Origin of the sequence: Acinetobacter sp. IK31 (assembly GCF_035615195.1) — a bacterium.
In the GTDB taxonomy this organism is placed as follows: domain Bacteria; phylum Pseudomonadota; class Gammaproteobacteria; order Pseudomonadales; family Moraxellaceae; genus Acinetobacter; species Acinetobacter calcoaceticus_C.
This window is the reverse complement of sequence record NZ_JANBOB010000016.1, coordinates 57,672-173,014: the sequence shown is the minus strand read 5'-3', so window position 1 is coordinate 173,014 and position 115,343 is coordinate 57,672. Positions and strand designations below refer to the sequence as shown.

The following is a 115,343-nucleotide window of genomic DNA, read 5'->3' as shown; positions in this document are numbered from 1 at the left end:
GGGTATATGCGACAGATCGAGACTTTACTCCTGAATACACAGTGAAAAGTGAGCAGTTATCTGACCGCATTACCTTAGCTGTGGCTCGTGCATTACCAATTTTAGAATGGGCGCCAGCAAAAGGTAAGCGTGCTGAAGTCATCAAATCTAAATCTCAGCAAGCGAACCAAGAGTTAGGGATTAATAAACAGATTGAACAAGAAGAAGTTCTTCCTTCAGCAGCGGTACCAAATCTTGATGCAGCAGAATCTCGTTTGCATCATAAGACTGGCAAATCATTAACGCATGTTGCCTAACCGCAATATGCCTAAATAAAAATAACGAATTGGGAGAACGCACCATGACGCAATTACAACAGCCGATTAAATTTGCTTATTGGGTACCAAATGTGAGCGGTGGCCTTGTCGTGAGTAACATCGAACAGCGTACAGACTGGAGTTATGACTACAATGTTCGCCTTGCACAAGCTGCCGAAAACAATGGTTTTGAATATGCGCTCACCCAAATTCGTTTTACGGCGGGCTATGGGGCAGAAAATCAGCATGAGTCAGTCAGTTTCAGTCATGCATTACTTGCAAAAACTGAAAAACTTAAGGTCATTGCTGCAATTCTGCCCGGCCCATGGAAACCAGTACTCGCAGCAAAGCAACTTGCAACCATTGATTATTTAACCGAAGGCCGTATTGCCATTAATGTAGTAAGTGGCTGGTTTAGAGGGGAATTTGATGCGATTGGGGAAGAGTGGCCAGAGCATGATGAACGCTACGTCCGCTCTGAAGAATTTATCCGTACGCTAAAAGGAATCTGGACTACAGACAACTATAGCTTCGATGGTAAATACTACCAATTTCAAAACTACACACTTAAACCCAAACCTCTGCAAAAACCTTATATAGAAGTGTTTCAGGGCGGTAGCTCCCGTGCTGCACGTGACATGGCCTCACGTGTTTCTGACTGGTATTTCACCAATGGTAATACGGTCGAAGAAATTCAAAAACAAGTCGAAGACATTCGTACCAAAGCAAAAGCCAACAACCACCATGTCAAAATTGGGGTAAATGCCTTCATTATTGCCAGAGATACCGAAGAAGAAGCAAAAACGGTACTTCAAGAAATTATTGATAAAGCCAACACCGAAGCGGTAAATGCGTTTGGCGATGCAACACGTGAAGCAGGTGCAGCTTCACCAGAGCAACAAGGTAACTGGGCGAAATCAAGTTTTGAAGATCTAGTGCAATATAACGATGGTTTTAAAACCAATTTAATTGGTACACCCCAGCAAATTGCAGAGCGTATTGTGGCTCTTAAAGATGTAGGTGTTGATTTGATTCTTTCTGGATTTTTACATTTCATTGAAGAGGTAGAATATTTTGGGGAAAAAGTTCTACCTCTTGTGCGCCAATTAGAACTTCAACAAGAAAAGGAGATAGAAATTCAAGCCAAATCAGCCTAAAAAACTTCAGTTAAAGCAGCGCAAGACAATAAAAACAATAAATTAAAAATAAAGACTTATTGGCTCCAAGACTCGGCTGGGAGCCTTTATTTTTAAGATTTCTCAACCTCTCGAATGACTGTTTCAACCGAATAGCGACACCATTTTGAAAGTTTCTCAATAAATTCATTTAATGCTGCGGGTTCGAAATGGCTGACGATCATATAACACGCGTTTCCCATGACTTTAAAGCATTCATCTATTTGTTCATATTGCTTGACTAAATTTTCAATTTCTTCAAATGCACGTTGTTCATTTAAATGCAAATGAATAAATTGTTTATGGTTGTATTGAACGGCAATGGTGTAATTTTTAATGACACCTGCATCCATCAACTGAGCAATTCTGGCTCCTACTGCCTGTCCTGTCCGGTGGACACGTTGCCCAATTTCTTTATTTGTCAGACGGGAATCTTGTTTGAGCAATGCAATAATTTTTAGATCAATCGGGTCTAATTCAATATTCATTTTTCATGGCGAAAGAAAACTGGCGGTAATGCTTTCATCTGACTATAGCCGATTTTGCCAGTAGAGAATAACCTTGTTTTATCTCATATGAACAAGAGTGATCTCATGAAACAAGCATTGATAATTATCGACGTACAAAATGATTATTTTAAAAATGGCAAAATGGAATTGGTACAACCTGATCAAGCCTTAGAAAAAATAAAGCAGCTCGAACAATATTTTAGCGAGAAAAATCTCCCAATCATTTATGTGCAACATATTAGCCCACCACAGGCCAGCTTCTTTCAAGAAAATACCGACGGTGTTTTGCTTCACTCTGAACTCAATGCTGGCAGTGATTCATTGATCGTGATAAAGCATTATCCAAATAGTTTTTTAGAAACCAATTTAGATGAACTTTTAAAAGCACATCAAATTGAGCAACTTGTTATTACAGGCATGATGACACATATTTGTATTGATTCAGGAACCCGAGCTGCAAAAGAACGTGGCTATGAACCTATATTAATTGGCGATGCAACAGCTACCCGCGATTTAACCTTCAACGGTAAAATCGTGAAAGCTGAAGACGTACAAAATGCCTTTTTAGCTGCATTAAGCATGTTTGCTGATGTACAAAGCACAGCAGAGTTTTTAGAAAAACATTAAAAAATAAAAAGCCCCAAACGGGGCTTTTTTTAAATTTTACTTTTGCTTATCTGGATAGACCGTTGCAATTAACTGATCTACCACAGCTGGCTCAGCCAAGGTTGAAGTATCTCCCAAACTATCTAACTCATTTGCCGCGATTTTTCTTAAAATACGGCGCATGATTTTTCCAGAACGCGTTTTAGGTAATGCTGGTGCCCAGTGTAGTGCATCTGGCGAAGCCACTGGTCCAAGCACTTTACGTACCCAGTTAATTAACTCTTTACGCAACTCTTCTGACTCAGGTACACCAGCCTGCAAAGTCACGAAAGTACAAATACCCTGTCCTTTAATCTCGTGTGGCATTCCCACCACCGCAGCTTCTGCTACTGATTCATGCGATACCAAAGCACTTTCAATTTCAGCCGTACCCAGACGGTGACCTGAAACGTTTAAGACATCATCTACGCGGCCCGTAATCCAGTAATAGCCATCTTCATCACGGCGGGCGCCATCACCTGTAAAATAAGTATTTTTAAAGGTCGAGAAGTAAGCCTCAATAAAGCGATCTGGGTCACCCCAAATGGTACGCATCTGGCCCGGCCATGAATCTTTAATAACTAAATTACCTTCTACCGCCCCTTCTAGCTCATTACCTTCACCATCTACAATGGCAGGTTGAATACCAAATAACGGACGTGTTGCCGAACCGGGTTTTAGCGCGGTTGCACCTGGTAACGGTGCAATTAAAATACCACCTGTCTCAGTTTGCCACCACGTATCAACAATTGGACAGCGGCCTTCACCGACCACGTTGTAGTACCAGTTCCAAGCTTCAGGGTTAATAGGCTCACCGACCGAACCGAGTAAACGCAAGCTGCTACGGTTACTTTCACGCACAAACGAATCACCTTCTCGCATCATGGCGCGAATCGCGGTTGGAGCCGTATATAAAATAGAGACTTTGTGCTTGTCGACCACATGACCAAGACGTGCCCATGTTGGGTATTGAGGCACGCCCTCAAACATTAAAGTCGTGGTGCCATTTGCCAGCGGTCCATAGAGGAGATAACTATGTCCTGTAATCCAGCCTACATCAGCCGTACACCAGTACACATCATCTTGTTTTAAATCAAATACCTCTTTAAAGGTACTTGTCACATAAACCAGATAACCGCCAGTGGTATGCAAGACCCCTTTTGGTTTACCTGTTGAACCAGAAGTATAGAGAATAAATAATGGATCTTCTGCCTTCATAGGCTCTGGCGGACAATCTGCATCAACTTCCATAATGACAAGGTGATACCACAAATCACGGCCCGGCTTCATTTCGATCGGGTTCGCATTACGGTAAACCACAATCACATTTTCAACGCATTCAGTGCTGGGTAACGCTAAAGCCAAATCAACATTTTCTTTGAGTGGTAACAACTTACCCGCACGTAGACTTGAGTCTGCTGTAATCACAAGTTTAGCTTGGCTATCTTCAATACGACTTGCTAAAGAGTCTGGTGAGAAACCACCAAATACTACACAGTGAACCGCGCCAATACGCGCACAGGCTAACATGGCAATCGCAGCTTCAGTGACCATTGGCATATAGAGCACAACACGATCACCCTTACCAATGCCATATTTCTTTAAAACGTTAGCAAAGCGGCAGACTTCATCGTGTAATTCTTTATAAGAAACGATTTTATGGCGAGAAGGATGGTCACCTTCCCAAATAATTGCAGGTTTATGTGGATGTTCTTTAAGATGCCTGTCTAGGCAATTTGCTGACACGTTCAACTCACCATCGGCAAACCATTCAATTTTGAAATTGTCTTTGTCAAAACTCGTATTTTTAACTTGGGTAAATGGCTTTATCCAATCGACAATTTTAGCTTGCTCTGCCCAGAACTCATCTGGACTCTCGATAGAGTGTTGATAACGTTTAAAGTAGTCTGCTTCAACAGTACGAGCTGTTTTTTTAAATTCCTCTGGTACTGGATAGATCTCATTCATACGCAACTTCCTTGATCTTGTGCATCCCATCTCGAGACTGTGGCTATTATTTTACTGGATCTTATTTGCATGCCTTTGCAGTATGATGACTCTTTCAAAGTCCAAACAATGCGACTTTGGTCATATATTAACCACTTACTCAAGCATACGAAATTGTGAACATTTTTATAAAATTAAGTTGATTTAAAACATTTGTCTATAGCTTTTACTTTTATAATTTTTTCAAGATTTGATGGTTTTGATCATCAACAAAGATTATTTTGTCTCTCATATCGAGCACAGGAATAAAATAATATGTTTGCCCAAACAACCTCTTCACGCCCACCCCAGCTCCCTTTTAAAGATAGTCCTTTTTCAATTCATGGTCGCTTTAATCGTATGAGCTATTTAGGTGGATATGGACTAATTTATTTAGTCACCCTTGTAGGTTATCTTATTTTGGCCTCATTTTTTGGAAGTTTTCAGCTTTCAAGTAATCTGTTTAATTTTGAATTTTATAGTTCTCTTTCTGGCCTCAGTGCTTTAGTGGTCTGGGCTTTTTCGGTCTTCTTGATTTATTTAAATATTGTTCTCGTTGTTCGACGTCTGCATGATTTAAATAAGAGTGGCTGGATGGGATTACTGTTATTCATTCCAGTTATTCAGTTCTTCTTTATGATTTATTTACTGCTTGCCTCAGGTACAGCAGGTACCAATCAGTATGGTCCTGTTCGACCATCAACGTTTATAGAAAAACTTATGGCTTGGCTTATTTTAGTGGCTATTTTAATTAGCCTCATTTCAACAGCAGGAATTTTTTACTATTTCTCAGGGACCGATACTCTAGAAACACCGTCACAAATCTTACAAAAAGGAACGGAATACTTTTAATTAAAAAACACTTTATTATTCAGATGAACTCATTATAGTAGGCGCACATTTTATCTCCTACTATAATGAAAGCCGATCATCGCTTTCATAAACTTTTTTTAATAGAGACTTATCGTGGCTGATGAACAAAAATCCTTAACGGATGTCGCAAAAAATACAGGCGAACTTTTGCAAGAGGCTGGGACTAAAACCACTCAAACGGTTTTGGCCCATACTGAAAAGTATCATGATGCCTATACCACAATTGATAAAATTGTGGATAGCTTCTGGGAACGTGTGCCTTATATTTGTATTGCAATCATCGTCTTTGTTATTTTTTGGCTACTCACCAAATTATTTAAATTCTTTGTTCGTAAAACCTTAGAAAACCGATCTTATACTCGTCAAAATCTGGTTCTGGTATTGAACCGCGTAGGTAGTACAGCAATTTTATTTTTTGGTTTCTTAATTGCATTAGTCATCATGATTCCAGGGTTTACTCCAGGCCAATTAATGAGCGCATTAGGGATTGGTTCGGTCGCAATTGGTTTCGCATTTAAAGATATTTTCCAAAATCTACTTTCAGGAATTTTAATTTTACTAAGTGAGCCGTTCCGTATTGGCGACTCAATCGTGGTGAATTCACTTGAAGGAACTGTTGAAGATATTCAGATTCGTGCAACATTCTTACGTTCGCCAGATGGACGTCGCATTGTCATTCCAAACGCAACTGTTTATACGAGTGCTTTAACTGTAAATACTGCTTATCAACAACGACGCTGCGAGTTTGTGGTCGGAATTGGATATGACGATGATGAACAAAAGGCCAAACAGATTATTTTAGATATTCTTAATAATGACCGAAATGTACTTAGTCAGCCAGCCTTCTCTGTTAACGTCACAGCTTTAGCAGATTTCTCGGTTAACCTAACTGTACGCTGGTGGGTTGATACTACTGAGACTGATATGTCTTCATCAACGAGTACCATTCAAGCTCAAGTAAAACAAGCTTTTAATGCGAACGATATTAATATCCCTTACCCAATTCAGGAATTAAAAATGGCCGCAAATCAGCCACTATTGAACCCTGAAGCATCAACTAAAGAGACGACCTAAAATATAAGAAATAGACGTTTCAGTTCTTAAAATACGGTTGCCTAAGCTCACAGCTTGGCAGCCGTATTTTGTGAGCAAATCAACCTCATAAGGGATAAAACCACCTTCGGGTCCGACCACAATACTACAAGCATGGCTAATATTGGTTGGCATGCTCTGCTCAGCATAAGGATGAGCCACATAGGCAGGCATTTCTTTTGAAATTAAGCTCGGCAAAACATCTTCAACAAAAGGCTTAAAGCGTTTATAAATTTGAATTTCAGGCACTATCGTGTCCCCTGCTTGCTCAAGCCCCAAAGTCACATAGTTGTCGATTTGCTGCAAAAATGGAGTCTGCCAATAGCTTTTATCGACCCGATAACTATGAATCAGACTAATTTTTTCAACACCTAAAGTCACACTATCCATCATTAAACGGCGTAAAACTTTAGGTCTTGGCAAAGCTACAATTAAATGTACTGGAAGTTTTGCAGGTACTATTTCTTCGCAAACTGGGCGTACATCTACCTTTTGTTCTGTGATAGAAACAATTTCAGTGACATATCGCGCACCATTTCGAATCCCAACCTTAAGCTGATCTCCAACCGCAATATCAAGGTGTTCACGTAAATGCTGTAATTGGCGTTTTGAGTGAATTAACCACGTGTCTGATTGAACATCTTCTGGTTCTAATAAAACGATATTCATGATTTTTCGGCTAGATATCGGTTAATTACCCCAATATGTTTTTGCAAAGAACCTTGATTGCGATGTAAAACTTTATGCGCTTGTTCTACCACTTGCTGAGCGTCATCAGGTTCAGCTAAGCAAGCCATCCAGATTGCTACAACTTGCTCAGCATCTTGAGCAATCAGCACACCATTTTCATCAATGAATTCATCAACAATTGTTTGGAAATTAAAATAACGTGGTCCAATGACTGTCGGCACATTTAAAACCATAGGCTCTAAAATATTGTGTCCACCACCTGGCTCATTTAAAGAACCACCCACAAAACATACCTGACTTAAGGCATACCATAACCAAAGCTCCCCCATACTATCGGCTAAATAAACCTGCGTACTTGCATGAATGCCATGATTCATACTTCTACGATGAGTCACTAAATCTAAGTTTTGGCAAATTTCAAATACTTCATCAAACCGTTCAGGATGACGTGGCACCACAATACAAACTAAATCTGGATCTGACTTTAAATAAGGCTGAAGTGCCTGCAAAATTTGCTGTTCTTCGGGTGCATGTGTACTAGCAATCGTCAGAACTTTACGTTGCCCCAAATACCATTGCTGGCGTAATTGTGCTGCCTGATTTTCAAAAACTTCTGGTGCGTGAATATCAAATTTAATATTTCCAACCACCTGACTTTTTTGTTGATCTAAACCAAGTTCCACATAACGTTGCCGAGTCGCAGCGTCTTGTGCCAAGACCCAATCAAGGTTTTTGAGCATTCCTGCCGTTAGCCCCGCAACTCGCCCATATCCTTTAGCCGATTTTTCCGACAAGCGTGCATTTAATAATAAACAAGGCACATGCTGTTGCTTGGCCTGATCAATTAAATTTGGCCAAAGTTCTGTTTCAACTAATGCTAACAATCGAGGCTGATATAATTCAAAAAACTCTTTCACCGAATGCTTCTGGTCCACTGGCAAATAGACCGCTTGAAATAAGTCTAGATAAGGTGGTTTTAAAAATAATGATTTGGCACGGGCCTGCCCTGTTTTAGTGGTATTGGTGACTAAAACAGGCTGCCCAAGTTTAAGATAATGTTCTATTAATGGCTGCGCAGCATTTGTTTCTCCGACTGAAACGGCATGGAACCAAATCGCTCGCACATTTTTAGGAGATTCAAACGGTCCAAATCTTTCTAGGCATTCCTGATCATACAATTGCTGGTTTTCTGCACGTTTTTTTATTCGCCAGCGATAAAAAGGTTTTAATAAATGAAGTGCGGTATTGTACCAAAATGGGGTCGCCAAGCGGTTTGCCTCAAATAATCAAAGTTTAAAAACTGGGGAAAATATAACATAGATAAAAAAAATGGCAGAGCTTCTATACTGAAACTCTACCATTTATAAGAAAAGCTATTTACTGAGCTCATCAACTAACAAGATCAGCAATTAGTAAATCTTTAAATATTTAATACTATTTTATGAAGCTTCCAACGCTGGATAATCTGTGTAACCTTCCGCACCTTTAGCATATAAAGTAGTAGGTTGAAGCTCATTTAAAGGTAAGTTTTGCTCTAAACGCTGCAACAGGTCCGGATTTGCAATATAAGCTTTACCAAAAGATACAGCGTCAGCCCCACCATCACGCAAGATACGTTTTGCAGATTCTGGAGTTAGGTTTTCGTTGGCAATCCATACACCATTAAATTTTTCACGAAGTTGAGGACTAATACTGTCAGCAGCTTCATATTCACGAGAGAAAATGAAAGCAACATTACGTTGATTCAATTGTTCAACGACAAAACCAAATGTCGCTAACGGATTTTCATCACCCATATCGTGTGAATCACCACGTGGTGCAATATGTACACCTACTCGGCCAGCGCCCCACACTTCAATAAACGCATCAATCACTTCTAATAATAAACGAGCGCGGTTTTCAACCGGACCGCCGTATTCATCATTACGTTGGTTGGTATTGCTTTGAAGGAACTGGTCAATTAAATAACCATTTGCTGCATGTAACTCAACGCCATCAAAACCAGCAACCTTAGCCAATTCTGCTGAATGTTTATATTGAGCAACGACCTCTTTAATTTCTTCAATTGAAAGTGCACGCGGCTTCACATATGGACGTTTAGGGCGTAACAAACTCACTTCACCAGCAGGCTGAATCGCACTCGGCGCAACAGGTGTATCACCTTCTAAAAGTTCAGGATGCGAAATACGTCCCACATGCCAAAGTTGAGCTACAATTTTTGAACCTTGAGCATGAACTGCCTCAATAATCTTATTCCAAGCCTGTGCTTGCTCTTGTGACCATAACCCTGGAGTTTCTGCATAACCCACAGTTTTTGAACCAATCACTGTTGCTTCAGTCAGAATCAGACCAGCATTTGCACGTTGTTGATAATATTCCACCATTAAATCGTTAGGTACTCGACTTTCACCACTACGCGCACGTGTTAGTGGAGCCATGACTAGTCGATTTTTAATTTCAAAATCACCAACCGTTAAAGGAGTATTGAGTTCAGCCATAATCGCCTCGACTTACACTTTAGTATAGTTAAAGTGTTTGTTTTAAATGTTCGATATATTGCTGAATCAAAGCTTCGTTACGTGAAAAATAAGACCATTGACCATATTTTTGGACCTGAATAAGCCCTGCCTGCTGTAACACAGACAAATGATTAGACATTGTAGACTGAGCTACTTTACCCAAACGTTCAATATGACCTGCGCAAACACCCTTCTCAAAACTACCGCCACATTCTTCTACAGGTAAATAATGTGCAGGTTCTTTTAACCATTGCAAAATTTGCCTGCGCAGAGGATTGGAAAGGGCTTTGCTAATTGCATCAATATCCATAGGCTCAACACGTCTTTTTAAACGAACAAAGCTTTGTTCAGCATTTCAAAAACATCATATCGCATTTTTTCGATATTCATATCTATTTTTTTCGATATTGATATCGTATTTTTTCGATTAACATTTAAGTACTGAACTGCTTTGCCGTTTTAATCGCTAAAAATCCAAGAGTCCTACATATTCATAGATGAACTGTATTTAAACTAAAAGTTCATCAGACTCTTATAAACCTTGTTTTAAACTCGCCTCAATAAAGCGGTCAAGGTCACCATCAAGAACAGCACCCGTATTAGAGTTTTCAACACCCGTACGTAAATCTTTAATACGTGAATCATCTAATACATACGAACGAATCTGGCTTCCCCAACCAATATCAGACTTCGAGTCTTCTAGAGCTTGAGCTGCTTCATTACGTTTTTGCATTTCCAATTCATACAACTTCGCACGTAACTGTTTCCATGCATGGTCACGGTTAGCATGTTGTGAACGCTGGTTCTGACATGCCACCACAATACCTGTTGGCATGTGAGTTAAACGTACTGCCGAATCAGTTTTGTTAATGTGCTGACCACCCGCACCCGATGCACGGTAAGTATCGGTACGAACATCAGACGGATTGATATCAATTTCAATATTGTCGTCAACTTCCGGTGAAATAAATACCGCAGAGAATGAGGTATGACGGCGGTTACCGCTATCAAATGGTGATTTACGAACTAGACGATGTACACCTGATTCGGTACGTAACCAACCATAGGCATATTCACCTTCAACACGAATCGTTGCAGACTTAATACCAGCCACATCACCGTCAGATACTTCCATAAGTTCTGCTTTAAAACCGTGACGTTCAATCCAGCGCATATACATACGTAATAGCATTGAAGCCCAATCTTGCGCCTCTGTACCACCTGAACCCGATTGAATCTCGACATAGCAAGGATTCGGGTCCATTGGATTACTAAACATACGACGGAATTCAAGTTTAGCCAGTTCATCTTCGGCAGCACCAAGCTCAGACTGAACGTCTTCAAGCAGGCTTTCATCATCGGCTTCTACGGCCAAATCTAGCATTGCTTTTGCATCTTCAAGCTGTGTTGCCAAACCGTCTAACACATTAATGACGTTTTCAAGCTCACCCTTTTCTTTGGCCATAGCCTGAGCACGACTTTGATCGCTCCAGATCGCAGGGTCTTCTAACTCACGTAAAACTTCTTCTAAACGTTCTTTCTTTAGATCGTAGTCAAAGATACCCCCGTAGTGTTTGGCTACGATCAGTTAAGTCTTTCAATTGGTTTAGATAAGGATTAATTTCCACGCGAGTGTTCCCATAAAAGCAGATAAACAGTCGATTATTTTAGCATAGCTTGTCATTCCCAAACAAAAGGACTAAAACTTATTGATTTTTATCACTCTAAAAAAGATAAGTAGATATAATATTATTGATTAATATCATAAAAATATATTAAAATTAACAACTTAAAATCTTAATAACTTTATAACATTCATTACTAGAGTTTTTCTCATGAAAAAATCAAATATTTTATTCGCAATCCTTACTGCCACATGTGCTTTCAATGCAAATGCCTATCAAACTGAAGTTGGTACAATGTACGAATTTACAGATATGGACGGGGGAGAAAATAATAGCTTCGGTATTAACGGCAAATATTATTTTAATCCAGTTGAAACAAAAACATATCCTTTAGCAGAAGCTGCATTTCTAAATAAATCTTCAAATATTGGACTAGGCTATGCATATAGCAAACTAGAAGATGATGAAGATTCTGGAAAACTCGAATTTAGTTCTGTAGGTATTACTGGTGAATACTTTATTCCAAATACCTCGCTCTATTTATCAGGAGCATTTAACCGTACAAAAAGAGAAGCCACTGCAAATGATTTCGGTTCAGCTGATGATAACGGTAATGGCTATGCTGTAGAGGTCGGTTTCCTACCAACAGATGGATTATTATTGGCTGCTGGTGTAACAGATTTATCTGAAAGTTTCGATCCAATACAAGCAGCTAAATATGGCTTTATTACTTCGTTGTCAAATGCCGCAGCCGTAACTGGTGAAGATGAAGATACAGTCGTAACTCTACGTGCCAAGTATGTTACTCAAATTTCTGGTTTTTATACTAATTTTGAAGGACAAACTTATATTGGGGATGAAACCACTTATCGTTTAGGTGCAGATCTTTATCTTGATCCAACTTTAAGTATTGGAGCATCTTTTGCAGATTCAACAGCAGAAGATTCAGATACAATTTTTAGTCTTCGTGCACAAAAATTCTTTACACCACAATTAGCAGTAGGCTTAACTTATACGACTGTTGAGGATGCTGATTCTTTTGGTATTAATGGAACATTCCGTTTCTAATTCATAAGAATTTATTAATTAAAGATATAAACGCTTGGATAGATTTATCTGAGCGTTCTTCAGTTCATTTTAAGATTAATTGGTAACATCCTCATACAAAATCGGGTACTTTTACAGCATTTTTTATGATCTACACAAAACATCCTCAATTTTAATAAAATAAAACATTCTATTTTTATAATTTAAAATCAATTATTTAAGTTAAATATGTTTACAAAAAAAGCACATAGTTACAGTATGGTTACTTGTCTAAGATTGACGATCAAGCATTTTCCTCTAGACTAAAAGTTGTAACAAAACATTTATAAAATCGCTTTTTAGAGGGGAGAGATTCCATGAAAAAACTAGCAATTGCATCAGCTCTTTTATCTGCACTGGCAGTAAGTGGCGCAGCAAACGCTTACCAAGCTGAAGTTGGTGGTTCTTACAATTATCTTGATCCAGATGACGGCAGCAGTGTAAGCAAATTTGGTGTTGACGGGACTTATTACTTTAATCCTGTTCAAACTCGTAACGCTCCACTTGCTGAAGCAGCTTTCTTAAGCCGTGCAAGTAATGTTAACGCTCTTATCAACTATGGCGATAACAGCGGTACAAAAGACACTCAGTATGGCGTAGGCGTTGAATACTATGTTCCTAACTCAGATTTCTACGTTAGCGGTGATGTAGGCCGAAATGAACGTGAAATCGACAACACTAATTACGACCAAAAATTGACGACTTATGCTGCTGAAGTAGGTTATTTACCAGCTCCTGGTTTATTACTTGCTCTAGGTGTTAAAGGCTACGACGAAAAAGACGGTAAAGACGGCGCTGATCCAACAGTTCGTGCTAAATACGTTACTCAAGTAGGTCAACATGACGTGAACCTTGAAGCATTCGGTGCATTTGGTGACCTAGACGAATATAAAGTTCGTGGTGACTACTACATCGACAAAACTTTCAGTGTAGGTGCTGACTACTACAACAATGACTTAACTGATAAAGATGAATTTGGTATCAATGCTAAAAAATTCTTAAATCAACAAGTAAGTCTTGAAGGTCGTATTGGTTTCGGTGACAACGACAACACTTATGGTGTTCGTGCAGGATACCGCTTCTAATATCACTTAAAAGCACATATAAAAAACCGCTCTATTGAGCGGTTTTTTTATTGATTTAAATGTACGATGCGCAACTGCAAATTCACGTTCCCATTAAATACATTACGGTCAATCTCATAAACTAAATAGACATGATCTCGCATAGGGTCGAACTCAAATCGACCTGCTGCATTAAAGGCAATTGCATCAAAACTATATTGGTCTAATGCGACTTTAAGTTTTAGATGGGTTTCTTTAAGCCAACGATAATCTATTACCTTGAAAAGGCCTTCAAACTGAGGAAAAGGGAATTTTTGTCCCCATGGCCCTAACTGCTCTATCCAGGTTAACGTGTCAAGTTGTAAAGCCGAAGCTGGCAACTCTCCATCAGTCCACAACGTTGCCTGAAAAAGTGATTCATCCATTGCATCTACACAAGCGGTAAAAACCGTTTTAAAAGCATCAAAGTTCTCTTTTCGAATTGTTAAACCTGCTGCTGCGGCATGCCCACCAAAATGGCTGACCAGCTCTGGATGCTGTTCTGCAACTTGTTCAATCGTATCTCGAATATGCACGCCATCAATTGAACGCGCAGACCCTTTGATATGAATACCATCTTCATCAGGGGCAAAAACAATAGTAGGTCGATGAAACTGCTCTTTTAAACGCCCTGCCACAATTCCAATAACACCTTGATGCCAGCTTTCTTCGAACAGTACGAGAGCGGATGGGATATTTTCTTTTGAAAGTTGCAGGCTATCTAAAGCTGTAAGAGCCTGTTGTTTCATCTCTCCTTCAACTTGACGGCGCTCTATATTTAATTGATTTAATTGTTGAGCAATGGGATAAGCAGTTTCCATATTCTCTGCCAACAAGCATTCAATACCAATACGCATACTTTCCATGCGCCCAGCAGCATTAATACGGGGCCCTATAACAAAACCTAAATCTTGTGCCCGCAATGAAACGGCTTCTCGACCAGCAATGTCTAATAACGCTAGAATTCCCACTCGACATTGTTGTTGTTGAATTCTTTTTACGCCTGCATCAACCAATATTCGGTTGTTATAATCTAATACAGCAACATCCGCATAAGTCCCCAAAGCAGCTAAGTCTAGGTATTGAGTTACCTTACTTGTGCTCTTGCCTTGCTTGTTACGTAAACTTGCCAAATTCGCCAAGACATAAAAAGCAACGCCAACTCCCGCTAAAGCTTTACTTGGAAAATCACAGCCTAATTGGTTTGGGTTTACAACTGCTTCTGCTGGTGGAGTTTCTTTAGTGGTTAAATGGTGATCGGTAATAATGACCTGCATACCTAATGTATGAGCAGCCTCTACACCCGTATGGCTCGAAATACCATTATCCACAGTAATTAATATATGGGGGTGGTATGTTGAATAGGCTAATTCAGCAATAGCAGGCGTTAAACCATAACCATACTTAAACCGATCAGGAACCAGATAGTCAACTTGTGCACCCATATCACGAAGTGCCAGAACCATTAAAGCTGTGCTGGTTGCTCCATCGGCATCATAATCCCCGACAATAACAATTTTTTTCTGCTCATCAATGGCTTGGTCCATTAAGGCTACAGCGGTTTCTAAACCTTTGAGCTCAGGAGCGAGTAAATTCTTAAGCTTGAGCTCTAGTTCCTGTTCAGATTGGACTCCACGTCTTGCCAAAATCTCGGCAATAAACGGAGGCACGCCCTGAAACTGTTCAGGGCGTGTCAATAAAGGTCTTTGTTTGATTTGTATTTTTGTCATTTAAGGCATCAGCCGGTGCAACATCCATTGACCGTCGATTTTTTCATAACTCAAGCGGTCATGTAAACGATTTGGTCGCCCTTGCCAGAATTCATAATAATCCGGTTGCAGACGATAGCCTCCCCAGAACTCCGGTTTATCGAGTACTTCATGACTTGCAACTTGTTGCTGTAAGTCTTGGAAACGTTGCTGTAACAGCTCCCGACTTTCAATTTTGCCACTCTGAGGAGCACTAATATGCGCTGCAATTTGACTATCACGTGGTCGTTTACGATAGTAGTCTGTAGATTCCTGTTCAGAAATTTTTACAACACGACCACCAACTCTCACCTGACGCTCTAGACTCGGCCAGTAAAATAATAATTCGGCATAAGGATTTTCTGCCAAATCAATACCTTTCTGACTGTCATAGTTAGTATAAAAATCATACCCAGCTTCTGTGGCACCACGTAACAAAACAGTTCTAACATGAGGTCTGCCATTAGCACCTGCTGTTGCTAACGACATGGCATAGGGTTCATGCAAATTGGCAGCTAGAGCATGGTTAAACCAACCAAGAAACTGCTGATGAGGGTTTGATTCAACCTGCCCCTCATACAACTCGCCTTGTTCATAGCTCAAGCGTAATTCACTTAAATCTTTAATGACATCACTCATGTCATGCACCTTATGCGACTTGTGCTTGTGAACGAACCGCATCTGCTAAATGCTGAGCTAAAGTATTTACTTCTTGCTCATTATCCCCTTCAACCATGACACGAATCACTGGTTCTGTTCCAGACTTACGAATTAAGATACGTCCACGGCCTTTAAGCTGTGCTTCTGCTTTATCAAATTCAGTAACCAATGCTGGAATAGAATATGGATCAAGCATTTGTTCTAAACGTACATTTAAAAGAACTTGTGGGAATAGTTTAAAGTCTTGAACCAATTCATGAAGAGCCTTATTTTGCTCGACCATCACCGTTAAAACTTGAAGCGCAGCGATAATGGCATCACCAGTCGTACTCTTATCTAGAGTTAGAATATGACCAGAAGGTTCGCCACCTGTTACCCAACCATTTTCTTCTAAAGCCTGTAATACATAGCGGTCACCGACTTTTGCACGAACAAAATTAACATTTGCTTTTTCAAGTGCAACTTCAAGTGCCATATTACTCATGACAGTACCAACAATACCAGCTGGCTTATTTTGCGCCTGAGTCGCCAAGATATATAAGATATGGTCACCATCAATTAAGTTACCAAACTTATCGACCATCACAACACGGTCAGCATCGCCATCAAAGGCAATACCTAAATCTGCTTGGTGCTCAACCACTGCTTTTTGTAAGTGTTCAGGATGTGTTGAACCACAGCTTTCATTAATATTTAAGCCATCTGGTTCATTATATAAAGCAATGACTTTTGCACCTAGCTCGCGGAAAACTGAAGGCCCAACGCTATATGCCGCGCCATGAGCACAGTCCAACACAATCTTTAAATTATTTAAATCAAAGTGGTAAGGGAACGTAGATTTACAAAATTCGATATAACGACCGTTTGCATCATTTACACGAACACTTTTACCTAAGTTTGCAGTGTCCTCAATAAATAAGTCTTTTTCTAATTCTTGATTAATTTCTTCTTGTAATGAATCTGGTAATTTCTTGCCTTCACTTGAGAAGAATTTAATCCCATTATCATAATATGGATTATGCGAAGCAGAAATAACAATACCTGCATGTGCATGCAAAGCACGAGTAAGATGTGCGATTGCTGGTGTTGGTAATGGACCAAGTAAATGAACATATACGCCAGCAGCGTTTAAGCCTGCCTGTAAAGCAGATTCTAAAATGTAACCAGATAAACGTGTGTCTTTTCCTAATACAACGAGCGGTTTATTTTTTGGACTCGTTCGTTTTAATACCTTCCCTGCAGCAAAACCGAGTTTTAAAGCAAACTCTGGAGTAATAGGCATTTGCCCAAATTTTCCACGAATACCATCCGTTCCAAAATAACTCATAGCTTATCTCATTCTTACGCCACTTCAGCGGTGGCTCACTTCATATATGGCAATTCCGCCATATTTCTTTTCGTTAGATTTACTTTACACCAAAAACAAAAAGCCGTCAGTGTAATGACGGCTTTCTTCATTGTTTTGGTTACCAAAATCTAACCAACACGATAGTTTGGAGCTTCTTTAGTAATCGTTACATCATGAACATGCGACTCAGACATACCTGCTGAAGTAATTTTCACAAATTTCGCATTTTGGCGAAGATCTTCAATTATCGATGAACCTGTATAACCCATCGATGAACGTAAACCACCCATCATTTGATGAACGATATTACCCATTGGGCCTTTATATGGAACACGGCCTTCAATACCTTCTGGTACTAACTTCTCAGCACCCGCTTTTGAGTCTTGGAAATAACGGTCAGCCGAACCGGTTGCTCCCGCCATTGCACCTAATGAGCCCATACCACGATATGCTTTGTAGTAACGACCTTGGAAAAACTCAACTTCGCCAGGCGCTTCTTCAGTACCAGCTAAAAGTGAACCAACCATGATTGTACTTGCGCCCGCACCGATCGCCTTTGCCATATCGCCAGAGAAGCGGATACCGCCATCTGCAATTAAAGGAATTTGATCTTTCAGTGCATTAGCAACGCTATCAATAGCAGAAATTTGTGGCATGCCAATACCTGCCACAATACGAGTTGTACAGATAGAACCAGGACCAATACCCACTTTTACAGCATCTGCACCTGCATCTAATAATGCTAATGCAGCATCACCAGTTGCGATGTTTCCGCCAATTACTTGTACTTGAGGGAAGTTTTGTTTCACCCAACGTACACGTTCAATTACACCAGCTGAATGACCATGTGCTGTATCAACAACAATTACGTCAACACCAGCTTCAACCAATGCTTCCACACGACTTGGAGTATCAGCACCTGTACCTACCGCAGCACCAACACGTAAACGACCAAGATCATCTTTACAACTGTTTGGATAACTCTCAGCTTTACGGAAGTCAGTCACTGTAATGAGACCTTTAAGTTCGTTGCTCTCGCCAACGACCAAGACTTTTTCAATACGGTGTTTTTGCAATAATGCTTGAATATTTTCTTTAGACTCGCCTTCACGCACAGTCACCAAACGATCTTGGCCTGTCATGATGTTGCTAACAGGTTGTTCTAAATTGGTTTCAAAACGTGTATCACGGCCTGTCACAATACCAACAACCTTGCCGTCTTTAACAACAGGTACACCGCTAATATTATTAGCAGTGGTAATTGCAATCAGTTCACGTACTGTAGTTTCAGGCGTTACAGTGATAGGATCTTTCACCATACCCGCTTCGAATTTCTTTACACGGCGTACTTCTGCAGCTTGAGCAGCAATATCCATGTTTTTGTGCAAAATCCCGATACCACCATTTTGTGACATTGCAATCGCCATACGTGACTCAGTCACTGTATCCATTGCCGCAGAAACTAATGGGATATTTAAATGAATGCCGCGAGTTAAACGTGTCTTTAAAGAGACATCTTTTGGGAGAACAGTAGAGTAGGCAGGAAGTAATAAGACATCATCGAAGGTTAGCGCTTCTTGAACGATGGTCAGCATAACAATCTCACTGGTAAATTCCGTGAGCTATTATAAACAAATTTCAATGCAATTTTCATATTATCTTTGCCTTTTTCAGCAATAGATAAAGTTCGTTTCTAAATATTCCTTATTAATCTGCTTTTTAGCATACCAATTAACCTAACTGGATTAATCACGACAGCCCTATCTTAAACAATAATTAAAAATTGATTGGCTTGTATGCTTTCGCCTTTGACCAAACTGGTAAAACTAATACATTTATGTACGCCCTTATCAAATAATATCTACGATATTATTTTTTCAAACCCTATGTAATCCCCAAAAAAACTTTAAATATTAGTTATTTTTATACCCATATAAAAATGAAGAGATTCGATAATTCTTGCAATGAATTGCTTTATTTTTCTCATAATATTTTAAAATAGCTTTTGCTTTTCTTATTTTATAAATGAATCATAATGTTATTTAAAATTAACTCACAATAAATTAAAATAATTCTCATTATCAGTTTTGTCTTTTGCGCTGCCTAGGCCTCCCATGAACCAAGCACCTTATTTTTCAAGCTCCAAAACATTGTTAGCAGTTGCTATTTTTAGTTTGATGACAGCAAGTCATGCTGATGAAACAGCAGAACAACAAAATTCGACCAGTGTGCTACCCACAATTTCTATTCAGGCACAAAAAGAAACTACCTCTCCCTATGTCGCAACGAAAGCTGCATCGGTTTTAAAATCAGATGCACCCTTATTTAAAACTGCGCAGTCGGTTTCGGTGGTAACACGTGAACAGCTTGACCAAAAACAAGCAAGAACTCTAGCAGAAGCAGTAAATGGTGTAGCTGGTATTTCTGCTGGGCAACTTGGTCGTCGGGGTTGGGATGATTTTATTATTCGTGGACAAACATCTTCTGATCAAATTTTCATAGATGGTTTACGACAAGCCCAACAAAATACTTTTGTAGGTGCCGAAATATCAGGACTTGACCAAGTACAAATATTAAAAGGTCCAGCTTCTATTAATTTTGGATTGGTCCAGCCAGGTGGTGTTGTTAATTTAGTCACTAAACGCCCTCAAGCAGAAAGTTTTGCTCGTGCTAGCATGACTTATGGTAGTTATAGTCTTAAAGAAGGCACATTCGATTTCAACTATAGTCCCAATAATAGTGAAAAAGGTGCTTTCCGTTTAAATGGCCGTATTTCTGACCAAGATGACCCGACAGATTATGTGTATTTTAAAAATTACTACATCTCCCCTTCTTATAACTTCGATTTAGGAGATAACACGGACCTTTCTGTCATCGCAAGTTACCAACACCGCGAATATATTCGTCAGCAAGGTTTACCCGTCATTGGTACCTTAAAAGATAATCCTAATGGAAGCTTACCTAAAGACTTATTTATTGGTGAACCGAGCTACGGAGCTTATGATGCCGACGTATTCCGTACAGGTTATAACTTTAGGCATGCTTTTAATAATGGCTGGGAGTTTAAGCAAAACTTTGCAATTCAAAAAACCGAAATGATTGGCCCTGCCGTATTTTACAATGGCTGGACGGATAAAAACTATACAACCCTTAAGCGTCAAGCACGCTATCAGGATGTCAGCAATCTAAGTTTCTCAATCGACAATAGTGTCCAAAAGACCTTTCAAATTGCGGATATGGCACACCAAATAACGGTCGGAATAGATGGTCTGCAAGATAAAAATGATTATCTAAATAATCGCTGTACTGCCACAAATTTGAATCTCTATTCACCAAAGTACGGCACAACAGTTACTTGCCCTGAAAAAGTCACGAACCATGATATAAACCGTCTAAAATATATGGGGTTATATTTACGCGACCGCATTCAGATTAATGACCAGCTCGTTTTAAATCTTGCTGGCCGCCAAGATTGGGCTCAAACTCAAACTGTAGATTTAGTTAAAAATACAAATACTAAAAAATCGGAAGAGGCTTTTACGGGTAATGCCTCATTGTTATATACAATCAATGATGTAGTCGCACCTTATGTCAGCTATGCAACATCCTTCTTCCCAACAAGTGGCTCAGACTCTGCTGGAAATACTTTTGATCCTGAAAAAGGTAAACAGGTTGAAGTCGGGATGAAATTACAAAGTCATGATCAGCGTGTACAAGGTAGTATCGCTTGGTATGATTTAAAACGTCAAAATGTTTTGGTCAACGACCCTACGGATACTACTTTCAAAATCCAGCGCGGTGAACAGTTAACTCGTGGGATTGAGACTGAACTAAATGCAGATATTCTTGATGGTTTAAAGCTCACCGCAACTTATACCTACACGGCTGATGCAGAAATTAGTAAAGATGCAAATATTAGCAATGTTGGAAAGTCTCTTGATAATATTCCAGAACATGCTTATAGCTTATCAGCACGCTATAAATTTGATCCTGCGTCAAAACTTGGTTGGTATGTAGGCGGCGGGTTCCGTGGAGAAACTTATAAAACCATGGATAAGTTAGATGTTCATATTCCAGGCTATACAGTCTTTGACACTGAAGCTGGCTATGACGCTGGGCATTGGGGTGCTCAACTTGCTATCCGTAATCTATTTGATAAAGATTACTATGCTGGAGCACTGAATGAAAATATGGTAACTCTGGGCAACCCACGCCAAATTAACTTTACAGTGAAATTTAACTACTAAAACGATCTACAAAAAACGCACTCAATTCGAGTGCGTTTTTAATGGCAGCTTTAAATACTTTAGAAGAAATAATGCTGTACCAAAGTAGAGACACCTACAATTAAGAAAATAGCAGCACCAATTTTATGAATGAGTGAGATGGATAAACGTTCAGCCAATTTATTACCAATAAATACAGCTGGTGCATTGGCAATCATCATACCTAACGTTGTACCCAGCATAACCCAGAAAATACTGTCGTAACGAGCAGCTAAGGCCACTGTTGCAATTTGGGTTTTGTCACCAATTTCAGCTAAGAAAAATAAGATGAAGGTAGCACCAAAAACACCAAATTTTTGCCATCTATTAATACTATCTGTTTCATCATCTAACTTATCTGGAATAAGCATCCAGAACGCCATACCAATAAAACCACCCGCAAGAACCCAAACTAAGATTTCGGGACTCAAAACGGTCGTAATCCACTGCCCAAGCACAGCAGAGATACCATGGTTAATTAAAGTTGCTAAAAGAATCGCAATGAGAATAGGGATTGGCTTACGGAAACGTGCAGACAATAAAAGGGCGAGTAATTGAGTTTTATCGCCCATTTCAGCTAGGGCAACAATTGAGGTAGAAATCAGAAATTCTTGCATATCGTTTCTCTGGCTAGCATAAATGCCCATGACCTACCCCTCCTGCTAGCCAAATATCTGCAGAGTGGTAAATCAAAGGTCTTGCCAACTCGGAAACGATGAGACGTTTAAGCTATGATGACCATGTTCTGTTGAACAATTATGTTGACCATCACCTATTCATTCAGAAATGAATAGCGGCTACTCCCCAATGAAGTATGTGTTTTATTATATTCGAGTCGTTCTATTTTTTCCAACATTCAGACAAAAAATTTTATCCATGCCCACACCAACAACCGACCTAAGCCCAATAGTATGGCTAAACAAATACTTAAGTTAATAAACCCAAAATTGTTAATACCAGCTACCTGCTGTGATTGAAATTCAAATGGCAAAATAAGCGTTGCCACAAATACTTCTAAGCCCATTGCAACGTAAGTCATCCACTCCCAAGGAAAGTGTAAAATACTGACCCATAATCCCATCAGTAAAAATACAATCAACAGAATCGGCAACATGATTTTTAAGAAACTCGCCATTTATTATTTTTCCTTTAACCAAAACGAGAAATTTTTCCTCTCTCGATTACTCCCTCTTAATCTTTAGATTAACCTAAAATCAAGTAAATTAAATACCAAAATAAAACCCCGCCGAAGCGAGGTTTTAATAATTCATTTCAAAATATTAGATTAATAAAGTACGAATATCTTTAAGAAGTTTCGTAAGTTTATTGGTAAAGCGAGCGGCATCTGCACCATTAATTACACGGTGGTCATAAGACAATGACAACGGCAACATTAAGCGTGGGTCAAAGTCTTTACCATTCCACACAGGCTGCATAGTTGCTGGTGAAATACCTAAAATTGCAACTTGTGGCCAATTTACTAGCGGTGTAAATGACGTACCACCAATCGAACCTAAGCTTGTAATCGTGAAGTTCGCACCTTGTAAGTCTTTCGGTGTTAATTTCTTATCACGCGCTTTCTTACTTAGCTCACCTAATTCAATAGCAATTTGCTTAATTGATTTTTGGTCAGGATTTCGTAGCACTGGTACTGTCAAACCATCTGGTGTTGCAACTGCAATACCCATATGGATTTCATTACGAAGCAATACAGACTTTTGATCATCTGACAAGTGACCAGCAAAATACGGCTCTTCTTTCAACAAGTGTGCTAACGCTTTTGCAATGAATGCCAAAATTGTTAGGCTCACACCTTGTTTCTTAAAGCCATCCTTCAATTCACCACGCCAAGCCTCTAATTCAGTGATATCAGCAAGGTCAAACTGAGTTACCTGTGGAATATAGTTGTTTAAAGACAACTGTGGCACAGATACTTGCTGTAAACGAGTCATCGGCTTCACTTCACTACCACCAAAAGCAGTAAAGTCAGGTAATGAAGGTAAACCAGCCGGAGCAGCAGCTTGAGCAACTGGCGCCACTTGTGGTGCAGTTAAACGAGTCTTCACATAAGCAAAGATATCTTCTTTAATCACACGACCATGTTCACCAGAAGTTTTAACTTGTGATAAAACTACACCAAGCTCACGAGCAAGCTTACGAACAGCAGGGCCAGCATAAACTTTAGCGTTTTCAGCTTCTTGCTCTTTCGTTAACTTGTCACCACCAGACACTGGAGCAGATACAGCCTGAGTCGGAGCAGGAGCTGCCGCTTTAGGTGCCGCTGCCTGAGGAGCAGGAGCTACTTCTGCTTTTGCCGCTGGTGCAGCAGCAGGTGCTTGGCCTTCTGCTTCAATTGTTGCAAGCAAAACACCTTGTGAAACTTGTTGACCTGCTTGCAAGTGAATCGCTTTCACAACGCCAGCAACAGTACTTGGAACTTCTACAGTTGCTTTATCAGACTCAACCACAACAAGGCTTTGGTCTACATCAACTTTATCGCCAACTTGTACCAAAATTTCAGCAACAACTGCTTTGTCTACGCCCAAATCAGGAACATTAATATCAACTGGTCCAGATGGAGTAGCAGCCGCAGCTATAACTTCTTGTTGAACTGGTGCAGGTGCTGCCGCTGGAGCTGCTGTAGAAGCAGGAGCTTCAACTGGCGCACTTGATGCAGACGTTGTTTTCACTTGAATGAGTACAACACCTTCTTTAACTGTATCGCCTTCTTTAACTTGAATGCTTTCTACAGTACCAGCAACACTGCTCGGTACTTCTACAGTTGCTTTGTCAGACTCAACCACAACGATGCTTTGTTCAACATCGATTTGCTCGCCAACTTTTACTAAAATTTCACCAACTAGTGCTTTTTCAACACCAATGTCAGGAACTTGAACTTCAACAACTTGGCTAGTGGTTGCCGCTGCTGGTTGCGCAGCAACTTGTGGTGCTGTAGCAGGTGCTTCTTTTTCAGCTGCTGGTGCAGGTTTTGCAACTTCTTCTGCTTGAGCTACAGGTGCAGCGCCCTCAGCTTCAAGTTCAAACAATACCGTACCTTCAGTTACGCTATCGCCTTCTTTGATTAAGATGCTTTTGACTACACCTGCTGAAGTGCTAGGCACTTCAACAGAGGCTTTATCTGACTCAAGCAAAACAAGGCTGTCGTTTTCAACAATGCTATCGCCAACTTTTACCAAAATTTCAGCAACAACTGCTTTATCTACGCCAATATCAGGGGTCTTAATTTGCATGCTTAGTTCCCCTCACCTGTTTGCGCTTCATTGTATTCAGCAACTGCCTGAACTTCTGGATGTGCTTGTGGAGCCCATGCCACTGGACGATCAGTATCTAACTCAAAGTTAGAAATTGCATCTTTAACTAACCGTGCATCTACTTCACCTTCGTCAGCTAATTTTTTCAAAGTAGCAACAACGATATGTGCAGCATCAACACCAAAGAAACTACGTAAGTTAGCACGTGTATCTGAGCGACCATAACCATCTGTACCCAACGCAACAAATGGGCGACCATCTGGAAGATAGGCACGGATTTGTTCGCTATAAGCGCGCATATGATCTGTTGCTGAAACAACAATACCTTCTGTACCGCGTAATTGTTTAGATACCCAAGACTCTTTCACTTCTTCAGCAAGTGGGTGTAAACGGTTGTATTCTTCACATGCCATACCATCACGCGACAACTCATTGAAGCTTGTTACACTCCAAACGTTTGAACGGATTTGGTATTCATCACGTAAGATTTTCGCAGCTTTAATCACTTCACGAAGAATTACACCTGAACCAAGTAATTGAACAGTTGCTTTTTCATCTTTTTCGAACAAGTACATACCACGTTTAATGCCTTCCTCAGCGCCTTCAGGCATTGCAGGATGCTCGTAGTTTTCGTTCATTACAGTTAAGTAATAGAACACACGCTCTTGGTTCACATACATACGTTGTAAACCATCATGTACGATTACAGCTAATTCATAACCAAAACATGGATCATAAGATACACAGTTAGGAATCGTGTTCGCCAAGATATGCGAATGACCATCTTGGTGCTGTAAACCTTCACCGTTCAATGTGGTACGACCAGCAGTTGCACCTAACAAGAAACCTTGAGCTTGTGCATCACCCGCAGCCCACGCAATGTCACCAATACGTTGGAAACCGAACATTGAGTAGTACATGTACATTGGAATCATTGGCAAGTTATTGGTTGAATAACTTGTTGCCAACGCAGCCCATGCGCTCATCGCACCAGCTTCGTTAATTCCTTCTTGTAGCATATGACCGTCACTTGCTTCACGGTAATGCATTAACTGTTCTTGGTCTTCTGGGGTATATTTTTGACCGTGAGCGGCGTAAATACCGAGCTGACGGAACATACCTTCTAGACCAAAAGTACGCGCTTCGTCTGGAACGATTGGTACTACGCGGTCTTTAATTGCTTTTTCTTTGAGTAAAGCAGCAATTAAACGAACCATCACCATAGTGGTAGATTGTTCTTTACCACCTGAACCATTTAACACTGCATCAAATACAGATAATTCAGGAATCGCTAAAATTTCACTCTCTTTACGACGTGCAGGTAAATAGCCACCTAATGCTTCACGACGCGCCTTCATGTATTTCATTTCAGGAGAGTTTTCACTTGGACGATAGAATGGAAGCTCTTCTAATTTATCATCTGTAAATGGCAGGTTAAAACGGTCACGTACATATTTTAAAGAATCGATCTGCATTTTTTTGATTTGGTGAGTCTTATTCACCGCTTCAATTTCTTCAGACAAACCGTAACCTTTAACAGTTTTCGCAAGAATAACTGTTGGTTGACCTTTGGCTTTCATTGCTTCTGCATAGGCAGCAAAAACTTTGTAAGGGTCATGACCACCACGGTTAAGATTATCGATGTCTTCATCGCTTAAATCTTTTACAAGTTCCGCAGCTTCTGGATACTTGCCAAAGAATTTCTCACGTGTATATGCACCACCTTTCACTTGATAGCGTTGGTACTCGCCATCAACTGTTTCTTCCATTACCGCTTTTAAAGCGCCTGTGTTGTCTTTTGCAAGTAGTGGATCCCAATGACGGCCCCATACTACTTTAATGACACGCCAGCCTGCACCACGGAATAAAGATTCTAATTCTTGAATAATTTTACCGTTACCACGTACCGGACCATCTAGACGCTGTAAGTTACAGTTAACAACCCAGATCAAGTTATCGAGTTTTTCACGACCAGCAAGTGAAATTGCACCAGTACTTTCTGGCTCATCCATCTCACCATCGCCCAGATAAGCCCAGACTTTACGATTTTCTTCTTTAATCAAGCCACGATTCATTAAATATTTCTGAATGTGTGCTTGATAAATCGACATGATTGGACCAAGACCCATTGATACAGTTGGGAATTGCCAATAGTCCGGCATTAAATATGGGTGTGGGTAGCTTGGTAAACCGTTACCGCCAACTTCACGACGGAAATTACTTAACTGTTCTTCAGTTAAACGTCCTTCAAGGAATGAACGTGCATAAATACCAGGAGCACAGTGCCCTTGGTAATAAATCATATCTCCGCCAAAGTTATTGCTGTTTGCGCGGAAGAAATGGTTAAAACCTACGTCATATAATGTTGCACTTGATGCGAAGCTCGCCAAGTGTCCACCTAAATCATCACCTGTTTGATTCGCACGAAGTACCATTGCTAAGGCATTCCAACGAATCAATGCACGAATACGGCGTTCCATATCTTGGTCGCCTGGCATTGCAGGTTGTTCTTCAACAGAAATTGTATTTAAGTAAGGTGTATTCAGACGTTGAATGGGAACATGCTTAGCAATTGCTTGTTGGTAAAGTTTCTCCAACAAGAATGCCGCGCGCTCAGTTCCCATATGTTGTAAAACTGAATCGAATGCATCTTGCCACTCTTGGGTTTCTTGTGCATCGGAGTCACCGTAAAACGCCATAATTCACCTGTTCCTTGTCCTTTAATCTACTTTGTATTTTTACCACGTTTTACCCCTCTCTAGTTATTGCCATGGGTGAATGTGAGGGGGTCCTATTATTTTCTGAATGAATAGTCATTGACCGAGCATTAAACAAAATAACAAAAAAACGCCAATAATGGCGTTTTTTTATACAATCTTTACGTTAAAAAAGGTTTAAGTTAATTTCAGATTCATAAATTCAATAACCTTAACCTTTTTCACTATGCTTTTAAGGAAGCATCGCCAAGTAAGTTGTTGGATTCTTACGTTGACCATCTTTTACTACTTCATAGTGCAAATGTGGACCAGTACAGCGACCAGTACAACCTACATTGGCAATATGTTCACCCGCAGAGACTTGTTCACCTACACGTACCATTAAACGAGAAGCATGCGCATAGCGTGTTAAATAGCCATTACCATGGTTAATTTCAACATATTGACCATAGCCAGTACCCCAACCAGATTTGGTTACAATACCTGGCCCTGTAGCATAAATTGGCGTACCACTTGGAGCAGCCATATCCAATCCGCCATGATGTTCGGCACGACCACCCATCGTACGGCCACCAAAGTTGGAAGAAACACGCACTGTATCAGGAAGAGGATGAGAAACTAACCATGAATAAGCATTTGAAGAAGAGGTATTGAAAGAGTTCTTAGCTGTCGTATTGCCATATTTTTTAGCGAGTGACTCATTGTTGAGCTCAACCGTTTTTTGGCGTAAGGTCACTGAAACTTTCGCACTCGCTGGAAGATCTAAATCATCAGGATGAGTATATGAACCTTGAGATAATGTTTTTGATAGTTGTTCCAATCGATCTGAATCAGTAGATTGGTTAATTGTTTGATAATCTGCAAAAGCAACTGATGCTGCCGAAGCGGCAAGTGAAAACGCTAATAAAATACGACGCGTGTGCATAAAAACCTCTTGAAACTGTTCTTACTTAAGTTCCTTATGATCTCTTCCTTGATATCGATTGAAATGAACGCTTAAGATGAAGACAAGAATCTATCCGAGAATGACCCATGTCTAAACCCGATAACGTTTTTCAACAATCCGGAAAACACATAAAAACAGGAAACCTTACGTTTCTAACAACGCAAGTCGCGCAATGGCAAAGACTTACGAAAATGGTCCAACCCTTATTGCCCCAACCGGAACAATGGCAGGTCGTGTGTTATCAAAATGGCTCTTTAATCATTACTGGTGAAAATCAGGCGATGATCAGTCAACTCAGTTACTTACAGAACCAATATGTATCTAAATTATCTCAACTTGAAGGGTTAAAAGACTTACAAAGAATTCAGGTTCGCTTGAGGAATAAAAACATTCCCAATCCACCCTCATCTGAGCCATCTAAACCCATCCCCCCGGAAACACAAGAAATGTTACGTAGTGCAGCCGACTTCGTGAGCGACCCTAAGCTTAGCCAAGCTTTACTACGTTTGGCAAGCAATAAAAAATTATGAACTTTATATTCTATGAAAAGTTTAGCTATATTTTTGTGACATAAATCACATTTTAAAATGTTACATTATAACGTAGCCAAATAAAGACAATGACTTATGTCACACTCACATAGGGAATTGGACATTCATTCTCGTCATCAAATGTTACAATTTCATAATTACTCGGATCACTTTGAACATTGCGTAACAGCTGATTATTTAAAGCATGTCCTGATTTATAGCCATCAAACTTGGCAATAATTTGATGACCAAGCAAATACAAATCACCTACTGCATCTAAAATCTTATGTCTCACAAATTCATCGGCGAAACGTAAGCCTTCTTCATTCACTACGCCTGTATCATCTACGCCAATTGCATTATCTAAACTTGCACCTAAGGCTAAATTATTTGCTTTGAGATAATCTAAGTCTTTCATAAAACCAAAAGTACGAGCCTCACTGACTTCATATACAAAAGTTTCAGTAGAAAAATCGATAGTCGCAGACTGATATTCTTTAGCAAATGCCGGATGGTCAAAATCAATCGTAAAATTTAGCTGAAAACCATTATGCGGGCTAAAAATTGCTTTCTTATCATCTATTAATGCTTCAACTGGTTTTAATATTCTTATAAATTTTTTCGGCGCATCCAGCTCACGCAATCCACCTTGCATTAACAGGTAAATAAATGGGCCAGCACTTCCATCCATAATCGGAACTTCAGACGCAGATACCTCAACAATAAGGTTATCAATTCCCAAACCTGCAATTGCGCTCATCACATGCTCAATTGTTCCAACTTTTATATCTCCAATCACTAAATTGGAGCACATGAAAGCTTCTTGAATCAGCAAAGCATTCGCATGGATTTCCACAGGCGGATTTAAATCGATACGACGAAATACAATACCTCCATCCACGGTATGTGGAATGAAATTGATCATCACTTTTTGACCGCTATGAAGACCTATTCCACTCGCTTTTACCACACGATTGAGAGTACGTTGTTTCACCATGCTTTGTAACTTCTTTTTTAAAACCGCTATACGTTAGCATATTTAGTCATTGATCAAAAACAAAAAAAGGCAGTGTTTAAACACTGCCTTTTTTTAAATTTAATAATATTTTACTTACGTTGCTGATTTTTCAAGTAATCTTGAATGCTCATTGGAGAAGAGCGCGGAGAAGAACTTGCGTTATTACTCACTTCATTGTCTGCATTTTGACGCTTATTAATTGCAGGAACGTCATCTTCATCAACAGATTGAGCTGATTGAGACGATGCATGACTTACTGTATTACGTTTTCTCGGTTCTGCATCTGCTGCATTACGAGTTAAACCAGTTGCAATCACTGTTACACGTAATTCATCACGCGCATCTGGATCAAATACAGTACCGTAGAAGATCTCGCCTTCGTCAAGGTCAACAATCTGGTTCACGACATCAGTAATGATTTCAGTTTCGCGTAAAGTAATATCATCACCACCAGTAATGTTAATCAACACACCTTTAGCATTAATAATATTGACGTTATCAAGCAATGGACTACGGATAGCCTGTTCAGCAGCTTGACGTGCACGATCTTCACCACGACCTAAACCAGCACCCATCATGGCATAACCACGAGTACTCATTGCAGTTTTCAAATCGGCGAAGTCAAGGTTAATGTGACCACGGTTTACAACAAGGTCAAAGATACTACGTACAGCGTTTAACAATACATCATCAGCTTTTTTATAAGCATCTTTCATTGAAATATCGCCATATACGCTTAACAAGCGTTGGTTAGGGATAATAATCAATGAATCAACATGTGCTTCAAGCGCTTCAATACCGCGTTCAGCAGATTTTAAACGGCGACGGCCTTCAAAGTTAAATGGAGTTGTTACAACACCAACAGTCAAAATACCCATTTCTTTGGCAACTTCAGCCACGACAGGTGCCGCGCCCGTACCCGTACCACCACCCATACCAGCGGTAACGAATACCATATCCGTACCTTCAAGATGGTGACGAATAATTTCACGGCTTTCTTCTGCTGCAACTTGCCCTACTTCAGGGTTAGCGCCAGCACCTAGACCACGTGTACTTTGCTCGCCTAACTGAATTTTGAAAGGTGCATTCATACAGTCCAGTGCTTGTTTGTCTGTATTGGCACAAACGAATTTAACACCTTGAATATCAGACTGCACCATATGTTGAACGGCATTACCGCCACCACCACCTACACCAAATACAGTGAAACGGGCTTGACCGTTGCCATCGTTTAGTTCATCTTCTATAAATTCAAATGAGGCCATGACCTTTAGGGTTCCTAATACATTATGGCAGTCACTTCAGCCCGTATACTGCCTTGATTTTCAAAAATAACTAATTTTAAGAATGCTGTGCAATACAAACCTTGTCAAGTACAGTGGTTTTCTCTTACAACTTCCTAACAATTCTACCAATAAATCCATACATCCTAAAAAATGGCTTTTAGCTTGCTATTAAATGCATTCCAGCCATTTACCATTCGCTCCCATACCGAACGGTCATTTGCCTCTTCAGGCTCTTCAACAGCTTCTTGCAACTCACTTTGGCTAAACATGAGCAAACCAGCTGCTGTTGCATACATCGAACGACGTAACGAGGCTTGATGCTGATCATCAGCATAAACCTGTAACGGTGGATTACCTAAATGTGCAGATACCCCCAACATACGGCGAGCCAAACTCACCATACCTTCGATTTGACAAGCATCCCCTGTCAACACTACACCATGGTATAAACCATGAATTGCGCCGCTGTGTTCGAGTTCATCGCGAATCTGGCTAAAGATCTCTTCATAACGGGCAATAATAATTTCTGACAGCTCAATTCGACTAATGGTTTGAGGGCCATCAATTCCTTCCACCTGAATCATGTGATCTGGCTTAACAGCACTTAAATCGACACAACCATATAGAATTTTAATGCGTTCAGCTTCTTCTGTCGTGGTTTGCAATACAGCAGCAATATCACGTGTAACGTGTTCACCACCGCGCTGCAATGTACGTGCCAGAGCCAGACGCCCATCCAGATAAACAGCAAGATTGGTAATGCCTGCACCAACATCGACTAGACAAACACCATATTCTTTTTCATCTTTAAGCAAGCTTGCCTCAGCGGTTGCCAGACAAGATACCACCATTTTTTCAACCCCGATATTTGCACCTTTCATAGCGCGATCAAGGTTTTGCATAGTCGCAATCGGCATCATCATTAACTGATAATGTCCCGTCATACTATGGGCAGTCATGTTAATTGGATTCTGCACCCATTCAGCAGAATCACCCAACTCAAAGCCTAACGGCACTGCACTTGCTAAATAGTAATCAGAAGTCACATGACTTGCTTTTGCCAATTCTAACGCGCGCACGACTTCATTTGTTGTAATAACATGTGCTGGATTAGCGACTGGTGTACGACCAGAGGCATAAAAACTTTGCAACTCGGTACTCGGAATCGATACCCATGCGCTATGAATGCGACATTCGGCCATATTTTCCGCTTCAGCAACAGCATTTTTAATCGCAGCGATGACTTTATCGAGGCTTACAATTTTTCCTTTATTCATGCCTCGATTACGAGCAGTTGCCATACCGATAACTTGAATGTTATCCGGCGCATGAATTTTTCCAATCAAAACTGAAACTTTATGCGTCCCAATGTCAATCGCAACAACTGAGGGAACAGCTTCATTCATCACTCATACCATTTCTTTGTTGTTTAATACCAGGCAAATTGCCTATTTTAAAGCCACGTATTATGGCTTTGCTTTTGTTCCACCTGCAATGCTTGTGTCATCAATCGTTACAACAAACTGACCATTCACAATTTTAGGTGGTGTTGCGTTCTTCCATTGAATAGATAATCCATTACGATATCGCAAATCAATGGCTGAGATTTTTGACCACACCGGTTTTAAGTCAGATTGTGCCAGATGACTTAAACGTTGCAACTTATTCATTGTTTGATCTTGGTCAACAATAATTCGTAAACCTGTATCAAACTGCATAAACCAAGTCATTCGCTCCGTCAGATATAACTCTTTTAGACGCAAATTGGCAGGATGGAATAATTGATTGATTTCATTATAGCGTCGCATCATCATTTTCGACTGGCTTACCGGACCATGTAGTAACGGAAGCTCAGGATGAATTGTCGGCTCTGCCTCACTAAATACATCGCCTCCATCGCTTAATAAGCGACCTGTTCCCCAACGGGCGATGGCATGTCGAGGCATAACACGAACACGAATACCATTGGGCCAAGCACGAGATACGACAACTCGGTCTACCCAAGAAATTTCTAACGTTTTATCACGAACCTGTTCTAAATCAGATGTGAAATAATTCGCTTTGATAATTGGAGCAACATGCTGCATCACTTGTTGTGTTTCAACTGAAGACGTTGACCCGACAACCTCTAGCTTTGCAACTGTTGCATCTGTAATAACTTTATATAGCCCATAAATTCCGAATGCCAGCACTACAAAAGCAATAACCAACAGCACCCATCCACCAGCATTGGCAAGCTTCTGCTTACGTGTAGGTGGTTTATCATGAATAGAGGTGATGGCCGCACGTTTACGGCGCATGGAAGCCGGAAGTTGTGCCATATTTAAGCCGTACCTTCCAATGTTTGCTCAAGAATGGCAACACACAATTCATCAAAACTATAGCCAACAGCTTTCGCAGCTTTTGGAACTAAAGAGTGGCTAGTCATACCCGGCACAGTGTTTACTTCTAAAAGCCAGAAATTACCCTGTTCATCCTGCATCGCATCAATACGGCCCCAGCTTTCTGCACCAACTGCCTGAAAAGCACGTAAACATAATGCTTGTAGGTTTTTCTCTTCTGTCTCACTTAGACCACAAGGAATACCGTACTCAACATCATTACGTTCATATTTTGCTTCATAGTCATAGAAGGCAACGTCTGCTGGTGGTTGTAAACGAATAACAGGCAAAGGCTGACCATTTAGGAATGAGATTGTGAACTCACGACCTGTGATCCATTTTTCTGCCATCACAACAGCATCGTGCTGAGTCGCCTTTTCAATTGCAGCAGCAAAATCTTCTGCTTTCTCAACCTTACTCATGCCCACACTTGAGCCTTCATGTACAGGTTTGATAATCACAGGTAAGCCTAACTCAGCAATAACCGCATCTAAATCTGTTTCTTTAGTAATAATGCGATATGGCGCGGTAGGTAAGTCGCTACCTTGCCAGATTTGCTTGGTTTTGACTTTATCCATGCCAATAGCAGAACCTTGCACGCCAGTTCCTGTATAAGGCAGATTTAACCATTCAAGTACACCTTGAATCTGGCCATCTTCACCGCCACGACCATGCAACACAATAAATGCACGATCATAATTTACAAGCTCAGTCACACTGCGGTCTTGCGGATCAAATGCTTCAGCCTGAACACCTGAACGTAACAGAGCATCCAGAACTGCCTGACCACTATCTAAAGACACAGCACGCTCAGCCGATTTCCCACCAAATAACACGGCAACTTTGCCGAATTTTGTAGCATTTGACACGTTTAAATCCTTAACCCGATAATTCAATATTTTTGTTTATTTCACATACAAATGGTGTTGTGCAAGTTCTACTGAAATTGCTCCCACGTTACCCGCACCCTGCGTTAATAACAAGTCATTTGGTTGTAACACATTTTGCATGATGTTTTGCAAATTACCTTCAACCGGATCGACCAAAATCGGTTCCACCTGTCCGCGTAAACGAATACTACGCGCTAAAGTACGGCTGTCTGCACCGACAATAGGCTTTTCGCCAGCAGGATAAACTTCCAATAATAATAATTGATCGACTTGAGAGAGCACTTCAATAAAATCATCAAAACAATCGCGAGTACGAGAGTAACGGTGTGGCTGGAATAACATAACCAAACGACGATCCGGATGGCTCTGACGAGCAGCTTTAATGGTTGCTTCTACTTCTTTCGGATGGTGTCCATAGTCATCAACTAACTTAACATTACCATCGGCAAGTTCAAATTCGCCTTGTACTTGGAAACGACGACCAACACCACTGAAGCCCGCTAAAGCTCGGCTAATTGCATCATCAGAAACACCTTCATCAGTCGCAACACCAATAGCAGCTAGAGCATTCAAAATATTATGCATGCCCGGTTGGTTGATGGTTAAACGTAGCGGCTCACGACCTTTACGTAACACGGTGAAGTGTGAACGCATACCATCTTGTTCAACATCAATTGCGCGGATGTCGTTATCTTCATTAAAACCATAGGTAATAACTGGACGACCTACACGCGGCATAATTTCACGAATATTGGCGTCATCACCACAAACTACAGCCAAACCATAAAATGGTAAGTTATGAAGGAACTGTACGAACGTATCTTTTAATTTATCAAAGCTACCTTCATAGGTATCCATATGGTCAGCATCGATATTCGTTACAATGGCTGCCATCGGTTGCAAATAAAGGAAAGACGCATCTGACTCATCAGCTTCCGCTACGATGAAACGACTTTCACCAAGTGCAGCATTTACACCTGTACTGTTAAGTAAACCACCAATGACATAGGTTGGATCAAGGTTTTCTTCAGCCAACATGGTGGTTAAAAGACTAGTCGTTGTAGTTTTACCATGTGTACCAGCTACAGCAATACCATGACGGTAACGCATAAGCTCACCTAGCATCTCTGCGCGGCGTACGATTGGAGTACGTTGCTCAATCGCTGCTTTAATTTCCGGATTTTCTGGATCAATCGCTGTAGAAACTACAAGCACATTGGCATTTTTAATATTTTCCGCTTGATGGCCAATATAAACCTTAATGCCATTTTGCTCTAATTGTTCTGTAGTTTTAGACGCTTTAATGTCTGAACCGGAAATTTTATAACCTTGGTTACCCAATACCTCTGCAATGCCACACATCCCAGCCCCACCGATCCCCACAAAATGAATGTGTTTGATACGGCGCATTTCAGGCACTTTAATCAGTTTTTTTGCTTGGTTCGCAGCTGTTGATGGAGACATAGTAAATCCGATTACATTTTTTGGATAAGATCAACCACATGCTGAGTCGCATTTGGTTGGGCATGTTGACGCGCTTTCACTGCCATTTCTGTAAGTAATTGGCGGTTCATCAGCGAAGTGAACAATTCATTTAGAACATCTGGTGTCATGGTCGATTGCTGGCAAATTTTTGCAGCACTAACATCGGCCAAAAATTTGGCATTCGCAGTTTGGTGATCATCAACTGCTATAGGAAGAGGTACAAAAACTGCGGCAATACCTGCTGTTGCAACTTCCGTTACTGTTAATGCTCCAGCTCGGCAAATAATTAAATCAGCCTCACTATAAGCCTTTGCCATATCTTCAATAAACGGCAAAACCTGTACCGTTAAATTAGCTGGTGCATCTGCATAAAGTGCTTGCGTTGCTTCAACTTGTTGCTGACCACACTGATGAAAAATATTGAGTGGTGCTTGTAATTGTTTTAATGCTGGAGGTAAGCGTTCATTGAGCGCTTTTGCACCTAAAGAACCACCAACAATAAGAATGTTTAGAGGTTGCCCTGCTTGCTCACGTGCATCGTAACGCCACTTTGGGCTTAAAATATCGTTAATTTCACGACGTACCGGATTTCCGGTTGTCACTACTTTTTCACTAGCAGGAAATGTATTTGGAAATGCTTCACATACCACTTTAGAGATACGTGATAACTGAGCATTGGTAAAACCCGCTACCGCATTTTGCTCATGAATAAGTACAGGAATACCCAACAATCGCGCTGCTAAACCACCAGGCCCCGCAACATAACCACCAAATCCAGCTACAGCATCAACTTTAAGCTGTTTCATATAGCGCATTGCGCTTAATGTTGCTTTTAAAATTTTAAAAGGCGCAGCAAGTTTACGGATCACGCCGTTCCCACGAACACCTTGAATATCAATTTGATATATTGGAATATTTTGATCTTTTAATAATCGATTTTCCATACCTGTTGGCGTGGCTAACCATGAAACCTGACAACCTTGTTGTTGAAGTTGTTTGGCTACGGCGAGGGCTGGAAAAACATGTCCACCTGTACCGGCAGCCATCATCATGACATGTTTAGGTTTACTTTGCTGCGAATCGGTCACGGTCTAATTCTTCAACTCAAAAAACAATGGAAATTGTCATCTATTTTTGTAGCCGTTTATTTTAATCCTAAAGCTTCATTAACGAAAAGCTAATTTCACTCGTTTATAACAGAAAGATGTGCTTTTTTGAAAATATGCCTACAAAGCTATGGTGTATTTAGTATTGTTATTTTACAAATTCATATATTTTCAAGTGATTTCCTACCGGTTAGGCAGAAAACCACTTGAAACAAACAATTATGCAGGGCGACCAGCTTCTAATACATCAAACAGGTTATCGGCAATTGATGTACCAAACTGAGCATCGATTTCACGAATACAGGTTGGGCTAGTAACATTAATTTCAGTGACATAATTACCAATTACATCTAAGCCAACAAAAATCAAGCCCTTTTCGCGTAGGAATGGCCCAACTTTAGCCGCGATCAACTTATCATTTTCAGTAAGCGGACGCGCTTGACCTAAGCCACCTGCCGCCAAGTTACCACGGACTTCACCATTTTGTGGGATACGTGCCAAGCAGTAAGGAATAGGCTCGCCATTTACCATTAAAATACGTTTATCCCCTTCTACAATTTCAGGAATATAACGTTGAGCCATAATTGGTCGGTTACCTAACTCGGTCAGCATTTCCAAGGTTGAACCAATGTTCACACCATCTTGGTATAAACGGAAAATTCCCGTACCGCCCATGCCATCAAGTGGTTTAACAATGACATCACCATGTTCTTTAATAAATTCACGAATCAAGCTTTGTTGTGAAGTTACCAGCGTAGGAACTTGTAGCTCTGGAAATTGGGTTGCAAAAAGTTTTTCATTGCAATCACGCAGTGACTGAGGCTTATTAATAATCCATGAGCCTTCACGTTCAGCTTGCTCAAGCACGTAAGTCGTATAGACAAAATTCATATCAAACGGTGGGTCTTTACGCATGAGCACAACGTCATAAGCAGCGATAGATTCTTTTTTCTTTTCGCCCAGCTCATAATAATGGTTGTAATCTTCAAACACTTCTAATGGTGAAATCAAACCATAAGCTTTACCTTGATCGATATATAAATCTTGTTGTAATGCATAACCCAATTCATGTCCGCGACGGCTCGCCGCCCACAACATTGCCATGGTTGAATCCTTTTTCAGATTCACGGTTTCAATCGGATCCATGACGACAAGTACACGCATGCTCAAGCTCTTCTTAAAATTTAAATTAGCATGAGTATAGCTGAGATTTTTCACTCGTTTTTCTTAATTTAAGTAAAAGGTGTTCTGCTATTTATCTATCTTGAACTTTAAGGAATTCAGTTAAAATAGAACAATAAAATATTAATTTTTAGGCTTGATGATGAAACTTTATCGCTATTTAACCGGACCAGATGACTCTGCTTTTTGTGCACGAGTGACTAAAGCACTGAACCATGGCTGGGAATTATATGAAGCACCCACCATGACCTTCAATGGTACGCACGTCATTGTTGGACAAGCAATTTGCAAAACGATTGATGAGAACTATGATCCAGAAATGGATATTTTAGATATTCTGAAAAATAATGCTTAATTCTAAGGGGGTGCTTTATCGATAAAAAGCCCCCCTTTAAAACTCAATTAACAAGAAAAACTAACGAGTTAATTCACATAGTTTATTTAATTTACTCATTACATTCCTAAAAAATAGTTATTAAAAAATAAATATGTCCTTTTTTAAGATAATAGTTCTTTTATTCTAAACAATTAAATGATTATAATTATCATTTATACTTTTATTTTTGTTAACTGATTTTATTTTATGTTAAGAATTTCTATATCATCTCCCCAAATTAAGCGTTTATTCCCGCTCAGCTTACTCAGTTTAATGATCCTTAATATTCAAGGTGTATACGCTGAAGACTCGAGTAACTCATCATCGAAAGTTGCAGCGACCATGCCAACCATAAAAATTGAGGCCATGAGTGAGCTCGACCCAATTAAAAGTTATATCGACTATGACAAAGCTAATGTCACCCGTAATAGTTTAGATAAAAAAGATATTCCTCAAACCATTGATACCATTGATGTTCAGAAGTATAAAGTTTATGGATCAAATGATCTAAGCGTTATGCTGCAAGGCACACCTGGGGTATCTACCAATTACGATATGCGTGGTGATGGCATTACCATTCGTGGTTTTGGAGCGGATGCAGGCGATATTTACCGTGATGGTATACGTGAAAGTGGTCAAGTACGCCGTAGTACTGCCAATATTGAGCGTATTGAAATTTTAAAAGGCCCAGCTTCTGTTTTATATGGCCGTAGTGCTGGTGGTGGGGTTGTGAATATGGTGAGTAAATTCGCCAATTTCGACTCTAAAAGTTCAGTTGGCGCTTATGCAGGTTCATACGACAACTATGGAACCACTGCTGACATCAACCAAGTCATTAATGACAATTTAGCAGTACGTCTTACCGGAGAATATGGAGAGTCAGACAGTTTCCGCTCTGGTATTGAAAATAAAATTGAGATGTTTTCACCAAGTTTTACTTATAAAAATGATGATGGAACGCTTACTTGGACCACACAATATACCTATGACAAATTAGGTCGTGTACCTGATCGCGGGCCAACTCAAGATAACTTACCTGCGGGAACCTCTATTAAAACAGGATTTGCCCAAGACGGAGATTATGTTGATGATATTTTGCAAGTGGTCCGCACCGATGTGAATTATCAATATGCGCCTGATTGGAACTTTCACTGGGCGGCAAGTTACCGACAAGCAGAACAGAACTTTGATCATTTTTACTTTGGAACTTATTGTGGCCTCGATGGAAATGACCTGAAAGGCAAAGAATGCAACACCAAAAAAGGTTATATCAATCAGAATTACTACTGGCAGCAAACCAGCAATAAAACCACCACCAATACCTTTGATATTAAAGGCAAGTTCAAAACCGGCCAGCTTGAACATCAAATCATGATGGGTACAGACTGGACCTATGAACAACGAGAACCACGTCTAGCTAATAAGACTCAAAATGGTTCAGCCATTTATGGTTACGTCAATCCATTCACAGGTGAAAGAGAATCAAGTCGTGGCAATGGCCCATTAAAGATTAGTCAGCATAACTATAATGAAGGCACAACTTACGGCATATTTATTCAAGATTTAATTGGTCTAAACGACCAACTTAAACTCATGTTAGGCTTACGTTATGATTACTTTGACTTTTCAACCACTAACAAACTCACTAATGCACATCGCAATGTAAAAGACAGTACTGTTAGCCCAAATGTTGGTTTGGTATGGCAACCGCTTCCTGAACATAGTTTTTATACGTCTTACTCTAAGAGCTTTGCACCATTTGGCGGACAAATGGGTGTTAACCAAGTCACTGGAAGCACCGATGTCACAAAAATGGACAAAGAGCCTCAATATAACGAGCAATATGAAGTGGGCATAAAAAGCGAATGGTTAGATAATCGTTTAAATACTCAATTTTCTGTCTTTGATATTCGTAAAAATAATATTCGCTATAAACCAAATCCTGACAGTGAACCAGAGGTATGGGCAACTGCTGGTCAGCATCAATCACGTGGTGTTGAATTTAGTTTTATTGGCCGGGTACTTGATAATGTCTTTGTTCGCGGTGGTTATGGTTACACCGATGCCAAAGTAAAAGAAGACAAACAAAAGCCTGAACAAGAAGGCAACTATTTAGCGAATACATCGAAAAATACGGGCAATTTATTTGTTCGCTATTTACCAACTGAACAGTGGTATACCGAAATGGGTGTAACCTATGTGGGGTCTTATTATCCGAACATTAATAATGCAGTAAAAATGGAAGGCTTCAATCGTGTCGACGCAGCAATTGGTTATAGTGCTGACCCTTGGAATGTCACACTTGCAGTGAACAACCTAACCAATAAAGAATACTGGCGTTCAGACAGTATGCCAGGCACACCACGTAATATTTTAGTTCGTTTTAATTATCAATTTTAAATAAAATATTAAACTGGCATACCACTATTTAGAGGTATGCCCTTTTATTTTTAGATACCGTATTTCTCACGATAAGCTTGCATATTTGCTAGCGCTTCTTTTTCGCCTTGGGTGATGACTGAACAAGATCAACAAAACAAGTTGGGTATGACGATGGAGTGTAAGAATTGATTCGCATATGCTGTATTATATTAATTTTAGAAATTATTAAAAATATATTTTTAAAGTTAAAATAAACCAAATAGATTTAAGAAATTTAATATGCGTATATTTTTGATTTGGTTCTTTTTAATGGTATTAACAGGTTGCAGTTCTTCAAAGTATAGTGAAAATCCTAATAAATATTTAGAATTATTAGGGACATCAACACAAAGTAAAAGTTTCGAAGCGTTTGTGAACCAGCTCGAAGTAAAGGAAGTACCTGAGATCACCGATCAGTTTTGGAATGAAGAATTTCCTAAACTTGATTTCTATGATCAAAGCTTAATGCTTCCTCAAAATGGCATCGAAATGCTGTTAAAAAATAAGAAAATTGTATCTATAAAATTATATCTCCCCGATCAAGATGTTTCATTTGCAAATTATAAAGGACATAAATTGCCCCTTGGTCTTTTCAGTGATGATACCGAAAAAGAAGTGAAACAAAAACTGAAGACTAATAAAGATACCAATACAAATCCTCATCGAAACGTAAAAGAATTCGAAACTGAGAAAGTCAGTGTTGCGATTGATAACGCAACAGGAAAAATCATTTACATCGAGTTACATGAGCATTCACTAGAACAAAATTAAGTGATTAAACCATATTGATTTTGTCTAAGTTAACTCCCTTATTTTACATAGTGGTGCTTATTTGAAACGATTTCGTAGTTGAGATTTTATGTTAATCAGATCATCGAAAGGCCCTATTTATGGGCCTTGGGACTGTTCTAAATTTTGTGTAGGTCCTAATTTTCACTTTAATCACACTTAAATCCTGATAACTGTAATTCTTGTTTTAGATTATCAGCACCTTCTGAAGTCATAAAATTTTGGAGATAGTTTGTTGATTCAAAATAAGACTCATGGACTATGTTATTTACGATAATGTTGTCAGCTTTTATAACTGCATTTGCCATAGAACACACTTCTTTTTTATCTTTATCAGCCAGAGCCTTTACATCATTTTCAGCGTTATTCAATATCAATTTGCCACGAACAATGATTTCTAATTGTGGATAAACTTTTTCTAGCATCTGTAAATATTTCTTTTCATCTGCATAGTTTGGATATTCTTTCGCTTGAATTGTACTGATTGCTGAAATAGCAAGTAGGCTAATTAGGATCTTTTTCATTTTATAAGTTTTTGTAAAGCTTCGGATAAATTAGTATAGTATTCTGTTGTTGAGCCGTTGAATGAGATTTTAGGCTTATAGTGGTACTCATTCATTTCGGTTTTGAACTTCACTTCCATGTCATAGACCTTATCGGTAAGTTTGTGCAACTAAAGTCAAATTAACATAATACGCCTTATACGAAATTATTAAAATTTTAGTCAAAACCGTTCTAGGATTCAGCACACTGGAACGGTTTTTTATGATTTTTAACACCCTACGACTATAGTTTAACCAACTCAATAATTTGATTAAATTATAAAAAAAGGAAGCTATAGCTTCCTTTTCCATACCTAACTCTTAGATACCGTATTTCTCACGATAAGCTTGCATGTTTGCTAAAGACTCTTTCTCGCCTTTTGCATCCAAATAATCCATTAAATCTTTCATGGTAATCAGTGCATGTACAGGAATTTCTAATTCTTTTTGAACTTCTTGAATTGCAGAAAGCTCACCTTGACCACACTCTTGGCGGTCTAGTGCAACCAATACGCCCGCAATGATTGCGCCCGCATTTTTTAAAATCGTTACGACTTCACGAATGGCTGTACCTGCGGTAATGACGTCATCAATAATCCAGACTTTTTTACCTTCAACCGCAGCACCAACTAAAACACCGCCTTCACCATGATCTTTAGCTTCTTTACGGTTAAAACCCCATGGCACACTTTTGTTATGTACTTGCGACAAGGCAACAGCAGTTGCTGCTACAAATGGAATTCCCTTGTAAGCAGGGCCAAAAATAACATCAACATTTTCACATTGTATTAATTTGTCGGCATAGCCTTGTGCTAAAAGAGATAAAGCTTCACCATCGTTGAGTAGGCCTGCATTAAAAAAATAAGGACTCACACGTCCAGATTTTAAAGTAAACTCACCAAATTTAAGCACACCGCGTGATAATGCGAGTTCGATAAATGCTTGCGGGTTAAATGACACAGGCGTTGTCATGAGGTGCTCCAAATTCACAATTGAGGTTAAATTTTCGCATGATACCAAAGGATCAGTATCCAAGTGATGTAAAAATTCTTCGAGTCGTTTCCATTAACGTAAATGGCTTGCGTTCTTCGGTGACGAAAGGCTTACTTGAATGGTTAGAACAATCAGATGCCGATGTCGTATGCATGCAGGAAAGCCGCATTACCCATGAACAATGGACTGAAAAATTTAGACCCGAAGGATGGCATACCCATCTATTTCCAGCAGAGCGTGCAGGTTACGCAGGGACTGCCATATATAGTCGTTTACCCTTTGTCTCTGTTAAAGACGGTTTAGGGTTTGAACTGGCTGACAGTCAAGGTCGCTTTATTTCTGCTGAATTTGATCTAGGTTTGTCACATCCGGTACATATTGCGTCATTATACTTACCTTCAGGCTCAAGTGGTGAAGAAGCGCAAGCCCGTAAAGATTTATTTTTAGGTGAATACGCGAAAATCTTAAAACAATGGCGTGATGAAAATAAGTCAGTCATCATTTGTGGTGACTACAACATTGTTCATAAACGGATTGATATTAAAAATTGGTCGGGTAACCAAAAATCATCTGGCTGTTTGCCGCATGAACGCGCATGGCTTGATCATATTTATGATGAACTTGGTTATGTTGACACATTCCGTGTAGTTCGAGCAGAAGCCGAACTTTATTCATGGTGGTCAAATCGCGGTCAAGCTCGTGCAAAAAATGTTGGGTGGCGTATTGACTACCAAGCCTGCTCACCAGACTGGCAAGCACGTACAGTTAACGCATGGGTCTATAAAGATCAATGGTTTAGCGACCATGCACCAGTCATTATTGACTATAAAATTCAAGATTAAGTGAACACTCGTTCACTTACCTTGTCGTTTTCGCTTACAGCATCTGTCGTTTTTGAGTATTTTTCTTACACAGCTTTAACGGCATTATAGCTGCACGGCACAGGGAAGCAGTCAGGATGACGCAAAAGGATAGGACGCCGTAGGAAGATAAAATAAACTTATGATAAGTTTATTTGCAAGGATGTGACATTGGACGTTGAAATGAGACCCGCATGATCAGGATGATTAAATGCGGGTTTTCTCTTTTCAATCTCTTATTTTTTGCGCTAAGTTCTTTTAGTTTTAACTTCTTCTTATTAAGCCCATTATCGCTTTGTCTTATGACAATAACATGACATTTCTCTTTCGATTAATCATAATTTTTCATTTGTTTTAAAAGTATCTGTATAAAGTAGTGCTCAAATGCTTTTTGGGTTAGGCTGTGTGCTCTCTCTTTTTGACATGGTCCGATAAAATGTTAAAAATTTATGGAATCAAAAACTGTAATTCAATGAAAAAAGCATTTGATGCTTTACAAGCCAAAGGGCTGAACTATGATTTTCATGATTATAAAAAACAAGGTATTGATGCAGATACTCTAAAAATCTGGTTAAAAGAAATTGGGCAAGATACGGTTTTAAACAAAAAAGGAACCACTTGGCGCAAGTTATCAGAAGAAGAACAAACGCGTGCGTTAAGCAGTGAAGACCATCTTATTGAAGCACTTATTGCTCAACCAAGTTTAATTAAAAGACCCGTTTTACAAACCTCCCAAGGTTTTATCGTCGGTTTTGATGAAACAACCTATCAAAATATCCAAGCATAAAAAAACGAGCCATTTGGCTCGTTTTTTTTATTAAAACTTTTAGTTAGCGCGAATCCACGTTTGGTTACGACCAAGGGCAGAAACGCCAATATAGCCACGCAATTTAAGCTTCTTACCGCCGTCTGTTAACTCACCTTTTAATTTGTAAGTTTTGCCAGATTTAGGATCTAAAATCGTACCGTTTTCATAACTGTTGCCACCTACATTTTTTAAATTATGTACAATGGTGACGCCTTTTAGCGGTTTATTTTTGTACGGACCTTCACATTTTGTACAAGCGTTTTCTTCGCCTGGTGTCAAAATGTTTTGAATAGTTGCAGTTAAGGTTCCATCCTTCTGTTCCGTAAATTTAACTACGGCTTTTGGCTTATTGGTCTGATCATCAATTGTTTTCCATACCGTTCCATTGAGTGTATCAGCCGCATTGGCAAATGCAGCCATACCAATGAGTCCTAAAGCTAAAGCAATCTTTTTCATTTTTGTAATATCCTTGGGTCTTTCAAGATTTTAGTATTCAGAAGTCGCAAAGATATTGCAATTTTTGAATGTGACTGTTTCGTGTAACCTTGTAATCTTGCAAAATAAAATTTACAAGAAAACAAGAAACTAGCATAAAAATGGATGCTCTATGAATATATCAAATGTTTGGAAATATTACTTTACAGAAACTTTTCTTAAAACAACAATTCGCAAGCCAAGTCAGCTAAATTTACCGCCTACTGCCTTACGTCCTGTTTTAGACCAAATGTGTCGTGCTTTTCCACGACAAAAAAATGTCTCTGTTCGCCCAATTCGGCTAGCAGGCATTAAAGGTGAAGAAATCAAACCACAAGATCATGCTACTCAGCTGATTTTTCACATTCACGGCGGTGCTTTTTTTCTTGGTAGTGTCAAAACACACCATGCTTTTATGACAGATTTGGCCGCTCGCACCCAAATGCAGGTTATTCATGTAGATTATCCGCTTGCGCCTGAACACCCGTACCCTGAGGCAACTGAAGCTCTATATGACATCTATCAATCTTTAGTAGTACAAGGCGTTCAGCCAAAAGATATTATTTTATCGGGTGATTCATGCGGAGCAAATTTAGCACTGGCGCTTTGCTTACGCTTAAAAGAACAACCTGAAATCATGCCAAGTGGTCTGATTTTATTATCTCCATTTCTGGATTTAACGCTAACCAGCGAGTCTCTTAGATATAACCAGAAACATGATGCCCTGCTTTCGCTTGAAGCCCTGCAAACAGGGATCCAACATTATATTGGTAATCAAATTGCAGCTGACGACCCACGTGTTTCACCTATTTTCGATGACTTGCATGGCCTACCGCCGACTTTGATTCAAGTAGGTTCTAAAGAAATATTATTAGATGATGCCAAGCGCTTTAGAGAAAAAGCCGAAGATGCAGGTGTTAAAGTTCAATTCAAACTTTATACAGGTATGTGGCATAACTTCCAGATGTTCAATGCATGGTTTGATGAGGCTAAACAAGCATTGGCAGATATTGCTGAATTTGCCCATGAGCTCGATAAAAATTAATTTATCTATAAATGATGTGAATAGTCCCGCAAACTTTTCACATCATTATCTTTATAAAAAAGTCATCATGTATAAATTGAAAATCATGTTATGTTTAAAATATAAATTATTTAAACAATCCAATTTTAGGATGGTCCAACAAAGAGGCATCTATATTTAGGAGCCCTTACTTATTATGAAAAGTCGTTTAATCACTCGTCCAATACATAGAATAAAACAGGTGATAATCGATTTCATCCACCATAATCACATCATCAACTGGACACCACTACAAAAAAGCGCACTCATGCTCACACTTGCTTGTGCAATGAATTTTAGTTGGATCTTGTGGAAAGCTTATATTTTAATTACTCCAGATATCTGGCAATGGGCAAATTTACCTTTAGTTGAGTCGCAAATCTGGCTCAATCTATTCACCTTATTTTTATTAGTTTTACTGATTATTTCCTGCTATTTCTATAAAAATGATGAATGGGCTCAAAGAATTATTCCTTTAATTAGTGTGCAGTTCTTTGCACTCATGCTATGCCACGATGGATATTTAATTGGAAGTATTAGTCCCGCCACTATGGTGGGTTATGTCGGTACCATTGGTGTAGGACTCGTGTTATTCGACCGAAAAATTGTTTATAGCGCTCTCGTACCTGCAACGATTATTTTAACGGTATGTACGTATTTAAGTATGAGAGGCACTTTATCTTATGCGCCGTTATTTAATCTTATTGCTATGCAACGTGCTCAAACCAATCCTTTTTGGCTGGGAAGTATGGCATTTTTTATTATGCCGATTTTATTGGCCTGTTTTGTTTTATTTGAAATATTATTGACCCAATGGCGCCAGCGCGAAACTTATATTCAACGTTTAAGTCAACTTGACCCATTAACCAATGTATTAAACAGACGCAGTTTAAATACGCATTTAGAGTCACTACACCAACAGCAATTTGATTATGCGGTGGTACTTCTGGATATCGATCATTTTAAAAAAATTAATGATATTTATGGGCATCACCAAGGCGATCAGGTTTTAATTGAAATCGCTCAATGTCTGTCAAAAAACTTGCGTAATGAAGATATTATTGGCAGGTTTGGTGGAGAAGAATTTATTTTATTATTGCCCCATACCGATATTATTCAAGCAGAAAAAATTGCTGAGCGTTGCCGTCACGCTTTAGAAGAACTGCCAGTTTTTAGCGCTCAAAATAATCCCATTCATATTAGTGCGAGCTTTGGAATAAGTAGTTCAGCTTTTGCACAAGACCCTTATCTTGTTATCCGACAGGCAGACCAAGCACTCTACGCGGTAAAAGCTTCGGGACGCAATCAGGTACGCACATTTCATCAGATCGAAGCTATTAATACCTTATGATTCTTTTAGTTTCGCCAAGTTCGCGAGTTGCTGCAAAAGCTCTTGCTGACTAAAGGCACCAGTTAAACGCAAAGCACGAATTTCTTTTTGCTCTGGGTTTAAAAATAGATAAGTTGGTGGCCCTAAAATATTCCATTGTTTGAGTAGAGCTTCATGTGACTGATCATAATGACTCAAATCAAGCTTAATTAAATAATAAGGTGCAAGAGCAGACTGAACCTCGGGTGCTTTTAAAATACGGTGCTCAATCGGTTGGCAGGCAACACACCAGTCTGCATAGACATCAATCACAATGGCCCGATCAGCAGGCGCTGCTGCTAAAATCTTTTGGAAGTCTGCCGCGCTAGCCGCAACATGCCACTCGGCCATGTGGTCAGAACTTTGCAAATTTCGATTTTGAATATGTTGATATTGGTTATAGGCTACAAAAGGTGTAACGACCAACAATAAGATCGCGTAGAGCCATTGCAGCTGTCCCTTTTTCCAGAAAAGCTGATAAAGCGAATAGACAATAAAAGCGAGTCCTAATACAAGACTAAGTACTTGCATGCCCCAATCTGGCAATAAAGGACGAATAAAGTAGAGACTTAAGCCCAACATCAGAAAAGCAAAAATCACTTTAATCTGATGCATCCAGTCGCCCGCTTTAGGTAAGAATTTTGCACCTAATATGCTCGCGAGCAATAAAGGAATTCCCATCCCAAAACCTAGACAGAATAAAAGCAAAGCGCCTTGCCATTGATTTTGTGTTTGAGAAATAAATAATAAAGTTCCAGCGAGTGGTGCTGTCATACAAGGACCCACCAAGAGCGCAGAAACCACACCCATGACACCAGCACCAATCAAGGTACCGCCTTGTTGCATTGACTGAATACGGTCAAGTCGGTTTAACCATGTTTGTGGCAAACGAAGTTCAAACAGACCAAATAGGTTCAGAGCAAATACGATAAACAACAAACTAAAAGCAATTAAAGTAGCAGGCTGTTGTAACCAACGCTGAAAATTCAAACCAGCAGATGAAGCAATTAAACCTAAGCCCGCATAAACCAATGCCATGCTACAGACAAAAGTAAGTGCAATAGCCCAAGCTTTTAAGCCTTTATGCTCTCGAATAATTAACGAAGTTAGAATAGGAAGCATCGGTAAAGAACATGGCGTAAATGCGAGCAGCATGCCTAAACCTAGAAATAATAAAATCCCATACCAAAGTGAGTGTTCAATTAACTTCGCTGACCAGATCTGATCTTGTGCAATTTGTGGTGTAGTTGTATCAACAGCCGTCTGTGTACTCTGCTCTTTTTCTAAAGTTCCTGAAGAAGCGTTTGTTTGTGTATTTGCTAAATCCAGCAAACGTTTTGGTGCTGTTCCAGCTTGGTTTTGTACACCAACTAAACCATCTGCATCAGTTTGAAACTCAATGGTTTGTGGTGGGTAACAAATCCGATCTTTGGCACAGCCCTGCCAAGTCACACTATAGTGTTCAGAAGGTTTCGTCTTAATTTGGAAATTAACTTGATTGTAGTAAACCTGACTTTGCCCATAATTTTCATCATATTGAGCAATCGCTTTAGGTAACTTTAAAGCTAAAGGTTGAGTACCTTGTTGTACGGTAAATTTATGCTGATAAAGATAGTAATTTGGCTGAATCTGCCAAGATAAATTCGCAGTATGCGACTCAGAAGATTCAACCGAAAATGAAAAAGCTTGTTCAGGCGACAATAACTTGTCCTGCGCAAAGATAAATTGGCTAAGTACAAGCGAAACAATTGCCAGAAAATAAATGATTCCTTGCTGAATAAATTTTTTCATTAACATCTAATCAATCGTTCTTTAAAACAAGAACGATACGCCTAAGCCACCGTTATAACTCTTATCTTGCCCGTTTAAATCTACCCCTACACTTGCATCAAGCTGAGTACGATTATTTACCGCATAAACCAGACCTGTACCTAGACCATATTCATAGTCTTGGCTTTCAGCTTTACGGTAAATGAACTCTGAATAACCTGAGAGCTTACCTGCAATTTTATAGTCAATAGTTGGTACAGCTGTCACTGCCCAATCACTATTTTGCACTTCATAGCGCATGGTAATTGAAGTACCTACTAAATCACTATATTGGTAAGCTACCGCAGAGGTAAGACTATAAATGTCGTCATGTGCCGTAAATTCATCATTTCCGGTTGCAATGATCGCCTCAGCCAACACTGCCATAGACAGTCTGTCATCTTTTAAATCAATCGCTTTTTTTAAACCGATGCTTACGTCACCAAAGCCCGAAGTATCATTTTTTTTGCCAGCACGTTTAGTCTGAGTCCATGCCGGACCCTGCCATCCTAACTGTAATTCTAAGTCACGACCTAAACCTGTACGGAACAACATGTCCTGATTTAAGGTTACGGTCTTTTCTTTAACACCATCAACAGTCGCTTCAGTATAGGTTACGCTTGGTAAACCTTGCTCCCAAGCCAAATTACCTACAGGGGTAATACCCGTCCCCATTCCTGCCCCTGGGCGGTCAAACGAGAACTCAGCTGCAAAAGTACTTCCAGCTGCAACAGTAGATAAAGCAAAAGTTAAGACTTGTACTATTTTCATTTTAATATCCAATCAAGTAGTTAATTCTTTTGTCATTTTAGCCCCATGACGGCGCAATAACTCTAATGTTTCACGCTCTTCTTCAAGCGATTCTGCCCAATCTATTTCATCAAAATCACAATCAAAAAATAACTGACTGATCGAAGATAAAATAGTAAGTCCTTCTTCATCACGTGTGTTTGGATCTACTTTTTCATCAAGTAAACGTTGAACGGCTGGCGCACATGCTGAGCTTGCAGCATCCCATAACGGACCATAGAACTCTTCTGCATCCCAAAGATATACATTGGCTTTGGCCTGAATCAAAGCTTCGAGAATATCGAGGTAAACTTGCAATGCTTGTTGCTTTTCTTCTTTTGATAATGGTGTACCTGCTTCATAAGCTTCTGATACATTTTCCCACCATTTAAAAATTCCGTCACAGATAATTGATACAGGTGGTCCTTGTTTCGGATCAATAAAGTTCGGATCAAGTCCGTCAGCAAGTAATTTCTGCACTTGCGCGAGTTCTAATTCTTCTATGGCTTTAATTAAAGCTTGCTGCTGGGTGGTTAACATGACCATCTCTCAAAAATATATTAGGGCTATTATGCCTAATCTCTTCTCCAGATTTTAGAGGTTGATTGCATAGCATTGCAAACCTAATGTTGTGAATAGTTTTATTTTCATCAAATATAAAAAAAGCCCCGAAGGGCTTTTTAGCATTTTTAATTAAACTTCATCATCAATGAATTCTGGTTGCCCACCTCTCGGGTGTTCTTTTTTCTCAAAAGTATGTTCGAGGCTACGTTTTAATTTTTCAATCGCGCCATGAATTGAAGCATCAATATTGCCTGCTTTATGGTGCACTGCAACTGGTTTCAAACCTGAAGGACGTGCTTCGATCATACATTGGATGTCTTTGTCGCCACTTTTATCCCCATTTTCATCACTAAAATGAACCGAGAAATGTGTAATACGTTCGCTATGACGTTGGAATTCTTGAGTAAGTTCTGCACGTACATAAGTAATTAAACGTTCACTATTATGGATGTTTTTATCTGTGCGGATTTCAATATTCATAAATACCATCCTCTCTTTCTTACTGTGGATCTTTTCTATGCAAAACTTTTTTATCTTGGCATGTTTTAAGCATGCATAAATCGAGTTCAATTGTACAGTTTGACGGTGTAATGTTTTTTATCTCCTCACTTGACCGTATTGTTTTGGAGTGTTTTAGAAGATCTTCTATCTTCAATATCAGTCCATCTATAAAAATATGCAAGCTGATTTTTTAAATTTTTATGAAAATTCGAACAAAAGGAGAACAATCGTGCTTGAATCTTATCTATCTGGAGCCGAGCTTATTGAGCAAATTCAAAAATCTCCTTATTCACGTGATTTAATCGGTTATCACGGAAAACCACCACAGGTTCAGTGGCCTAATCACGCCAAAATTGCCATCCAGTTTGTTCTTAATTATGAAGAAGGTGGCGAAAAACATATTGAGCACGGCGATGATGGCTCAGAACAGTTTTTATCAGAGATTATTGGTGCTGCAAGCTACCCAGCCAAACATATGTCGATGGACTCAATGTACGAATATGGTTCACGTGCTGGCTTTTGGCGTATTCATGCTGAATTCCAAAAACGTAAGCTTCCAATGACCATTTTCGGAGTTGCAATGGCGCTTGCCCGCAACCCGTATATTGTGGAAGCCATTAAGCAAGCTGATTATGATGTGGTTTCTCACGGTTATCGCTGGCTTCACTATCAAGATTTTGATATCGAAGTTGAAAAACAGCATATGGAACAAGCTTTATCTGTTTTAGAAAACTTGTTTGGAAATAAAGTGATAGGTTGGTACACCGGACGTGACAGCCCCAATACTCGTCAGTTACTTGCAGAGTTCCCACAAATACAATATGACTCTGATTATTATGGCGATGACTTGCCTTTTTGGACGACGCTTACCAATGCTGCTGGTACATCAAGAGCTCATTTAATTATTCCTTATACCTTGGAATGTAACGACATGAAGTTCTGTTCACCGGGAGGTTTTAATCACTCAGAGCAGTTTTTTCAATATTTAAAAGATAGCTTTGATGTGCTGTACGCAGAAGGTGAAACTGCACCAAAAATGATGTCAATTGGAATGCATTGCCGTATTTTAGGGCGGCCCGGTCGTTTTAAAGCCTTACAAAAATTCCTCGATTATATTCAAATGCATGATCGGGTCTGGATATGCCGACGTCAGGATATTGCTGAACATTGGTATAAAAATCACATAACTGAATAATTGATTTTTAAATTTTTAAATTCTTAAACTGTTGATTAACAGCTATTGGCACTGTTATTGCTAAAACTCTATATCACGACAATGAGTTTAGGAATAACAGTGTTTTTAGCCGAGTTTAATCAAGCCCCACCCGCACAACTCAAGACTTTGTTAAAAAACTGTGTCCACATTCCCGCATGGGCTGAAAAAATCATCTCAGAACGTCCCTATTTATCAAAAGCATCTCTTGTGGAATATGCAGAACAAATTAGCCAAATGTGGACTTGGCAGGAAATCGAACAAGCTTTAACAACCCACCCAAAAATTGGTGAACGGCAGGCAAAAAATCAGCTCAATGCAAAAGAGCAACATTTTTCAAATCAAGAACAAGCTGGCATTTCTCTAGATGAGAAAACGCAGCAAGCCCTACTGCAAAGCAATCTCGATTATGAACAAAAATTTGGCTTCATTTTTTTAATTAAAGCAGCAGGCTTAAGTAGCGAAGAGATTTTAAAAAATCTACATGAACGTCTTCAAAATGATTTAGCCACAGAAAAAATAATTGTACATGAGCAACTCGCAGCAATTGCTCTATTACGACTGTCTCAGGAAATACAAGCATGATCAGCACTCATATTTTAGATACGAATTTAGGCAAACCGGCTGCACACGTAGAAGTGAAGTTATTTCATGCAAAAACCCATGAGCTGATTGCGACCGCAACCACGAACCAAGATGGGCGAGTGAGTGATTTTGGAATAAAAGAGTTTGCAGAGGGTGCTTATCAACTTGAGTTCGAAATCGCCTCTTATTTTTCATCACTAAAAGTCAAAACTTTTTTCCCACGTGTTTGTATTCAGTTTTTTGTAGAAGACATTAATCAGCATTACCACATTCCCCTACTGATCAGCCCATTTGCTTACTCCACTTATCGCGGTAGCTAACTCAAATATAAATAGGAGAAAAATATGAATCATCGGCAAAAGAATGCGATTTCTCCAGAGCATGAATATTTAGGAATATCCAAAAGTTTTGCTTACGGGTTACAGCACGTGCTGACCATGTATGGTGGCATTGTTGCCCCGCCCCTTATTATTGGAACAGCGGCTGGATTAAGCTCAGCACAAGTCGGAATGTTAATTGCGGCTGCGCTATTTGTAGGTGGATTGGCAACACTGATTCAAACCATTGGAACCAAATATTTAGGCGCAAAATTACCTTTAGTTCAGGGCGTGTCTTTTGCGGGTGTGGCAACCATGGTGGCCATTATTACCACAGGAGGCGGCCTACCTGCGGTGTATGGTGCGGTCATTGCGGCTTCTCTAATTGGTCTTTGCCTTGCACCTTATTTTTCTAAAATTATTCGATTTTTTCCACCTGTGGTGACGGGCTGTGTCATCACGATTATTGGTTTATCTCTATTACCTGTCGCAGTTCGCTGGATGATGGGTGGTAACGATAAAGCACCTGACTGGGGTAGCGTAGAAAATATCTCTTTGGCCTTGCTGACCTTAGGCATTGTGATTGTTCTAAATATGCTGCCTCAAGCCAGCATTCGCCGTTTATCAATTTTATTGGCAATTGTTGCAAGCACTATACTGGCCTACTTCATGGGCTTTGGTGATTTTAGTCAAGTGAGCTCTGGTGCATGGGTTCAATTCCCACACTTATTTGCATTTGGTTTACCAACATTCGAGCTCAGCGCAATCTTGTCAATGCTGATTGTGACGCTAGTCATTATGACAGAAACCACAGCCGATATTATTGCTGTCGGCGACATTGTAGGAACGGAAGTAGATGCTAAACGTATTGCCAATGGCGTACGTGCCGACATGTTTTCAAGTGCTTTCGCTCCTCTCTTTGGTTCGTTCATGCAAAGCGCTTTTGCTCAAAATGTAGGACTAGTTGCGATTACAGGCATCAAAAGCCGATTTGTAGTGGCAGCAGGTGGATTCATCCTGATTATTTTGGGGCTACTCCCTATTATGGGGCGTTTAATTGCAGCGATTCCAATGCCCGTACTTGGTGGTGCAGGTTTAGTCTTATTTGGGTCAGTTGCAGCGAGCGGAATTCGCACTTTGGCAAAAATAGATTATAACGATCAGAAAAATTTAATTATTGTCGCGACTGCTTTATCTGCTGGTATGATTCCAATTATTAACCATGAGTTTTATGCTCATTTTCCTGTTTGGGTACAAACTTTGTTCCATTCAGGCATTAGTTCAACTTGTATTTTTGCTATCTTGTTGAATTTGTTATTTAATCATTTACCTACATTTCGCAGCTCGCGGACTCCTCATTTAAGCCAAACAATAAAGACACAAAATACACATTAATGATTTAGTTTTTAGCGCCCCACTTCGGTGGGCCTTTTTTTAACCGTTGATCAAATTTGGCTTCATTTTTGCTTAAGACAATGTATCCTTAGCGTGCTTTATTTGGGGGGAGATCATTTAAATGCAATTAAAGCAACTTGCGGCAACTTGTGCCTTGTTATCTGCAACTGCCATGGTTCAGGCAAAACCAATCTGGCAAGATTTTAGCGTGACTGGACTTTATGGTGAAAACTATGAAGTTGTAGATGACAAAGAAACCACGATTACTTTGGAATATGCAGCGAAAGTTAAATACGCTGATGTATTCTTCTTCTTAGACCGCATGCGTGGCGAAGATGACTACAAAAGTACTTACTTTGAGTTATCACCGCGTTTAAGCTTAGGCGAAGTGTCTGGCAAAAAACTGGCGTATGGTCCAGTAAAAGATGTGCTAGTAAGTACCACGTGGGAAAGCAACTCCCAAAATGGCAACAACTTCGACAACTTTCTTTATGGCTTTGCAGTTGATTTAGATATTCCATATTTCCAATATGCAAATTTAAACTTCTACCGTGCAAATAATGAGAACACTGACGACGATTACCAAATGACGTTTGTTTATGGCATTCCATTTAAACTCGCATCTGAAGATTTCTTGGTAGATGGTTTCCTTGACTGGTCAACTGCAGAAGATGACCATGCCAGCGAGTTAAACTGGACCACCCAATGGAAATGGAATGTAGGTAAACACATTTCTCCTGACACACGTTTATACCTAGGTATTGAACACTCTGTGTGGAATAACAAATTCGGTATTAAAGGTGCTGACGAAAATAACGTAAGCGCATTGGTTAAATACCACTTCTAAAATTTTAATTTAGAAGATTAAACAGCAAGGAAAATTCCTTGCTGTTTTTATTTTAATCGAGTGGATTACCCACAATATTACTAATAATTCCCTGCATAATATGTCCGCCTTGCTCACGGCGTAATTCTGCATACCACGCTTGTGTAACGCTTTCATCTTTCATATGCGTCACATCGCAGCGTTTTCTCGCACGAAGTACCAATTCATTTGCACGTTCATTGCGTTTGTTTTGATAGCGACGTAAAGCGTCTTCGACACCTAAAGTATTAATTTGTAGGGATCGGGCTAAATAAATAGCATCTTCCATTGCTTGGCAACCACCTTGTCCAATATCAGGTGTGGTGCTGTGTGCAGCATCACCTAAAATCACCACGCGACCTTTATAAAACTGGGTGAACGGCTCAATATCATGTATTTCTACGCGATTGGTCTTTTGCGGATCTAAACGTTCAATGAGCTGCTGTACTGGCAAGCACCAATCAGCAAAATATTGTTTTAAAAGTTTTTTATATTCATCTCGATTATTTTCTAAACCTGCTGGTAAAGGCACATCTAAAAAGAAATAGAATTTCCCATCCGCAACTGGCATCAGAGAGGCACGCTTGCCTTCCCCCACATAAGTTGTCCATTGCTCGGCCGGTGCTAAATCTTCAGATATTTCAACCAGACCATTCCAGTTTACATAACCCGCGTAACGGCGCTGTACTTGCTGGCCCAACACATAGGCCCGTGTAAGAGAGTGAGTGCCATCTGCCCCAATTACTAAATCGGCTTGTGTAGAGCTACCATCAGCAAAATGCACCTCAACAAAATCAGCGTTGTCATCAAGATTGACCATTTTTTTGCCTAAATAAATCTGATCTCGGCCAAATTCATCCATCAGCATGTTTTGTAAATCGGCGCGTGCAACTGGATAAGGTCTTTGCCCTACTTCTTCAATTAATGGCAGTAAACTGAATTGTGTCATCACATCTCCAGTTAAACCATCGACATAGGCCAAGTCATCCATTTGTCCACCAAGTTGAGCGATTTTCTCGGTTAATCCCAGATAGTTTAGACATTTCACACCATTCGACCACAGCGAAATTGCCGCGCCGACAGGAAGAATTTTTTCAGTTTGCTCATAAATACGAACTTGATGACCAAATTTCTTTAATGCAATGCCTGTGGTTAGACCTCCCATTCCCGCACCAATAATCACCACATTCATAACACTCTCCTATAGATATTCACCTATAGGGTGCTTATGCTAAAAACATGCCATCGTTCAAAATTTATTTAGCTTTTCCACAAAACTGGCATGCACCATGCTTATATATTTAAGGATAAAACTCGTCTTAGCACGCTCAGTGTTAGGGCTGTTTTAAATGAAAAATCATGTTTTTAATAAGAAATACGGATACTCCATTATGGCAACACTGCACGCTCCAGCTTTTGAACTTCCTGAAATTTTGAATACAAAAACTAATTTGGCAGATGCCCGAATTGGTGCACAAATCATTGAGTGTTCAGATGATTTTTTTGCCGAAGCAAAGCGTATGCTGCAATTTGAAGCACCTGTTTTTGTTGAAGATAAATTTGATGACAACGGCAAATGGATGGACGGTTGGGAAACGCGCCGTAAGCGTCATGCAGGCTATGACTGGTGTATTGTAAAGCTTGGTGTGAGTGGGAAAATCAGTGCACTTGATATTGATACCAGCTTTTTTACAGGAAATTATCCTGCATCTGCATCATTAGAAGCTTGTTATGCACCAAATGATGACCTTACAGGAGCAAAATGGGAAAGTATTTTAGGAAATACTGAGCTAGGCCCAAGCCAACATCATATTTTTATGGTCAATAATGATGCACTTTTCACTCACATACGCCTCAATATTTTCCCAGATGGTGGAATCGCCCGTTTACGTGTCTATGGGGAAGTTCATATTCAGGTGACTGACAGCGAGCAAACACTCGATTTATTGGCCCTAGAAAATGGCGGTCGCGTAGTAGCGTATAGCGATGCCCATTTTGGACATCCACGTAATTTGATTAACCCAGGCCGTGGAGTCAATATGGGTGATGGATGGGAAACCAAACGCCGCCGAGCACCGGGTTATGACTGGTGTATTCTTGCATTGGGTAAAAGCGGGAAAATTGAGAAGCTTGAAATTGATACGGCTCACTTTAAAGGAAACTTTCCTGCCCAAGTCTCTATTCAGGCGGTTTATCTTGAAAATGCAACAGATGCACAATTAATTCCACAGAGTATGTTCTGGTCTTATTTACTTGAAGCTCAACCTATGCAAATGGACCATATTCATGAATATGTGAATGAAATTTTGCAGCATGAAAAAATCTCTCATATTCGTATTAACATGATTCCAGATGGCGGCATTAGCCGTGTCCGTTTATGGGGGAAAATTGCCAAGTCATGATCATGAATAATGTCCAAATTCAACCCTTAACAATTGAGAGCTTTCAGCCCTTCGGAGAAGTCATTTGTTGTGACGGGCATGACTTTTTTCATATTAATGATGCCCACACCGAGCGCTACCACGCACTTGTCCAAACCGAAATTGAAGGTGAAGCAAAAACGGGGATCAGTATTTTTCGGAATATTAAGGCCAGCGTGTTACCTCTGGAAATTTCGATGCTTGAGCGTCATCCAAAAGGTTCTCAGGCATTTATCCCCTTACAACAACAAAAGTTTTTAATTATTGTAGCACCCGCTTTGGACGAAAATATTCCCGATATTTCAAAGCTATGTGCATTTATTTCGGATGGAAAGCAAAGCATTAATTACCGCGTAGGTACATGGCATCATCCGCTACTTACCTTTGAAGCACCGAGTGATTTTGCAGTAGTAGACCGAATTGGAGGCGGAGCAAATTGTGATGTTTTTCAATTTCCACACGCTATAAAAATTACTGTCTAAACTTAAATATATAAGATCTGTCTATTTAAGTTTGATGTCTAAAAACCAATAGTAGAAACCGTTGTGGTGATTTCCAACAATTTAAGTTTACATAAAAAATCCCCGTTCAACTGGCGGGGACTTTTTTAATAGATTTTTTAGACAGAAATATCTGCTAAATTGCCTTTTTGCTCAAGCCATTGCTTGCGGTCCGCGGAACGTTTTTTAGCAAGTAATTTATCAAGCAATCCTGCTGTTAAATGTGTATCGTCCAAATCAAGCTGCACCAAACGACGTGTATTTGGGTCCATGGTCGTTTCACGTAGCTGAATCGCGTTCATCTCACCCAGTCCTTTGAACCGGGTAATTTGCGGATTTCTATTTCCTTTAACATTTTTCAAGATGACTTCAAGCTCGTCGTCATCAAGGGCATAATGTACATCTTTACCAATATCAATACGGAATAATGGTGGCATTGCTACAAACAGGTGACCTTCTTCAACCAATGCAGGAAAGTGTTTAACGAACAGCGCACATAACAAAGTCGCAATATGTAAACCATCTGAGTCCGCATCGGCCAAAATACAAACTTTGCCATAACGTAGCTCGGACAAATCATCACTACCTGGATCTACCCCAATTGCGATCGCAATATCGTGAACTTCTTGAGAAGCCAAAACTTCATCTGAAGAAACTTCCCAAGTATTTAAGATTTTTCCACGAATTGGCATGATCGCCTGAAAGTTTTTATTGCGTGCTTGCTTAGCACTGCCACCTGCTGAGTCGCCCTCAACAATAAATAATTCACTGTCTTCTCGCGTTTGCCCTACACAGTCAGCCAATTTACCTGGTAAAGCAGGACCAGAAACAATCTTTTTACGCTCAACTTTTTTAGCTGCTTTTAAACGACGACCCGCTTTCGAAATCGCCATTTCTGCCAATTGCATGGCAATTTCAGCATGTTGGTTCAGCCAAAGTGAAAAAGCATCTTTGGCAATATTTAAAACAATATTAGATGCCTCTCGACTAGAAAGACGCTCTTTGGTTTGACCTGAAAACTGTGGTTCTTGAAACTTGAGTGACAAAATATAGTTCACGCCATCCCAGACATCTTCTGCTGAAAGCTTCAGATTACGCGGTAACAAGTTACGTAACTCACAGAACTCACGTAATGCTTCGGTCACCCCTGAACGTAACCCGTTCACATGAGTACCGCCTTGAGCAGTAGGAATCAGGTTCACATAACTTTCTTGAACCTGCTCGCCGCCTTCTACATTCCAGCAAATTGCAAATTCACATGCCGCACGATCTGCCTGTCCATAACTTACAAAAGCCGGATTTGGCAAGATTTCACGATCTTGCAATTCATCCATCAAATAGTCGACTAGCCCATTTTCAAATTGCCATTCGATTTTTTCATCATTGATTTGATCTATATAAATAACTTTTAAGCCTGCTGCTAAAACAGCTTTGGCTTTTAAGTTATGTTTGAGTGCTTTTAAAGCAAACTTCGGACTGTCGAAATATTTAGTTTCGGGCCAAAAATGTACGGTCGTACCTGTCGCACGTTTTGGGACTTTGCCTTCTAACACAGTTAAAGGAGCAACGGGTTCACCTTGCTCAAAAGCCATCTGATAAAGATTGCCCTGACGTTGTACTTCTACCTCAACACGTGTTGATAAAGCATTAACAACAGAAATACCAACACCGTGTAAACCACCAGAAAACTGGTAATTATCAGTACTAAATTTACCGCCAGCATGGAGTTTAGTCAGAATAATTTCGATACCGCTCTGGCCATACTCAGGGTGAATATCAACTGGCATACCGCGTCCATTATCTTCAACAGATAACGATCCATCTTTATAAACTGTGACACATATTTTGTCGGCATGACCCGCTAATGCTTCATCAACAGCATTATCAATAACTTCTTGGGCTAAATGGTTAGGTCGAGTCGTATCGGTATACATACCTGGACGACGACGAACAGGGTCTAAACCGGAAAGGACTTCAAGCGATTGAGCCGTATATTGTGTCACGTTGTACGTTTTCCTTATTTGATGGTGTGCGCAAAGAATTCGATCACTAACGGTAATTTTTCTTCAAAATCTTCCATAGCATGATTGCCATGAGCATCCGTCAAAATCAATGAGGATGGGGTTGCAGCACTATAATAGCGTTGTGCTTGACGATAATCCAAAATTTCGTCGCCTTGTTGCAACAAGACGAGTATTTTGTCGGCATTTTTAGGCTGTTTCAGTTCAAGTTGTTGTAACTGTCGTAACTGAACATGATCAATTGACCACTGATCGTTGACCACATAGGGCATGCTTTCAACTTGAAATAACTCATCAAACAACTTCCATGGTTGCATAGCAGGGTTAATCAGTACAGCCGGAATGTTATATTTCGCGACAAAATATGTCGCAAAAAAACCACCCAAACTACTTCCGACCAATGCAACATCATCCAGAGTTTCAATAAGCTCTGAAACTTGCTCAACCACCTGATCTGGAGATCTATTTAGGTTTGGCAAATGCACTTTAATTCCTAATTCGCTACAATACTGCCGTAAGCTCAATCCTTTAATCGAAAGAGAGCTACTATTAAAACCATGGAGGTAGATAATATTCATATATTTCCCTCTAAATTGAGACAAATTTCACAATTTTGTTCTCAGTTTGTATAGAAAAGCACAATTGTCAGACAAGAAAAACCACTCAACTAACCATTCATCAGTATTTTAAAAAAATGTGTTATTTAAACTACTAAGATGGAAACGTTTACTGCCGTTTATAAAAAGTACAGCTTAAAACGTCGGTTATAACGTATATGGGGAAAAGATATGCCGAGCTTAACACCACTACATGAGACTTATTGTAAATGGGATAGTACGCCACCTAGTCAGGCAGATGTATTAGAGGGTTTAGCTCAACTGTTCAGTACCAGCTTAAATGGTGTACATGAATTAATACAAGTCATTAATATTGAAGTATTAAAAAATGCTTTTGGTATTAGTACTCAAAATGCTAAAAACTTTCAAAAACGACCTTTAGTTCAAAAGGCATATCAGTTTTCTTATGGGGCCTTACAAAAATATGGGAGTTGCTTTTTAGCACCCAGCTTACGCCGTATTATTGAAAAGTTCCCAACGCTCCATGAAAAGCCTCTGACACCAAGTCTTCATTTTTTGGTGGGAATTTTGAATGGTATTTTTGGGGATTATTTACTCAAACAGCACAGTCCTCTCGCCTTGCCAATGGTCCTATACGATCACTACGGAGCTATACAACAAGGTGAGCTTGCGGGTCGTATTGTGATTTTAGTTCATGGTTTGTGTATGAACCATCTGACTTGGTCAAATGCACATTATGGCGGCATTGGGGAACGCTTATTAGCCCAGCGTGACCATAACACGATGTTATATTTAAATTACAATACAGGCCGTCGCATTTCAGCCAATGGACGCAGTTTCTCAAATTTATTAGAAGATCTAGTACAGCGTAATCCAAGAATTACCAGCATTGATGTGATTGGCCATAGTATGGGCGGACTCGTTTCCCGCAGTGCGCTGTTTTACGGCAAACAAAATATGTACCAATGGATTCATATGGTTGAGAATCTGGTTTGTATTGGCTCTCCACATCATGGTGCAGTCTTAGAGCGTTTTGGTTTTACCATACAAGATAAACTAGGGGCTTTCCCTTTTGTAGGTTTACTGGGTCAACTGGTCAATATTCGCAGTGACGGTATTTTAGATTTACGACATGGCAGTGTTCGTGATGACGACTGGGAATATATGGATGCCCGTATTGGCATGATGGATGATAACCGCGCCCCTGCTCCTTTGCCTTCCCATATCAATACCTTTTTAGTGGCAGGCACCCTCGAGTTTGAAAAAGTGCGTAATAAAGCACTTACTGTGATTGGTGACTACTTGGTAAGTATTAAAAGTGCGTTGGGTGAACATCCAAATCCACGTTTTCAGCTTAAAGTGCCAGATTCACATAAAGCCGTATTTTATGGCTTAAACCACTTTGAAATTCAATATCATTCGAGTGTTGCCGAGCAGATCACTCGCTGGTTATATCCTCATGTTAATGATTACGTGCAAGAAGGTATCCAAACCCATATTATTGATATGCCGAACTATACGCTCGAAGATTTAGAAGGGATTGTAGAGACGTAAAAAAAAGCCCAACTTATGTTGGGCTTTTTTAATTAATTAGCTTTTGTAGCAGAAAGAATGCCTGTTGTCTCACAACCCAAAGTAGAGGAAATACATTTTAAGTTACTGTTAAAAATAGTTTTGATAGACTGTATTTTTCCTGTTTTATAAGATTTTATATTTGCTAAATAAATATATTGTCCTTTTTTTGAATCATATGTTAATTGATCTCCCTGTAAGAAATCTGTCGACTTATTTTTATCCTCACTATCTGAATTTAAAACTGGAACCTCAAGAAACTTATTATTTATCAAACTATAAAAATATGCATTTGCAGTAAAATTTTTATATGGCTCTTTTACATAATCTATATTACTATTTTCCCGAACTCTAAAAGCCACAATACTTTTATCATTATACAATAAAGTAAAATCAACATTTGATTTTAGAGGAACTTTACTTTCAAAAATATTATATATTTCCTTTTTGTTTAAAATTTGAACTCCATATTTTTTTAAAGAATATTTAATCTCTTTTTTAGTTTTATTAATGTTGCTAAAATCCACTAATTTAATTTTTAAATTAGGATTTATAACTGTATATTTATTATAAGAATCTATATATTCTATAGGTGAATTTATTTGAGTGGAATCTTGTAAATAATCATTCCATTCACTCTTTTCTTTTGCATAACAAATATTAAAAGAAACACAACAAACTATCGTCATTACAAAAGAGTTTAAAACTTTCACAAACACCTCAAATATAAAAATTATAAATTAATAGTTTTTATTTAACCATTTTTTAACTTCAGAAATAGTTTTGTATTTATAGTAAACTTCCCCTTCTGCCATCCCTTCAAAACCTTCTGAATTATTACCTAATATATTTGTTATATTTTTCAAGCTTAAACTATTATTTCCAATAATTTGATATAAATTAATTTTATACATTTCACCTTCTATTTGTGGGGTACAACAGTAATATGATGAATTGAGGACAATTAATATAGGAGGTTTTCTTTTGTTTGATTTATAGATACTAACAGCTAAAAGCTTAGGACTTTCTTTAGCTGCAAAATCAGAGTAATCACCAACGAATATTTTCTTCTCTTGATCCCCAAAATAACTTTTAAGATATGAACCTTCTGAAGACTCACATATATAATTATAAAATTTATAATCATTTTTCTTAAAAACATTTAAGTTTACTTGCTGCTCAATATTACATTGATCCTTTGCAAATAAATTCTGAGAATATATTAGAGATGATATGACAAACATAATAGTAAAATATTTTTTCATTAGATTAGCTTATAAATAATAAGATCAAACCACTATAACAAAATTACAATAAAATATTTTATAAATTTATAAAGTAAATATTAAAATGTTCCTTTTAAAAACTAATTCTTATCACTATTACTAAATTTAGAGAAATATATGAAGGAAATCGTTGTTTTTGACTTGGATGGGACATTAATTTCGGGTGATTCTACAAAGGCATGGTTAACAGATAAATTGAAATCTAATCTTCTCAGATTTATCGCTGCAATTATTGTTAGTCCGATTGCTTTGCCTCTTATGAAATTCAAGAAATATAAATCTAGAGGTGCTTCATTATATTTGTGGATTGCAACATATGGTGTGAATGAAGAAGCATTAGAATACAGTTTTAAAGTTTTTTCCAATAATATAAAAGATACCACTTCTGATTCATTATATTGGTTTGAGCAAGGTATAACCGAAGTTAAAGATCATTTAGCCAGTGGAAGAATTGTGTTTATTGCCACGGCTGCACCAGAAAAGTTAGCGAATGTTTTACTGGAGTCTATCAATCTAGATGCGCAAATTATTGGCACTCCTTTGCAAAAGAAACTAGGAGGATGGACAAGTGGGATACATTGTAGGTCTGAAGAAAAAGTAAGAAGATTGAATAAATTTAATGTCAATCAACCTTGGTTCGCGACATACAGTGATGATATTGAAGATGACTTGCCTATTTTGATGGGCGCCAAACTCCCCTATTTAATTAATGGGGATAATAATAAGATTAAACATATAAAAATCAAAAATTTAAAACTATTAAACTGGTTTTAAAAGTTTTAATATTAATATTTTTTATAGAAGCTATCTAACAACTAATTAACCAAAGACGCTATAGAATCAATTAAATTAACCTATATAGGCACTTTCAGTAATAAAAGTGCCTATAAAATTATAAGCTATTTATCGGATAATTTAACTTTTAACGTATCTTTACAACAAGTTAGATAAAAATCATATCAAAATCTAGAATTACAGAAATATATTAGATATTCATTAAAACTACTTTTAATGAAATAATTTTATATTTTCTAAATAAATATAATGATTCATAACTATAATCAATTTTTTCAAATTCTAAATACCATTTGCTTCCCACATTTCAACAGCTTCTTGACATTGCTCAAGAGAATGGAATGCAAATACTCTAGTATCTTTCATAGTAATTTTAATAGCATCAGAATTTAAATCGAATACATTTTTCTCAACAGAACATTGATAATTCTTTAGTTTATAACCGTTTAATTTCTTACATTTTGGTTGTTCTAACTTTTCATCAAAAGTATACCAATCATTTAAGGTTTTACCCATACAAGTAATTTTATCCTGAGCATCCATTTGTGGTTTTGAATTCTCTATTTTTTTATCTCTCAGTTGAGAAACAGAAGTCTCCTTTATTAGTGAGTCATTAGTATTATTTGACTGTGATTTTATAACTGAATTTGATTCGTTTTGCTGTTCAATAGATGCATTAGATTCTTTTTCCACTTTGTTAACATCATTGCAAGCCGTCAAAAGTAAAATACTTAGGATTATTAAAATTTTATTCATTACCAATCTCATAATGTTGAATTATCTAAGAAGGTAGTAGGATCTATTAGATCAGACCGCCGTTGATAGGCATTGTTGCCACGAACTGTTAATGGACCAGTATCTTTAGGATTAGAATACATCTCCAAATGTAACATCATACTTGGAACTTGTATTGTGAGTTTACCTACATAGCCAATAGTTTGCCCGCGTTTTACATCATCTCCAACTTTTACTAAGGACTTTCCTGACAGAACCTCACCATAACGTATAATATGTTTTTTATGTATAATTTCAATTACATCAGTACCAGAATAAAAACCTTTTACCACACGTACTTTTCCATCCGCCATAGCTCTTACTTCAGTACCAGCTTTAGCATATAAATCACATCCAGCATGTTTACGTTTTCCACCACTACGATTTGAACCAAATCTACCGCTACCATTTTTATAAGAACTTGTCCGAGTTTTTAATGGAAACAAATAAGATTCATCCTCTTTCAGTTTATCTATTCTTAACTCAATAACTGGCATAGGATTCTTCAAAATAGCGGTATAAAGTACTTGTTCTTTACTATCAATATCTACAACAATTTCAATTTTCTTCCCTTCTTCGCCCCGATGTTTTTTTAAACCAATACCATCTTGTCCAGTATAATGTGTTCTTTTTGCACCATTATACTTAATTGAATAAGCTAGATTTTCATCCTTACCTGTCTCTTTATTGATTGTTTTAATAGTAAAAGCAACATCACTACCATACTGTTTGGTTAAAGGATTACCATTTTTCTCTGTATGAACATTCGCTGTTTTTCCCAGTGAAGGGATAAAATCAATCAAGTAATCAACAAAGCTCTCTTCATTCTTAGGTGGTGTTTCTTTCGCTGGTGCTGTTTTTGCTGGTACTGTCTTACTTGGAGTGTTTGGAGCTACTCGAGGTATCTGAATTGTTGTAGCCGCAGGATTTAAATTGACATTAATTACGGAAATACTTGGATCATTTCTTAATGTCAAAACAGGTTCCTTATTTGAAAGTAGCAATTTATAAACAAATGCATTCAACATTTTTAATTGAATAAAGCCATTACTATCCGTTGTTTTCTCTATTTCTCTACCTCTATATGAAACAAAAAATTTATTATTTTTTAAAATTTTACCTTTACTATCATGTATCTTCAATTTTACGCTGACTAGCCCTAATGGGACTGATATACAGCTATTTTCCACTCCTTTAGTTACAGATATTGTTTTTAGTTTTTGATAACCTTTACTTCCATTTACCAATATATCTAAATTTTCACCCTCTTCTGCAATTAAACCAGTTTTTACTCCTGAACTATCAGAAGTATGCTCTTTGACCTTACCTTTATATCTTACGAAAAACCTCATACTTGTTATTTTTCTATTTGTATCACTTTCTATTATGGCTATATCAAATTTTATATCTTTAGAAGTATTTGTTTTCACCTCCTCTTTCTTTGAATCACCAGTTTTCTGTTCAACAACGACAACTTTTTCTTGTTTTGGCTCTGGTTCAGCAGGTTTTTGTAAGACAGATTGAATTTTAATATCTTCACTTACACTTAATTCAATAGATTGTTTTTTATCAGAGGCTTGTGTGATAACAGCTGATTGTTTATCATCTGCTTTAATTATAATGTTACTGCCCGGATGTCTAATAATAACAGGTAATAGTCCTTGCTCATCTGACTCTGCATTTACAATAAACTTTGATTGTTTAAACTTACCACTATATTCAGATTCAATAGTTACTTTTTTATTTTTTGCTATTTGTCCTATTTGATTTTTTAATATTATATATATTTTTCTACTACAACAGCTTTCTAAGTCATAATGGTTAAACATATCAATATATCTACTAATATGAACATTATTTCCATCTACTTCTTTATAATTTCCTTTAAACCCTGATATACCTAAAAAAGAACCTAAGCCTCCGTCACCAACTAAATGAGCCCCTGCAATAGCACCCGATTCAGTAATTTCAATTCCATTTATTATTTTCCCATAGTATTCATTAAAACTTCTATTTCTTAATCGTTTGCAAAGAAGATCTATCCATTCTCCAATAATTTGAACCTGCTTAGCAGGAGATTTCAAAAAATCTGATAAAGAATTAACACCATTGTGTCCAATCCAACTCCCAGTCCAATCGTTTCCTTCAGTTTTATCAAAATTATCTTTCCAATGCTTATAATAACCAAGATCGATAAGTGCAGCTTCCCCAAACTGGAAAAAACCAATATAACCCCGAGAATTTTTATTTTGGCTTGCTCTAATGTTTACTGGTGCCGTTAAGGGTAAACTTAAATCTGATGAAGATTCCATTCTTGAAACGGCACAAATAAATCCATATCGCGTTAATGGATATGACTTTTGATTTATAGATTTACCATTTTTCATTTATTTAAGTCCCCAAAACTAAATCGTTTAATATCAATTTTTTTATTATTGATATATGAACTTAAAATAGGTTTCATTTTCTCAAAATCCCCCAATCCAGGGCAACTTAACTCAACACCATTTTTATTCGCTTTTTTTGTTGGAAAAAACTTATCTTCAAACATATCATAGCGACCTAAATTTCTAAAATATGAAAAATAATTACCATTAGTATCACTAATGATATTTATATCACTATGATCATTTTTTAGATAAGCATAATAAACTTGATATTTATTTTTATTCACTTCAATAACTTGACATTCCCCTGTTGACATCCATTGAGGATCTTTTGGGTTTAAGCCAATAGTCTTTACAAGCTTTGCTTTATTGTTATCTTCCCAAATTTGTTTACATGGGATATTAACCTTATCAGTTTTGATACTTTCATTCTTATTTTTGAAGCTATCCCAAATTTTTTCACAAGTATTTTCTTCAGCAAAAGCTTGTATTGAGATAAATGTGCTCAGTAGCAATATTAGACTGCGTTTCATCTCTTAAACTCCAAATTTATTAAAATCATCTTCTAGATCATCTTTATATTCATCATCTAGCGCTTCTGCAAGCTGGCTCTGAATTCCATCATCTACAAAATCCCCAGTATCATGATCATAAATATCTTCATTTAATTCCTTCGTAGGTATAATACTTTTATTGTCATTATTACTAATAAATTGAATTTCAATAGTATCTGATGAATCACTAAATATTCTTGGTGTTCGACCCATTTCATCTAACATTCCAACATATTCTGTATTCTTTGTTTTATTGATAACTTTAAATCTAATTTCCTCTTTCAAATTTTCTAAATTGAAAATATCACTAAAATCAAATCTTCGACTAAAAATTCCACTCTCAGGCATTTTCGGCAACTCAGCATTTACTGTTGCCCCACTCGTAAACAAATGCTGTCCAGCTTTACTTTCAAACTTACCGCCTGTTGTTGAAAATACGCCATCCGCATTAATTTTGAGCTGAGATCCACCCGCTGTTAATACAATTTCTTTTGGACTTGTAAGCTCAATTTTTTCTTCAGTAGAAATAAGCTTGATGACCTTCTTGGCAATCGCTTCAATGGCATCGTCTTGCGCTTGTAATTCGAGCTTTCCTTTTGCTGCATAAGCGCGAAAACCCTTTTGTGCAGCAAACAGACTAATTTTGTCTTGTGCATGCCCAATAATATTTTTCTGTGCGCTTAAATTAATTGAACCACTAGCACTTTCGGCAATATCTTGCGAAGCTTGCAGAATAATATTTTCAGGTGTGGTTAGGGCAATGCCATTTGGCGATGCTAATAACATAAGGGCTTGTCTAAAGATTTTGCCTTGTTCTTGCTGTTCCGCATCCGAGCTACTTTCTAAACCTTGGGTATAACCCTCCATAAAGCCTTGTAAAGAACCCAATGCTTTAGAAGGTGTCACTTCCAATTTGCTACCTTTACTAAAAGTTCCGCATACACTCATCAAATCAAAGTCTTTAGTCTCGACATTGGCTAAGACTTTGCTGACCTCTTTAAGACTTTCAAATGGATTTTGATGAATTCGATCTTTAATGCTTGCGAGTTTGCCTTTAACAATGTCCGCACCATGTTCTTCAACATTTTCAATAAAGGCTTTTAAATTCTCTACCGAATCTTTAGCATCGCTAAAGAAAATATTAAATTCATCTACAACTCCTTTTGCATCGCCACCTAGTGCACCAATATCTTCAATAAAGCCACCGCAGTCTTTTAACGCATGAATAGGATCGTTATTAATCCCTTCTTTAAATAGATTTACCGTGCTATTTAATGCCTGCCCTGTGGTTTTTAGCTCAAGTGACTGGATGAATTTAGGCAACCGGTTAATCACGTTCAAGGCATCAGTTTGCTGCTTTGCTGCAACATCACTGAGCATTTTCATGCTTTCATAGCCTTGTGAGAGTAAGGATTGTGCTTGAGCAGCCTCTAAGTGATCTGCAATTGCCTGCTCTTGTGCATAGGTACTAATGAGCATCCCTTTACCTGCACGCACCGCCCCCCATGCATCTGTTCTAAGCTCAAATCCTTCACCACGACCTTGGCTCGTCGCTTGTTCTTTAGGATGGCTTAAATTACCTAAATTCAGCTGTGTTGCGGCATGGCTACTTTGTAGTTGAGTGCTGATTTGCCCTGTCGTATCGTCAAATCGTAATTGGTTAAAACCACTACCACTGATTTCCTGACTGCGAATACCGCTGAGTTTTTTAGTATCTGGAAGCTGTCCTTTTATATCAAACTTGGTCGGTGAACGCTGCGCTTCATGGATTCGTCCCGTCACAAATGGACGATCGATATTGCCATCAAAGAAGTCAATGACCACCACTTCACCAATACGCGGTAAGAAGCGTGCGCCATAACCTTCTCCTGCCCAAGGAGTCAGGACATCAACCCAAGCTGAATCTGTATCATTGTCATTGCTACCTGCTCCACCATCATGCCCATGATCATCACTACGGGTAAATAGAAAACGTACTTTGATACGTCCCCATTCATCGACATAAATAGTCTCTCCCTCTGGCCCCACGACTTTCGCTCTTTGTGGGTAGGCAATCGGACGATGCTGTTCTGGATTATATTCAGGTGCAGTTTTAATTTGACGGCGAATTAAAGTCAGCTCATTACCTTGACGCTCAATATCGTCATAACCATCTTTATCCCAACGACTTTGGGTTAGTAACTGACTAACTTGCTGATGTAGATCTTTTGGTAAATTGTTTTGGTTGAAGAAATTTTTAGCGATAATCAGGAACTCTTGATCAACCCCTTCATGTTGATCAACTTCAGGATGCTCTCGAAGATTAAACCAATAGCCGACTTGGCTATCTCGAACACTGCTATAAGCTTTGAAGTATTTGGCCTGACTGGCATACATGTCATTAAACTGCTGATTCAGTTTCTCTAGCTGATTACTAGTTGAAGCAGTAGCCTGATCCTTACCTTTTAAATCTTGCATCCAAGCAGGACTCATGTGCCATGCTTGCTCAAGGCTTAAACTCGCCGAATCAAAGTTATCTGAATGTGTATGGGTCGTGATGACAGAACCAGCGCCTTCTTCTTGTGATAAGGCATCGGGCTGCCAGCGTTGCACATGTACCGCAGTCGGTTGCAGACTCCGCACCGCAACAAAGCCCGTAATACTATCTTGATATTCTGTCGCGCTACTTCGGTGATAGCGAATGCTACGGCGTGCTAAAGCTTGGTACTGGTTATTATCATCAATTAATCTAAGCTTTTGGGCCTGTACTGGAGCAGTAAAATGAGGAACAAAAAGCTCTGATTCATCAATTAGCCAACTCACGCCTTCACTTCGCCATAAACGCGTAAGAAAGTCATAGTCGGATTCATTATGCTGCATGATAAATGGACGAGTATCATAACCCCGGCTTAACCCACTCAGGTCTAGGCTTAAACTTGTCGCAAAAAGTGGACTTTTTTCTTGCCATTCTTTAAATAGAACTTCGGTAATTTCTACGATACTTTTACTCATAAAAACACGACTGTTACGGCGTTTATGCCATAAATTTGTCGCGTCTTTTAAGGTCAATTTATAAAGCGTTAAAGCACCATCACTTTGGCCATAACTGGCTTCAGTCACAATTCCTGTGGTTCGAAATAATTGGCCAGAATCTGTAACCTGATCAACAGCAACCTGAACGCCTATAAACTGCTTCAATGCAATTTGGGCATTCGTCGAAAGGCAAATTAACTCAGCTTCAATTCCCCCATTTAGCTGATGTTGGCCTTCTATACGTTGTAAAAAAACTTGGTGATTGAGCAATTCATTAGAAAATTGCACGTGGATCGCGCGTTTCTGTGCACTTAATCCTATTTTTTCCAAAACATTAAAGATATTAAAAAACATTTTTTATAATCATAAGGATATAAAACGGCTGCACTTTATAAAAAAACAGACCTATCTGTCTACAACATTATTCTTTTTTTCAATTCGTTTTTTTATATTTTGATTAATTCTAAAACAATAAAAAAAGCCCAACACAATGTTGGGCTTTTTTTATTCTATTTAAACTCTTTTTTTAGCGGTCTTAAACACTGGATAGAAGCGGAACAATTGCCATAAACAGACTAGTAATAGCAAAATAAAATAGACCAATGACCAAACTGGTAAAGATTGGCCTAAGAAGGCCCAGTCAATTGCTGCACACTCACCTGAACCCGACAAGACTTCTTGTAAAACTGTTTTCATTGGTAAGGCATCAACTAAATAGTTTAAGCCTGGACCACAGCTTGGTACTTGATCTGGGGGTAAATGTTGTAGCCAGACATGACGTCCTGCCACACTTACTGACCATAAAATCGCGATGCCAGCCAAAAATGCATAAAAGCGTTTAACCGCATTAGAAACTGGGTTATGCAAAAATGCAATCAGTGCTATAAGGCCCATTGCCATTAAGCCAACACGTTGAAAAATACAGAGCGGACATGGCTCTAAACCTTTTACATGTTCCAGATACAACGCAAAAGACATGCCGACAATACTTGCTAAAACAAGTAGTCCACTCACCAAACGGTAACTTAATCGCATGTAAAACCTCGTTTTATTATCGATATTGTTCAAGATATTGATCAAAACTGATCTGAGTATCGTGCTCAAGTTGTTCTTGCTGCTGTAAAGATTGTGCAGCCAACTGTTCAAAATGTTTCAAAGTGCCCACACTAAGCTCATGCTGTTCATAACTTTCAGCATGTAATTGCGCCATGTGACTACCAAAACTCCAAGTTCCACCATGCTTTAGCGTATCGTCGATGACATGGGCAGATAAAGTTTCATCAACTTCATCAATTCGCGCTTGCATAACTGCCAATGCTGAACTGTATAAGTCTGTTGCATAAGTCTGATCGAGTAATTCTGCACAATCTTGCATTTGAGCAATATGCAAACGTGCCCAATCTTCGATGTGATAAGACCCATTTGAATCTGTAATGGTTGCGTTCGGTGCACGACCTCGGTTTACCACTTCCGTCTGGTTCTTTTCAATCAAGTCTTGCTCAGGGCCTAATAACTCTGGGCTGTCACTTAGCAAACAATAAAGTGCTAACACTTCAAGGAAGCCTGCCGTTGTTTCATCAACACCAATTGCCGAGTATGGGTTTACATCAACAGCACGTAGCTCAACATATCCCACCCCTCGATTTTTTAAGGCTTGAGACGGCGTTTCACCTGCTTGAGGTACCTGTTTTGGACGGACCAGACTGTAATATTCATTCTCAATCTGCAAAACATGGTCATTAATTTGCAACGGCTCACCAGCGGCATCATTTAACCCTAAACGGCTAAATGGTGGGTAAGGAGAATGAACGGCTTTTTGTAAACCATCCAGATAGCCAGCCAAATTGTTGTAATGAATACCCAAGCTTTTTTGAGCAGAGTTTTGATAGCCCAAGCGTCCCATCCGTAAAGCTGTAGCATACGGCAAATAGTATGAACCTTTGATTAAAGGCAACAACTGATGTTTATGTCCGGTTAAAAAACAGCGGCATACTGTTGGGCTCGCTCCCACTAAAAACATAACCAGTGGTGTTAAGCGGATAAAATTACGAATGAGGCCAAAATAACGATGGCTGCGATAATCCTGCAAACTTAATGATTTTAATTGTTCATCTGTTTCTTGTGCCTGCAATTCAGCAAAAAGCGTATCAGGAAAAGATAAGTTGTAATGCACACCTGAAATCGTCTGCATACGACGACCATATCGAATTCCCAAACCACGGCGATATAGTGTTTTAAAGCGACCAATATTAGAAGTGCCGTATTGCGCTAGACGAATCCGTTCTTCATTGTCGTCTAACATACATGGCATAGACAGCGGCCAGAGTTTTTCGCCATTTTCTAAATGACGATGCACAACCGCATGAATATCGGTGAGCTCATTCAAAGCCTCACCAATCGTTGGCTTTGGTGAGGTAATAAACTCCATCAATGCTTCTGAATAATCAGTCGTAATTTGCGGATGTGTTAAAGCCGAACCTAATGCTTTTGGATGTAACTCTTGCGATAAGAACCCATTACTTTGCATACGTAGGCTTTCACGCTCTATTCCACGTAACATGCCTTGTAGTAGCGACGAATCCACCCAAGCAGGAATAACTGATTGAGATGGTGTAGTGGGTTGACTCATGCATTTGCTCGCTTATTAAAGATCACTATATACAAAATCGTGAGATGATACGGCTATTTATATACTCACATCATTCCAGTTTGGCAATTTTTATCACAATCTTGTTATTTAAGACACGAAAGAATTGTGATTTTATTGAAGAATAATTGCTAAAGAGTTGTCAATATCATGAACGATCAAGACATTTTAAACTTCTGGTTTTCACCTGAACACCGTTCACTTTGGTTTGCAAAAAGTGATGATTTTGACAAAAAAATTCGTGAAAATTTTTCTGACGTTCATCGACAGGCAACTCAAGCAGAACTCTGGTCTTGGCGAAAAACGGCTGAAGGCCGTCTGGCAGAGATTATTGTACTAGACCAGTTTTCTCGCAACATTTATCGTGATCAGCCCCAATCTTTTGCCTATGACAGCTTAGCCTTAGCTTTGGCACAAGAAGCTATTAGTTTGCAATTGGACGCACAGCTTAATCCAGAGCAACGCTCTTTTTTATATATGCCGTTTATGCATAGTGAATCAAAATTGATCCATGAGTTTGCCTTCAAACTATTTCAACGCCTCGGCAATGAAATTAACTTAAGCTTTGAGAAAAAGCATAAAGTGATTATAGATCGCTTTGGACGTTATCCTCATCGCAATGCGATTCTTGGACGTGTCTCCACTCCAGAGGAAACCGAATTTTTATTAGAACCCAACAGTAGTTTTTAAAACTTCTTAATTTTTAACGCTGAGTCATCCATTCTTTAATGCTCAGCTGGGAGTTCATCATGAAATATCTCTCTCTTTGTTTAGCTTTAGGCACTGCCTTAACTTTAACTGCCTGTGCGACAATGCCAAGTAAACCAAGAACCTTTGACCAACTCGGACAATTCTCGGCCTATCCTCTCAATGCACAAACTTTTCGGATCAGCTTTCAAGCCGACCCAAACATGAGTTATGGCGCAGCCGAAGAAATTACCTTGGTAAAATCAGCACAAACGACGGTACAAAAAGGTTTCCGCTTTTTTAAAGTGCAAAATGACCCAAGTAATCAAAGTCAGAAACCACCACGTCAGGCTGTGGTTTACCCATCTGCCCCAAGCTTTTACCCATATGGTTACGGTCGCCGCTACCCAGGTTTCTGGCATGATCCGTTCTATGATTACCCACAAGTGGTCAATATCGACCCTGTTCAAGTGTCGTATACTATTGAATGTTATCGGGATCAAAAGCAGGCTCCTCAGGACGCTTTTGATGCGACATTGATCTTGAAATCAATCGGACAAAAATATGGATTGAGTCCGACAGGAGAGCTGTTGCCCCCGCCTGAGCCGCCAGTAAAACAAAAATGAACAGGATAAATTTATGAACATGGCAGAAGAAGTTCACCACGTGCCCAGTCTTAAACGTAGCAAATATTTTGCCACTCTAGCGCTTATCATCGTGATTGTGCTGTGGGTTGCGCTGATGGTGGCCGATCGCTTTCTGCCAGAATACACAGAATTTATTCATATTTTGATGCTAGGAGCAGAAGCTGGTGTAGTTGGTGGATTAGCTGACTGGTATGCCATTACAGTTCTGTTTCGGAACCCCTTTGGTAAATTACCCATTCCTAAATTTCTACGCGATCACACCGAAATTATTCCACGTAATAAAGCGCGTATTGCAGAGTCAATGGGCCGTTTTGTACAGGAAAATTTTCTTTCACCTCAAGTGGTAGAACGAAGCTTAGAAAAAACTGACTTAAGCCTCGCAATTGGTCAATGGCTGGCAAGTCCTCAAAACAATACACAAGTGGTGCAGCTTATTCAGCAAACTGTGCCGAAAATTTTTGAGTTTGTCAGCCAAGAGCAAATTGCAAATTTTGTGCAAAACAATAGTGTGCAGTGGGTACGTAATACACAAGTTAACAAACTTGCGAGTGAAATGTTACGCGCCGTGCTGGAAAATGACTTTCACCAAGACGTTTTACAACGCGGACTCGATATCGCTCATGAGTGGGTGGTACAAAATCCAGATAAGACCCGTGAATTAACCCGAAAAATGTTTAAAGCACTTGGTGTCTGGTCACTTGCAAAAGGTGCAAGCTGGATTGGTATTGATGTTCAACAACGGACGATCGATTCACTGGTTGAAAAAGTAGAATCGATGCTGGCAGACCATGAACACCCATGGCGCCAAGAAATTGAAACGGTAGCGCATGCTCTCATGCTTGAGCTGGCAAAACCGGACAGTGCTGCCAGTCAACGCCTCAACAGCGGGAAAGATGCCCTTTTAGATAGTCCACAAGTCTTGAATTTTATTAGTGGTGCAGTGACCATTTTGTGTGATGCCATTAAAGAAGATTTAATGAAAAAAGACTCTGGTATCGCAATGAACCTTCAGGCCGCTATTCAACAGTTGGGTGAAAATCTCGTTCAGAATGCAAAAGTCCGCGAAGTTTTAAATCATGAAATGACAGGTCTTGCGATGAATTTTACGGACCAATATAGCCATAAAATCATTCGTTATGTCAGTGAACGCATTCATGAATGGGACTCACGTGAAATGATCGGGAAGATTGAAAACGAAGTCGGTGGCGACTTACATATGATCCGTGTGAATGGTGTTGTAGTCGGGGCATTTATCGGCTTAACACTAGGCGTAATACGGGCGGTTATCGAATCAATTTTATAACTTTAAATATTTTTAATAAGAGAACAATATGCTACAGCTTCAGTCAAAATTGGCCACGCAAGGCGTTACTATTTTCAGTACCATGACGGCAATGGCACAGCGACTAGGTGCACTCAACCTGTCGCAGGGCTTTCCAGATTTTCCAGCACCGCCTGCCCTGCTGGAAGCTTTAGCTCAGGCAACTTTGGCTGGACATAACCAATATCCATCTGGTGATGGTATTCTCGCTTTACGTGAACAGCTTGCTTTACAATTTCAGCAACGCGACCAACTTCAACTTGATCCTGTAACGCAAATTACCATTACTCCTGGCGCAACCATTGCAATTTTTTGTGCCATACAGGCCTGCATCAATGCGGGCGATGAAGTCATTATTTTTGACCCAAGTTATGACAGCTATGGCCCTTCTGTTCAGTTAGCAGGTGGTAAAGCGATTCATATTGCGCTTGAAGCTCCAGACTTTAAGGTGAACTGGCAACACGTTAAAGATTTGATTAATGACAAAACTCGTATGATTGTGGTGAATACTCCCCATAATCCGACAGGGACAATCTGGGATAAACAAGACTGGTTAGAACTTATTGAACTGATTCAAGATAAAAACATTGTGATTTTATCCGATGAAGTCTATGAATATTTAGTTTTTGACGGTCAACAACACTTTAGCGCATTGCATTTTCCAGAACTCAGAGAGCGTAGCTTTGTGATTGGTTCTTTTGGAAAAACCTTTCATGTCACAGGCTGGAAAACAGGCTATTGCGTCGCTTCACCTGAGTTAATGCGTTTATTCCGCCAGATTTACCAATATGCGAATTTCTGTGGCACTACACCTTGTCAGATTGCCCTAGCGCAATATATGGAGCAACATCCAGAACATATTCAAGAGCTTTCGCAGTTTTACCAGACTAAACGAGATCGTTTTAATCAGGTGATCCATAATAGTCGTTTCTTGCTTAAGCCTTCTCAAGGCACTTATTTTCAAAATCTCGATTACAGCCAAATTAGACCTGACCTGAACGATGTTGAAATGTGTCAATTCCTTGCCGAACAACACAAAATTGTGGCTATTCCTGTTTCAGTTTTCTATCAGCACGCGCCAGAGTCCTTACGCCTAATTCGTTTCTGCTTTGCTAAAAATGATGAGACTCTGCAAAAAGCTGGAGAAATTTTGAATCAATGTTAATAAATTTAGTCACTTAGCATAGTAAAAACACTACAAGCCATTTGCTCCAACTATGCTAAGTTGGATATCTGCCCCGCTCATCAAAGAGATGGGCGATGGAGAACACATGCCACCAAGACAGTCTTTAATTCATCAGCAAAATCTATGGAAAACATTTTTTGTTTTCTTGTTACCGCTGATCGCAACCAATATTTTGCAGAACTTGTCGGGAACCATTAACACCATCTTCGTTGGTCAAATGATGGGGGTAGATGCGATTGCTGCCGTCTCGGTTTTTTTCCCTATTTTATTTTTGCTCCTCGCTTTTATTATTGGTATTTCAACTGGTACGACAGTTTTAGTAGGGCAAGCATGGGGCGCGCAAAATATAGAGAAAGTCCAAAGTGTGGTCGGCTCCACCCTATTTATGACACTGATTGGTGGAGTAATTACCGCGATTATTGGGGTGTTTTTTGCACATGATATTTTAGAGCTATTAGGCACAGATCCAAAGGTCATGCACCTCTCTTTGCCTTATGTGCAATGGATGCTGGCTGGTAGTCCGCTTCTGTTTGTTTATATTATTTACACATCAATTTTACGTGGTGTGGGTGACAGCACGACTCCCTTACTTGCCCTTGCCTTAACCAGTGTAATTGGTTTGGTGATTACCCCAATTCTACTTAAAGGTTATTTCGGCTTTCCTGCTTTGGGTATTATTGCACCAGCTATTGCAACCATAACAGGGTATGTGGCTATTTTAATTTTTCTTGCAATTTACCTAAACAAGAAAAAGCATCCGCTTAGACCGAATCGTCAGCTTCTGCAACATATCCGTCATAATTCAGAACTGAGTAAAATCATTTTACGCTTAGGTGTTCCAACCGGCATTCAAATGATTACCACCTCAATGGCAGGCTTAGTTATTGTCGGATTGGTCAACCATTATGGATCGCATGCTACAGCAGCCTATGGCGCAGTAAATCAGGTACTCAATTACATTCAGTTCCCTGCTATCTCTATTTCAATTGCAGCTTCAATTTTTGCAGCACAGGCAATTGGCGCGGGTAAACCTGATTTGTTATCTCGTGTGACTCGTACTGCCTTAGGCATGAACTTTTTATTTACGGGTGCTTTAATTGTACTGGGCTATCTATTTTCAAAATACCTCATGGCTCTGTTCATTACCGACCCAACTGTTGTGGTATTAGGCCAACAACTTTTATTTATTGTGCTTTGGGCAATTTTATTTTTTGGTGCAGGTGCCATTTTTGCATCAATCATGCGTGCAAGTGGCACTGTGACTGTCCCTATGCTCATTAATATTTCTGCTATTTTGTTTATTGAAATTCCATGTGCTTATTGGTTTAGCTCAATGTGGGGACTTAAAGGTATCTGGTTTGCCTACGCTTTGGCATTTGTCAGTTTGTGTATTATTCAAGGACTGTACTACCAATTTATCTGGAAGAAAAAGAAGATCAAAGTTCTTATTTAGAACCAATCAATTCTTATAAAAAAAGCCATCAATTGATGGCTTTTTTTGAATTTAAAATTACTTCATCCATTTGGTCACAATGGTAGAAGCACGTTGATATCCAGTTGGGAATAAGCGCTGGAATACATCAAGAAGTTTTGCATCACTACCGATGAGTAAGCGGCGTTTATTTTTCAATACCGCTTCTAAAATCTGACGTGCTGCCTCTTCGGGTGGAGTACGCAGTAACTTGTCAAAATTTTGAATCGATTTAGCAGGGTCCATACCTAAAGTACTCAGGCTATCACTCATTTTTGCAGCCTTAGCAATGTTGGTCCGAATTCCCCCTGGGTGCACACACAAAGAACTTACACCACTTTTTTCAATATCTAACTCTTGGCGGAGTGATTCGGTAAAACCACGCACCGCAAATTTAGTTGCGTTATAGCCAGATTGTGTCGGTTGAGCAGTTAAACCAAACAAGCTTGAGATATTAATAATATGGCCATCTTGAGTTTGCTTAATAAACGGCAAGAATTCTTTAGTTCCGTAAACCACGCCCCAGAAGTTAATTCCAACGATCCACTCTAAATCTTCGTAAGTTGCACCTTCAACAGTTGAGCCTAAAGCCACCCCAGCATTGTTAAAAATCAGGTTAACACAACCATGATCTTGCACAGTTTCTTGAGCCCACTGCTTTACTGATTCACGATCAGAAACATCAAGCTTTTTTGTGCTAACGGTAATATCGTTGTACGGCTTTAAAAGCTCGACAGTTTTTTGTAGCCCTTGTTCATTAATATCACTCAACGAAAGATGGCAGCCCTGTTGTGCCAAAAGAATTGCGAGTTGTTGCCCAATGCCAGAACCTGCGCCCGTAATTGCAGCGACTTTGTTTTTAAAATTTTTCATTGTCCATCCTTTGTTTTTCGATATTTGCACAACCGGTTCATTGCATGTGCAATTCAGACATCTTCAATATAATTTTGACAATATCCATTGTCAATATAGTACACTGTAATTTCAGATAGAATGGCACAATTCTGCTGAGAGCTTTATCATAGTGAGCATATTTGGTAAAAACTGATAAATTAGGAAACCCTTCTTTAGGATACGTTTTATTTATGGCGACAAACGACTCAACCAGTAAAAAGAAAACCAAAAGTGTGAGTAAAGAACGTCAGTTCAAAGGGTTATCTCTTTCAGAACGTAAAGAGGCACGCCGAGAAAAATTGATTGAAGCCGGTATTGCCACCTATGGAACACTTGGTTTTTTTTCAGTTACTGTCAAAGATGTCTGCCAAGAGGCAAAACTGACTGAACGTTATTTTTATGAATCATTTAAAAAAAGTGAGGATTTATTCCAAACGATTTTTTTAAAAATGATTGAAGAATTGCAGCAAAACTTAATGCAAGCCGTAATTAAAGCGACACCAGATCCAGAAAAAATGGTAGATGCTGGTTTACGAGCACTGCTGACTACATTAAAAAATGACCCACGGTTAGCCCGCATTGTCTATGTTGACGCAGTTTTGGTACAAGAATTACATAATCAGGCAACCATTCAAGAAACACTTGCACAGTTTGATCGCATGATTCAGGCTTTTGTTATGCTCACCATGCCACAAATCCAACACAACGAAAATGAGCTCTCTTTAATCGCCACTGGCTTAAATGGATATGTCACTCAAATTGCAATTCGATGGGTCATGGGAGGGTTTGAGCAGTCTCTTGAACAGGTTTTAACCGCATGCCGCATTGTATTCTTATCTTTATTGGCCAAGGTTTCAAAATAATATGAAAGTTTTTTGACACTCTAAAATGTGCAAAACTATTTAAGCTTTTAAGGCATTAACTTATTGAATGTTTTTAATAATATTTAATCTTTCATGTCATCATATGGTCACATCTTTGCCTTACTTTTGTCACAAATTATTGCTAATTTTAATTTTATAGACTTTTCTGCAATGAAATTGTCATAATTAATCTTTGTAATAAGCCTGTCATAACTACAAAACGGTTCACCGTTAAATCTATAGGATATTGCGCTGTGAAAGATGACTATATTTTAATTGTCGATGATGAGCTTCCTATTCGCGAAATGATCCATACATCTTTGGACATGGCAGGCTTTCAGTGTTTACAGGCGGAAGATGCCAAACAAGCTCATCAAATTATCGTCGACCAACGTCCGGCGCTTATCTTGCTCGATTGGATGTTACCTGGAGGCGTAAGTGGTGTCGATTTATGTCGCCGCTTAAAACGAGATGAGAACTTAGCAGAAATTCCAGTAATTATGCTCACCGCTCGCGGAGAAGAAGACCATAAAGTACAAGGTCTTGACGCTGGCGCAGATGATTACATGACGAAGCCTTTCTCAACACGTGAACTGGTTTCACGTATTAAAGCAGTCTTACGTCGTGCAAATGCATTAAGTGGCGAAAAAATGATTGACGCCAATGGTTTAATTCTTGATCCTGTAAGCCAACGCGTAAGCTTCGGCAACAGTATTTTAGAAATGGGTCCAACTGAATATCGCTTACTTGCGTTTTTTATGACCCATCCAGAGCGAGCATATACACGTGCCCAGTTGCTCGATCAGGTATGGGGCGGTAATGTATATATCGAAGATCGAACTATCGATGTGCACATCCGTCGTTTGCGTAAAGTTTTAGAACCTTTTGGTGTTGACCGATTTGTTCAGACAGTGCGCGGAACTGGCTACCGCTTCTCAACACGTGCAGATTTAGCCGCAGGTTAACCAAGATTTATGTATGAACCCTACCCCGTCCCTGAACAGGTACGTGAACAAAAGCTTTCCCGTTACAGTAGTTTATGGACGTTTGCCAAACAAGATTTACGGCTTTTATTATTTTTTCTAATTATTGCCGGTTTAGTCGGTTTAGGCCTTGGGTATTTCTGGAGCTGTATTTTTATCGCTTTTGTGGGTTTTTTTACACTCCAGTTGCGTTCTTTATATCTGGTCAATGACTGGATTGCAAATAAGCCTTATGACGTACCTCCAAATCTTAATGGGATTTGGGGGGCATTATTGTTTAATGTTTACCGTGCTCAGCGTCAGGAACGAATTGTTCAGGCCGAAATGGTCGGTTTAATTGACCGAGCTCAATCCTCGTTAGTTGCACTTGCTGAAGCGGTTGTTCTGATTGATGACCAACATCAAATTGAATGGTGGAACCCTGCTGCTGAACGCTTATTAGGCATTAGTCCTCTTGATCGTGGCCGAAATTTATTAACGATTTTACGCCAGCCTAGTTTTATTGAATATTTTAACAATATTGACCAGGCCCCCGACGGTATCAAACTCCATTCCAACTTTGATGATGACCGATATGTACAGGTTAAGCTCACACGATTTGGTGGAGAAAGTCGTTTACTGGTGGCTTATGACGTTACGCGTATGCACAACCTTGAACAGATGCGTAAAGACTTTGTAGATAATATTTCGCATGAACTTCGTACGCCATTAACCGTACTCAGCGGTTATATCGAGACTTTTACCGATCAGGAAGATATTAGTCCACGCTGGAAACGTGCATTTGACCAGATGCAGTCACAAACCAAGCGCATGAATGCTTTAGTGAATGATTTACTACTGTTATCAAATTTAGAAAATAATAAGAAAATTGCAAAAAATCAGATTATTGAAATGCCGAGTTTAATGAATCAACTCTTTGATGATGCTCAGGCCTACAATGCCGATTATGGCCATACGCTGAATTTACATATTGATAGCCATTGTGACCTGATTGGTTCTGACATGGAAATCGCCAGTGCGTTTAGTAACTTAATTACTAACGCCATCAAATACACCCCAAAAGGCGGAACCATTACCATTGGCTGGCATGACGACGGTGAACATGCTTACTTTAGTGTACAAGACACAGGCATTGGAATTAATCCAAAACATTTACCACGCCTGACTGAACGCTTCTATCGCGTAGACAGTGACCGTAGTCGCCAAACAGGTGGTACAGGTTTAGGTTTAGCGATTGTAAAACACGTATTGATGCAGCATGGCGCTTATTTAGATGTGCAATCTAAAGAAAATGAAGGTTCCACTTTTACAGCAGTTTTCCCTAAAGAAAGACTCTATAACATGACCTAAAATCCCCCCTTCAAATATAAAAGCCGACTCATGAAAAGTCGGCTTTTTTGTAGCATTTAAAACCATTTACCTAGAAGTCGAGCAATACGAATTACTTTGATTTTTCTCTATTACATTTAAAAAGTTAGTGGCAAAAGTATTACTCTGACGCAATGCATCACGATGATCTCCGCCATCAATCGTTTGATAGATGGCTGGTTTTTTTAATTTACATAACTGCTGGTAATAGGCAGATGTCCCTCTAGGGTCGACTAAATGATCTTTAGAACCCTGAACAATCATTAACGGTACGGTAGGTACCATATTTTCAATCGACTGTTGTTTTAGATAAACCAAGAGAGGTTTTAAATCAGCGTTAGGTCGAAATATGCTCGAAGGAGATTTCTTTAAATCAGTTTGAAGTTCAGATAAACAACGGCTGCGCGCTTGAGTCAGTACCGTGTTCATTTCGGGACTTACTAAATTTTCAGGAACAATACTTGGCTCAGCTGCTTGCGCACCCAATAACACAATGGGAAAAAATGCAGCTACACTAGGTTCTGGGTTTGGATGACTCTGTACATATTCTGCAATACCTTCATATTGATAGCCACCTGGTGCAAGGGCTATCGCGCCTTTCAAATCGAGTTCGGGCGCATCTTTTTGACCATAGGCAGATACTGCAATTGCCGCAGCCCCGCCTTGACTGTGTCCCATCACTAACCACTGTTTATTAAAACTTTTGGGCTTAAGCAAATGTAATGCACGCACTGCATCAACCACTGTATGCAGTTGGCTCTTTGCATTCATATAGGGATGCGCGCCTAATGTGCCTAAACCTTGATAATCAGGTGCAACAACTGCGTAGCCACGTGCAAGCCAACCATCTAAAGCTTTGGAAGCAACTTCTTGATATGAATGAACTGGCCCACCAACATAATCACCAGAAGGCGCGCAGGTATCAGCAACTCCAGTCGTGCCATGTGCCCAAGCAAGTATCGGCCAGCCTTTTTTTGGTGGTGTTCCTTTCGGCAATAAAATAAAAGCCGATGCAACAATAGGTTCGCCCTGAATACCTCGACTACGATAATTTACCAACAAGCGCTGATCTGCATGAGGAAATAAATTCGTCACATCTTGCTGTTCTAGAGACAATATTGAGCCTGGTTTTTCGCTCACAATTTGCTTATTCAAATCTGTAATTGGAGCGGCCATAGCAGAGTCAGACACCAAACAAGCACTGCTAAATAAAATTTTAAAAAGAAAATTACTTTTTCTAATCAAGGGATTAATCCTCTATTATTTACACTATATATTTTTAAATAATCAATTTATAAAATATAAACTACCATAAAAGCAACCACATTCATATTCAACTCAAAATAAATTACATTTAGATATAGCTAGTTAAAATTTAATTAAAATATATTTAAAAAAAACATTATAAATATCGTTGCAAAAATTAATCCCATTTAAATAATAAAAAATATATGCTGATATTTTCTTAATTACTATAGCGATTAAAATGTCAAAACAATATAAATTTATACAGTACCTGATTTACCTTACTCTCAGTTCTCTACCGATCTATAGTTTTGCAGACATTCAGGTATATGGTCCTGGTGGGCCAGCACCTGCAATGAAAGAAGCAGCTAAGCAATTCACCAGTAAAACTGGAATAGCAGTCAACGTAACATCTGGTCCTACTTCTCAATGGTCTGACCAAGCGAAACTAGATGCCGATGTTATATATAGTGGTTCCGAGGCCATGATGTCTGATTTCGAAAATGCTTTTTCTGAACAAATTATAAAAGACTCGGTCGAACCTTTATATTTACGCCCCGCAGCCATTTTAGTGCGTAACGGAAACCCTAAAAATATTAAAGGATTTAAAGACCTAGCCAAACCCAACATTAAAGTTTTAGTTACGCATGGTGCAGGTCAAGTCGGTATGTGGGAGGATATTGCTGGTAGAACGGGAAATATTCAATTAACCAAATCCTTTCGAAAAAATATTGCAATGTATGCAGCAAACACAGGTATTGCTAAGAAAAACTGGGAAGAAAATAGTAGCTACGATGCTTGGGTAGTCTTTAATATTTGGGGAGTGAGTAACCCTAACATTGGGCAAATTATACCTATCGAACCAGAGCTGGTTGTCTATCGCGATACAGGTGTAGCATTAACAAAACATAGTCTAAAAGATGCTGAAGCTAAACATTTTGTAGATTTTTTATCATCTCGGCAAGGCAATACTATTTTCAAAAAATATGGTTGGACTAAATAGTTAAAAAAGGGAGCCTAGCTCCCTTTTTATTTTTTAAAATGATTAATTCTACTTAACCTAAAATATATTCATTTCAAATTAAATATACGCCTGCGGCATATAAAGTGCCCAGTATTAAACAAAAGGCTGAGCTGACATACCAAAATAAATCACTATTTCCGACAAATTTTGACTTTAACCATGGAAAAGCAAAACCACGGATCAGAAATATAACTGCGACAAGCGACAAAATAAGTTTGGTAAAAGGTAATATCTGTATTCCCTTTGCTGCAAGGAAGGCATAAATAGAACATACAGTCAGGATTAAACCGACAGCTATAGCTGTAAAATTAGGATACCAATGCCCTCTTTCTACCATCTGGACAATACTTTTACCTGCCCCTAAGAACCGGAAACCATTTGCTCCCCAAAATATACAAATAAAATGAAGTAGTGCAGCACAAAATGTTAATAATGCAGCAAGACATAGTAGAATATTCGGAAGTGATTGCATTAGATTTTATACTGATAAATATTTGATAAAATTATTATACTCAATTATAAAATATTTAAAAATTATTAATAGTTGAAATGAATTTAACTTGGTATTTAATATTTTAAATACCAAGCTTAGTTCACTTAATTATTTACTCTCAAACTCTTTAAAATCAGCTTTTCGGATTTTTGCATGAATACCTTTTGTTTTATCTACAACTTGTGAAACTTCAAAATCAGTTGCGGCACTTAAATACGCATACGCTATTGCTTCATCAATGCCGTATTCTTGGTTTAAGAAACGAATAGCTTCTCGTGTAGATTTTTTCATTGCTTCATCCAGATCTTCATCAAGTCCCGGCGTAATCCAAAACTCAGCATTTTCAGCTAAAGGTTGTGTTAACTCTTTACCCGGTATTTTATCTTTACCCGCCTTGAGCAAGGTAAATTTTAGTGTCGCACGTGCTGAAGCTTCTAATGCAGTTAATGCTACTTCACCATCCCCTTGCGCGAAATGACTATCACCCGTATAAAATAACGCGCCTTTGACCTGAACAGGATAATAGGCTGTTGAACCTGCACCTAATTCATTAATATCAATATTTCCGCCATACATTGCAGGTGGTACAGAATGAACAGGTTCAGAAGTATTTGCTGCTACGCCCATAATTCCCATAAAAGGATACAGTGGAAAACGTATTGATTTACCCGATTCCGTTTTTAATACACCTTCGTATTCACCTTTAGCATTTTTTTCAATTGGTGTGAAAATCGATACATTTCCATAACGTTCAGGATGCTCAGCTGATGCATTTTCTTGCTTTTCTTTTTTAGGAAATTCTCCGACTAAAGCACCCTTACCATGTCTATTTGAAATGACACCATAAGGAACACGTGGCTCAACTTTAAGTACTTCAACCTTTAAAATATCACCGGGCTGTGCACCTTCAATTGCAACAGGACCTGTCACAATATGTGGCCCATCTTTATGAAAATCATGCTTTAAATTTGACTGCGTAATTGTTTTTGCTTCTTCCAAGATTTCATTAGAATTTACGCCCTTCGATTTAAAGAACTTTTCAGCATTACGTCCTTGGTCTTCAAGCAAACCTTCATGAGAAACCGTATCAAATGTCACAACACTACCCGATGGAACAGTAAGTACGGGTTTGGCATCCCGATTCGGTAAATAGCCCCATATAATGGTATTTAAAGTAGATGGAACGTAATAATTGCCTTTATATTCGCCAGTTTGAAATTGAGTAGGCTGTTTTGAAATTTGATTTAAAACTTTAAAATCATTGGCATGGCTGAGTGAAATACAAAGTACAGATAAAACCGAAGCTGTCAGGCGTTTAACTTTTAACATGATTTTAGAACCTAAAAAATATGAAAATTACAGTAAGGTCCTGAATAGTTAGCAAGCAGTGTGCCAAAGCTGTATTTATGTAGTATGTAAAAAAGTTATTCGCTGTTCTAAAAGTTAAATAATTTTTTATATTTAATAACTTATCTTTAAATAAATTAAAAATTAAGACTTAAGTCTAACTTGAATATTTATTTCTCTTTTTATTTATAAAATTTTAATTATATTAATATTTTTGCTCACTTTAACCACATATGAATGGCCTACATTCATATAATGTACTAATTTAGATCACTTAATAATAATTATATTTATATATAATATAATTCCAAACAACATAATATATTGTGTTTTTATATAGTTTAAATCAAAAAAATAAACCCTGAATAATTAAACTCAGGGTTTACTTGTTTTATATGGGTTATATCGTTTATTAAACTGTATGTCCCATGCGCTCGCCCATTACAACCACAGACTCGGCTTTAAAACGTTGTTCCCATTCAATCTTATCTTTTTCAAATAAAATAACAGCTGTAGAACCTAAATAAAAACGTCCAAGCTCGGCACCTTTTTCCAGCTTCAAATGATGATGCTGTAATTCGATACGACCTGAAGGTTTCACTTTACCTGTCGCTACAGTTTCAATACCAGCAACAATCATTGCACCTACTAAAACAACAGCCATACGGCCAAGTTCCGTATCAAATAAACACACCATGCGTTCATTACGAGCAAATAGTCCCGGTACATTTTCAGCAGTCACCTGATTTACTGAAAATAGCTCACCCGGTACATATAACGTTTCAGTTAATGTACCTGCAAATGGCATGTGAACACGGTGGTAATCACGTGGAGATAAATAGACTGTCGCGAACTCACCGTCTTGAAACGGTTGAGCAAGTTGTGGGTCACCAATTAATTTCTCTACAGAGAAGCTTTGACCTTTTGCTTGAAATACTTCACCCGCAGTAATTTTACCAATCTGAGAAATTGCACCATCGGCAGGTGATACAATACTGTCTGTATTTTCGTCAACCAGACGTACACCTTCTTTCAAAGCACGAGTAAAAAATTCATTAAAAGATTTATATTTCAGTGCATTGCCTTGTTCAGCAATCGACAAATCAATCCCATATTTGGTTTTAAATGCATGAATAACAGCAGTTTTCACAACTGGATTTTCGCTCGCAGCAACTTTACCTACCACACGGCTCAATTGATGCTGTGGTACAAGGTTTTGCGCCTTAATAAATAATTCTTTTTTTAATCGAGATGTGAAACTCACGACGGTGATTCTCCAGTAATAATAGGACTATCGAGGCGATTGCCCCATTCACTCCACGCACCATCATAGGCTTTTGCTTCCCAGCCCAAGAGCCTAGCCAAAATATAGGCTAAACCGGAACGGTGATGTGACTGGCAGTACACAACTACAGGCTGTTTTAAATCAAACCCCAGTTGTTCAAGGCGCTGCCGCGTGCGTTCAAGCGGATGCAATTTTAGATGATTTTGACGATTAAGTGCAGTACTCCATTCAAAATGGAGGGCATTTGGAATGTGACCGCCGCGTCGCGCTGCTAAACGGACACCACTATATTCATCACTTGTCCGGCAATCCCACAATTGAACATTTTCTTGTTCGACTTGTTTTCGTAGTTCTTCGTAGTTCACTCGAAACTGAGCAGCATGCGATAAATCAATTTGGATTAAATCATCAACTCTCGGAAGTTTTTCAATTTCGGTTGTAGTTGGCAGTCCAGCCCCTAACCACGCATGAATACCGCCATTAATTAAACTGGTGCGGGTAAATCCTAAGCAATGCAAATTCCAGATTAAACGTCCAGCCCATGCCCCACCTTCATCGTCATAGACCACGACATGATGATTTGGCGAAATATTCAATTTTTCAATAAGCGCTTGTAAACCAGCTTCATCTGGTAAAATACCCGTAGCTTCTTCTTGTTGAGCCACTAACCACTTAGGTTGTAAATGAATAGCATGTGGAATATGGAGTTGTTCATAAACAGAAGCACGGCTCAAATCTACAATGCGAATATATTCATTGCCTAAATAAGGTACCAATTCTTCTGCTTCTATTAATAAATCGAGTTTAAAATCCGGGAGTGTCATCGTCATGGTTTCTTTTTATACCAGCTTAATTTCATATTAGCATAAGCATATATCTATCAAACTCTGATTTTCTGCAACTCTTTAGCAGAAAATCAGATATCAGCATTCTTACTTTTAAAAATACAAAATAGCGAGATTATTTTTTAATTAAACGACTTCTTCAAGTTCTTCAATTTCAAAAACCTGACGTAAATAAGCCAAGAAAGTATCGTTATCAGTCATGGTTTTACCGGGACTATCTGAAATTTTCGCAACAGACTGTCCATTGCACTCAACCAGTTTCAACACAATATTGAGTGGTTTTTGTCCCATGTCATTGGTCAAATTAGTTCCAATACCGAAACTCACCTGAAAACGATCTTTGAAATATTGGTGCAATTCCCATGCTTTTGGCAAATTAAGACCGTCGCTAAAAGTTAGCATTTTAGTTTTGGTGTCAATTTTTAATTTACGATAATGCGCATAGGCCTTATCGCCCCATTCATAGGGATCACCACTGTCATGACGTAAACCATCAAATAGTTTGGCAAAATACAGGTCAAAATCTCGGAGGAAAGCATCCATACCCACAACATCGGTTAGGGCAATTCCTAAATCGCCACGGTACTCTTGTACCCACGTTTCTAAAGCAGCTTTCTGGAAATCACGTAGACGGACATCAAGCGCCTGAAAAGCCTGTAAAAACTCATGGGCCATGGTTCCAATTGGCGTAATGTTTAATTCTTTAGCAAGCAGGACATTACTTGTACCACGGAATACATTTGGCACCGTTTTATGAAAGGCTGCCACAACATGCTTTTGCCAAACGAAGCTATAACGACGACGTGTACCAAAATCAGAGACTAAAAATGGAGGGTCATTCGGTTTTTGAGTTTTTTCATATTGCTGAATCAATTCGAGCTTTGCTTGTAAACGGCGTTCCCCCTCAGCCCATACATCGTCGGTTTTAATACGGCTAAAATAAAGTTCATTTACAATTGCCAATACAAAAATTTCAAACATCATGGCTTGGACCATCGGACCTTCAATATGAATATCTAATCGGCCTTCGGCATCAATACTTGCCTGAATAAAACGTCGTTTCAGTTGAAATAGTTCTAAATAATCAACAAAGTCACTTTTTATAAAGCGTAATTTACGCAAATATTGAAGCTCGTCTTCTTTATATTTGAGATTACATAAATGGTCGAGTTGCTCGTTTAAGTCATCCAAAATATCCACTAACGGATAAACTGTATCTTCTAAATTTCTACAGCGGAAATGATAGACACTATGGGTTTGCGGAAATTTATGCAAAACCACTTGTAACATCGTAAATTTGTACAAGTCTGTATCTAGTAAAGAATGGATAATTGGAGACATAGTCAATGATTATTCGCTTGCTTCTTAGCATTAAAGCATATTTTTATAAATGAATTGCGGGCTTTTAGACCATTGTTGCAATTCCATGAAATTTCCTTTTAAAAATCATTTAATTTAAATTCTGCTAAACTAAACCAATTCAATTAATTGCAGAAATTTGCTTTAACTATGCGTGCTTTAATACAACGAGTTCTTGAAGCCAAAGTGGTGGTTGACGGTGAGACGACTGGTGAAATCCAACATGGACTACTGGTTTTTTTAGGTATCGGTCGAGATGACACTTTAGCAATTGGCCAAAAGCTTATTGATAAGATTTTGAAATATCGTATCTTTGATGACGAACAGGGCAAAATGGGCTGGAATGTCTCTCAAGCAAATGGTGGAATCCTGCTTGTTTCACAATTTACTCTGATGGCCCAAACTCAAAAAGGTTTACGTCCAGATTTTGGTCCAGCCATGCCACCAGCAGATGCCAAAGCGTTATATGAACAGTTGGTTGAATATACACATTCACAATTTGAAAAAGTTCAAACCGGCATTTTTGCAGCTGATATGAAAGTACATTTAATTAACGATGGTCCAGTTACGTTTAATTTGGAAGTCGAAGCTTAGATATAAAAAAACTCCCGTTCGGGAGTTTTTTTATATCTGGCGATTAACGACCAGTTTTCTCTTTAATAAAAGCACGTGCCTGACGTACTTTATCTTTAACTGGTTTTGGCAACTTAGGTGGAATGAGTCTAGCCACTTGGTTAAACCAAACAAGTAGGCTGAAGTCGCCTTCCATTTTAATACTGCCGTTTTGCATACCCGTCATAAATGCTGTTGGGTCACCTTTAATCAAAGTTTTTACGCCCTGTTCGCTATCTGCAAACTGCAAGATAAAATCAGCTTTTTCAGGTGCGCCTGCAACAGTGTCAATCTGTCCATTATTAATAATGATCTGACGTGCAACACCTAAATCCGTACCGATCTGAATACGAAATGCGCGGTCATGAATCAATTCAATAAACTTAGGGCTAGTACGTGCCAATTGCTTCATACGCAGCACTAAACCTGCTACCAATAAATCTAACGGGTCTGTACTGACATCAACGAGAGGTAATTTGACTACAGGTATAGAAGAAAGTTTCATGAACATTCACGCCTATTGTATTTTTATGAAAACTGTAGAGCAAAACTTAGCAAGGACATACCATTGCGTGTGTTTTGTGCATCAACTGATAATTTTTAGCTGGCAACGCAATCTAGATGAAACGTCAACAGACCCATCTATCCTAGCATAACTGGCTATTTTTTAATAAATGCTTTGTATAATAAAAATCACGTTTCGTAAATAAAAGAGGCATGCTATGCATACCTCTTTACCGTTAGATAACAATTTAATTATCGGCTAGAACATTGCTGCTGATCATCTTCATATACTGGCGTATGTTCTATATATTGGCGATTTGCCAAAGCCTTTTGTGCCTGTTTATCCTCACGTAACAAAATAAATGTAACTATTACCATCGCTAGACTTAGTGCAGTTAAATAACTATATGTGACTGGCATTTCAAAAGTGACTTGAACTCCAAAACGGACCACTTCCAATAGCCCCCAAAAGAACATCCCTGCAAGCATAAAACCAAGCCAACGACGGTAAGGAGAAAAGAAAACAGCAACAAGCGCGACAGCGATCAAGCTGAATCCGGCGATAGCGGCAAAATTCGCTGTTACCATAGAAACCTCCGTCTTAATGAAAACGTCTAAAAACATTCGGTCTTAAAAACCCGACCTCATTCTAAAAACAACTTTAATTCATAATTTGTATTGAAGCTTAGGATGCATTATGGATGTTTTTTTTTAGAAAAAAAGACCCGTCTTTTCTTAATGCGACATACTTTGTCGCAACATTCTTTTGTCATTACATTTTTGTAAATTTCAAAAAGTTCGATTCCCTATATGGCATCAATTCTGGCGTGTCATTACAAAAAAATATGTTGTTTTTAAGGCCCAAAATAAGTTTTTTTCAGATTTTTTTATTGCCTTTTTTCTGTGCACGATTTGAGCATAACATCCTTGATTTTATAACTATTCTGCATAAAAAAAGCGCTACTCTGAAGTAGCGCTTAAAGCTTAGCCCTATAGATTAAGCACGGTTTAAATCTTTGTCATGCATACCAAGTAAATACAGCACTCCATCCAAGCCGACACTTGAAATAGCCTGATTTGCATTTTGACGAACTAAAGGTTTAGCACGATAAGCCACACCAAGCCCTGCAATCGCAAGCATTGGCAAATCATTCGCACCATCGCCTACCGCCATGGCTTGTTCTAAAGAAATATCCATTTTATTTGCAAGTTCACGTAATAGCTCAGCTTTACGGGCGCCATCAACAATCGCACCTTTAACTTCACCCGTTACAAAGCCATCTTGTACATCTAAAATGTTGGCATGAACTTCATCGATACCAAGTTTACCTTGTAGATATTCAGCAAAATATTGGAATCCACCCGATAAAATTGCCGTTTTATAACCTAGTGCTTTCAAGGTCGAGATAAGACGTTCAGCACCTTCTGTAATAGTTAAACGCTCTGCAATTTTAGGTAAAACAGCAGCATCCAGTCCTTTTAATAATGCAACACGAGCACGGAAGCTTTGCTGAAAATCAAGTTCACCTTGCATCGCTCTTTCAGTAATTTCAGCAACTTGTGCACCCACCCCTGCTTCAATCGCCAGCTCATCAATAACTTCTTGTTCAATTAATGTTGAGTCCATATCAAAACAAACTAAACGACGGTTACGTCGATAAGCGTTGTCTTCTTGAACAGCAACATCAATGTTTAATTCGCTTGAAAGAAGTAAACATGCTGCACGCATGGCTTGTGCGTCTAAAGTTGGACCACTACTTAAACCAAACTGTACACATGCACGACGTGGGAATGCGCTATCCTTTTCAAAGTCGACACGGCCTGATAAACGGGTTACCGTTTCAATGTTAAAGCCTTGGCTAGACACAATTTGTGTAACTGCTTGTAAGTGTGCAGCAGTAAGTTCAGGTGCTAAAGCCGTGACGATATAACGAGTACGGCCGCCTTCACTTACCCATTGATCGTATTCTGCGCCTGTGATTGGTTTAAAGCGCACTGTTAAGCCAATATCATGTGCTAAAATCAGAATTTCTTTCATTGCCAATGCGGTCGCAGTTTCATTATCAGACGCGACCACAATGCCCAATGTAAGTTGATTATGAATAACAGCCTGACCTACATCCAGTATTTGCAATGAATGTACGGATAGTACTTGCATTAATCGGGTAAACTGGTTTGGTTGGTCTGGTCCTAAAAAGGATATAAGAATGATTTCTCGCATGAATTGACTCTAGTCTGAGTGACAACTATTGTAAGAATCATAATCGAATTTCAATATAATTGCCTTGGAAGTTTAACTTGATTGCGCCTAGACAAGGGCTATTTGCTAGCCTACTGATCGTTAGTTTTGCATTGCATACCTTTTTATTGGTGATTGCAACGACACACCAGCTCAATGAAAACCGTGCGAGTCAAGGTCAGCTCATGACCAGTCAGCTCGTTGCAGACAGCTTATCCGAGCTAGAACCGGCAAATACGGTATCTTTAGCTCTGATTGCCAATCGCTATGCGACCAATCCAAGCGTTGCGTCTATTCGCATTCTTGATGCCAATAAACAAGTGCTGGCAACAAGCGGAATTTCAAAAACTCGCCAAGGTGAGATTTTTGCTCGCGATGCGCTGCAAAATGAAAAGAAAGTGGGCTCTATTGAAATTACGCTTATTCAGCCAAGTATTGGGGAAATTCTGCGTACTCAATGGCTGGCAATCTTAGCTTCTCTGTTTTTGCATGTTTTATTATGGCTTGCCTATCGCGCGATTGCTCGTCCAACCCGTACTGAATATTTGGCACGTATTAATGAAGAAAATCGTTTAAAACATGAAATTCAGCAGTTAACTCAGGCGCTTGCAATCGAAAAACAAAATACGGTGACTTTAGTTGCCCAAGCTCAGCAGCAAGCGAAAGGTAAACCATCGGTTCGCCCACAACCAGAGAAAACTTCAGATTCTAATAACCAACATGTGTTGGCACTTAACATTCAGTTTTATGATCCTAAACAGTTATTAAGCAGTGTTAACCAATCGGTATCGGTCCCGTACTTTAAACTCTGTCAGCTTTTTTTAAACAAGAGTATCGAGTTGTGCGTGAAGCATTACCAATTAAAGTTATCGGACATTGAAGTCGTAAATGAATTTAATGCTGAAGGCGCTACACTTGCGATTTCAACTTCGCATACTCACGCTGTAGAGTGTCTGCTTATGGTTGGAACCGTATTCCAGTTGCTTTCTGACGTTTTATATAAACGTTACCGCGAAGATAAACGCTTTGCTTTGCAAACTCGTAGTGCAACTTGTAATGCTGTAGAAGCTATGCAAATTGATGCGCAAGAGGCTGCTCAACGTTTAGCACAACATCTCCATGCAAAAGAATCTGCTTTATATCTTGAGAATGATCAACTCAAGGCAATTCAAGACAGCTATCAACTTGTTGCAATGCCAAACCCAAGTAATGTCATGACTCGTCATGCCTTTATGATTAATGGCATGAATGCAGAGTGTGCTGAACTTGCTCAAAATATCCGGACTGAGATTTTGATGGGAAAAAAATCAATCCCACAAAATGATAGCCCAAGCAGTGCAGCTTCATAAAAAGTAAGTGCGCACATCAGAACCTAGCCTTTTGGCTAGGTTTTTTTATTTAAATTCATTGTTTTTATTTTAAATTATTCCATTTTCTTATGATTTATTTGTATAAATAAAGCTGGATCTATTCTTTAGAGTAGCAAATTTGGATAAATCAGAATCATAGGCAAAATTCTCTAAACAGCGTAAACTATGCAAAATTTATTAAATAGAAATTGTCTTACGACAAAAAAAGGTGAAAGCGAATGCCGCTGAGTCGTGTTGAAGATCTTGTCGCCGATATTCGTGCAGGCAAAATGGTTATCTTGATGGATGACGAAGATCGCGAAAATGAAGGTGATCTTGTCATTGCAGCAACGCATGTTCGTCCTGAAGATATTAACTTCATGATTACCCATGCACGTGGTCTAGTTTGCCTAACGTTAAGCCGTGAGCGCTGTAAGCAGTTAAACCTTCCATTGATGGTTGACCAAAATGGTGCTCAGCATAGTACAAATTTTACTTTATCAATCGAAGCCGCTGAAGGTATTACGACTGGTATTTCAGCAGCAGAGCGTGCACATACAATTCAAGCTGCTGTCGCAGCGCATGCAAAGCCAAGTGATATTGTACAACCAGGCCATATTTTCCCATTAATGGCACAACCAGGCGGTGTACTACATCGTGCAGGTCATACCGAAGCGGGCTGTGATTTAACACGCTTAGCGGGTCTTGAACCAGCTTCTGTTATTTGTGAAATCATCAATGAAGATGGCACAATGGCACGCCGTGCAGATTTAGAAATTTTTGCCGAGAAGCATGGCTTAAAAATTGGTACAATTGCGGACTTGATTCACTACCGCATGACCAATGAGCAAACGGTTGAACGCCTGGATCAAAAAACCATTCAAACAGAATATGGTTCATTTGAACTCTATCGTTATCGTGAGATTGGTAACCCGGACATCCATTTGGCTTTAGTCAAAGGCGAGCCAAAAGAAGGTGTTACAACAGTACGTGTACATGGTTTCAGTCCAATTCGTGATTTGCTTAAGCTAAATAAGGCTGATGGTGAACCTGCGTGGAATTTAGACCGTGCACTACAGACAATTGCAGCGAGTGATCGCGGTGTTTTAGTCTGGATCGGGCAAGATCATTTGCAAGACTTGGGACCAGCGTTGGATGATTTAAATAAGCCAAAACCGGTGAAATCCAATGCAGCACTTTCACATCAATATCAAACCATTGGTGTAGGCGCTCAAATTTTGCGTGACTTAGGTGTTGAAAAAATGAAGCTTCTTAGCTCACCATTACGTTTCAATGCCTTATCTGGCTTTAATTTAGAAGTAGTGGAATATGTCACTGCTGATCAAATCACAACGAAATAATCGAGGTTGCTATGGCAATTCGCCGTATTGAAGGTTTATTACATCTCGCAAGCGAAGGTCGTTATGCGATTTTAGTGGGTCGTTTCAACAGTTTTGTTGTTGAACACTTATTGGATGGTGCAATCGACACATTAAAACGTCATGGCGTAAATGAAGATAACATTACTGTTATTCATGCTCCTGGCGCATGGGAACTCCCGATTGTTGCTAAAAAATTAGCTACATCAAACCAGTTTGATGCCATCATCGCACTTGGCGCAGTTATTCGTGGTAGCACACCACACTTTGACTTCGTTGCTGGTGAATGTGCAAAAGGTTTAGGTGTAGTTGCGTTAGAAAGCAGCTTGCCTGTCATCAATGGTGTATTAACTACTGATAGCATTGAGCAAGCCATCGAACGCTCAGGCACAAAAGCAGGTAATAAAGGTAGCGAAGCTGCTTTAACTGCAATTGAAATGGTTAATTTATTAAAGGCAATTTAAAGCATGTCTCAAACACTGCAAGCCGTTTATGCAGCAAAACGCAAAGCACGTCGTTTTGCTGTACAAGGTATTTATGAGTGGCAAATGAGTCACAACCCTGTACACGAAATTGAAGCACGTACACGTGCTGAAAATGCCATGCACAAGGTCGACTTAAACTACTATCACGAACTGTTAACGCAAGTGATTGCACAGCGCGAAGATCTTGATGCATTGTTGATTCCGGTACTTGACCGCGAACTTGATGCACTTGATGGTGTAGAGCTCGCAACCTTACGTTTAGGGGCTTATGAATTACGTGATCATTTAGAAGTACCTTATCGTGTAGTTCTTGATGAAGCCATTGAACTCGCCAAACACTTTGGTGGAGCAGATAGCCATAAATACATTAATGGCGTTTTAGATCGTTTAAGTTCAACACTACGTAGTGCTGAAAAACAACAAGCAAACTAATAGGTTTGAAGTTGATATGGCTGAGTTTTCTATTATTGACCAATACTTTAACAGACAATCTTATACAGATGTCACCTTAGGTATTGGAGATGACTCAGCCTTAGTCACCCCTCCAACAAATCAACAATTGGTGATCTGTGCAGATACGCTAGTTGCTGGTCGTCACTTCCCTCTTGATACCTCTCCCCATGCCATTGGCTGGAAAAGTGTTGCTGTCAATCTTTCAGATATTGCTGCAATGGGTGCTAAACCTCATAGTATTTTACTTGCGTTAAGCTTACCTACCATTGACCATGAATGGCTTGAAGGATTCAGTCAGGGAATTCATGACTGCTGTAATCAATTTGGTGTTGCTCTCATTGGTGGAGATACGACTCAAGGTCCACATCTCACCATTACCGTCACGGCCATGGGCTGGATTGAAACCGGACAAGCTGTGTTACGTTCAGGCGCAAAAGTCGGTGACTATGTTTGTGTGAGCGGCCAAGTTGGAGATGCAGCCTATGGTTTACAACACCTAGGACACCCCTTACAACAAAGACTAGACTACCCAACACCACGTTGCCAGCTTGGACAACAGCTAAAAGGTCTTGCTTCTAGCATGATTGATATTTCTGATGGATTAGCCCAAGATTTAGGCCATATTTTAAAAGCCTCACACGTCGGTGCTCGATTATTTTTAGAAAAGTTACCGATTGATTCAACACTACAGCAACTCGAAGAGCAACAGCGTTGGCAATATGCTCTAGCTGGTGGTGATGACTACGAATTATGTTTTACAATAACACCGCAAAATTATGAAAAACTTTTGCAAAAACAACTAGACGTTAAGATTACAATGATTGGACAGATCATTGAGCAAACAAAACTAACTTTTAAGCATTTGGGTGCAGATTACCCATTGCAAATTCATGGATACCAACACTTTGCATAAGCCTCCCATTCATTTTAAAGATATGTCTTGGTTTAACCGCTGTATTGTTTTCTGTGGAGTTGGTTTTGGATCTGGTCTCGCACCTAAAGCACCTGGTACTTTTGGCTCTGCCTTTGCCCTACTCTTCGTTCCGATCTGGTTATCGCTTGGATTTAACTTAAGCTTAATCGCGATGATTATCATGTCACTGGTCGGGATTTATATCTGTGGGCAAACTGCAAAAGTCATAGATGTACACGATGATGGTCGAATTGTGTGGGATGAATTTGCAGGGCAATCTATTACCTTTCTTCCTCTCATTTATTTACAACAAATGAACTGGATGTGGGTAATCGTCGGCTTCATATTATTTCGAATTTTCGATGTTTGGAAACCTTGGCCTATACGTGTTATTGATCGTCAAGTACATGGTGGTTTTGGTATTATGCTTGACGATATTATTGCCGGTGTATGGGCTGCTCTTTGTACACTAATTATTATCCATTTGACTTAATCATTAGAGTTATACATGTCAACTACCGTCATTATTCTTGCTGCTGGCAAAGGAACGCGTATGCGTTCTCAGCTTCCTAAAGTACTACAACCTTTAGCGGGTCGCCCATTATTAGGGCATGTCATTCAAACAGCAAAACAATTACAAGCTAAAAATATTATTACAATTTATGGTCATGGTGGTGACCGCGTACAACAAACATTTGCCCAAGAAAATGTTCAATGGGTTGAGCAAGCTGAACAACTGGGTACAGGCCATGCAGTACAAATGACTTTACCCGTACTCCCAAAAGAAGGTGTTTCACTGATTTTATCAGGCGATGTACCATGCATTAATGCAAATACGTTGCAAAAATTATTAGATACATCGACTCAGACAGGAATTGGCTTAGTTACGCTTACTGTAGATGATGCAACAGGTTATGGCCGTATTGTGCGCCAAGATGGCAAAATTCAAGCCATTGTTGAACATAAAGATGCAAATGAAGCACAACGCCAAATTAAAGAATTCAATACAGGCATTTACTGTGTTAGCAACGCAAAACTTCATGAGTGGTTGCCTAAACTTTCAAATGAAAATGCACAGGGTGAATATTACCTAACTGACATCGTTGCAATGGCAATTGCAGATGGCTTAGAAGTTGCCTCTGTTGAACCAGAGCTTGCTTTTGAAGTTGAAGGGGTTAATGACCGCTTACAACTTGCAGCTTTAGAACGCCAGTTCCAGCAAGAACAAGTCAAAAAGCTCATGCAGCAAGGTGTAATGTTCTTCGATCCTGCACGTTTTGATTTACGTGGCTCTGTAAAAGTTGGACAAGACGTTCGTATTGACATCAATGTTATTATTGAAGGTGAATGTGAGCTTGGTGATTTTGTAGAAATCGGTGCTGGTTGTATTTTAAAGAACACTAAAATTGCAGCAGGTACTAAAGTTCAAGCCTATAGCGTTTTTGATGGTGCAGTTGTAGGTGAAAATGCTCAGATTGGACCATTTGCACGCTTACGCCCAGGGGCGAAATTGGCAAATGAAGTGCATATTGGCAACTTTGTTGAAGTTAAAAACACATCGATCGGATTAGGTAGTAAAGCTAATCATTTCACCTATTTAGGTGATGCCGAAATCGGTGCTGAATCAAATATTGGGGCAGGTACAATTACTTGCAATTATGACGGTGCAAATAAACACAAAACCACTATTGGCGATGCAGTTTTTATCGGTTCTAATAGCTCGCTGGTTGCTCCGGTGACCATTGGGAATGGCGCAACAGTTGGTGCGGGTTCTGTGATTACGAAAGATGTAGCCGAACAAAGTCTCTCCTTTGAACGTGCACAACAAATTTCAAAAGCAAATTATCAACGTCCCCAAAAGCTTAAAAAATAAGAGGATTGAAGTATGTGTGGTATCGTCGGAGGCGTTGCAGAGCGTTGTGTAACCGAGATTTTAATTGAAGGTTTAAAACGTCTTGAATACCGTGGTTATGATTCTGCGGGTGTTGCTTTACTAAATAATCAACAAATTTTACGTGAGCGCCGTGTAGGTAAAGTCATCAATCTTGCAGATGCAGTTGCTGAACACCAACTTACAGGGGCTATCGGCATTGCGCATACACGTTGGGCGACCCATGGTAAGCCAACTGAAAACAATGCTCACCCGCATATGTCTGGTAAAGTTGCTGTCGTACATAACGGTATCATTGAGAACTATCAAGAACTAAAAGACGACCTACAAGCTTTAGGTTATGTTTTTACTTCTCAAACAGATACTGAAGTTGTTGCACACTTAGTTGCTGAAGCCCTAAAAAGCACAGATAGCCTTTTAGAAGCTGTTGAAAATGTTGTACCACAGCTTAAAGGTGCTTATGCGCTAGGTATTATCCATAGCGATTATCCAGATGAACTCATTACTGTACGTGAAGGTTCACCTTTAGTGATTGGCGTAGGTATCGGTGAAAACTTTATTAGTTCAGACCAACTTGCACTTTTACCAGTGACAAACCGCTTTATGTACCTAGAAGAAGGTGATATTGCGCGTCTTACACGTACTTCAATTGAAGTATTTGTAAACGGCGAACGCGTTGAGCGTCCAGTGCGAGAGCTTGATGCAACTGTAAGTAATGCATCAAAAGGTGAATACAAACACTACATGCTCAAAGAAATTTATGAGCAGCCAGAAGCAATCAAGCAAACGATTTCTCAAGCACTTGATGGTAATAGTTTACGTGATGATTTCTTGAAAAATGCTGAAGCAGATTTCAATAAAATTCAAAGCGTACAAATCATCGCTTGTGGTACAAGTTACCACTCAGGAATGATTGCGAAATATTGGTTTGAACAACTCATTGGCGTGCCTTGCCAAGTTGAAATCGCGAGTGAATTCCGTTATCGCACCCCTGTAATTGTTGAAAATACACTTTATATTTGTATTTCACAGTCAGGTGAAACAGCCGATACTTTAGCTGCGCTACGTGAAACTCAAAAACGTGCGAAAGCAAACAATATCGACATTCAGACTTTAACGATCTGTAACGTTGCAACGTCTTCAATGGTTCGTGAAACTAATCATCACTTATTGACGCTTGCTGGTCCTGAAATTGGTGTTGCATCAACTAAAGCGTTTACGACTCAGCTCGCTGCGCTTATGTTGTTAATCTTGAAAATTGGTCAAGTTAAACAACGTATTAGTCCTGCGCTTACTGAAGAAATTACGCGTGAGCTATGGCACAGCCCGAAAGTTATTCTTGATACCCTCAAAAATGACCCAGAAATTTTGCGTTTGTCTGAATTATTCGTTGAAAAAAATCACTGCTTATTCTTAGGCCGTGGTACGAATTATCCAATCGCATTGGAAGGCGCATTAAAGCTCAAAGAAATTTCATATATTCATGCAGAAGGTTATGCGGCTGGTGAGTTAAAACACGGTCCATTAGCACTCGTTGATAATGAAATGCCAATCGTGATTCTTGCTCCACATGATGAAATGCTTGATAAGCTCAAATCAAATATGGAAGAAGTTCAGGCACGTGGTGGTGAATTATTCGTTTTCGCTGATGAAAATAGCGGAATCAATGAAAAAGACCGTCAGCACGTTGTGCATATTCCAGCAGTAAATGAATGGCTAGCTCCAATTGTTTATAGCGTACCAGTTCAGCTATTGTCTTATCACGTTGCTGTATTACGTGGTACAGACGTTGACCAGCCACGTAACTTGGCTAAGTCAGTAACTGTAGAGTAATTTAAAAAAGCTCATTATTAAGGCATCACCTGCTTTAATAACTGATTGATTAAGCCTGATATGTGTAAGTGCATATCGGGCTTTTTTATTGCATTCATACGGCATAGCCCCTTTCCCGTGAAAGAAAATCGAGTTTAATAATAGAGAAGTCCCCTAGGACCCTGTGTCACAACGGACTTTTTACTTTTGCGCTGATTTAAAGTTTGAGAGATCATTGCGACACAGAGATAAAGGAGCTAAGCGAACTTAGCCCATTTCAGTTTTGTCGCAGCGTTGAATGCTGCTAAACAAGTTAGGGGCAAAGTCCTGTGGGAGAACAGGACTTTGCAAACTGGTGTGTTTTAAACGTTGTACGGTTTGAGATGAATACACCTGTGCAAGCTGTTGGCAAATACAATCGCAACTGGCTTGCATGTGTTCACCTGAAAAACAAATTCTTTTAAATTCCTGCTGAGCATTGGCATCATCATTTGTAATACTGTAAGCACCGACCATAAGGTTTAAAACTAATATAAATTTATGAAGCTTCATATTATTCACATGATTATTTATATCTTTAAATAAAATCAAAATATTATTCATTTAAATATTAAAATAATTTTTAAAATAATAATTAACCCTCCTACAAATACAGGAAAATAAAATAATTAAAATTTTAAAATAAAAATAATTTATAAATTTAAAAAATCAGGTCGCAAAAAACCTAAATTTTAAATAAATAAAATAATTAAATAAGAGAGAAAATGAGTTTGAATAGTGGCATAGCCAACTCCTTAAAAATGGAGTCCTACCACCAGATCACCGCGAATTAATTTATGGTGGTAGAACGGAAAGAGGTTGACAGACTAGACTTAGCGACCAGCACGCGCGAACGCGTCCCCCTTCCGCCCTACCATAGAGAAAAAGGGGGCACAAAGGTTCCACATGGGAAATACTAAGGAAGTATAACCCATTTGCTAAGTACGGTCTGTCAAAACCGTCTGGCAATGTAGGCCAGCAACGAAATATTAATCGGTATAATAAAGAACGTCAATTTATTTTAATAAAAAAGTTTAAATATAATAATTTTATTAATATTTAGATAATATTATTCTCTTTATTGTATTCATGGCTTTTAATTAAATTTAAAATATAAACTTGAGTTATATATATTTAGTTAATAAAACAAACTAATCGTTAATTCTAATTTAACAGTTTATGTAAATATATAAGATTAAAAAGAGCTAGGCATAAAAACGTCTTATAGAAAACCCCTACTCCATCAGATGATAAGCGAACACCTCTTACCATCTTTTCGAGAGCTTATTTTCCTACAGCTTTTACAGGTAAATGTTTATCTAAGAAAGCAAAAGACCGTCAATACGTTGTACAGATTTAAAAGTATATTGAGCTTTTTATTGTGCTCATAAAGCTCTAAAGCATAGTTTCTGGCTTTTATTAAGATATTCTAATAAATACATCTAAATCAATATCTTATATACAAAAACCAACAAAAACACTCGGATTTATACATATGAAATTATGGTATAAATCACGCTTCGAAATTTTCTTGATAACTATAAATTTCGACTATTACAAAACTTTCTAATTATAAGGAGTGACTTATCATGGCTAATGGATTCCCAGAAGGAAACTTTAGAATCATTAACAAAGAAACAGGTGCATGTATTTCAAGTCTGTATGGTGGTCAGACACATGGTATGCAAGATGCCGTAACTGCACGTGGTGAAACGGGTCAGTTATCGTACTCTCATACAAATGACCGTGAATTTACGGTACATGACAAGGTTAAAAACATAGAAGAAGAGCTTTGGTATTTTGACAGTAGTGCAGACAGTTGGGGTTATAAAGTGAATATGCTTTATAACAAAGTTAAAGATATCCGATCTAGTTGGGTTCTCGGTGCTTGTGTAAATACAAAAGTGATTGGATTTAAGCTGCATGACAAAGACTTAGAACATTTTATTAGTCTTTTACCAAAGCAAGATGAAGAAACACTAGCCCACTTAAGAACCAGTGATGGTCTTGATATTGTTCGTTTATTAGAAATATTTATTCATAGTAACGGTGAAGAAAATATTAAATCCGAACTTATTGGCAAACAAGATGAGACTAAGCTGAATGATGCTTTAAATACGGTACTGGCTCATAATTCAATTCGTAGCATCGAGCAAAAGTTCTATGAATATGCTGAATATGCTGAATCTCCGTTTCTAGATTTCGATATTCCTGAACTTAAAGATTTATCTGACAGTTCTTTCGCTCAGCAGAATGAACAACTCTATAAGATCATTTTTGCTTCTGTGCAATTAGATGTCTTGGATCAAAAAGATTGGCAATCAGATTCAGTATTCCGATTGTATTTACGCCGTTACAATATCAATGAACTTCTAAAAAAACTTAAAAAAGAGCAGCTTGGGGAACTACAAGAAAAGGTATGGACAGAGCTTCAAGATGTAGAAGACCCTCAAAAAGAAGCAGTAAAAATTATTCTAGAGCTTAGAAAAACTCTAGATTTACATACGAATGAAAAAAATATAGATACGGCCAAAAAGATTTTGCAGACAGCTTTAACGTCAAATGAGTCTTTTGAACAACTGCAAACAGCATTAAAAAGTATAAATGATAAAGAGATGCAGGCAATTCATTGGCATAGTGGCGATGTTTTCTTACAAGGAGCGGGCCGCCAGTACCAAACTAAGTGGGCATTTGAAGATGGTTATATCTTTGTAGAAGACCAACCAGATGCTGTACTGACACATCTCTGCGATTCATATGCAATTATCAGTCAACGATCTAATGACCCAAAACAGCGCTGGGAATTTAAATAAGCTTAATTTGAGTTAGAGCACAGGATGGTAAGAGAAAATGCTCTTACCATCTTTTCGAGAGCTTATTTTCCTACAGCTTTTACTGGTAAATGCGTACCTAACAAAGAAAAAGTAACATCCGCAACTTCCAACGGGTCTGAACTGGTCCAAATAATATGATTTCCATCATTTGAGCTTTCAGAACTTAAATGATATCTCTTTAACTGGCGGATTAAATGTGCTGTAACTGCTTCTGAAGGCTCAATAATTTGGATATCACGGCCTACAATTTCCTGAATCGTATCTGAGACAAACGGATAGTGTGTGCATCCTAAAATAATTGTATCCACTTTTTGTTCGACCAACGGCGCCAAAATATTTTCTAAATAATCCTTAACTTCCGCGGTATGTGCTTTGCCCGTTTCGATTTTTTCGGCTAAGCCAATACAAGGCACCAAAGACACTTTAATATCTTGCGCATACGTTTCAATTAAACTTTTTAAGTTTTTGCCCTTCACTGTGGTGGCAGTTGCCAAGACAGCAATATGCTTACTTTGAGTGATTGCTACTGCGGGTTTTACGGCGGGTTCTATTGCAATAAGTGGCACATTAATTTGTGCTCTAATCGTTTCAATCGCTACAGCCGTCATGGTGTTACAAGCAATCACAATCGCTTTGCATTTACCCTGTGCAACTAGGTTTGAAATTAAATGCGTAGTCCTTGAAACAATCCAGTCGCTTTCTTTGTCTCCATACGGGACATATTTCGAGTCAGCAAAATAGATAATATCTTCATTCGGAAGTGCCTGCCGAATGTGCTTAAAGAGAGACAGCCCACCTAAACCAGAATCAATCATTCCAATCGGGTTATTCTTCTGGTTCATTATTTTTCCAATTTTAAATTCTAAAAGAAACTATATTTTTCATTATTATATTCTGTTTTCTATCTGTTTTTAAATCAGGCCTCTGAAGACCTGACCTAAATTTCGAATTTTATTTTAAGCTGCCGCTTTTTGTTCCTTAATCCAATTTTTAATACGGGCATCCAATATATTTAAAGGCAATGTTCCTGCATTTAAGATCATGTCATGGAATACTTTTATATCAAAACGATCTCCAAGCTCATGCTTAGCTAACTCTCGTAACTCTAAGATTTTAAGTTGCCCCATCTTGTATGCCAATGCTTGGGCAGGAATAGCAATATATCGATCTGTCTCTGCCTGAATATCAGGTTCATCTAAAGCAGAATGTTCTCGCATAAAATCAATCATTTGCTGACGAGTCCATTTTTTATAATGTACTCCAGTGTCAACCACTAACCGACAAGCACGAAATAACTCACTCGATAGTCTTCCATAGTCTGAAAGTGGGTCTTTATAGAAACCAACGTCTTTACCCAGTTGCTCTGCGTAAAGTGCCCATCCTTCAATATAGGCAGTATGATTCGGCTGCTTGCGGAACATTGGCAAATTTGGCAAGTTTTGAGCTATATCAATCTGCATATGATGCCCCGGAATAGCCTCATGATAAGCCGTAGCTTCCATTGATATTTTTGACCGTTCAGAGAAGTCGCCTGTATTCACATAAACTTGTCCGGGGCGTGAACCATCAGGTGTTCCTTGATGATATTCGGCGCCTGCTGCTTCTTTTTCTCGATATTGCTCTACAGGTAAAACTTCGACTTTATTTTTTGGTAATAAACCAAACAGCTTCGGCAACTCTGGTTGGATTTGGGCAATATACCCCCGATAAATTTCTAAAATTTCTTCACGAGATTTTGGGAAAACAGCGGGATTTGTTTTTAAGGATTGTTGGAAACTTTTTAAGTCGCTGAAACCTTGTGCTTTGGCAATTTTAAGCATTTCCGCTTCAATACGAGCAACTTCTTTTAATCCGAGCTGATGGATATTTTCAGGGCTTTCAGAGGTTATCGTATTATTTTCTACATAAAAGCGATAGAGCTCATCTCCTTTTGGTAAGCTCCATATACCTTCATGTTGTCGTCCATAGGGTAAGTAATCTTTCTGAATAAACGTGCCGAGTTTTTGATAGGCAGGCCGAACATACTGATGTATGGCCTGTAGCATTTCATGGCTTAAACGTTCTTGTTCTGCTTTCGAAATGTTATTTGGAAATTGCTTTAATGGAGAAGCAAAAACACTATCCTTCCCTACGGGAGTTGCAATGCTATTAATCTGTTTTGCCACCTTTTCAATTAAGTATTTCGGTGGCATCAAGCCATCTTTTTGTCCTTGTTTCGCTAACTGAATCCCCTGATCAAGAATAAGAGGGATTTGCTTTAAACGAGCAATATAGTCTTCATATTGCTTAGCATTATCAAAGGGAATCGAACTAATAAACCCCGGAAACTGTAAATGCAGTCCCCACATTTGATTGAAAGGCATCTCATAGAGTTTCAAATCATAATTTTTAAGTGACTCTTTCAACTGATAAATTATTAAATCTTTATTTAATTGATCAGTTGCTGAAAACCCTGTGCTATTAATCGCTTCAAAACGTTTTAAGAAATTTTGCGTACTTCTTTTATCTTTCTCGATCTGATTTTTTGAAAGCTCAGTCCATCGATTGTTGTAGCGTAAATCTCCTAAAATAGTTGCAGTTTCAGGATTATTTTTTAAAGTATATTCCCACTGTTCTTGTAAAAGCTGGTTTAAAGCTTTCACCCGAACAGAGACATTACTATTTGGTTTAGATTGTGATTTTTCGATGGTATTCGTATTAATTTCGGGGGTTGCAGCACCAGAAGAATGAGACATCCAAAATAAAACACTGATACAAGCCAAGTGTAAGGTTCTGTTTTTCATTTAATTATCCAGAAATATTTAACGAAGGTTAAAATAAAGACAAAACAAATTACGTGCCAAGCAGCATATAAAATGGTGTAAAAATCGAGTATTTTTTTAACTCAATGATTTTATAAATTAATTTTCTTTTTAATTAAATTATTTATAGTTGCTATCTATATTCCGTATCTGACTTTAATGGTTCAGAAACTTAAAAAAGTGCACATGAGCGATCTCAGTGCACTTTTGAATTTCTACATTAAAAATTGTTTCTTAAGAAAATAAATATTGATAAACAATATAGGCAGCCAGTTTTGCTGTTCTATTGTCTAAATCAAATTTTGGATTGCACTCAGCAATATCTAAAATTTTGATTTTTCCAGTCTCTTGAATATGCTTAAAAATTGCTTCAAAAGTAGCTAAATCAATTCCTTTTACAGCAGGTGCACTAACTCCCGGTGCAACCGCAGCAGCAAATACATCTAGATCAATCGTAACGTACAAACAGTCCACTTTCTCAATAAAAGCATCAACCGCCGCAAGTACGTTGTTCAGGTTAAAAATATTAACCTCATGATCACGTAAATATGAGCAATTTAGAGCATCAGCTGTATCAAACAAAACTTTAGTATTGGCATGGTTGGCGACCCCAATACATAAATAATTAAATTGTTTTTGATGCTGCTCAGAAAGTCGAGCTGCCTGTAAAAAAGGTGTTCCAGATGTCGCCTGCTCTGCTTCACGTAAGTCAAAATGGGCATCGAAATTAATAATGCCTATTTTTTGTTCAGGCGCATGTGCTTGTACATATTGGAATAAACCGCTAAAGCTGCCAAATGCAACCTCATGTCCACCACCTAGTACAATCGGTTTTAAACCATTTTGTAGGCTATTTGCGACTTGCTCAGCCAACTCAGTTTGCGCTTGTTCTAAATTGCCATATTCACAAGTTACTGTACCTAAATCGACAATACTGACTGGACGATGAATAGGTAAATTGGCAAGCTGGTTACGTATTGCGTCTGGAGCATCGGCAGCACCAACTCGGCCTTTGTTACGTTTCACGCCTTCATCAGAGCTAAAACCAATCAGCGCAAAGTCTGCGTGTTGGGTTTTGTTGATAATATGATGAATGCGTTGGTGTGCTTCACCTTCGCCATCATGGCGGCCTTGCCATTTAAATGTGTGATTCATGTGACACCGTTTAAAAAATAACTTCTTGTCCATGCTGAATTACTCGCTTAGGTAAATCTCCGCCAAGCCAGTAAACAATTTCAGATGGATGCTCAATATCCCAAGCCACAAAATCCGCGACTTTACCTTGTTCCAAACTGCCATGTGTTTGCTCTAAACCGAGTGCTTGTGCAGCATGAATAGTCACACCTGCCAATGCTTGCTCAGGTGTAAGACGGAATAGCGTGCTGCCCATATTCAGCATTAAACGTAAAGAAAGTGCTGGAGATGTGCCCGGGTTTAAATCGCTCGACAGTGCAATACGCACGCCATGCTTAATGAGACTTTCAACTGGTGGATATTGTGTTTCACGTAATAGATAAAAGGCGCCCGGCAATAGCACAGCAACCGTGCCCGACTCTGCCATGGCTTTAACATCATCTTCGGTCATGTATTCTAAATGGTCAGCCGACAATGCATGATAACGTGCCGCCAAGCTTGAGCCACCTAGCGATGAGAGCTGCTCGGCATGAAGCTTAACGGGTAGATTCAGTGATTGGGCTGTTTTAAAAACACGTTCGACCTGAGCTGGTGAAAATGCCAGATGCTCACAAAAAGCATCAACAGCATCGACTAAACCTTCAGCATGCAGTTTAGGCAACATTTCTGTACAGATATGCTCGATATAAGCATCGCTTTGATCTTTGTACTCTGGCGGTAAAGCATGAGCAGCCAAACAAGTACTTTTTACGGTCATTGGCAAGACTTCACCAATTTGACGAATCACACGCAGCATTTTGCGCTCATTTTCGTAATTAAGTCCGTAACCAGACTTAATCTCGATGGTGGTTACACCGTCTTGTTGCATACAGCGAATGCGTTTAAGTGCTGAATTTAATAATTGTTCTTCGCTTGCTTCACGCGTTGCGCGCACTGTACTTGCAATGCCACCACCGCTTGCTGCAATTTCAGCATAGCTCACACCTTGCAAGCGTTTTTCAAACTCAACACTACGGTTGCCACCAAATACACTATGCGTATGACAGTCAATAAACCCTGGGGTTACCCAAGCGCCTTTTAAGTCAACTGTTTCGGAATATGTGTCGGTAGGAAGTTGTTGTTGTTTTCCAATCCACTGAATGAGATGCCCTTCTGTGACAATTGCAGCATCTTCAATGTAAGAATATTGCCCATTTTGCATGGTCGCAATGTGGCAATTTTGCCAAAGTTTTTTCATTAGCCTTTCCTCAAAACTGCCCAATAGTTAAACCATTGGGCAGTTCATTTGTTAGCTTTCTATCTCAACATTTTGATGGATAGGATTACTTTCCTTGCCCAAGTTCTGGTCTGGTTTTACCCATATGCGATAAGCAATAGTTAATAGAACAAGCCATGTTATGCCTACATAAATTGCAGGACGTGAATCAGGGAAATAACCCATCATCACTAAAATAAACACCATAAAACCAATCGCGAACGCAGGTGCATATGGCCAACCCCATACAGGGAAATCAAGCGCCTTAATTTCAGCAGTAGATAATTTACGGCGCATTGCCACTTGCGAAAGCAAAATCATGAGCCAAACCCAGACGGTTGCAAAAGTCGCAATTGATGCAATGATCATGAATACATTTTCAGGAATAAGGTAGTTCAGTACCACACCCGTCAATAGCACACCGGCCATCACCACAACAGTCATCCATGGCACACCATTACGTGACAGTTTTTGGAAAACTCGAGGTGCTTGACCACGGTTTGCCATACCATAAAGCATACGGCCTGCGCCGAATACATCACTGTTAATTGCTGAAACAGCCGCTGTAATCACGACAATATTCAAAATATTTGCTGCTGATTTAATGCCTAAATTTTCAAAAATCTGGACAAATGGACTACCTTGGCTACCAATTTGGTTCCATGGGAAAATCGACATCAAAACAAAAATCGTGAGTACATAAAAAAGTAAAATACGAACTGGAACAGCATTAATTGCTTTTGGCAAAGTCGTTTTCGGATCTTGCGACTCACCCGCTGTAATGCCAATAATCTCAATACCACCAAAAGCAAATACAACTACAGATAAACATGCCACCAGACCGGCAATACCATGCGGCATAAAACCGTCATAAATCCATAGGTTTGAAATGCCCGGTACGATATTGCTATGGTCAGCCTGAAAACCATAGAACATAAGGCCCAAACCACCTAAAATCATGGCAACAATGGCGGTAACTTTGATAATGGATAACCAGAATTCGAGTTCACCAAAGACTTTAACGTGAATTAAATTAATGGCACCCAAGAACATAATTAACGATAAAATCCAGATCCACCGTGGCACATCGGGATACCAGAACCCCATATAAATACCAAAAGCAGTGACATCGGCAAGTGCAACAATCACCATTTCAAAAACATAAGTCCAACCTGTGGTAAAACCTGCCAGTGGACTAATGTACTGTGATGCATAATGGCTAAATGAACCAGATACAGGGTTATGGACAGCCATTTCACCCAGTGCACGCATAACAATATAAATTGCAATCCCTGCAACAATATACGCTAGTAATACTGAAGGCCCCGCCATTTTAATGGCAGTTGCCGAACCATAGAAAAGCCCAGTTCCAATTGCTGAGCCCAATGCCAAGAAACGAATGTGACGGGTGTTCAACCCCCGCTGTAGTGTGGAGTTTTGTGACATTATAATCTCCAATCCTTGAGGATATTTAGTTAGATTCGGCCACTCCATGTGACCGTTTTATTAATCACACTTCAGATAGACTAGGGAGTAGGTTTGGAATAATTAACTCGTTTAGACAACCACTCGAAAGTAATTCACTTGCCTGTTCAATATCAGGAGCAAAGAAACGGTCTTCACTGTAGTAAGGCACTTGAGCGCGCAAGATTTTACGGGCTTGTTCAAGTTTAGGCGAGCTTTTTAGGCCTTCACGGAAGTCTAAACCCTGACAAGCGCCTAACCATTCAACAGCTAGAATGCCGCGGACGTTGTCAGCCATTGGCCAAAGACGTTTACCTGCGTTAGGTGCCATTGAAACATGGTCTTCCTGATTCGCTGAGGTTGGTAAACTATCTACACTCGCTGGATGTGCAAGCGCTTTGTTGTCACTCGCAAGCGCAGCCGCCGTAACTTGAGCAATCATGAAACCCGAGTTCACGCCACCATTTGCGACCAAGAACGGTGGAAGCTGTGACATGTGGCGGTCCATCATCATCGAAATACGACGTTCTGAGAGTGAACCAATTTCTGCAATCGCCAATGCGAGATTATCTGCTGCCATCGCAACAGGTTCAGCGTGGAAGTTACCACCTGAAATCACATCACCTTCTGCTGCAAACACAAGGGGGTTATCAGACACTGCGTTTGCTTCAATTGCTAAAACTTCAGCAGCCTGACGGATTTGGGTTAAACATGCACCCATCACCTGTGGTTGGCAACGTAAAGAATACGGATCTTGAACTTTGCTGCAGTCTTCATGTGAATGCGCAATTTCACTTGATTCTGTTAAGAGGTCACGATAAGCCGCGGCCACATCAATTTGACCACGCTGACCACGTACTTCATGAATACGAGCATCGAATGGCGCACGTGAACCTAACATCGCTTCAACGCTTAAACCACCACAAACAGTTGCAGCAGCAAACAAATCTTCAGCTTCAAATAAACCGCGTAAAGCGTACGCTGTAGAAACCTGAGTACCATTTAAAAGTGCCAAGCCTTCTTTTGCCGCTAAAGAAATAGGTTCTAAACCTGCAATTTTTAAAGCTTCAACTGCTGGTATCCATTCACCTTTATAACGTGCTTTACTTTCACCCAATAGAACTAAAGACATATGCGCAAGTGGTGCTAAATCACCAGAAGCACCTACAGAACCTTTAAGAGGAATGTGCGGATAAACTTCTGCATTAATTAATGCCAACAAAGCATCAATGACTTTACGGCGAATACCTGAGAAACCACGTGCCAAGCTGTTTGCTTTCAATAGAATAATTAAGCGAACCATCGCATCATCAAGTGGTTCACCTACACCTGCTGCATGCGAAAGAACCAATGAACGCTGTAATTGTTCTAAATCTTCAGGAGCAATCTTGGTTGAAGCGAGTAAACCAAAACCGGTGTTAATTCCGTAAGCTGTACGTCCTTCATTTACAATCTGTTCTACACAAGCCACGCTTGCGTTGATTGCAGCTGAAGCACTTTCATCTAATTTAACTTTAATCGGGTTGAGGTAAGCTTGACGTAAATCGGCTAAGGTTAATTTTCCCGGTTGGATCAATAATTCCATGTTGGCTTCCTAATTTTTGGCACTATATTCTGCTGAGACGGTGCTTTTCACAATTGCAAAAAGCACCGCCAGTTCTTCCATGTGTTTTTATTGAGTGATCATTGGCAAGTTTAAGCCTTGCTCTTTCGCACAGTTAATCGCAATTTCATAACCTGCATCAGCATGACGCATAACACCTGTTGCAGGGTCATTGGTCAGTACACGGGCAATACGTGCAGCAGCGTCATCTGTACCATCACACACAATCACAACGCCTGAGTGTTGAGAGAAGCCCATACCTACACCACCACCGTGATGTAAAGATACCCAAGTTGCCCCGCCTGCTGTATTTAACAATGCATTTAATAAAGGCCAGTCAGATACTGCATCTGAGCCGTCTTGCATTGCTTCAGTTTCACGGTTTGGACTCGCAACTGAACCTGAGTCTAAGTGGTCACGACCAATTACGACTGGTGCTGATAATTCACCACTACGAACCATTTCGTTAAAAGCTAAACCAAGTTTTGCACGTAAACCTAAACCCACCCAGCAAATACGCGCTGGTAAGCCTTGGAAGCTAATACGTTCACGTGCCATGTCTAACCAGTGATGTAAATGTTCATCATCAGGAATTAACTCTTTAACTTTGGCATCTGTTTTATAAATGTCTTCTGGGTCACCAGAAAGCGCTGCCCAACGGAATGGACCAATACCACGGCAAAACAATGGACGGATATATGCAGGAACAAAACCAGGGAAATCAAATGCGTTTGCTACGCCTTCTTCTTTCGCCATTTGACGGATGTTATTACCATAGTCAAATGTTGGAACACCCATTTTTTGGAAATCGAGCATCGCTTGTACGTGTTTCGCCATCGACTGTTT

Annotated in this window: 103 protein-coding genes, 2 pseudogenes and 1 riboswitch (2 of these 106 cut by a window edge); of the genes and pseudogenes, 44 read left to right on the top strand and 61 right to left on the bottom strand. The window is 39.1% G+C overall.

All coding sequences use genetic code 11. The features are described from left to right. Window positions 1-296: the final stretch of an FMN reductase gene (gene msuE, locus MSG66_RS09440; protein ID WP_133971284.1), read on the top strand. 442 nt of this gene lie to the left of the window's left edge; only the last 296 of its 738 coding nucleotides appear in the window; its start codon lies beyond the left edge, outside the window; it ends in the stop codon at window positions 294-296. A gap of 44 nt (window positions 297-340) precedes the next feature. Beyond that, a complete protein-coding gene (sfnG, locus tag MSG66_RS09435) occupies window positions 341-1,453 on the top strand; it encodes a dimethylsulfone monooxygenase SfnG (protein WP_133971282.1) in 1,113 nt (370 codons plus the stop codon). 92 nt (window positions 1,454-1,545) lie between these two features. On the opposite strand, the gene MSG66_RS09430 is transcribed toward sfnG, so the two are convergent. Next, a complete protein-coding gene (locus tag MSG66_RS09430) occupies window positions 1,546-1,959 on the bottom strand; it encodes an Lrp/AsnC family transcriptional regulator (protein WP_042895737.1) in 414 nt (137 codons plus the stop codon). Between the two features lie 105 nt (window positions 1,960-2,064). Here MSG66_RS09430 and MSG66_RS09425 point away from each other — a divergent pair, with 105 nt between their 5' ends. Continuing rightward, on the top strand, window positions 2,065-2,607 hold the full coding sequence (locus MSG66_RS09425) for a cysteine hydrolase family protein (RefSeq protein WP_042895740.1): 543 nt from the start codon (window positions 2,065-2,067) through the stop codon (window positions 2,605-2,607). A gap of 36 nt (window positions 2,608-2,643) precedes the next feature. On the opposite strand, the gene acs is transcribed toward MSG66_RS09425, so the two are convergent. Continuing rightward, window positions 2,644-4,593: an acetate--CoA ligase gene (acs, locus tag MSG66_RS09420; protein WP_324653835.1), complete on the bottom strand. Its 1,950-nt coding sequence runs from the start codon at window positions 4,591-4,593 to the stop codon at window positions 2,644-2,646. Between the two features lie 294 nt (window positions 4,594-4,887). Between acs and MSG66_RS09415 the strand changes: the two genes are divergently transcribed. Both MSG66_RS09415 and MSG66_RS09410 read left to right on the top strand, forming a co-directional pair. Beyond that, window positions 4,888-5,463 carry a DUF805 domain-containing protein gene (locus MSG66_RS09415; protein WP_133971273.1) on the top strand — a complete coding sequence of 192 codons (576 nt, stop codon included), beginning with the start codon at window positions 4,888-4,890 and terminating at the stop codon, window positions 5,461-5,463. A 114-nt stretch (window positions 5,464-5,577) separates the two neighbouring features. Continuing rightward, window positions 5,578-6,558: a mechanosensitive ion channel family protein gene (locus MSG66_RS09410; RefSeq protein ID WP_262473118.1), complete on the top strand. Its 981-nt coding sequence runs from the start codon at window positions 5,578-5,580 to the stop codon at window positions 6,556-6,558. On the opposite strand, the gene MSG66_RS09405 is transcribed toward MSG66_RS09410, so the two are convergent. The 5 genes from MSG66_RS09405 to prfB form a co-directional block, all read right to left on the bottom strand. Next, a complete protein-coding gene (locus MSG66_RS09405; RefSeq protein WP_324653832.1) occupies window positions 6,538-7,245 on the bottom strand; it encodes a 16S rRNA (uracil(1498)-N(3))-methyltransferase in 708 nt (235 codons plus the stop codon). The genes MSG66_RS09410 and MSG66_RS09405 overlap by 21 nt on opposite strands. Further along, complete coding sequence (locus MSG66_RS09400) at window positions 7,242-8,534, bottom strand: 3-deoxy-D-manno-octulosonic acid transferase (protein WP_324653829.1); 1,293 nt, start codon at window positions 8,532-8,534, stop codon at window positions 7,242-7,244. The genes MSG66_RS09405 and MSG66_RS09400 overlap by 4 nt, the downstream gene beginning before the upstream one ends. A 171-nt stretch (window positions 8,535-8,705) precedes the next feature. Further along, complete coding sequence (locus MSG66_RS09395) at window positions 8,706-9,764, bottom strand: alkene reductase (RefSeq protein ID WP_202743160.1); 1,059 nt, start codon at window positions 9,762-9,764, stop codon at window positions 8,706-8,708. A gap of 28 nt (window positions 9,765-9,792) precedes the next feature. Beyond that, the gene (locus tag MSG66_RS09390) at window positions 9,793-10,095 is read right to left on the bottom strand and encodes an ArsR/SmtB family transcription factor (protein ID WP_002121891.1); all 303 of its coding nucleotides are present in this window, start codon (window positions 10,093-10,095) and stop codon (window positions 9,793-9,795) included. Between the two features lie 222 nt (window positions 10,096-10,317). Further along, a protein-coding gene (gene prfB, locus MSG66_RS09385; RefSeq protein ID WP_133971261.1) for a peptide chain release factor 2 occupies window positions 10,318-11,413 on the bottom strand; the annotation gives its coding sequence in 2 pieces (ribosomal slippage) (window positions 10,318-11,340 and window positions 11,342-11,413; 1,095 coding nt in all). Between the two features lie 207 nt (window positions 11,414-11,620). Here prfB and MSG66_RS09380 point away from each other — a divergent pair. Then, complete coding sequence (locus MSG66_RS09380) at window positions 11,621-12,478, top strand: putative porin (RefSeq protein WP_262473114.1); 858 nt, start codon at window positions 11,621-11,623, stop codon at window positions 12,476-12,478. Window positions 12,479-12,813: 335 nt separating this feature from the next. Continuing rightward, window positions 12,814-13,581 carry a putative porin gene (locus tag MSG66_RS09375; protein WP_324653824.1) on the top strand — a complete coding sequence of 256 codons (768 nt, stop codon included), beginning with the start codon at window positions 12,814-12,816 and terminating at the stop codon, window positions 13,579-13,581. A gap of 47 nt (window positions 13,582-13,628) precedes the next feature. Here MSG66_RS09375 and recJ read toward each other — a convergent pair whose 3' ends face one another. From recJ to MSG66_RS09350, 5 genes and pseudogenes are all read right to left on the bottom strand, one after another. After that, window positions 13,629-15,329, bottom strand: a complete 1,701-nt coding sequence (gene recJ, locus MSG66_RS09370) for a single-stranded-DNA-specific exonuclease RecJ (RefSeq protein ID WP_324653822.1) — start codon at window positions 15,327-15,329, stop codon at window positions 13,629-13,631. Further along, window positions 15,330-15,986, bottom strand: a complete 657-nt coding sequence (pdxH, locus tag MSG66_RS09365) for a pyridoxamine 5'-phosphate oxidase (RefSeq protein ID WP_324653820.1) — start codon at window positions 15,984-15,986, stop codon at window positions 15,330-15,332. Between the two features lie 10 nt (window positions 15,987-15,996). Then, a complete protein-coding gene (gene glmM, locus MSG66_RS09360) occupies window positions 15,997-17,334 on the bottom strand; it encodes a phosphoglucosamine mutase (RefSeq protein WP_202743162.1) in 1,338 nt (445 codons plus the stop codon). A 149-nt stretch (window positions 17,335-17,483) separates the two neighbouring features. Then, window positions 17,484-18,950: an IMP dehydrogenase gene (guaB, locus tag MSG66_RS09355; protein WP_262473111.1), complete on the bottom strand. Its 1,467-nt coding sequence runs from the start codon at window positions 18,948-18,950 to the stop codon at window positions 17,484-17,486. Window positions 18,951-19,123: 173 nt separating this feature from the next. Beyond that, window positions 19,124-19,216 (bottom strand): annotated as a pseudogene (locus MSG66_RS09350) (MBL fold metallo-hydrolase); the annotation flags it as partial. Window positions 19,217-19,469: 253 nt separating this feature from the next. Between MSG66_RS09350 and MSG66_RS09345 the strand changes: the two are divergent. After that, window positions 19,470-21,602 carry a TonB-dependent siderophore receptor gene (locus tag MSG66_RS09345; protein ID WP_324653818.1) on the top strand — a complete coding sequence of 711 codons (2,133 nt, stop codon included), beginning with the start codon at window positions 19,470-19,472 and terminating at the stop codon, window positions 21,600-21,602. 59 nt (window positions 21,603-21,661) lie between these two features. On the opposite strand, the gene MSG66_RS09340 is transcribed toward MSG66_RS09345, so the two are convergent. From MSG66_RS09340 to MSG66_RS09320, 5 genes are all read right to left on the bottom strand, one after another. Beyond that, window positions 21,662-22,237: a TMEM165/GDT1 family protein gene (locus tag MSG66_RS09340; protein WP_003654075.1), complete on the bottom strand. Its 576-nt coding sequence runs from the start codon at window positions 22,235-22,237 to the stop codon at window positions 21,662-21,664. Between the two features lie 15 nt (window positions 22,238-22,252). Then, window positions 22,253-22,438: riboswitch (yybP-ykoY riboswitch) on the bottom strand. A 38-nt stretch (window positions 22,439-22,476) separates the two neighbouring features. Continuing rightward, on the bottom strand, window positions 22,477-22,755 hold the full coding sequence (locus MSG66_RS09335; RefSeq protein WP_133971245.1) for a hypothetical protein: 279 nt from the start codon (window positions 22,753-22,755) through the stop codon (window positions 22,477-22,479). 145 nt (window positions 22,756-22,900) lie between these two features. Continuing rightward, window positions 22,901-24,871, bottom strand: a complete 1,971-nt coding sequence (locus tag MSG66_RS09330; protein WP_324653815.1) for a 2-oxo acid dehydrogenase subunit E2 — start codon at window positions 24,869-24,871, stop codon at window positions 22,901-22,903. Between the two features lie 2 nt (window positions 24,872-24,873). After that, window positions 24,874-27,591, bottom strand: a complete 2,718-nt coding sequence (gene aceE / locus MSG66_RS09325) for a pyruvate dehydrogenase (acetyl-transferring), homodimeric type (RefSeq protein WP_324653813.1) — start codon at window positions 27,589-27,591, stop codon at window positions 24,874-24,876. 250 nt (window positions 27,592-27,841) lie between these two features. Continuing rightward, on the bottom strand, window positions 27,842-28,534 hold the full coding sequence (locus tag MSG66_RS09320; RefSeq protein WP_005038016.1) for a M23 family metallopeptidase: 693 nt from the start codon (window positions 28,532-28,534) through the stop codon (window positions 27,842-27,844). A gap of 107 nt (window positions 28,535-28,641) precedes the next feature. Here MSG66_RS09320 and MSG66_RS09315 point away from each other — a divergent pair, with 107 nt between their 5' ends. After that, window positions 28,642-29,085, top strand: a complete 444-nt coding sequence (locus MSG66_RS09315; RefSeq protein WP_133971239.1) for a DciA family protein — start codon at window positions 28,642-28,644, stop codon at window positions 29,083-29,085. A gap of 94 nt (window positions 29,086-29,179) precedes the next feature. Here MSG66_RS09315 and lpxC read toward each other — a convergent pair whose 3' ends face one another. The 8 genes from lpxC to gshB form a co-directional block, all read right to left on the bottom strand. Then, window positions 29,180-30,082, bottom strand: a complete 903-nt coding sequence (gene lpxC, locus MSG66_RS09310; protein WP_324653811.1) for a UDP-3-O-acyl-N-acetylglucosamine deacetylase — start codon at window positions 30,080-30,082, stop codon at window positions 29,180-29,182. A gap of 110 nt (window positions 30,083-30,192) precedes the next feature. Next, window positions 30,193-31,368, bottom strand: a complete 1,176-nt coding sequence (gene ftsZ, locus MSG66_RS09305; RefSeq protein WP_324653809.1) for a cell division protein FtsZ — start codon at window positions 31,366-31,368, stop codon at window positions 30,193-30,195. Between the two features lie 164 nt (window positions 31,369-31,532). After that, entirely contained in the window at window positions 31,533-32,795 is a 1,263-nt protein-coding gene (gene ftsA / locus MSG66_RS09300) for a cell division protein FtsA (protein ID WP_042895778.1), read from the bottom strand. Between the two features lie 60 nt (window positions 32,796-32,855). After that, window positions 32,856-33,710 (bottom strand): cell division protein FtsQ/DivIB, encoded by an 855-nt coding sequence (locus tag MSG66_RS09295; protein WP_042895781.1) that lies wholly within the window; start codon window positions 33,708-33,710, stop codon window positions 32,856-32,858. Between the two features lie 2 nt (window positions 33,711-33,712). Beyond that, on the bottom strand, window positions 33,713-34,639 hold the full coding sequence (locus MSG66_RS09290) for a D-alanine--D-alanine ligase (protein WP_042895783.1): 927 nt from the start codon (window positions 34,637-34,639) through the stop codon (window positions 33,713-33,715). Between the two features lie 36 nt (window positions 34,640-34,675). Further along, window positions 34,676-36,124, bottom strand: a complete 1,449-nt coding sequence (gene murC, locus MSG66_RS09285) for a UDP-N-acetylmuramate--L-alanine ligase (protein WP_003654096.1) — start codon at window positions 36,122-36,124, stop codon at window positions 34,676-34,678. Between the two features lie 11 nt (window positions 36,125-36,135). Then, window positions 36,136-37,233 carry an undecaprenyldiphospho-muramoylpentapeptide beta-N-acetylglucosaminyltransferase gene (gene murG, locus MSG66_RS09280; RefSeq protein ID WP_324653805.1) on the bottom strand — a complete coding sequence of 366 codons (1,098 nt, stop codon included), beginning with the start codon at window positions 37,231-37,233 and terminating at the stop codon, window positions 36,136-36,138. Window positions 37,234-37,470: 237 nt separating this feature from the next. After that, window positions 37,471-38,415 (bottom strand): glutathione synthase, encoded by a 945-nt coding sequence (gshB, locus tag MSG66_RS09275; RefSeq protein ID WP_042895789.1) that lies wholly within the window; start codon window positions 38,413-38,415, stop codon window positions 37,471-37,473. A 160-nt stretch (window positions 38,416-38,575) separates the two neighbouring features. Between gshB and MSG66_RS09270 the strand changes: the two genes are divergently transcribed. From MSG66_RS09270 to MSG66_RS09260, 3 genes are all read left to right on the top strand, one after another. Further along, the gene (locus MSG66_RS09270) at window positions 38,576-38,788 is read left to right on the top strand and encodes a DUF1737 domain-containing protein (RefSeq protein ID WP_042895792.1); all 213 of its coding nucleotides are present in this window, start codon (window positions 38,576-38,578) and stop codon (window positions 38,786-38,788) included. A gap of 228 nt (window positions 38,789-39,016) precedes the next feature. Further along, window positions 39,017-41,209, top strand: coding sequence for a TonB-dependent siderophore receptor (locus MSG66_RS09265; RefSeq protein ID WP_324653802.1), 2,193 nt, complete (start codon window positions 39,017-39,019; stop codon window positions 41,207-41,209). Between the two features lie 291 nt (window positions 41,210-41,500). After that, window positions 41,501-42,001 carry a hypothetical protein gene (locus MSG66_RS09260; protein WP_324653800.1) on the top strand — a complete coding sequence of 167 codons (501 nt, stop codon included), beginning with the start codon at window positions 41,501-41,503 and terminating at the stop codon, window positions 41,999-42,001. Between the two features lie 167 nt (window positions 42,002-42,168). On the opposite strand, the gene MSG66_RS09255 is transcribed toward MSG66_RS09260, so the two are convergent. Beyond that, the gene (locus tag MSG66_RS09255) at window positions 42,169-42,543 is read right to left on the bottom strand and encodes a hypothetical protein (RefSeq protein ID WP_202743173.1); all 375 of its coding nucleotides are present in this window, start codon (window positions 42,541-42,543) and stop codon (window positions 42,169-42,171) included. A gap of 339 nt (window positions 42,544-42,882) precedes the next feature. Continuing rightward, on the bottom strand, window positions 42,883-43,533 hold the full coding sequence (pyrE, locus tag MSG66_RS09250; protein ID WP_262473097.1) for an orotate phosphoribosyltransferase: 651 nt from the start codon (window positions 43,531-43,533) through the stop codon (window positions 42,883-42,885). Window positions 43,534-43,571: 38 nt separating this feature from the next. On the opposite strand from pyrE, the gene MSG66_RS09245 reads away from it, so the two are divergent. Then, window positions 43,572-44,396 (top strand): exodeoxyribonuclease III, encoded by an 825-nt coding sequence (locus tag MSG66_RS09245; RefSeq protein WP_042895797.1) that lies wholly within the window; start codon window positions 43,572-43,574, stop codon window positions 44,394-44,396. Window positions 44,397-44,850: 454 nt separating this feature from the next. Continuing rightward, window positions 44,851-45,201 carry an arsenate reductase gene (locus tag MSG66_RS09240; protein ID WP_133971215.1) on the top strand — a complete coding sequence of 117 codons (351 nt, stop codon included), beginning with the start codon at window positions 44,851-44,853 and terminating at the stop codon, window positions 45,199-45,201. A gap of 39 nt (window positions 45,202-45,240) precedes the next feature. On the opposite strand, the gene MSG66_RS09235 is transcribed toward MSG66_RS09240, so the two are convergent. Beyond that, window positions 45,241-45,678 carry a DUF2147 domain-containing protein gene (locus MSG66_RS09235; protein ID WP_003654111.1) on the bottom strand — a complete coding sequence of 146 codons (438 nt, stop codon included), beginning with the start codon at window positions 45,676-45,678 and terminating at the stop codon, window positions 45,241-45,243. A gap of 151 nt (window positions 45,679-45,829) precedes the next feature. Between MSG66_RS09235 and MSG66_RS09230 the strand changes: the two genes are divergently transcribed. After that, window positions 45,830-46,741, top strand: a complete 912-nt coding sequence (locus tag MSG66_RS09230) for an alpha/beta hydrolase (protein ID WP_133971213.1) — start codon at window positions 45,830-45,832, stop codon at window positions 46,739-46,741. A gap of 175 nt (window positions 46,742-46,916) precedes the next feature. Continuing rightward, window positions 46,917-48,110, top strand: a complete 1,194-nt coding sequence (locus MSG66_RS09225; protein WP_324653794.1) for a GGDEF domain-containing protein — start codon at window positions 46,917-46,919, stop codon at window positions 48,108-48,110. On the opposite strand, the gene dsbD is transcribed toward MSG66_RS09225, so the two are convergent. The 4 genes from dsbD to MSG66_RS09205 form a co-directional block, all read right to left on the bottom strand. After that, window positions 48,105-49,925 carry a protein-disulfide reductase DsbD gene (gene dsbD / locus MSG66_RS09220; RefSeq protein WP_324653792.1) on the bottom strand — a complete coding sequence of 607 codons (1,821 nt, stop codon included), beginning with the start codon at window positions 49,923-49,925 and terminating at the stop codon, window positions 48,105-48,107. The two genes, MSG66_RS09225 and dsbD, sit on opposite strands and share 6 nt — an antisense overlap. Window positions 49,926-49,940: 15 nt before the next feature. Next, window positions 49,941-50,708, bottom strand: coding sequence for a transporter (locus tag MSG66_RS09215; protein ID WP_202743179.1), 768 nt, complete (start codon window positions 50,706-50,708; stop codon window positions 49,941-49,943). A 12-nt stretch (window positions 50,709-50,720) separates the two neighbouring features. Beyond that, a complete protein-coding gene (locus tag MSG66_RS09210) occupies window positions 50,721-51,266 on the bottom strand; it encodes an ankyrin repeat domain-containing protein (RefSeq protein ID WP_324653789.1) in 546 nt (181 codons plus the stop codon). Between the two features lie 153 nt (window positions 51,267-51,419). Further along, a complete protein-coding gene (locus tag MSG66_RS09205; RefSeq protein ID WP_197730962.1) occupies window positions 51,420-51,770 on the bottom strand; it encodes an HPF/RaiA family ribosome-associated protein in 351 nt (116 codons plus the stop codon). 250 nt (window positions 51,771-52,020) lie between these two features. Here MSG66_RS09205 and puuE point away from each other — a divergent pair, with 250 nt between their 5' ends. From puuE to MSG66_RS09180, 5 genes are all read left to right on the top strand, one after another. Beyond that, window positions 52,021-52,986 (top strand): allantoinase PuuE, encoded by a 966-nt coding sequence (gene puuE / locus MSG66_RS09200; RefSeq protein WP_324653787.1) that lies wholly within the window; start codon window positions 52,021-52,023, stop codon window positions 52,984-52,986. A gap of 99 nt (window positions 52,987-53,085) precedes the next feature. Continuing rightward, a complete protein-coding gene (gene uraD, locus MSG66_RS09195) occupies window positions 53,086-53,589 on the top strand; it encodes a 2-oxo-4-hydroxy-4-carboxy-5-ureidoimidazoline decarboxylase (RefSeq protein WP_324653785.1) in 504 nt (167 codons plus the stop codon). Then, the gene (gene uraH, locus MSG66_RS09190; RefSeq protein ID WP_324653783.1) at window positions 53,586-53,909 is read left to right on the top strand and encodes a hydroxyisourate hydrolase; all 324 of its coding nucleotides are present in this window, start codon (window positions 53,586-53,588) and stop codon (window positions 53,907-53,909) included. Before uraD ends, uraH begins: the two co-directional genes overlap by 4 nt. 24 nt (window positions 53,910-53,933) lie before the next feature. After that, window positions 53,934-55,301, top strand: coding sequence for a nucleobase:cation symporter-2 family protein (locus MSG66_RS09185; protein ID WP_324653781.1), 1,368 nt, complete (start codon window positions 53,934-53,936; stop codon window positions 55,299-55,301). Window positions 55,302-55,422: 121 nt separating this feature from the next. Further along, the gene (locus tag MSG66_RS09180; RefSeq protein ID WP_324653779.1) at window positions 55,423-56,148 is read left to right on the top strand and encodes an outer membrane protein OmpK; all 726 of its coding nucleotides are present in this window, start codon (window positions 55,423-55,425) and stop codon (window positions 56,146-56,148) included. Between the two features lie 52 nt (window positions 56,149-56,200). On the opposite strand, the gene hpxO is transcribed toward MSG66_RS09180, so the two are convergent. Further along, the gene (gene hpxO, locus MSG66_RS09175) at window positions 56,201-57,358 is read right to left on the bottom strand and encodes an FAD-dependent urate hydroxylase HpxO (protein ID WP_324653777.1); all 1,158 of its coding nucleotides are present in this window, start codon (window positions 57,356-57,358) and stop codon (window positions 56,201-56,203) included. A 199-nt stretch (window positions 57,359-57,557) separates the two neighbouring features. Here hpxO and alc point away from each other — a divergent pair, with 199 nt between their 5' ends. Further along, on the top strand, window positions 57,558-58,568 hold the full coding sequence (gene alc / locus MSG66_RS09170; protein WP_262473087.1) for an allantoicase: 1,011 nt from the start codon (window positions 57,558-57,560) through the stop codon (window positions 58,566-58,568). Then, on the top strand, window positions 58,565-59,068 hold the full coding sequence (locus MSG66_RS09165) for an ureidoglycolate lyase (protein ID WP_324654136.1): 504 nt from the start codon (window positions 58,565-58,567) through the stop codon (window positions 59,066-59,068). Before alc ends, MSG66_RS09165 begins: the two co-directional genes overlap by 4 nt. A 137-nt stretch (window positions 59,069-59,205) precedes the next feature. Here the strand turns inward: MSG66_RS09165 and parE are convergent, their stop codons facing one another. Together parE and MSG66_RS09155 are read right to left on the bottom strand one after the other, a co-directional pair. Continuing rightward, window positions 59,206-61,089 carry a DNA topoisomerase IV subunit B gene (gene parE, locus MSG66_RS09160; RefSeq protein WP_324653774.1) on the bottom strand — a complete coding sequence of 628 codons (1,884 nt, stop codon included), beginning with the start codon at window positions 61,087-61,089 and terminating at the stop codon, window positions 59,206-59,208. A gap of 14 nt (window positions 61,090-61,103) precedes the next feature. Beyond that, window positions 61,104-61,685, bottom strand: coding sequence for a YqiA/YcfP family alpha/beta fold hydrolase (locus MSG66_RS09155; RefSeq protein ID WP_202743188.1), 582 nt, complete (start codon window positions 61,683-61,685; stop codon window positions 61,104-61,106). Between the two features lie 210 nt (window positions 61,686-61,895). Here MSG66_RS09155 and MSG66_RS09150 point away from each other — a divergent pair, with 210 nt between their 5' ends. Next, window positions 61,896-63,239 (top strand): alpha/beta fold hydrolase, encoded by a 1,344-nt coding sequence (locus MSG66_RS09150; protein WP_042895828.1) that lies wholly within the window; start codon window positions 61,896-61,898, stop codon window positions 63,237-63,239. A 32-nt stretch (window positions 63,240-63,271) separates the two neighbouring features. Here MSG66_RS09150 and MSG66_RS09145 read toward each other — a convergent pair whose 3' ends face one another. Continuing rightward, window positions 63,272-63,970 carry a hypothetical protein gene (locus tag MSG66_RS09145; protein ID WP_420714256.1) on the bottom strand — a complete coding sequence of 233 codons (699 nt, stop codon included), beginning with the start codon at window positions 63,968-63,970 and terminating at the stop codon, window positions 63,272-63,274. Window positions 63,971-63,997: 27 nt separating this feature from the next. After that, a complete protein-coding gene (locus tag MSG66_RS09140; protein ID WP_324653771.1) occupies window positions 63,998-64,522 on the bottom strand; it encodes a hypothetical protein in 525 nt (174 codons plus the stop codon). A 138-nt stretch (window positions 64,523-64,660) separates the two neighbouring features. Between MSG66_RS09140 and MSG66_RS09135 the strand changes: the two genes are divergently transcribed. Beyond that, window positions 64,661-65,317, top strand: a complete 657-nt coding sequence (locus MSG66_RS09135; RefSeq protein WP_324653769.1) for a haloacid dehalogenase-like hydrolase — start codon at window positions 64,661-64,663, stop codon at window positions 65,315-65,317. A 303-nt stretch (window positions 65,318-65,620) separates the two neighbouring features. Here MSG66_RS09135 and MSG66_RS09130 read toward each other — a convergent pair whose 3' ends face one another. The 6 genes from MSG66_RS09130 to gshA all read right to left on the bottom strand — a co-directional run bounded on the left by MSG66_RS09130 (window position 65,621) and on the right by gshA (window position 74,694). Next, window positions 65,621-66,094, bottom strand: a complete 474-nt coding sequence (locus MSG66_RS09130) for a hypothetical protein (RefSeq protein ID WP_324653768.1) — start codon at window positions 66,092-66,094, stop codon at window positions 65,621-65,623. An 8-nt stretch (window positions 66,095-66,102) separates the two neighbouring features. Continuing rightward, window positions 66,103-68,499 (bottom strand): M23 family metallopeptidase, encoded by a 2,397-nt coding sequence (locus MSG66_RS09125; protein ID WP_324653766.1) that lies wholly within the window; start codon window positions 68,497-68,499, stop codon window positions 66,103-66,105. Continuing rightward, on the bottom strand, window positions 68,496-69,032 hold the full coding sequence (locus MSG66_RS09120) for a hypothetical protein (RefSeq protein WP_324653764.1): 537 nt from the start codon (window positions 69,030-69,032) through the stop codon (window positions 68,496-68,498). Before MSG66_RS09120 ends, MSG66_RS09125 begins: the two co-directional genes overlap by 4 nt. 3 nt (window positions 69,033-69,035) lie before the next feature. After that, window positions 69,036-72,419: a type VI secretion system Vgr family protein gene (locus MSG66_RS09115; RefSeq protein WP_324653762.1), complete on the bottom strand. Its 3,384-nt coding sequence runs from the start codon at window positions 72,417-72,419 to the stop codon at window positions 69,036-69,038. A 159-nt stretch (window positions 72,420-72,578) separates the two neighbouring features. Beyond that, on the bottom strand, window positions 72,579-73,100 hold the full coding sequence (locus tag MSG66_RS09110; protein WP_133971179.1) for a disulfide bond formation protein B: 522 nt from the start codon (window positions 73,098-73,100) through the stop codon (window positions 72,579-72,581). Between the two features lie 16 nt (window positions 73,101-73,116). Beyond that, window positions 73,117-74,694 carry a glutamate--cysteine ligase gene (gene gshA, locus MSG66_RS09105; RefSeq protein ID WP_324653760.1) on the bottom strand — a complete coding sequence of 526 codons (1,578 nt, stop codon included), beginning with the start codon at window positions 74,692-74,694 and terminating at the stop codon, window positions 73,117-73,119. A 168-nt stretch (window positions 74,695-74,862) separates the two neighbouring features. Here gshA and MSG66_RS09100 point away from each other — a divergent pair, with 168 nt between their 5' ends. The 5 genes from MSG66_RS09100 (at window position 74,863) to MSG66_RS09080 (ending at window position 80,006) form a co-directional block, all read left to right on the top strand. After that, on the top strand, window positions 74,863-75,402 hold the full coding sequence (locus MSG66_RS09100; RefSeq protein ID WP_262473078.1) for a DUF924 family protein: 540 nt from the start codon (window positions 74,863-74,865) through the stop codon (window positions 75,400-75,402). A gap of 59 nt (window positions 75,403-75,461) precedes the next feature. Continuing rightward, window positions 75,462-76,025, top strand: a complete 564-nt coding sequence (locus tag MSG66_RS09095; protein WP_324653757.1) for a CC0125/CC1285 family lipoprotein — start codon at window positions 75,462-75,464, stop codon at window positions 76,023-76,025. A 13-nt stretch (window positions 76,026-76,038) separates the two neighbouring features. Continuing rightward, on the top strand, window positions 76,039-77,349 hold the full coding sequence (locus tag MSG66_RS09090; RefSeq protein WP_042895839.1) for a DUF445 domain-containing protein: 1,311 nt from the start codon (window positions 76,039-76,041) through the stop codon (window positions 77,347-77,349). 28 nt (window positions 77,350-77,377) lie between these two features. Continuing rightward, entirely contained in the window at window positions 77,378-78,532 is a 1,155-nt protein-coding gene (locus MSG66_RS09085; RefSeq protein ID WP_324653755.1) for a pyridoxal phosphate-dependent aminotransferase, read from the top strand. 106 nt (window positions 78,533-78,638) lie between these two features. Then, window positions 78,639-80,006, top strand: a complete 1,368-nt coding sequence (locus MSG66_RS09080) for an MATE family efflux transporter (protein ID WP_324653753.1) — start codon at window positions 78,639-78,641, stop codon at window positions 80,004-80,006. Between the two features lie 57 nt (window positions 80,007-80,063). On the opposite strand, the gene MSG66_RS09075 is transcribed toward MSG66_RS09080, so the two are convergent. Continuing rightward, entirely contained in the window at window positions 80,064-80,897 is an 834-nt protein-coding gene (locus MSG66_RS09075) for an SDR family NAD(P)-dependent oxidoreductase (protein ID WP_324653751.1), read from the bottom strand. Window positions 80,898-81,109: 212 nt separating this feature from the next. Here MSG66_RS09075 and MSG66_RS09070 point away from each other — a divergent pair, with 212 nt between their 5' ends. The 3 genes from MSG66_RS09070 to phoR all read left to right on the top strand — a co-directional run bounded on the left by MSG66_RS09070 (window position 81,110) and on the right by phoR (window position 84,114). Further along, a complete protein-coding gene (locus tag MSG66_RS09070; RefSeq protein ID WP_042895847.1) occupies window positions 81,110-81,781 on the top strand; it encodes a TetR/AcrR family transcriptional regulator in 672 nt (223 codons plus the stop codon). 254 nt (window positions 81,782-82,035) lie between these two features. Beyond that, complete coding sequence (phoB, locus tag MSG66_RS09065; protein ID WP_042895848.1) at window positions 82,036-82,746, top strand: phosphate regulon transcriptional regulator PhoB; 711 nt, start codon at window positions 82,036-82,038, stop codon at window positions 82,744-82,746. A 9-nt stretch (window positions 82,747-82,755) separates the two neighbouring features. Continuing rightward, on the top strand, window positions 82,756-84,114 hold the full coding sequence (gene phoR, locus MSG66_RS09060) for a phosphate regulon sensor histidine kinase PhoR (RefSeq protein WP_042895849.1): 1,359 nt from the start codon (window positions 82,756-82,758) through the stop codon (window positions 84,112-84,114). A gap of 66 nt (window positions 84,115-84,180) precedes the next feature. On the opposite strand, the gene MSG66_RS09055 is transcribed toward phoR, so the two are convergent. Continuing rightward, complete coding sequence (locus tag MSG66_RS09055) at window positions 84,181-85,377, bottom strand: alpha/beta fold hydrolase (RefSeq protein ID WP_324653747.1); 1,197 nt, start codon at window positions 85,375-85,377, stop codon at window positions 84,181-84,183. 241 nt (window positions 85,378-85,618) lie between these two features. Here MSG66_RS09055 and MSG66_RS09050 point away from each other — a divergent pair, with 241 nt between their 5' ends. After that, on the top strand, window positions 85,619-86,380 hold the full coding sequence (locus MSG66_RS09050; RefSeq protein ID WP_324653745.1) for an AcfC family putative adhesin: 762 nt from the start codon (window positions 85,619-85,621) through the stop codon (window positions 86,378-86,380). Window positions 86,381-86,453: 73 nt separating this feature from the next. Here MSG66_RS09050 and MSG66_RS09045 read toward each other — a convergent pair whose 3' ends face one another. From MSG66_RS09045 to pncB, 5 genes are all read right to left on the bottom strand, one after another. Continuing rightward, a complete protein-coding gene (locus MSG66_RS09045; RefSeq protein ID WP_324653743.1) occupies window positions 86,454-86,873 on the bottom strand; it encodes a hypothetical protein in 420 nt (139 codons plus the stop codon). Window positions 86,874-87,002: 129 nt separating this feature from the next. Then, a complete protein-coding gene (locus tag MSG66_RS09040) occupies window positions 87,003-88,223 on the bottom strand; it encodes an acetamidase/formamidase family protein (protein ID WP_324653741.1) in 1,221 nt (406 codons plus the stop codon). Window positions 88,224-88,653: 430 nt separating this feature from the next. Then, complete coding sequence (gene asd / locus MSG66_RS09035) at window positions 88,654-89,505, bottom strand: archaetidylserine decarboxylase (RefSeq protein WP_133971161.1); 852 nt, start codon at window positions 89,503-89,505, stop codon at window positions 88,654-88,656. After that, window positions 89,502-90,350, bottom strand: coding sequence for a sulfurtransferase (locus tag MSG66_RS09030; RefSeq protein WP_262473070.1), 849 nt, complete (start codon window positions 90,348-90,350; stop codon window positions 89,502-89,504). Before MSG66_RS09030 ends, asd begins: the two co-directional genes overlap by 4 nt. Before the next feature lie 147 nt (window positions 90,351-90,497). After that, window positions 90,498-91,712: a nicotinate phosphoribosyltransferase gene (pncB, locus tag MSG66_RS09025; RefSeq protein WP_324653738.1), complete on the bottom strand. Its 1,215-nt coding sequence runs from the start codon at window positions 91,710-91,712 to the stop codon at window positions 90,498-90,500. A gap of 168 nt (window positions 91,713-91,880) precedes the next feature. On the opposite strand from pncB, the gene dtd reads away from it, so the two are divergent. Next, entirely contained in the window at window positions 91,881-92,324 is a 444-nt protein-coding gene (gene dtd, locus MSG66_RS09020; RefSeq protein WP_009391425.1) for a D-aminoacyl-tRNA deacylase, read from the top strand. 43 nt (window positions 92,325-92,367) lie between these two features. On the opposite strand, the gene MSG66_RS09015 is transcribed toward dtd, so the two are convergent. The 3 genes from MSG66_RS09015 to serB form a co-directional block, all read right to left on the bottom strand. Beyond that, window positions 92,368-92,847 carry a hypothetical protein gene (locus MSG66_RS09015; protein WP_003654185.1) on the bottom strand — a complete coding sequence of 160 codons (480 nt, stop codon included), beginning with the start codon at window positions 92,845-92,847 and terminating at the stop codon, window positions 92,368-92,370. 251 nt (window positions 92,848-93,098) lie between these two features. Next, the gene (aciT, locus tag MSG66_RS09010) at window positions 93,099-93,434 is read right to left on the bottom strand and encodes a ciprofloxacin tolerance protein AciT (protein ID WP_042896020.1); all 336 of its coding nucleotides are present in this window, start codon (window positions 93,432-93,434) and stop codon (window positions 93,099-93,101) included. Between the two features lie 409 nt (window positions 93,435-93,843). Beyond that, the gene (gene serB / locus MSG66_RS09005) at window positions 93,844-95,067 is read right to left on the bottom strand and encodes a phosphoserine phosphatase SerB (RefSeq protein WP_042895863.1); all 1,224 of its coding nucleotides are present in this window, start codon (window positions 95,065-95,067) and stop codon (window positions 93,844-93,846) included. A gap of 59 nt (window positions 95,068-95,126) precedes the next feature. On the opposite strand from serB, the gene MSG66_RS09000 reads away from it, so the two are divergent. From MSG66_RS09000 to glmS, 8 genes are all read left to right on the top strand, one after another. Beyond that, window positions 95,127-96,434: a hypothetical protein gene (locus tag MSG66_RS09000; protein WP_133971151.1), complete on the top strand. Its 1,308-nt coding sequence runs from the start codon at window positions 95,127-95,129 to the stop codon at window positions 96,432-96,434. Between the two features lie 239 nt (window positions 96,435-96,673). Next, on the top strand, window positions 96,674-97,795 hold the full coding sequence (gene ribBA, locus MSG66_RS08995) for a bifunctional 3,4-dihydroxy-2-butanone-4-phosphate synthase/GTP cyclohydrolase II (RefSeq protein WP_003654193.1): 1,122 nt from the start codon (window positions 96,674-96,676) through the stop codon (window positions 97,793-97,795). 11 nt (window positions 97,796-97,806) lie between these two features. Beyond that, the gene (gene ribE / locus MSG66_RS08990; protein ID WP_002119264.1) at window positions 97,807-98,277 is read left to right on the top strand and encodes a 6,7-dimethyl-8-ribityllumazine synthase; all 471 of its coding nucleotides are present in this window, start codon (window positions 97,807-97,809) and stop codon (window positions 98,275-98,277) included. A 3-nt stretch (window positions 98,278-98,280) separates the two neighbouring features. Continuing rightward, on the top strand, window positions 98,281-98,730 hold the full coding sequence (nusB, locus tag MSG66_RS08985; protein WP_042895867.1) for a transcription antitermination factor NusB: 450 nt from the start codon (window positions 98,281-98,283) through the stop codon (window positions 98,728-98,730). A gap of 16 nt (window positions 98,731-98,746) precedes the next feature. Then, the gene (gene thiL / locus MSG66_RS08980) at window positions 98,747-99,664 is read left to right on the top strand and encodes a thiamine-phosphate kinase (protein WP_133971149.1); all 918 of its coding nucleotides are present in this window, start codon (window positions 98,747-98,749) and stop codon (window positions 99,662-99,664) included. Continuing rightward, on the top strand, window positions 99,642-100,157 hold the full coding sequence (locus MSG66_RS08975) for a phosphatidylglycerophosphatase A (protein WP_133747300.1): 516 nt from the start codon (window positions 99,642-99,644) through the stop codon (window positions 100,155-100,157). Before thiL ends, MSG66_RS08975 begins: the two co-directional genes overlap by 23 nt. A gap of 15 nt (window positions 100,158-100,172) precedes the next feature. After that, entirely contained in the window at window positions 100,173-101,537 is a 1,365-nt protein-coding gene (gene glmU / locus MSG66_RS08970) for a bifunctional UDP-N-acetylglucosamine diphosphorylase/glucosamine-1-phosphate N-acetyltransferase GlmU (RefSeq protein ID WP_324653729.1), read from the top strand. A 12-nt stretch (window positions 101,538-101,549) separates the two neighbouring features. Continuing rightward, window positions 101,550-103,388: a glutamine--fructose-6-phosphate transaminase (isomerizing) gene (glmS, locus tag MSG66_RS08965; protein WP_324653727.1), complete on the top strand. Its 1,839-nt coding sequence runs from the start codon at window positions 101,550-101,552 to the stop codon at window positions 103,386-103,388. A 236-nt stretch (window positions 103,389-103,624) separates the two neighbouring features. Here glmS and MSG66_RS08960 read toward each other — a convergent pair. Then, window positions 103,625-103,919, bottom strand: a pseudogene (locus MSG66_RS08960) (hypothetical protein). 1,076 nt (window positions 103,920-104,995) lie between these two features. Here MSG66_RS08960 and MSG66_RS08955 point away from each other — a divergent pair. Then, entirely contained in the window at window positions 104,996-106,219 is a 1,224-nt protein-coding gene (locus MSG66_RS08955) for a hypothetical protein (RefSeq protein ID WP_324653726.1), read from the top strand. 62 nt (window positions 106,220-106,281) lie between these two features. On the opposite strand, the gene murI is transcribed toward MSG66_RS08955, so the two are convergent. The 7 genes from murI to hutU all read right to left on the bottom strand — a co-directional run. After that, a complete protein-coding gene (gene murI / locus MSG66_RS08950) occupies window positions 106,282-107,082 on the bottom strand; it encodes a glutamate racemase (RefSeq protein WP_324653724.1) in 801 nt (266 codons plus the stop codon). A gap of 114 nt (window positions 107,083-107,196) precedes the next feature. Continuing rightward, window positions 107,197-109,023 carry a DUF885 domain-containing protein gene (locus MSG66_RS08945; RefSeq protein ID WP_324653723.1) on the bottom strand — a complete coding sequence of 609 codons (1,827 nt, stop codon included), beginning with the start codon at window positions 109,021-109,023 and terminating at the stop codon, window positions 107,197-107,199. Window positions 109,024-109,275: 252 nt separating this feature from the next. Further along, window positions 109,276-110,196 (bottom strand): formimidoylglutamase, encoded by a 921-nt coding sequence (gene hutG / locus MSG66_RS08940; RefSeq protein ID WP_324653722.1) that lies wholly within the window; start codon window positions 110,194-110,196, stop codon window positions 109,276-109,278. A gap of 10 nt (window positions 110,197-110,206) precedes the next feature. Then, window positions 110,207-111,412 (bottom strand): imidazolonepropionase, encoded by a 1,206-nt coding sequence (gene hutI / locus MSG66_RS08935; RefSeq protein WP_324653720.1) that lies wholly within the window; start codon window positions 111,410-111,412, stop codon window positions 110,207-110,209. Window positions 111,413-111,463: 51 nt separating this feature from the next. Further along, complete coding sequence (locus MSG66_RS08930) at window positions 111,464-112,876, bottom strand: amino acid permease (RefSeq protein WP_133971130.1); 1,413 nt, start codon at window positions 112,874-112,876, stop codon at window positions 111,464-111,466. A gap of 64 nt (window positions 112,877-112,940) precedes the next feature. Next, entirely contained in the window at window positions 112,941-114,479 is a 1,539-nt protein-coding gene (gene hutH, locus MSG66_RS08925) for a histidine ammonia-lyase (protein ID WP_133971128.1), read from the bottom strand. Window positions 114,480-114,566: 87 nt separating this feature from the next. Next, window positions 114,567-115,343, bottom strand: partial view of a urocanate hydratase gene (hutU, locus tag MSG66_RS08920; protein WP_133971127.1) — the 3' end only. 900 nt of this gene lie beyond the right edge of the window; the window shows 777 of its 1,677 coding nt (coding positions 901-1,677); the start codon falls outside the window, past its right edge — the gene reads right to left on this strand; it ends in the stop codon at window positions 114,567-114,569.

Coding starts and splice junctions, on each gene's coding strand:
- sfnG (WP_133971282.1), top strand. CDS start 341: ATGACGCAATTACAACAGCCGATTAAATTTGCTTATTGGGTACCAAAT.
- MSG66_RS09430 (WP_042895737.1), bottom strand. CDS start 1,959: ATGAATATTGAATTAGACCCGATTGATCTAAAAATTATTGCATTGCTC.
- MSG66_RS09425 (WP_042895740.1), top strand. CDS start 2,065: ATGAAACAAGCATTGATAATTATCGACGTACAAAATGATTATTTTAAA.
- acs (WP_324653835.1), bottom strand. CDS start 4,593: ATGAATGAGATCTATCCAGTACCAGAGGAATTTAAAAAAACAGCTCGT.
- MSG66_RS09415 (WP_133971273.1), top strand. CDS start 4,888: ATGTTTGCCCAAACAACCTCTTCACGCCCACCCCAGCTCCCTTTTAAA.
- MSG66_RS09405 (WP_324653832.1), bottom strand. CDS start 7,245: ATGAATATCGTTTTATTAGAACCAGAAGATGTTCAATCAGACACGTGG.
- MSG66_RS09395 (WP_202743160.1), bottom strand. CDS start 9,764: ATGGCTGAACTCAATACTCCTTTAACGGTTGGTGATTTTGAAATTAAA.
- MSG66_RS09390 (WP_002121891.1), bottom strand. CDS start 10,095: ATGGATATTGATGCAATTAGCAAAGCCCTTTCCAATCCTCTGCGCAGG.
- MSG66_RS09380 (WP_262473114.1), top strand. CDS start 11,621: ATGAAAAAATCAAATATTTTATTCGCAATCCTTACTGCCACATGTGCT.
- MSG66_RS09375 (WP_324653824.1), top strand. CDS start 12,814: ATGAAAAAACTAGCAATTGCATCAGCTCTTTTATCTGCACTGGCAGTA.
- recJ (WP_324653822.1), bottom strand. CDS start 15,329: ATGACAAAAATACAAATCAAACAAAGACCTTTATTGACACGCCCTGAA.
- pdxH (WP_324653820.1), bottom strand. CDS start 15,986: ATGAGTGATGTCATTAAAGATTTAAGTGAATTACGCTTGAGCTATGAA.
- glmM (WP_202743162.1), bottom strand. CDS start 17,334: ATGAGTTATTTTGGAACGGATGGTATTCGTGGAAAATTTGGGCAAATG.
- guaB (WP_262473111.1), bottom strand. CDS start 18,950: ATGCTGACCATCGTTCAAGAAGCGCTAACCTTCGATGATGTCTTATTA.
- MSG66_RS09345 (WP_324653818.1), top strand. CDS start 19,470: ATGAACCAAGCACCTTATTTTTCAAGCTCCAAAACATTGTTAGCAGTT.
- MSG66_RS09340 (WP_003654075.1), bottom strand. CDS start 22,237: ATGCAAGAATTTCTGATTTCTACCTCAATTGTTGCCCTAGCTGAAATG.
- MSG66_RS09335 (WP_133971245.1), bottom strand. CDS start 22,755: ATGGCGAGTTTCTTAAAAATCATGTTGCCGATTCTGTTGATTGTATTT.
- MSG66_RS09330 (WP_324653815.1), bottom strand. CDS start 24,871: ATGCAAATTAAGACCCCTGATATTGGCGTAGATAAAGCAGTTGTTGCT.
- aceE (WP_324653813.1), bottom strand. CDS start 27,591: ATGGCGTTTTACGGTGACTCCGATGCACAAGAAACCCAAGAGTGGCAA.
- MSG66_RS09320 (WP_005038016.1), bottom strand. CDS start 28,534: ATGCACACGCGTCGTATTTTATTAGCGTTTTCACTTGCCGCTTCGGCA.
- MSG66_RS09315 (WP_133971239.1), top strand. CDS start 28,642: ATGTCTAAACCCGATAACGTTTTTCAACAATCCGGAAAACACATAAAA.
- lpxC (WP_324653811.1), bottom strand. CDS start 30,082: ATGGTGAAACAACGTACTCTCAATCGTGTGGTAAAAGCGAGTGGAATA.
- ftsZ (WP_324653809.1), bottom strand. CDS start 31,368: ATGGCCTCATTTGAATTTATAGAAGATGAACTAAACGATGGCAACGGT.
- ftsA (WP_042895778.1), bottom strand. CDS start 32,795: ATGAATGAAGCTGTTCCCTCAGTTGTTGCGATTGACATTGGGACGCAT.
- MSG66_RS09295 (WP_042895781.1), bottom strand. CDS start 33,710: ATGGCACAACTTCCGGCTTCCATGCGCCGTAAACGTGCGGCCATCACC.
- murC (WP_003654096.1), bottom strand. CDS start 36,124: ATGTCTCCATCAACAGCTGCGAACCAAGCAAAAAAACTGATTAAAGTG.
- gshB (WP_042895789.1), bottom strand. CDS start 38,415: ATGCGTGTACTTGTCGTCATGGATCCGATTGAAACCGTGAATCTGAAA.
- MSG66_RS09270 (WP_042895792.1), top strand. CDS start 38,576: ATGAAACTTTATCGCTATTTAACCGGACCAGATGACTCTGCTTTTTGT.
- MSG66_RS09265 (WP_324653802.1), top strand. CDS start 39,017: ATGTTAAGAATTTCTATATCATCTCCCCAAATTAAGCGTTTATTCCCG.
- MSG66_RS09260 (WP_324653800.1), top strand. CDS start 41,501: ATGGTATTAACAGGTTGCAGTTCTTCAAAGTATAGTGAAAATCCTAAT.
- MSG66_RS09255 (WP_202743173.1), bottom strand. CDS start 42,543: ATGAAAAAGATCCTAATTAGCCTACTTGCTATTTCAGCAATCAGTACA.
- pyrE (WP_262473097.1), bottom strand. CDS start 43,533: ATGACAACGCCTGTGTCATTTAACCCGCAAGCATTTATCGAACTCGCA.
- MSG66_RS09245 (WP_042895797.1), top strand. CDS start 43,572: ATGATACCAAAGGATCAGTATCCAAGTGATGTAAAAATTCTTCGAGTC.
- MSG66_RS09240 (WP_133971215.1), top strand. CDS start 44,851: ATGTTAAAAATTTATGGAATCAAAAACTGTAATTCAATGAAAAAAGCA.
- MSG66_RS09235 (WP_003654111.1), bottom strand. CDS start 45,678: ATGAAAAAGATTGCTTTAGCTTTAGGACTCATTGGTATGGCTGCATTT.
- MSG66_RS09230 (WP_133971213.1), top strand. CDS start 45,830: ATGAATATATCAAATGTTTGGAAATATTACTTTACAGAAACTTTTCTT.
- MSG66_RS09225 (WP_324653794.1), top strand. CDS start 46,917: ATGAAAAGTCGTTTAATCACTCGTCCAATACATAGAATAAAACAGGTG.
- dsbD (WP_324653792.1), bottom strand. CDS start 49,925: ATGTTAATGAAAAAATTTATTCAGCAAGGAATCATTTATTTTCTGGCA.
- MSG66_RS09215 (WP_202743179.1), bottom strand. CDS start 50,708: ATGAAAATAGTACAAGTCTTAACTTTTGCTTTATCTACTGTTGCAGCT.
- MSG66_RS09210 (WP_324653789.1), bottom strand. CDS start 51,266: ATGTTAACCACCCAGCAGCAAGCTTTAATTAAAGCCATAGAAGAATTA.
- MSG66_RS09205 (WP_197730962.1), bottom strand. CDS start 51,770: ATGAATATTGAAATCCGCACAGATAAAAACATCCATAATAGTGAACGT.
- uraH (WP_324653783.1), top strand. CDS start 53,586: ATGATCAGCACTCATATTTTAGATACGAATTTAGGCAAACCGGCTGCA.
- MSG66_RS09185 (WP_324653781.1), top strand. CDS start 53,934: ATGAATCATCGGCAAAAGAATGCGATTTCTCCAGAGCATGAATATTTA.
- MSG66_RS09180 (WP_324653779.1), top strand. CDS start 55,423: ATGCAATTAAAGCAACTTGCGGCAACTTGTGCCTTGTTATCTGCAACT.
- hpxO (WP_324653777.1), bottom strand. CDS start 57,358: ATGAATGTGGTGATTATTGGTGCGGGAATGGGAGGTCTAACCACAGGC.
- alc (WP_262473087.1), top strand. CDS start 57,558: ATGGCAACACTGCACGCTCCAGCTTTTGAACTTCCTGAAATTTTGAAT.
- MSG66_RS09165 (WP_324654136.1), top strand. CDS start 58,565: ATGATCATGAATAATGTCCAAATTCAACCCTTAACAATTGAGAGCTTT.
- MSG66_RS09155 (WP_202743188.1), bottom strand. CDS start 61,685: ATGAATATTATCTACCTCCATGGTTTTAATAGTAGCTCTCTTTCGATT.
- MSG66_RS09150 (WP_042895828.1), top strand. CDS start 61,896: ATGCCGAGCTTAACACCACTACATGAGACTTATTGTAAATGGGATAGT.
- MSG66_RS09140 (WP_324653771.1), bottom strand. CDS start 64,522: ATGAAAAAATATTTTACTATTATGTTTGTCATATCATCTCTAATATAT.
- MSG66_RS09135 (WP_324653769.1), top strand. CDS start 64,661: ATGAAGGAAATCGTTGTTTTTGACTTGGATGGGACATTAATTTCGGGT.
- MSG66_RS09130 (WP_324653768.1), bottom strand. CDS start 66,094: ATGAATAAAATTTTAATAATCCTAAGTATTTTACTTTTGACGGCTTGC.
- MSG66_RS09125 (WP_324653766.1), bottom strand. CDS start 68,499: ATGAAAAATGGTAAATCTATAAATCAAAAGTCATATCCATTAACGCGA.
- MSG66_RS09120 (WP_324653764.1), bottom strand. CDS start 69,032: ATGAAACGCAGTCTAATATTGCTACTGAGCACATTTATCTCAATACAA.
- MSG66_RS09115 (WP_324653762.1), bottom strand. CDS start 72,419: ATGTTTTTTAATATCTTTAATGTTTTGGAAAAAATAGGATTAAGTGCA.
- MSG66_RS09110 (WP_133971179.1), bottom strand. CDS start 73,100: ATGCGATTAAGTTACCGTTTGGTGAGTGGACTACTTGTTTTAGCAAGT.
- gshA (WP_324653760.1), bottom strand. CDS start 74,694: ATGAGTCAACCCACTACACCATCTCAATCAGTTATTCCTGCTTGGGTG.
- MSG66_RS09100 (WP_262473078.1), top strand. CDS start 74,863: ATGAACGATCAAGACATTTTAAACTTCTGGTTTTCACCTGAACACCGT.
- MSG66_RS09095 (WP_324653757.1), top strand. CDS start 75,462: ATGAAATATCTCTCTCTTTGTTTAGCTTTAGGCACTGCCTTAACTTTA.
- MSG66_RS09090 (WP_042895839.1), top strand. CDS start 76,039: ATGAACATGGCAGAAGAAGTTCACCACGTGCCCAGTCTTAAACGTAGC.
- MSG66_RS09085 (WP_324653755.1), top strand. CDS start 77,378: ATGCTACAGCTTCAGTCAAAATTGGCCACGCAAGGCGTTACTATTTTC.
- MSG66_RS09080 (WP_324653753.1), top strand. CDS start 78,639: ATGCCACCAAGACAGTCTTTAATTCATCAGCAAAATCTATGGAAAACA.
- MSG66_RS09075 (WP_324653751.1), bottom strand. CDS start 80,897: ATGAAAAATTTTAAAAACAAAGTCGCTGCAATTACGGGCGCAGGTTCT.
- MSG66_RS09070 (WP_042895847.1), top strand. CDS start 81,110: ATGGCGACAAACGACTCAACCAGTAAAAAGAAAACCAAAAGTGTGAGT.
- phoR (WP_042895849.1), top strand. CDS start 82,756: ATGTATGAACCCTACCCCGTCCCTGAACAGGTACGTGAACAAAAGCTT.
- MSG66_RS09050 (WP_324653745.1), top strand. CDS start 85,619: ATGTCAAAACAATATAAATTTATACAGTACCTGATTTACCTTACTCTC.
- MSG66_RS09045 (WP_324653743.1), bottom strand. CDS start 86,873: ATGCAATCACTTCCGAATATTCTACTATGTCTTGCTGCATTATTAACA.
- MSG66_RS09040 (WP_324653741.1), bottom strand. CDS start 88,223: ATGTTAAAAGTTAAACGCCTGACAGCTTCGGTTTTATCTGTACTTTGT.
- MSG66_RS09030 (WP_262473070.1), bottom strand. CDS start 90,350: ATGACACTCCCGGATTTTAAACTCGATTTATTAATAGAAGCAGAAGAA.
- pncB (WP_324653738.1), bottom strand. CDS start 91,712: ATGTCTCCAATTATCCATTCTTTACTAGATACAGACTTGTACAAATTT.
- dtd (WP_009391425.1), top strand. CDS start 91,881: ATGCGTGCTTTAATACAACGAGTTCTTGAAGCCAAAGTGGTGGTTGAC.
- MSG66_RS09015 (WP_003654185.1), bottom strand. CDS start 92,847: ATGAAACTTTCTTCTATACCTGTAGTCAAATTACCTCTCGTTGATGTC.
- aciT (WP_042896020.1), bottom strand. CDS start 93,434: ATGGTAACAGCGAATTTTGCCGCTATCGCCGGATTCAGCTTGATCGCT.
- serB (WP_042895863.1), bottom strand. CDS start 95,067: ATGCGAGAAATCATTCTTATATCCTTTTTAGGACCAGACCAACCAAAC.
- ribBA (WP_003654193.1), top strand. CDS start 96,674: ATGCCGCTGAGTCGTGTTGAAGATCTTGTCGCCGATATTCGTGCAGGC.
- ribE (WP_002119264.1), top strand. CDS start 97,807: ATGGCAATTCGCCGTATTGAAGGTTTATTACATCTCGCAAGCGAAGGT.
- nusB (WP_042895867.1), top strand. CDS start 98,281: ATGTCTCAAACACTGCAAGCCGTTTATGCAGCAAAACGCAAAGCACGT.
- thiL (WP_133971149.1), top strand. CDS start 98,747: ATGGCTGAGTTTTCTATTATTGACCAATACTTTAACAGACAATCTTAT.
- MSG66_RS08975 (WP_133747300.1), top strand. CDS start 99,642: ATGGATACCAACACTTTGCATAAGCCTCCCATTCATTTTAAAGATATG.
- glmU (WP_324653729.1), top strand. CDS start 100,173: ATGTCAACTACCGTCATTATTCTTGCTGCTGGCAAAGGAACGCGTATG.
- glmS (WP_324653727.1), top strand. CDS start 101,550: ATGTGTGGTATCGTCGGAGGCGTTGCAGAGCGTTGTGTAACCGAGATT.
- MSG66_RS08955 (WP_324653726.1), top strand. CDS start 104,996: ATGGCTAATGGATTCCCAGAAGGAAACTTTAGAATCATTAACAAAGAA.
- murI (WP_324653724.1), bottom strand. CDS start 107,082: ATGAACCAGAAGAATAACCCGATTGGAATGATTGATTCTGGTTTAGGT.
- MSG66_RS08945 (WP_324653723.1), bottom strand. CDS start 109,023: ATGAAAAACAGAACCTTACACTTGGCTTGTATCAGTGTTTTATTTTGG.
- hutG (WP_324653722.1), bottom strand. CDS start 110,196: ATGAATCACACATTTAAATGGCAAGGCCGCCATGATGGCGAAGGTGAA.
- hutI (WP_324653720.1), bottom strand. CDS start 111,412: ATGAAAAAACTTTGGCAAAATTGCCACATTGCGACCATGCAAAATGGG.
- MSG66_RS08930 (WP_133971130.1), bottom strand. CDS start 112,876: ATGTCACAAAACTCCACACTACAGCGGGGGTTGAACACCCGTCACATT.
- hutH (WP_133971128.1), bottom strand. CDS start 114,479: ATGGAATTATTGATCCAACCGGGAAAATTAACCTTAGCCGATTTACGT.